113 protein-coding genes and 1 tRNA gene (1 of these 114 only partly in view) are annotated in these 113,218 nt (G+C 58.1%); 40 read left to right on the top strand and 74 right to left on the bottom strand.

What is annotated here, in order from left to right; all coding sequences use genetic code 11:
* Positions 1–616 (top strand): MATE family efflux transporter (locus BN1139_RS10300; protein ID WP_041980432.1); only part of this gene is annotated, 616 nt, incomplete at its 5' end.
* A 46-nt stretch (positions 617–662) separates the two neighbouring features.
* Here BN1139_RS10300 and BN1139_RS10305 read toward each other — a convergent pair.
* The gene (locus BN1139_RS10305; RefSeq protein ID WP_005349092.1) at positions 663–1,139 is read right to left on the bottom strand and encodes an FxsA family protein; all 477 of its coding nucleotides are present in this window, start codon (positions 1,137–1,139) and stop codon (positions 663–665) included.
* Between the two features lie 442 nt (positions 1,140–1,581).
* On the opposite strand from BN1139_RS10305, the gene aspA reads away from it, so the two are divergent.
* Positions 1,582–3,024, top strand: coding sequence for an aspartate ammonia-lyase (gene aspA, locus BN1139_RS10310; protein WP_005340569.1), 1,443 nt, complete (start codon positions 1,582–1,584; stop codon positions 3,022–3,024).
* A gap of 125 nt (positions 3,025–3,149) precedes the next feature.
* Entirely contained in the window at positions 3,150–4,469 is a 1,320-nt protein-coding gene (locus BN1139_RS10315) for an anaerobic C4-dicarboxylate transporter (RefSeq protein ID WP_005349088.1), read from the top strand.
* Between the two features lie 242 nt (positions 4,470–4,711).
* Here BN1139_RS10315 and tsaD read toward each other — a convergent pair whose 3' ends face one another.
* Complete coding sequence (gene tsaD / locus BN1139_RS10320) at positions 4,712–5,725, bottom strand: tRNA (adenosine(37)-N6)-threonylcarbamoyltransferase complex transferase subunit TsaD (protein WP_005349085.1); 1,014 nt, start codon at positions 5,723–5,725, stop codon at positions 4,712–4,714.
* Between the two features lie 179 nt (positions 5,726–5,904).
* On the opposite strand from tsaD, the gene rpsU reads away from it, so the two are divergent.
* The 5 genes from rpsU (at position 5,905) to BN1139_RS10345 (ending at position 10,798) form a co-directional block, all read left to right on the top strand.
* The gene (rpsU, locus tag BN1139_RS10325; protein WP_005309452.1) at positions 5,905–6,120 is read left to right on the top strand and encodes a 30S ribosomal protein S21; all 216 of its coding nucleotides are present in this window, start codon (positions 5,905–5,907) and stop codon (positions 6,118–6,120) included.
* 15 nt (positions 6,121–6,135) lie between these two features.
* Complete coding sequence (locus tag BN1139_RS10330; protein WP_005349081.1) at positions 6,136–6,579, top strand: GatB/YqeY domain-containing protein; 444 nt, start codon at positions 6,136–6,138, stop codon at positions 6,577–6,579.
* A gap of 88 nt (positions 6,580–6,667) precedes the next feature.
* On the top strand, positions 6,668–8,455 hold the full coding sequence (gene dnaG, locus BN1139_RS10335) for a DNA primase (protein WP_005349079.1): 1,788 nt from the start codon (positions 6,668–6,670) through the stop codon (positions 8,453–8,455).
* A gap of 183 nt (positions 8,456–8,638) precedes the next feature.
* Complete coding sequence (rpoD, locus tag BN1139_RS10340) at positions 8,639–10,534, top strand: RNA polymerase sigma factor RpoD (RefSeq protein ID WP_263718854.1); 1,896 nt, start codon at positions 8,639–8,641, stop codon at positions 10,532–10,534.
* A gap of 187 nt (positions 10,535–10,721) precedes the next feature.
* Positions 10,722–10,798 (top strand) — tRNA-Ile (locus BN1139_RS10345).
* A 164-nt stretch (positions 10,799–10,962) separates the two neighbouring features.
* Here the strand turns inward: BN1139_RS10345 and BN1139_RS10350 are convergent.
* The 4 genes from BN1139_RS10350 to purH form a co-directional block, all read right to left on the bottom strand.
* Positions 10,963–11,517, bottom strand: a complete 555-nt coding sequence (locus BN1139_RS10350) for a cytochrome b/b6 domain-containing protein (protein WP_005349059.1) — start codon at positions 11,515–11,517, stop codon at positions 10,963–10,965.
* Positions 11,498–11,872 (bottom strand): cytochrome b562, encoded by a 375-nt coding sequence (locus BN1139_RS10355; protein ID WP_005349056.1) that lies wholly within the window; start codon positions 11,870–11,872, stop codon positions 11,498–11,500. Before BN1139_RS10355 ends, BN1139_RS10350 begins: the two co-directional genes overlap by 20 nt.
* Positions 11,873–12,149: 277 nt before the next feature.
* The gene (gene purD, locus BN1139_RS10360) at positions 12,150–13,436 is read right to left on the bottom strand and encodes a phosphoribosylamine--glycine ligase (RefSeq protein ID WP_005349054.1); all 1,287 of its coding nucleotides are present in this window, start codon (positions 13,434–13,436) and stop codon (positions 12,150–12,152) included.
* Between the two features lie 114 nt (positions 13,437–13,550).
* Positions 13,551–15,143 carry a bifunctional phosphoribosylaminoimidazolecarboxamide formyltransferase/IMP cyclohydrolase gene (gene purH, locus BN1139_RS10365; RefSeq protein ID WP_005349052.1) on the bottom strand — a complete coding sequence of 531 codons (1,593 nt, stop codon included), beginning with the start codon at positions 15,141–15,143 and terminating at the stop codon, positions 13,551–13,553.
* A 416-nt stretch (positions 15,144–15,559) separates the two neighbouring features.
* Between purH and zntR the strand changes: the two genes are divergently transcribed.
* Together zntR and BN1139_RS10375 are read left to right on the top strand one after the other, a co-directional pair.
* Positions 15,560–16,015 carry a Zn(2+)-responsive transcriptional regulator gene (zntR, locus tag BN1139_RS10370; protein ID WP_005349050.1) on the top strand — a complete coding sequence of 152 codons (456 nt, stop codon included), beginning with the start codon at positions 15,560–15,562 and terminating at the stop codon, positions 16,013–16,015.
* A gap of 214 nt (positions 16,016–16,229) precedes the next feature.
* Positions 16,230–16,469, top strand: a complete 240-nt coding sequence (locus tag BN1139_RS10375; RefSeq protein WP_005349047.1) for an alternative ribosome-rescue factor A — start codon at positions 16,230–16,232, stop codon at positions 16,467–16,469.
* Positions 16,470–16,684: 215 nt separating this feature from the next.
* Here BN1139_RS10375 and hemW read toward each other — a convergent pair whose 3' ends face one another.
* Together hemW and rdgB are read right to left on the bottom strand one after the other, a co-directional pair.
* A complete protein-coding gene (gene hemW, locus BN1139_RS10380) occupies positions 16,685–17,830 on the bottom strand; it encodes a radical SAM family heme chaperone HemW (RefSeq protein ID WP_005349039.1) in 1,146 nt (381 codons plus the stop codon).
* 74 nt (positions 17,831–17,904) lie between these two features.
* Positions 17,905–18,498, bottom strand: coding sequence for an RdgB/HAM1 family non-canonical purine NTP pyrophosphatase (gene rdgB / locus BN1139_RS10385; protein WP_005349035.1), 594 nt, complete (start codon positions 18,496–18,498; stop codon positions 17,905–17,907).
* Positions 18,499–18,736: 238 nt separating this feature from the next.
* Between rdgB and BN1139_RS10390 the strand changes: the two genes are divergently transcribed.
* The 3 genes from BN1139_RS10390 to BN1139_RS10400 all read left to right on the top strand — a co-directional run bounded on the left by BN1139_RS10390 (position 18,737) and on the right by BN1139_RS10400 (position 21,643).
* The gene (locus BN1139_RS10390) at positions 18,737–19,900 is read left to right on the top strand and encodes a multidrug effflux MFS transporter (protein ID WP_005349032.1); all 1,164 of its coding nucleotides are present in this window, start codon (positions 18,737–18,739) and stop codon (positions 19,898–19,900) included.
* A gap of 135 nt (positions 19,901–20,035) precedes the next feature.
* Positions 20,036–21,085, top strand: coding sequence for an oxidoreductase (locus BN1139_RS10395; protein WP_005349029.1), 1,050 nt, complete (start codon positions 20,036–20,038; stop codon positions 21,083–21,085).
* Positions 21,086–21,394: 309 nt separating this feature from the next.
* The gene (locus tag BN1139_RS10400; RefSeq protein ID WP_005340533.1) at positions 21,395–21,643 is read left to right on the top strand and encodes a hypothetical protein; all 249 of its coding nucleotides are present in this window, start codon (positions 21,395–21,397) and stop codon (positions 21,641–21,643) included.
* Positions 21,644–21,705: 62 nt separating this feature from the next.
* Here the strand turns inward: BN1139_RS10400 and rimJ are convergent, their stop codons facing one another.
* On the bottom strand, positions 21,706–22,257 hold the full coding sequence (rimJ, locus tag BN1139_RS10405) for a ribosomal protein S5-alanine N-acetyltransferase (protein ID WP_005349026.1): 552 nt from the start codon (positions 22,255–22,257) through the stop codon (positions 21,706–21,708).
* Positions 22,257–22,811, bottom strand: coding sequence for a GNAT family N-acetyltransferase (locus BN1139_RS10410; protein WP_005349023.1), 555 nt, complete (start codon positions 22,809–22,811; stop codon positions 22,257–22,259). The genes rimJ and BN1139_RS10410 overlap by 1 nt, the downstream gene beginning before the upstream one ends.
* 347 nt (positions 22,812–23,158) lie before the next feature.
* Here BN1139_RS10410 and BN1139_RS10415 point away from each other — a divergent pair, with 347 nt between their 5' ends.
* Positions 23,159–24,934 carry a M4 family metallopeptidase gene (locus BN1139_RS10415; protein WP_005349021.1) on the top strand — a complete coding sequence of 592 codons (1,776 nt, stop codon included), beginning with the start codon at positions 23,159–23,161 and terminating at the stop codon, positions 24,932–24,934.
* Positions 24,935–24,966: 32 nt separating this feature from the next.
* Here BN1139_RS10415 and BN1139_RS10420 read toward each other — a convergent pair whose 3' ends face one another.
* On the bottom strand, positions 24,967–25,860 hold the full coding sequence (locus BN1139_RS10420; protein ID WP_005349020.1) for a LysR family transcriptional regulator: 894 nt from the start codon (positions 25,858–25,860) through the stop codon (positions 24,967–24,969).
* A 92-nt stretch (positions 25,861–25,952) separates the two neighbouring features.
* Here BN1139_RS10420 and mdtH point away from each other — a divergent pair, with 92 nt between their 5' ends.
* Complete coding sequence (gene mdtH / locus BN1139_RS10425) at positions 25,953–27,149, top strand: multidrug efflux MFS transporter MdtH (RefSeq protein WP_005340523.1); 1,197 nt, start codon at positions 25,953–25,955, stop codon at positions 27,147–27,149.
* Positions 27,150–27,288: 139 nt separating this feature from the next.
* Entirely contained in the window at positions 27,289–28,200 is a 912-nt protein-coding gene (locus tag BN1139_RS20995) for a bifunctional helix-turn-helix transcriptional regulator/GNAT family N-acetyltransferase (protein ID WP_005349019.1), read from the top strand.
* Between the two features lie 250 nt (positions 28,201–28,450).
* Here BN1139_RS20995 and prfC read toward each other — a convergent pair whose 3' ends face one another.
* Positions 28,451–30,040, bottom strand: a complete 1,590-nt coding sequence (gene prfC, locus BN1139_RS10435; protein WP_085942070.1) for a peptide chain release factor 3 — start codon at positions 30,038–30,040, stop codon at positions 28,451–28,453.
* 429 nt (positions 30,041–30,469) lie between these two features.
* Between prfC and BN1139_RS10440 the strand changes: the two genes are divergently transcribed.
* On the top strand, positions 30,470–31,192 hold the full coding sequence (locus BN1139_RS10440; RefSeq protein WP_005349017.1) for an SDR family oxidoreductase: 723 nt from the start codon (positions 30,470–30,472) through the stop codon (positions 31,190–31,192).
* Between the two features lie 141 nt (positions 31,193–31,333).
* Here BN1139_RS10440 and BN1139_RS10445 read toward each other — a convergent pair whose 3' ends face one another.
* From BN1139_RS10445 to BN1139_RS10455, 3 genes are all read right to left on the bottom strand, one after another.
* Positions 31,334–33,181 carry a tetratricopeptide repeat-containing diguanylate cyclase gene (locus tag BN1139_RS10445; protein WP_005349016.1) on the bottom strand — a complete coding sequence of 616 codons (1,848 nt, stop codon included), beginning with the start codon at positions 33,179–33,181 and terminating at the stop codon, positions 31,334–31,336.
* 225 nt (positions 33,182–33,406) lie between these two features.
* Complete coding sequence (viaA, locus tag BN1139_RS10450) at positions 33,407–34,861, bottom strand: ATPase RavA stimulator ViaA (protein WP_005349013.1); 1,455 nt, start codon at positions 34,859–34,861, stop codon at positions 33,407–33,409.
* 9 nt (positions 34,862–34,870) lie between these two features.
* The gene (locus tag BN1139_RS10455; protein ID WP_005349010.1) at positions 34,871–36,484 is read right to left on the bottom strand and encodes an ATPase RavA domain-containing protein; all 1,614 of its coding nucleotides are present in this window, start codon (positions 36,482–36,484) and stop codon (positions 34,871–34,873) included.
* Between the two features lie 314 nt (positions 36,485–36,798).
* On the opposite strand from BN1139_RS10455, the gene BN1139_RS10460 reads away from it, so the two are divergent.
* Both BN1139_RS10460 and rimI read left to right on the top strand, forming a co-directional pair.
* Complete coding sequence (locus BN1139_RS10460; RefSeq protein ID WP_005349006.1) at positions 36,799–37,233, top strand: DNA polymerase III subunit psi; 435 nt, start codon at positions 36,799–36,801, stop codon at positions 37,231–37,233.
* Positions 37,234–37,351: 118 nt separating this feature from the next.
* A complete protein-coding gene (gene rimI, locus BN1139_RS10465; RefSeq protein ID WP_005349003.1) occupies positions 37,352–37,801 on the top strand; it encodes a ribosomal protein S18-alanine N-acetyltransferase in 450 nt (149 codons plus the stop codon).
* A gap of 37 nt (positions 37,802–37,838) precedes the next feature.
* On the opposite strand, the gene BN1139_RS10470 is transcribed toward rimI, so the two are convergent.
* Positions 37,839–38,342 carry a hypothetical protein gene (locus BN1139_RS10470; protein ID WP_370510292.1) on the bottom strand — a complete coding sequence of 168 codons (504 nt, stop codon included), beginning with the start codon at positions 38,340–38,342 and terminating at the stop codon, positions 37,839–37,841.
* A 227-nt stretch (positions 38,343–38,569) separates the two neighbouring features.
* Here BN1139_RS10470 and BN1139_RS10475 point away from each other — a divergent pair, with 227 nt between their 5' ends.
* Positions 38,570–40,360, top strand: coding sequence for an AMP-dependent synthetase/ligase (locus BN1139_RS10475; RefSeq protein WP_005348998.1), 1,791 nt, complete (start codon positions 38,570–38,572; stop codon positions 40,358–40,360).
* An 81-nt stretch (positions 40,361–40,441) separates the two neighbouring features.
* Here BN1139_RS10475 and gshA read toward each other — a convergent pair whose 3' ends face one another.
* The 4 genes from gshA to BN1139_RS10495 form a co-directional block, all read right to left on the bottom strand.
* Complete coding sequence (gene gshA / locus BN1139_RS10480) at positions 40,442–42,040, bottom strand: glutamate--cysteine ligase (RefSeq protein WP_041980434.1); 1,599 nt, start codon at positions 42,038–42,040, stop codon at positions 40,442–40,444.
* A 61-nt stretch (positions 42,041–42,101) separates the two neighbouring features.
* Complete coding sequence (locus BN1139_RS10485; RefSeq protein ID WP_041980435.1) at positions 42,102–44,915, bottom strand: M16 family metallopeptidase; 2,814 nt, start codon at positions 44,913–44,915, stop codon at positions 42,102–42,104.
* A gap of 27 nt (positions 44,916–44,942) precedes the next feature.
* On the bottom strand, positions 44,943–45,380 hold the full coding sequence (locus tag BN1139_RS10490) for a YqaA family protein (RefSeq protein WP_041980436.1): 438 nt from the start codon (positions 45,378–45,380) through the stop codon (positions 44,943–44,945).
* Positions 45,377–46,354 (bottom strand): NADP-dependent oxidoreductase, encoded by a 978-nt coding sequence (locus BN1139_RS10495; RefSeq protein WP_005348988.1) that lies wholly within the window; start codon positions 46,352–46,354, stop codon positions 45,377–45,379. Before BN1139_RS10495 ends, BN1139_RS10490 begins: the two co-directional genes overlap by 4 nt.
* Before the next feature lie 56 nt (positions 46,355–46,410).
* On the opposite strand from BN1139_RS10495, the gene BN1139_RS21400 reads away from it, so the two are divergent.
* Positions 46,411–46,578, top strand: a complete 168-nt coding sequence (locus BN1139_RS21400; protein ID WP_005348986.1) for a hypothetical protein — start codon at positions 46,411–46,413, stop codon at positions 46,576–46,578.
* Positions 46,579–46,632: 54 nt separating this feature from the next.
* On the opposite strand, the gene BN1139_RS10500 is transcribed toward BN1139_RS21400, so the two are convergent.
* Positions 46,633–47,643: a hypothetical protein gene (locus BN1139_RS10500; RefSeq protein ID WP_005348985.1), complete on the bottom strand. Its 1,011-nt coding sequence runs from the start codon at positions 47,641–47,643 to the stop codon at positions 46,633–46,635.
* Positions 47,644–47,898: 255 nt separating this feature from the next.
* Here BN1139_RS10500 and BN1139_RS10505 point away from each other — a divergent pair, with 255 nt between their 5' ends.
* On the top strand, positions 47,899–48,195 hold the full coding sequence (locus BN1139_RS10505; protein ID WP_005348982.1) for a hypothetical protein: 297 nt from the start codon (positions 47,899–47,901) through the stop codon (positions 48,193–48,195).
* A gap of 19 nt (positions 48,196–48,214) precedes the next feature.
* The gene (locus tag BN1139_RS10510) at positions 48,215–48,565 is read left to right on the top strand and encodes a hypothetical protein (RefSeq protein WP_005348981.1); all 351 of its coding nucleotides are present in this window, start codon (positions 48,215–48,217) and stop codon (positions 48,563–48,565) included.
* A 49-nt stretch (positions 48,566–48,614) separates the two neighbouring features.
* On the opposite strand, the gene BN1139_RS10515 is transcribed toward BN1139_RS10510, so the two are convergent.
* The 4 genes from BN1139_RS10515 to rpsF all read right to left on the bottom strand — a co-directional run bounded on the left by BN1139_RS10515 (position 48,615) and on the right by rpsF (position 50,603).
* Entirely contained in the window at positions 48,615–49,355 is a 741-nt protein-coding gene (locus BN1139_RS10515) for a ferredoxin--NADP reductase (RefSeq protein ID WP_005348979.1), read from the bottom strand.
* Positions 49,356–49,456: 101 nt separating this feature from the next.
* Positions 49,457–49,903 (bottom strand): 50S ribosomal protein L9, encoded by a 447-nt coding sequence (gene rplI, locus BN1139_RS10520; RefSeq protein WP_005340490.1) that lies wholly within the window; start codon positions 49,901–49,903, stop codon positions 49,457–49,459.
* Between the two features lie 52 nt (positions 49,904–49,955).
* The gene (rpsR, locus tag BN1139_RS10525) at positions 49,956–50,186 is read right to left on the bottom strand and encodes a 30S ribosomal protein S18 (RefSeq protein WP_005308890.1); all 231 of its coding nucleotides are present in this window, start codon (positions 50,184–50,186) and stop codon (positions 49,956–49,958) included.
* Between the two features lie 30 nt (positions 50,187–50,216).
* Entirely contained in the window at positions 50,217–50,603 is a 387-nt protein-coding gene (gene rpsF / locus BN1139_RS10530; RefSeq protein ID WP_005308887.1) for a 30S ribosomal protein S6, read from the bottom strand.
* Positions 50,604–50,840: 237 nt separating this feature from the next.
* Here rpsF and BN1139_RS10535 point away from each other — a divergent pair, with 237 nt between their 5' ends.
* From BN1139_RS10535 to BN1139_RS10545, 3 genes are all read left to right on the top strand, one after another.
* The gene (locus tag BN1139_RS10535; RefSeq protein WP_005348978.1) at positions 50,841–52,064 is read left to right on the top strand and encodes an Nramp family divalent metal transporter; all 1,224 of its coding nucleotides are present in this window, start codon (positions 50,841–50,843) and stop codon (positions 52,062–52,064) included.
* 111 nt (positions 52,065–52,175) lie between these two features.
* On the top strand, positions 52,176–53,033 hold the full coding sequence (locus BN1139_RS10540) for an alanyl-tRNA editing protein (RefSeq protein ID WP_005348977.1): 858 nt from the start codon (positions 52,176–52,178) through the stop codon (positions 53,031–53,033).
* A 164-nt stretch (positions 53,034–53,197) separates the two neighbouring features.
* On the top strand, positions 53,198–53,641 hold the full coding sequence (locus BN1139_RS10545; protein ID WP_005348976.1) for a PACE efflux transporter: 444 nt from the start codon (positions 53,198–53,200) through the stop codon (positions 53,639–53,641).
* A 127-nt stretch (positions 53,642–53,768) separates the two neighbouring features.
* Here BN1139_RS10545 and hupA read toward each other — a convergent pair whose 3' ends face one another.
* Positions 53,769–54,041: a nucleoid-associated protein HU-alpha gene (gene hupA / locus BN1139_RS10550; RefSeq protein WP_005340484.1), complete on the bottom strand. Its 273-nt coding sequence runs from the start codon at positions 54,039–54,041 to the stop codon at positions 53,769–53,771.
* A 337-nt stretch (positions 54,042–54,378) separates the two neighbouring features.
* On the opposite strand from hupA, the gene BN1139_RS10555 reads away from it, so the two are divergent.
* Both BN1139_RS10555 and BN1139_RS10560 read left to right on the top strand, forming a co-directional pair.
* Positions 54,379–54,861 (top strand): Rsd/AlgQ family anti-sigma factor, encoded by a 483-nt coding sequence (locus BN1139_RS10555; RefSeq protein WP_005348975.1) that lies wholly within the window; start codon positions 54,379–54,381, stop codon positions 54,859–54,861.
* Between the two features lie 100 nt (positions 54,862–54,961).
* On the top strand, positions 54,962–55,342 hold the full coding sequence (locus tag BN1139_RS10560) for a PilZ domain-containing protein (RefSeq protein ID WP_005340482.1): 381 nt from the start codon (positions 54,962–54,964) through the stop codon (positions 55,340–55,342).
* Positions 55,343–55,423: 81 nt separating this feature from the next.
* On the opposite strand, the gene radA is transcribed toward BN1139_RS10560, so the two are convergent.
* Positions 55,424–56,791, bottom strand: coding sequence for a DNA repair protein RadA (radA, locus tag BN1139_RS10565; RefSeq protein WP_005348973.1), 1,368 nt, complete (start codon positions 56,789–56,791; stop codon positions 55,424–55,426).
* 100 nt (positions 56,792–56,891) lie between these two features.
* Here radA and BN1139_RS10570 point away from each other — a divergent pair, with 100 nt between their 5' ends.
* Positions 56,892–59,270, top strand: a complete 2,379-nt coding sequence (locus tag BN1139_RS10570; protein ID WP_005348971.1) for a PilZ domain-containing protein — start codon at positions 56,892–56,894, stop codon at positions 59,268–59,270.
* A 55-nt stretch (positions 59,271–59,325) separates the two neighbouring features.
* Here BN1139_RS10570 and BN1139_RS10575 read toward each other — a convergent pair whose 3' ends face one another.
* Together BN1139_RS10575 and serB are read right to left on the bottom strand one after the other, a co-directional pair.
* The gene (locus tag BN1139_RS10575; RefSeq protein ID WP_005348969.1) at positions 59,326–60,231 is read right to left on the bottom strand and encodes an alpha/beta hydrolase family protein; all 906 of its coding nucleotides are present in this window, start codon (positions 60,229–60,231) and stop codon (positions 59,326–59,328) included.
* Positions 60,232–60,259: 28 nt separating this feature from the next.
* On the bottom strand, positions 60,260–61,270 hold the full coding sequence (gene serB / locus BN1139_RS10580; RefSeq protein WP_013724118.1) for a phosphoserine phosphatase SerB: 1,011 nt from the start codon (positions 61,268–61,270) through the stop codon (positions 60,260–60,262).
* Between the two features lie 119 nt (positions 61,271–61,389).
* Here serB and BN1139_RS10585 point away from each other — a divergent pair, with 119 nt between their 5' ends.
* A complete protein-coding gene (locus BN1139_RS10585) occupies positions 61,390–62,010 on the top strand; it encodes a YtjB family periplasmic protein (protein ID WP_005348965.1) in 621 nt (206 codons plus the stop codon).
* Between the two features lie 67 nt (positions 62,011–62,077).
* Here the strand turns inward: BN1139_RS10585 and deoD are convergent, their stop codons facing one another.
* The 7 genes from deoD to BN1139_RS10620 form a co-directional block, all read right to left on the bottom strand.
* Positions 62,078–62,794: a purine-nucleoside phosphorylase gene (gene deoD, locus BN1139_RS10590; protein WP_005340471.1), complete on the bottom strand. Its 717-nt coding sequence runs from the start codon at positions 62,792–62,794 to the stop codon at positions 62,078–62,080.
* Positions 62,795–62,870: 76 nt separating this feature from the next.
* The gene (locus BN1139_RS10595) at positions 62,871–64,079 is read right to left on the bottom strand and encodes a phosphopentomutase (RefSeq protein WP_005348962.1); all 1,209 of its coding nucleotides are present in this window, start codon (positions 64,077–64,079) and stop codon (positions 62,871–62,873) included.
* A 14-nt stretch (positions 64,080–64,093) separates the two neighbouring features.
* Positions 64,094–65,425 carry a thymidine phosphorylase gene (gene deoA, locus BN1139_RS10600; RefSeq protein WP_005348960.1) on the bottom strand — a complete coding sequence of 444 codons (1,332 nt, stop codon included), beginning with the start codon at positions 65,423–65,425 and terminating at the stop codon, positions 64,094–64,096.
* 109 nt (positions 65,426–65,534) lie between these two features.
* Positions 65,535–66,308 carry a deoxyribose-phosphate aldolase gene (gene deoC / locus BN1139_RS10605; RefSeq protein ID WP_005340468.1) on the bottom strand — a complete coding sequence of 258 codons (774 nt, stop codon included), beginning with the start codon at positions 66,306–66,308 and terminating at the stop codon, positions 65,535–65,537.
* A 424-nt stretch (positions 66,309–66,732) separates the two neighbouring features.
* Entirely contained in the window at positions 66,733–66,903 is a 171-nt protein-coding gene (locus tag BN1139_RS10610; protein WP_005340467.1) for a XapX domain-containing protein, read from the bottom strand.
* 125 nt (positions 66,904–67,028) lie between these two features.
* Positions 67,029–68,303, bottom strand: a complete 1,275-nt coding sequence (locus tag BN1139_RS10615) for a NupC/NupG family nucleoside CNT transporter (RefSeq protein WP_005340466.1) — start codon at positions 68,301–68,303, stop codon at positions 67,029–67,031.
* A 222-nt stretch (positions 68,304–68,525) separates the two neighbouring features.
* On the bottom strand, positions 68,526–69,299 hold the full coding sequence (locus BN1139_RS10620; protein WP_005348957.1) for a TatD family hydrolase: 774 nt from the start codon (positions 69,297–69,299) through the stop codon (positions 68,526–68,528).
* Between the two features lie 41 nt (positions 69,300–69,340).
* Between BN1139_RS10620 and tppF the strand changes: the two genes are divergently transcribed.
* Positions 69,341–69,955, top strand: coding sequence for a type IVa pilus pseudopilin TppF (gene tppF / locus BN1139_RS10625; protein WP_005348956.1), 615 nt, complete (start codon positions 69,341–69,343; stop codon positions 69,953–69,955).
* 325 nt (positions 69,956–70,280) lie between these two features.
* On the opposite strand, the gene luxS is transcribed toward tppF, so the two are convergent.
* From luxS to BN1139_RS10645, 4 genes are read right to left on the bottom strand one after another with little or no spacing between them, the layout of a single operon-like run.
* Positions 70,281–70,790 (bottom strand): S-ribosylhomocysteine lyase, encoded by a 510-nt coding sequence (luxS, locus tag BN1139_RS10630; protein WP_005340462.1) that lies wholly within the window; start codon positions 70,788–70,790, stop codon positions 70,281–70,283.
* An 18-nt stretch (positions 70,791–70,808) separates the two neighbouring features.
* Positions 70,809–71,402, bottom strand: a complete 594-nt coding sequence (locus tag BN1139_RS10635; RefSeq protein ID WP_013724120.1) for a transglycosylase SLT domain-containing protein — start codon at positions 71,400–71,402, stop codon at positions 70,809–70,811.
* A gap of 59 nt (positions 71,403–71,461) precedes the next feature.
* Positions 71,462–71,800, bottom strand: coding sequence for a nitrogen regulatory protein P-II (gene glnB / locus BN1139_RS10640; protein WP_005308848.1), 339 nt, complete (start codon positions 71,798–71,800; stop codon positions 71,462–71,464).
* A gap of 9 nt (positions 71,801–71,809) precedes the next feature.
* Entirely contained in the window at positions 71,810–73,432 is a 1,623-nt protein-coding gene (locus BN1139_RS10645; RefSeq protein WP_005348951.1) for an NAD+ synthase, read from the bottom strand.
* A 146-nt stretch (positions 73,433–73,578) separates the two neighbouring features.
* Here BN1139_RS10645 and BN1139_RS10650 point away from each other — a divergent pair, with 146 nt between their 5' ends.
* Entirely contained in the window at positions 73,579–74,097 is a 519-nt protein-coding gene (locus tag BN1139_RS10650; protein ID WP_005348949.1) for a GspH/FimT family pseudopilin, read from the top strand.
* A 98-nt stretch (positions 74,098–74,195) separates the two neighbouring features.
* The gene (locus BN1139_RS10655; protein WP_005348947.1) at positions 74,196–74,723 is read left to right on the top strand and encodes a GspH/FimT family protein; all 528 of its coding nucleotides are present in this window, start codon (positions 74,196–74,198) and stop codon (positions 74,721–74,723) included.
* 27 nt (positions 74,724–74,750) lie between these two features.
* Here BN1139_RS10655 and tapY2 read toward each other — a convergent pair whose 3' ends face one another.
* The 12 genes from tapY2 to murJ form a co-directional block, all read right to left on the bottom strand.
* On the bottom strand, positions 74,751–75,032 hold the full coding sequence (tapY2, locus tag BN1139_RS10660) for a type IVa secretion system protein TapY2 (RefSeq protein WP_005348945.1): 282 nt from the start codon (positions 75,030–75,032) through the stop codon (positions 74,751–74,753).
* Complete coding sequence (locus BN1139_RS10665) at positions 75,029–78,691, bottom strand: pilus assembly protein (protein WP_005348943.1); 3,663 nt, start codon at positions 78,689–78,691, stop codon at positions 75,029–75,031. Before BN1139_RS10665 ends, tapY2 begins: the two co-directional genes overlap by 4 nt.
* Before the next feature lie 10 nt (positions 78,692–78,701).
* Positions 78,702–79,139 carry a type IVa pilus pseudopilin TppD gene (gene tppD / locus BN1139_RS21005; RefSeq protein ID WP_013724122.1) on the bottom strand — a complete coding sequence of 146 codons (438 nt, stop codon included), beginning with the start codon at positions 79,137–79,139 and terminating at the stop codon, positions 78,702–78,704.
* Positions 79,136–80,134 (bottom strand): PilW family protein, encoded by a 999-nt coding sequence (locus tag BN1139_RS10670; protein WP_005348941.1) that lies wholly within the window; start codon positions 80,132–80,134, stop codon positions 79,136–79,138. Before BN1139_RS10670 ends, tppD begins: the two co-directional genes overlap by 4 nt.
* The gene (gene pilV, locus BN1139_RS10675) at positions 80,131–80,700 is read right to left on the bottom strand and encodes a type IV pilus modification protein PilV (RefSeq protein ID WP_005348939.1); all 570 of its coding nucleotides are present in this window, start codon (positions 80,698–80,700) and stop codon (positions 80,131–80,133) included. The genes BN1139_RS10670 and pilV overlap by 4 nt, the downstream gene beginning before the upstream one ends.
* Before the next feature lie 3 nt (positions 80,701–80,703).
* Positions 80,704–81,108, bottom strand: a complete 405-nt coding sequence (locus BN1139_RS10680) for a type IV pilin protein (protein WP_013724124.1) — start codon at positions 81,106–81,108, stop codon at positions 80,704–80,706.
* A 110-nt stretch (positions 81,109–81,218) separates the two neighbouring features.
* Positions 81,219–82,154, bottom strand: a complete 936-nt coding sequence (gene ispH / locus BN1139_RS10685) for a 4-hydroxy-3-methylbut-2-enyl diphosphate reductase (RefSeq protein ID WP_013724125.1) — start codon at positions 82,152–82,154, stop codon at positions 81,219–81,221.
* A complete protein-coding gene (gene fkpB / locus BN1139_RS10690) occupies positions 82,154–82,606 on the bottom strand; it encodes an FKBP-type peptidyl-prolyl cis-trans isomerase (RefSeq protein WP_013724126.1) in 453 nt (150 codons plus the stop codon). The genes ispH and fkpB overlap by 1 nt, the downstream gene beginning before the upstream one ends.
* A complete protein-coding gene (lspA, locus tag BN1139_RS10695; RefSeq protein WP_005340447.1) occupies positions 82,603–83,100 on the bottom strand; it encodes a signal peptidase II in 498 nt (165 codons plus the stop codon). Before lspA ends, fkpB begins: the two co-directional genes overlap by 4 nt.
* A complete protein-coding gene (ileS, locus tag BN1139_RS10700) occupies positions 83,100–85,961 on the bottom strand; it encodes an isoleucine--tRNA ligase (protein ID WP_005348931.1) in 2,862 nt (953 codons plus the stop codon). Before ileS ends, lspA begins: the two co-directional genes overlap by 1 nt.
* Positions 85,961–86,935 carry a bifunctional riboflavin kinase/FAD synthetase gene (ribF, locus tag BN1139_RS10705; RefSeq protein WP_005348928.1) on the bottom strand — a complete coding sequence of 325 codons (975 nt, stop codon included), beginning with the start codon at positions 86,933–86,935 and terminating at the stop codon, positions 85,961–85,963. The genes ileS and ribF overlap by 1 nt, the downstream gene beginning before the upstream one ends.
* Positions 86,936–87,090: 155 nt before the next feature.
* Positions 87,091–88,653, bottom strand: coding sequence for a murein biosynthesis integral membrane protein MurJ (gene murJ / locus BN1139_RS10710; RefSeq protein ID WP_005348927.1), 1,563 nt, complete (start codon positions 88,651–88,653; stop codon positions 87,091–87,093).
* 191 nt (positions 88,654–88,844) lie between these two features.
* Between murJ and rpsT the strand changes: the two genes are divergently transcribed.
* A complete protein-coding gene (rpsT, locus tag BN1139_RS10715; protein ID WP_005308808.1) occupies positions 88,845–89,108 on the top strand; it encodes a 30S ribosomal protein S20 in 264 nt (87 codons plus the stop codon).
* A gap of 49 nt (positions 89,109–89,157) precedes the next feature.
* Here the strand turns inward: rpsT and BN1139_RS10720 are convergent, their stop codons facing one another.
* The 8 genes from BN1139_RS10720 to rppH all read right to left on the bottom strand — a co-directional run bounded on the left by BN1139_RS10720 (position 89,158) and on the right by rppH (position 96,756).
* Positions 89,158–89,460 carry an ArsR/SmtB family transcription factor gene (locus BN1139_RS10720; RefSeq protein ID WP_013724128.1) on the bottom strand — a complete coding sequence of 101 codons (303 nt, stop codon included), beginning with the start codon at positions 89,458–89,460 and terminating at the stop codon, positions 89,158–89,160.
* 51 nt (positions 89,461–89,511) lie between these two features.
* Positions 89,512–90,444, bottom strand: coding sequence for a transcriptional activator NhaR (gene nhaR / locus BN1139_RS10725; protein ID WP_005340434.1), 933 nt, complete (start codon positions 90,442–90,444; stop codon positions 89,512–89,514).
* A complete protein-coding gene (locus BN1139_RS10730; RefSeq protein ID WP_005348920.1) occupies positions 90,431–90,838 on the bottom strand; it encodes a Rossmann-fold NAD(P)-binding domain-containing protein in 408 nt (135 codons plus the stop codon). The genes nhaR and BN1139_RS10730 overlap by 14 nt, the downstream gene beginning before the upstream one ends.
* Complete coding sequence (nhaA, locus tag BN1139_RS10735) at positions 90,835–92,025, bottom strand: Na+/H+ antiporter NhaA (protein ID WP_005348917.1); 1,191 nt, start codon at positions 92,023–92,025, stop codon at positions 90,835–90,837. The genes BN1139_RS10730 and nhaA overlap by 4 nt, the downstream gene beginning before the upstream one ends.
* Positions 92,026–92,248: 223 nt before the next feature.
* Positions 92,249–93,043 (bottom strand): thymidylate synthase, encoded by a 795-nt coding sequence (gene thyA, locus BN1139_RS10740; RefSeq protein WP_005340427.1) that lies wholly within the window; start codon positions 93,041–93,043, stop codon positions 92,249–92,251.
* Positions 93,043–93,867, bottom strand: coding sequence for a prolipoprotein diacylglyceryl transferase (gene lgt / locus BN1139_RS10745; RefSeq protein ID WP_031227775.1), 825 nt, complete (start codon positions 93,865–93,867; stop codon positions 93,043–93,045). The genes thyA and lgt overlap by 1 nt, the downstream gene beginning before the upstream one ends.
* Positions 93,868–93,934: 67 nt before the next feature.
* On the bottom strand, positions 93,935–96,214 hold the full coding sequence (ptsP, locus tag BN1139_RS10750) for a phosphoenolpyruvate--protein phosphotransferase (RefSeq protein WP_005348914.1): 2,280 nt from the start codon (positions 96,212–96,214) through the stop codon (positions 93,935–93,937).
* A gap of 14 nt (positions 96,215–96,228) precedes the next feature.
* Positions 96,229–96,756: an RNA pyrophosphohydrolase gene (gene rppH / locus BN1139_RS10755; protein WP_005340421.1), complete on the bottom strand. Its 528-nt coding sequence runs from the start codon at positions 96,754–96,756 to the stop codon at positions 96,229–96,231.
* Between the two features lie 733 nt (positions 96,757–97,489).
* Between rppH and mutH the strand changes: the two genes are divergently transcribed.
* Positions 97,490–98,164, top strand: coding sequence for a DNA mismatch repair endonuclease MutH (gene mutH / locus BN1139_RS10760; protein WP_005348911.1), 675 nt, complete (start codon positions 97,490–97,492; stop codon positions 98,162–98,164).
* 80 nt (positions 98,165–98,244) lie between these two features.
* The gene (locus tag BN1139_RS10765) at positions 98,245–98,568 is read left to right on the top strand and encodes an isoamylase early set domain-containing protein (protein WP_005348910.1); all 324 of its coding nucleotides are present in this window, start codon (positions 98,245–98,247) and stop codon (positions 98,566–98,568) included.
* A 108-nt stretch (positions 98,569–98,676) separates the two neighbouring features.
* On the opposite strand, the gene rplS is transcribed toward BN1139_RS10765, so the two are convergent.
* The 5 genes from rplS to ffh all read right to left on the bottom strand — a co-directional run bounded on the left by rplS (position 98,677) and on the right by ffh (position 102,189).
* On the bottom strand, positions 98,677–99,024 hold the full coding sequence (gene rplS, locus BN1139_RS10770) for a 50S ribosomal protein L19 (protein ID WP_005313505.1): 348 nt from the start codon (positions 99,022–99,024) through the stop codon (positions 98,677–98,679).
* 32 nt (positions 99,025–99,056) lie between these two features.
* Positions 99,057–99,806 carry a tRNA (guanosine(37)-N1)-methyltransferase TrmD gene (trmD, locus tag BN1139_RS10775; RefSeq protein WP_005340400.1) on the bottom strand — a complete coding sequence of 250 codons (750 nt, stop codon included), beginning with the start codon at positions 99,804–99,806 and terminating at the stop codon, positions 99,057–99,059.
* A 34-nt stretch (positions 99,807–99,840) separates the two neighbouring features.
* On the bottom strand, positions 99,841–100,362 hold the full coding sequence (rimM, locus tag BN1139_RS10780) for a ribosome maturation factor RimM (RefSeq protein ID WP_005348909.1): 522 nt from the start codon (positions 100,360–100,362) through the stop codon (positions 99,841–99,843).
* A 24-nt stretch (positions 100,363–100,386) separates the two neighbouring features.
* A complete protein-coding gene (gene rpsP, locus BN1139_RS10785) occupies positions 100,387–100,635 on the bottom strand; it encodes a 30S ribosomal protein S16 (RefSeq protein WP_005340392.1) in 249 nt (82 codons plus the stop codon).
* Between the two features lie 177 nt (positions 100,636–100,812).
* Positions 100,813–102,189: a signal recognition particle protein gene (ffh, locus tag BN1139_RS10790; protein WP_005340391.1), complete on the bottom strand. Its 1,377-nt coding sequence runs from the start codon at positions 102,187–102,189 to the stop codon at positions 100,813–100,815.
* Positions 102,190–102,391: 202 nt separating this feature from the next.
* Here ffh and BN1139_RS10795 point away from each other — a divergent pair, with 202 nt between their 5' ends.
* Both BN1139_RS10795 and BN1139_RS10800 read left to right on the top strand, forming a co-directional pair.
* Positions 102,392–103,180 carry a cytochrome C assembly family protein gene (locus tag BN1139_RS10795; RefSeq protein ID WP_005340390.1) on the top strand — a complete coding sequence of 263 codons (789 nt, stop codon included), beginning with the start codon at positions 102,392–102,394 and terminating at the stop codon, positions 103,178–103,180.
* Positions 103,181–103,222: 42 nt separating this feature from the next.
* Positions 103,223–104,503, top strand: a complete 1,281-nt coding sequence (locus BN1139_RS10800; RefSeq protein ID WP_005348906.1) for an HlyC/CorC family transporter — start codon at positions 103,223–103,225, stop codon at positions 104,501–104,503.
* A gap of 40 nt (positions 104,504–104,543) precedes the next feature.
* On the opposite strand, the gene BN1139_RS10805 is transcribed toward BN1139_RS10800, so the two are convergent.
* Positions 104,544–105,014: an Rrf2 family transcriptional regulator gene (locus BN1139_RS10805; protein WP_005340388.1), complete on the bottom strand. Its 471-nt coding sequence runs from the start codon at positions 105,012–105,014 to the stop codon at positions 104,544–104,546.
* Positions 105,015–105,125: 111 nt separating this feature from the next.
* Between BN1139_RS10805 and hmpA the strand changes: the two genes are divergently transcribed.
* The gene (gene hmpA, locus BN1139_RS10810) at positions 105,126–106,319 is read left to right on the top strand and encodes an NO-inducible flavohemoprotein (RefSeq protein ID WP_005348905.1); all 1,194 of its coding nucleotides are present in this window, start codon (positions 105,126–105,128) and stop codon (positions 106,317–106,319) included.
* Between the two features lie 99 nt (positions 106,320–106,418).
* Here hmpA and BN1139_RS10815 read toward each other — a convergent pair whose 3' ends face one another.
* The 6 genes from BN1139_RS10815 to BN1139_RS10840 all read right to left on the bottom strand — a co-directional run bounded on the left by BN1139_RS10815 (position 106,419) and on the right by BN1139_RS10840 (position 111,378).
* Positions 106,419–107,036, bottom strand: a complete 618-nt coding sequence (locus BN1139_RS10815) for a tetratricopeptide repeat protein (protein WP_005348904.1) — start codon at positions 107,034–107,036, stop codon at positions 106,419–106,421.
* 362 nt (positions 107,037–107,398) lie between these two features.
* Positions 107,399–108,334, bottom strand: coding sequence for a malate dehydrogenase (mdh, locus tag BN1139_RS10820; protein WP_005348903.1), 936 nt, complete (start codon positions 108,332–108,334; stop codon positions 107,399–107,401).
* A 221-nt stretch (positions 108,335–108,555) separates the two neighbouring features.
* A complete protein-coding gene (artM, locus tag BN1139_RS10825) occupies positions 108,556–109,218 on the bottom strand; it encodes an arginine ABC transporter permease ArtM (protein ID WP_005348902.1) in 663 nt (220 codons plus the stop codon).
* A 3-nt stretch (positions 109,219–109,221) separates the two neighbouring features.
* The gene (gene artQ, locus BN1139_RS10830; protein ID WP_005348900.1) at positions 109,222–109,872 is read right to left on the bottom strand and encodes an arginine ABC transporter permease ArtQ; all 651 of its coding nucleotides are present in this window, start codon (positions 109,870–109,872) and stop codon (positions 109,222–109,224) included.
* A 3-nt stretch (positions 109,873–109,875) separates the two neighbouring features.
* The gene (locus tag BN1139_RS10835) at positions 109,876–110,613 is read right to left on the bottom strand and encodes a transporter substrate-binding domain-containing protein (RefSeq protein ID WP_005348898.1); all 738 of its coding nucleotides are present in this window, start codon (positions 110,611–110,613) and stop codon (positions 109,876–109,878) included.
* A 24-nt stretch (positions 110,614–110,637) separates the two neighbouring features.
* On the bottom strand, positions 110,638–111,378 hold the full coding sequence (locus tag BN1139_RS10840) for an ATP-binding cassette domain-containing protein (RefSeq protein ID WP_005348895.1): 741 nt from the start codon (positions 111,376–111,378) through the stop codon (positions 110,638–110,640).
* Between the two features lie 201 nt (positions 111,379–111,579).
* On the opposite strand from BN1139_RS10840, the gene argR reads away from it, so the two are divergent.
* Positions 111,580–112,050 carry a transcriptional regulator ArgR gene (gene argR / locus BN1139_RS10845; protein WP_005340378.1) on the top strand — a complete coding sequence of 157 codons (471 nt, stop codon included), beginning with the start codon at positions 111,580–111,582 and terminating at the stop codon, positions 112,048–112,050.
* Positions 112,051–112,140: 90 nt separating this feature from the next.
* Here the strand turns inward: argR and BN1139_RS10850 are convergent, their stop codons facing one another.
* On the bottom strand, positions 112,141–113,046 hold the full coding sequence (locus BN1139_RS10850; RefSeq protein ID WP_005348893.1) for a Dyp-type peroxidase: 906 nt from the start codon (positions 113,044–113,046) through the stop codon (positions 112,141–112,143).
* 103 nt (positions 113,047–113,149) lie between these two features.
* Positions 113,150–113,218: the 3' portion of an ABC transporter ATP-binding protein gene (locus tag BN1139_RS10855; RefSeq protein WP_005348891.1), read on the bottom strand. 966 nt of this gene lie beyond the right edge of the window; 69 of the gene's 1,035 nt are visible here — the last part of the coding sequence; the start codon falls outside the window, past its right edge; it ends in the stop codon at positions 113,150–113,152.

The raw sequence follows: 113,218 nt of genomic DNA on the forward strand, positions 1-113,218 counted from the left end.
CCCCGCCTCTTTTACCAATATGCTCAACCCCCTGGCCAATGCGGTGCTGATGACGATCTTTGCAGGACTGGGTACCGAGGTGGTAGCCGCTTACGGCGCCGCATCGCGGGTTGAGGCGCTGCTGCTGATCGTGATGATGGCGCTCGCCTCCGTACTGGCTCCCTTCATCTCGCAAAACTGTGGCGCCGGCAATCCGGCCCGCGCCAAAGCTGCACTGCAGAGCTGCATGAGTTTTGCGTTGCTTTTCCAGCTCGCCATCTATGGCCTGACCTGGCTACTGGCGCCACTCATCGCCAACCTGTTCAGCGATCATCCACAGGTCATCCGCCTGATTATTCTCTATCTGCATCTAGTGCCGATCGGTTACGGCTTTCAGGGCATGGTGATGCTGTTGGCCTCGGCACTTAATGGCGTGAGAGCATCCAGTATCTCGTTTTTGTTCAACGGATTGCGGCTGTTTGGTTTTCTGTTGCCAGGAGCCTGGCTGGGGGCAAAGCTGGGAGGAGAACAGGGGATATATCTGGGGATACTGCTGGCCAATCTGGCGGCGGGCACCCTCGCATGGTGGTATGCCCGACACCGCTTCGAGGCCTTGTGCCATCAGGGTAAACCCTGATTCAGTCACTCACCTCGGTTTTCGTCTCGTCGATTACTCTTTACGCTCACTCTTTGCGCTCAAATTCGCCTTCGATGGTGGTTCCGCCCTGCTTGACGTTCCCCAGATGATCATCGGACGGTGCGTTGCCAAACGGCGATTGAGTACGCTGGAAGCCACCCATCTGCATCCGGAACTGGCTGCTGCCGATCAGCTTGTCAGCCAGTTTGTTACGCAGCCAGGGTTGCAGCAACAGGACACCGAAAATGTCGGTCACGAAACCCGGGATAATCAGCAGCAAGCCGGCCAACGCCAGCATCATGCCCCCCATCACCTCGCGGCCCGGCATCTCGCCCATCTGCATCTTTTGCTGGGCGCTGAACAGGGTCTTGATCCCTTCACTGCGCACCAGCGAGGAGCCCAATACAGCAGTCAGAATGAGCAAGCCGACAGTCGGCAGCGCCCCGATTACCGAGCCGACCTCGATCATCACGGTGAGCTCCAGCACAACCAGACCCACCAACAACAAAAACAACTTGCCCATATCCACTCCAGCACTGGTAAATTGAGAAAAAGTGGCCCCCATCCAACGATGGCCAGAGGCGAGTTTGCCGCCCCGTCATCACCACTTTCTGCCCTGAATAAATGGGGGCGGCCCCCCTCTTTTCAAGTTGGTCAACTGACTCCTACGTCATCAGCAATCTAAAAAACCAGCAAAAAGTCACAAAAACTTATAAAAATCATCATGATAAAAACTTCATAACATATGTGTACTTTTCTCAAAGTAATTTGAAAATGTCGCAAATTTAGTGATCCACCTCTAATAACCGATACCTCAATTGGAGTAGTATATTGATTAGTTTTTCGGGAGGTCATTCTCCCAACCGCCCCACTCGATGTGTGGTGCTTCAGGATGAGCTGTGCGCAAGGAACTCGCGACCACTCGGTGAGGATTTTTCCATTTATCTGATTTCTGAGGCATTACAATGAGCGACATCAAGAACGTCCGCATTGAAGAAGACCTGCTGGGCACCAAAGAAGTTTCCAATGATCTCTACTACGGTGTGCACACCCTGCGCGCTGTCGAGAACTTCAAGATCAGCTCTCAGAAGATTTCTGACGTTCCGGAATTCGTCCGCGGTATGGTGCTGACCAAGAAGGCCGCTGCGCTGGCAAACGGTGAACTGGGTACCATCCGTCCTGAAATTGCTGACAAGATCGTAGAAGCCTGCGACCTGATGCTGAACACCGGCAAATGCTTCGACCAGTTCCCGGTCGACGTTTACCAAGGTGGTGCCGGCACCTCCGTCAACATGAACACCAACGAAGTACTGGCCAACATCGCCCTGGAAATCATGGGTCTGGAGAAAGGCCGTTACGACGTCATCAACCCGAACGACCACGTCAACAAGTGCCAGTCCACCAACGATGCCTACCCGACCGGTTTCCGCGTTGCTGTGGTCAACAGCACTGACGTGACTCTGCACGCGCTGGAGCACCTGATCGCGGCATTCGATGCCAAAGCGAAAGAGTTCAAAAACATCCTGAAGATGGGTCGTACCCAGCTGCAAGATGCGGTTCCGATGACCCTGGGTCAGGAGTTCCACGCATTCGCCGTGACCCTGCGTGAAGAGATCAAGTCCATCAAGCGTTGCCAGGAGCTGCTGCTGGAAGTGAACCTGGGCGCGACCGCTATCGGTACCGGTCTGAATACTCCGCCCGAGTACTCTGCACTGGCTATCAAGCGTCTGGCCGAGATCACCGGTCGTGCCTATGTGCCGGCAGAAGACCTGATCGAAGCAACCTCCGACTGTGGCGCCTACGTCATGCTGCACGGCGCCATCAAGCGTCTGGCCATGAAGCTGTCCAAGATCTGTAACGACCTGCGTCTGCTCTCCTCCGGCCCGCGCACTGCACTGAAAGAGATCAACCTGCCGGAAATGCAGGCGGGTTCCTCCATCATGCCGGCCAAGGTCAACCCGGTTATCCCGGAAGTGGTCAACCAATCCTGCTTCAAGGTATTCGGTAACGACATCACCATCACCTTCGCCGCCGAAGCCGGTCAGCTGCAGCTGAACGTCATGGAGCCGGTGATTGGTCAGGCGATGTTCGAATCCCTGAGCCTGATGGAAAAAGCCTGTATTTCCCTGCGCGAGAAGTGCGTGGAAGGTATCACCGCCAACCCGGAAATCTGCATGAATCACGTGCTGAACTCCATCGGTATCGTGACCTACCTGAACCCCTTCATCGGCCACCACGAAGGGGATATCGTCGGCAAGATCTGTGCCCAGACCGGCAAGAACGTCCGCGAAGTCGTTCTTGAGCGCGGCCTGCTGAGCGCCGAGCAGCTGGACGAAATTCTCTCCATCGAGAACCTGATGAACCCGCAATACAAAGCCAAGCGTTTCACCCGCGAAGCTGCCGTATAAGCGAGTGTGGGCCGGGATCTTCCCGGCCCATAAAGTCAGTTCCCGATTGGTCTTTATCCCCAGCCCGATCGGGAATTGGCTTTTTGCCAAATAAAAACCAAAAACTAAAAAATGGAGTTATCGCTATGATTGGAATCGAGTTACTTGTCGTGCTCGCCGCTATCTATCTGGGGGCCCGGATAGGCAGCATCGGCATCGGCTTTGCCGGTGGTCTGGGGGTACTGGTATTGACGTGGGGTCTGGGCATGCCCATCCCGAGCGATCAACTGGTCAGCTACATCCCTTGGGATGTGATCATGATCATCGCGTCCGTCATCTGTGCCATCGCCTGTATGCAACTGGCTGGCGGGATGGACTATCTGGTTTCTCTGGCTGAGAAAGCGCTGCGCAAGAACCCCAAATACATCACCTTCGCCGCTCCGGTGGTTACCTATCTGATGACCATGCTGGCCGGTACCGGTCATACCGCCTTCTCCACCCTGCCGGTGATCGCTGAAGTGGCCAAAGAGCAAGGGATCCGCCCATCCCGTCCGCTCTCCATCGCGGTTGTCGCCTCCCAGATCGCCATCACAGCTTCCCCGATCTCTGCCGCTGTGGTTGCCTTCTCCGGCATGCTCGAGCCGTTTGGTGTTGATTATCTGACCCTGCTGGCCATCTGCATCCCCTCTACCTTCCTGGCCTGTATCCTGGGCGCCTTCATTGCCAACATGATGGGCAAACCGCTGGATCAGGACGAAGTCTATCTGGAGCGTAAAGCCAAGGGTCTGATAAAACTGCGTGGTACTACCAAGCTCGAGATCAAGCCGTACGCCAAACTGTCTGTCTGGATCTTCATCACCGCCATCGTTGCTGTCATGGCTTATGCCACTGCCATCTCCGGTAAAGTGGGCCTGATCACCAACCCGCCAATCCCCCGTGACGGTGCCATCATGGGCATCATGCTGGCCGCGGCCACCATCATGACCCTGGTGTGCAAACTGGACGCCACCCAAGTGACCAACATGCCGACCTTCAAGTCCGGTATGTCCGCCTGTATCTGCGTACTGGGTGTGGCCTGGCTGGGTAACGTCTTCGTGAAAGGCAACATGGACACCATCCAGCTGATCGCTGGCGACCTGCTGAACCAGTACTCCTGGCTGCTGGCCGTGGTGCTGTTCTTCGCTGCCATGCTGCTCTATTCACAAGGCGCCACCACCAAAGCGTTGATGCCTGCCGCACTGGCACTGGGTGTCAGCCCGCTGACTGCGATTGCCTCCTTCGCAGCCGTGAGCGCCCTGTTCGTACTGCCGACCTACCCGACCCTGCTGGCCGCGGTAGAGATGGACGACACCGGCTCCACCCGTATCGGTAAGGCGGTCTTCAACCATCCCTTCTTCGTACCGGGCACCGCCACCATCGCCATCGCCGTGGCACTGGGCTTCTTCTTCGGCGGCATCCTGCTGTAATTCATCGCCTGCCGATCGCCAAATAAAAATCCCCGCCAGTTGGCGGGGATTTTTTTATCTCTTAACTCTGTGCTTTGTTGTCTACCAGCAAGAGGACTGACCTCTTATCCGAATGGCTCAACCACGGCGACAACAGATACCACAACAGCGTGCCAGCGGCGCTATAACCACCGCTGCCGGATTGCCGGAGTAGTAGGCCACCATGGTACTCACCATCACGCCAGAAGGCGGGATCCTTCGGATCAGACCGGATCCAGGGTATCCAGCGGCCAGCGCGGCACGGCTTTGACCGCCAGCGGCTCAAACACGCCCGCTTTCAGGCGCTGCATACCGGCGTAAGCGATCATGGCGCCGTTATCAGTGCAATATTCAGTGCGCGGATAGAACACCTCACCCTTGAGGCTCTCCATCAGCTCGGCCAGCTGGGCTCGCAGATGACGGTTGGCACTGACGCCGCCAGCAACCACCAGACGCTTAAGACCGGTCTCTTTCAAAGCACGACGGCACTTGATGGCCAGGGTATCGACCACCGCATCTTCAAACGCCCGAGCGATATCGGCACGGGTCTGCTCATCATCACCATTGGCGGCGATGGTGTTGGCGGTGAAGGTCTTGAGGCCGGAGAAGCTCATGTCGAGCCCAGGACGGTCAGTCATGGGACGAGGGAAGTGGAAGCGCCCGGTAGTGCCCTTCTCGGCCAGACGGGAGAGCAGCGGACCACCCGGATAGTCCAGCCCCATCAGCTTGGCGGTCTTGTCGAACGCTTCGCCAGCGGCATCATCGATGGATTCCCCCAGCAGCTGATAGCTGCCGATACCGTCGACCCGCACCAGCATGGAGTGACCACCGGAGACCAGCAGCGCCACGAAGGGAAACTCGGGAGCTTTCTCTTCCAGCATGGGGGCCAGCAGGTGCCCTTCCATATGGTGGACGGCGATAGCAGGCTTGTTCCACGCCATCGCCAGCGAGCGGCCAATGGTCGCCCCCACCAGAATGGCGCCAACCAGACCTGGCCCCGCGGTATACGCGATGCCGTCGATGTCATCTTTGCCCAGTCCCGCCTCTTGCAATGCGGCCTGGATCAACGGGATCGTCTTGCGAACATGATCCCGGCTGGCGAGTTCGGGGACGACGCCACCGTAGTCCGCATGCAGCTTGACCTGGCTGTATAACTGATGGGAAAGGATCCCTTTTTGATCGTCGAAGATCGCGATCCCGGTTTCGTCACAGGATGTCTCTATGCCCAATACACGCATTGCTAAAAAATTTCACTGCTAAAATGAGACGGCTATGGTAACCTTCGCGGGTTTTTTAAACCAGAGCGATCTCTGCGGGTTTACTTTCATTCCCTGTCCAGAGTATAATTTCGCACCATTTTAAGACATGCTGATCGATTGAAGGTCAGCTAACAATTTATCACTGAGGTGAAAGGCACATGCCAGTAATCAAAGTCCGTGAAAATGAGCCGTTTGACGTTGCTCTGCGTCGTTTCAAGCGTTCTTGCGAAAAAGCCGGTATCCTGTCCGAAGTTCGTAGCCGTGAGTTCTACGAGAAGCCGACTACCATTCGTAAGCGCGCCAAAGCGTCTGCTGTCAAGCGTCACGCCAAGAAGCTGTCTCGCGAAAACGCACGTCGTATCCGCCTGTACTAATCGGGAGATATTGCCGTGTCTCTGAAGGATCAACTCAAGGATCAGCAAAAACTCGCCATGCTTGCCAAAGATAAGGCACGTCTGGGAGCGATCCGCTTGTTGATGGCAGAAATCAAGCAACGTGAAGTCGATACCCGTATCGAGCTGAATGATGAGGATATCCTCGCTGTCGTGACCAAAATGGTCAAACAGCGCCGCGATTCCATCAGCCAATTTGAAGCTGCCGGTCGCCAGGATCTCGCCGACAAAGAGTCCGCCGAGATCGTTGTGTTGCAGGAATTCCTGCCGCAACAGCTGACCGCGGATGAAATTGCTGCCCTGATCGAGCAAGCCATCACTGAAAGTGGTGCTGCCGTCATGGCTGATATGGGCAAGGTCATGGCTGTCTTGAAGCCGAAAATTCAGGGGCGTGCCGATGTCGGCGCCGTCAGTGCTCAGGTGAAAACCCGCTTGGCGTAACAGGCAACTCTCTTGTTTGGTCGAAGAAGCCGTGCTTCCCTTGGAATGCGCGGCTTTTTTATTTTCTCCGCAATGAAACAGGACGGTTATGGCAGGCAGGATCCCCCAATCCTTTATCGACGATCTGCTCGTACGCACAGACATAGTCGAGCTGATCGACTCGCGAGTGCGGCTGAAAAAAGCCGGTAAAAACTACCAGGCTTGCTGCCCTTTTCATAACGAAAAAAGCCCCTCTTTTACCGTCAGCCAGGAGAAGCAGTTCTACCACTGTTTCGGTTGTGGCGCCCATGGCAATGCCATCGGCTTTGTCATGGAGTACGACGGTCTCGAATTTCCCGATGCCATCGAAGAGCTCGCCAGCATGCAAGGCATGCAGGTACCTCGCGAGCAGAGCATCGGCGGCTCGGCCAATAGCCAGCCCGCCGTCAGCAAGGATCTGTTCGAGCTGATGAACCAGATTGCCCGCTTCTACGAGAGCAACCTCAAGAGCGCTCCCCATGCGGTGGAGTACCTCAAAGGCCGCGGTCTGACCGGTGAAGTGGTCAAACGCTTCAATATTGGCTATGCACCCAGCGATTGGGATCAGGTGCGTCGCCGCTTCGGCGCCAGCCGGGATCATGAGCAGTTGCTTATCTCGGGCGGCATGCTGATCACCCGTGACAATGGCCCGGGGAGTTATGATCGTTTCCGCGATCGCATCATGTTCCCGATCCGTGACAAGCGTGGCCGTGTCATCGGTTTCGGTGGCCGGGTGCTGGGTGATGGCACCCCCAAATACCTGAACTCGCCGGAGACCCCCATCTTCCATAAAGGGCGGGAGCTGTTCGGTCTCTACGAGGTGAAGCAGGCACACAAGGATCCACGCCGGATCCTGGTGGTGGAAGGCTACATGGATGTGGTGGCACTCGGTCAGTACGATATCGACTATGCGGTGGCGGCGCTGGGTACTGCAACGACCAGCGACCATATCCACACCCTGTTTCGCACCACTGCCGAGGTCGTCTGCTGCTATGACGGTGACAACGCCGGCCGTGAAGCGGCCTGGCGCGCGCTGGATAATGCCCTCCCTCATCTGCAGGATGGCCGCGAGCTGAAGTTCGTGTTTCTGCCCGATGGCGAGGATCCCGACTCGCTGGTACGCCAGATCGGCAAGGAGGGCTTTGAAGCCTTGCTCGATGAAGCCCAGCCGTTCGCCGACTTCATGTTCGAGCGTCTCGGTCGCGATGCGGCGCTCTCCGGTGAGGCAGGCAAGTTCGAAGTGGCCAACAAGGCCGCCGAGCTTATTCGTCGCGTTCCGGAAGGGTTTACCCGCGAAGGGCTGATCACTCGTCTCTCCAGCATGATGCGCTGGGGCGAGAACAAGCAGCGCATCGCCGAGCTTTTTGCCCGCAACAGTCAGCCCAAGGCCGAGGTCAACAAACCCAAGGCAGCCAAGCTGACGCCACTGCGGCGTGCGCTGGCACTGATGGTGCAATATCCGACAGTAACGGCTGAGCTTCCCCCCATGCCGGAATTAGCCGGGCTACGCGTACAGGGCATCAAGTTCCTGCTGCAACTGCACCAGCAAATCCTGGCACAGCCCGGTATCACAACCGGTATCCTGCTGGAACACTGGCGTGGTACCAAGGAGGGAGAGATCCTTGCTCAGCTGGCCATGCACGACCTGTTCGAGGAGATCAAACTCGATCAGGAGCCGGATATTCTGGGAGAATTGCAGGACACCTTCGTCGGCTTCATCAACCAGTTTCTGAAACAGCGGATCGAAGAATTGCAGGCCAAAGTGGCTCAGGAAGGACTAAGCTCCGAAGAAACCCAAGAGCTGATGATGCTGATAAGAGAGGTGCAAATTGAGAAAAGAAATGAGAGTGGGGCTTGATATTTGAGTGATTAGTCCCAATATGGATAGCGTTGCCCGAATCGACGGGATGAAAAGCAAAATTTTTATAACCGCCTGGCCCCGACAATACTGCGGGCAGGGGTTTCTCATGACCGACGCCGCAACCAGACATAGCATGTCTGGCGGTTTTCTATTAGAATTGGCTATTTGCGCAGCAGCGCACTGTACGCGCAACCTAGCAACACCAACCGGATGAGTTCTATGGAGCAAACCCCGCAGTCTCAGCTTAAACTCCTCGTTGCCAAAGGTAAAGAACAGGGCTACCTGACCTATGCCGAGGTGAACGATCACCTCCCGCAAGACATTGTCGATTCAGACCAGATCGAAGACATCATTCAGATGATCAACGATATGGGCATTCAAGTGGTTGAAAACGCTCCGGATGCCGATGACCTTATCATGGCTGAAGGTGGTACCGCCGATGAGGACGCTGCCGAAGCAGCGGCCCAGGCTCTGGCATCTGTTGAATCTGAGATTGGTCGTACGACCGATCCCGTCCGCATGTACATGCGGGAAATGGGTACCGTCGAACTGCTGACCCGTGAAGGCGAAATCGACATCGCCAAGCGGATCGAAGACGGTATCAACCAGGTACAAAGCTCCGTAGCCGAGTACCCTGAAGCAATTACTTACCTGCTCGAACAGTACGACAAGTACGAAGCCGAGCAGCTGCGTCTCTCTGACATTATCTCTGGCTTTATTGACCCGAACGAAACTGAAGATATGGCACCTACCGCCACGCATATCGGTTCCGAGCTCGGCGAAGACGATCTGGCCGACGAAGATGAAGAGGACGAAGAAGACGAAGACGAAGATGGCGACAGCTCTGACGACGACGGTGACGGTGGTCCGGATCCGGAAGTTGCTCGCGAGAAGTTCGGCGAACTGCGTGCCCAGTATGAAGTGACCCGCCTCTCCATTCAGAAGAATGGTCGCGCGCACGAAGATACCCAGGCCGCCATCGCACAGCTGGCCGATGTATTCCGTCAATTCCGCCTGATGCCCAAGCAGTTCGATCGCCTGGTCAACAACATGCGTGAAATGATGGAGCGCGTCCGCGTGCAGGAACGCATCATCATGAAGCTCTGCGTTGAGCAGGCCAAGATGCCGAAGAAAACCTTCGTCGCGGCCTTCACCAACAACGAGTGTGAAACTGCCTGGTTTGAATACCAGAAGCAGGCTGGCAAAGCCTGGTCTCCCCGTCTGGTTGAAATGGACGAGGATATTCAGCGCGCCATCGGCAAGCTGCAGCAGATTGAAGAAGAGACCGGTCTGTCGATTGCCCAGATCAAGGATATCAACCGTCGTATGAGCATCGGTGAGGCCAAAGCCCGCCGTGCGAAGAAAGAGATGGTTGAGGCCAACTTGCGTCTGGTTATCTCTATCGCCAAGAAGTACACCAACCGCGGTCTGCAGTTCCTGGATCTGATCCAGGAGGGCAACATCGGTCTGATGAAGGCAGTAGACAAGTTTGAATACCGTCGTGGCTACAAGTTCTCGACCTATGCTACCTGGTGGATCCGTCAGGCCATTACCCGCTCCATCGCGGATCAGGCCCGTACCATCCGTATCCCGGTACACATGATCGAGACCATCAACAAGCTCAACCGAATCTCCCGTCAGATGCTGCAGGAGATGGGTCGTGAACCGAACCCGGAAGAGCTGGCCATGCGCATGGGCATGCCGGAAGACAAGATCCGCAAGGTACTGAAAATCGCCAAAGAGCCTATCTCCATGGAGACGCCCATCGGTGATGATGAAGATTCCCACTTGGGCGACTTTATCGAAGATACCACCCTGGCTCTGCCAGCGGATGCGGCGACCAGCGAAAGCCTGCGCAACGCCACCCGCGAAGTGCTGGCTGGCCTGACCGCCCGCGAAGCCAAGGTACTGCGGATGCGTTTCGGTATCGACATGAACACTGACCACACCCTAGAGGAAGTGGGCAAACAGTTCGACGTTACCCGTGAGCGTATTCGTCAGATCGAAGCCAAGGCACTGCGCAAACTGCGCCACCCGAGCCGCTCGGAAGTGCTGCGCAGCTTCCTGGACGAATAGTCCTGACCCTGTGTCAAACTGCTCTGCCAAAGCCCCGCCATGCGGGGCTTTGTTTTGTCTGGCATTTACCCTTGCGACCCTCTTTGCGCCCTCAATCAAGCTGGACAATTAGTCGCCAAGTGGTTGATATGCCTATAGACTGCCCTTTCCTCTTCCCCTATAATCCACGCCGCTAAACGCACAATTTGGCCCCTTAGCTCAGTTGGTCAGAGCAGTCGACTCATAATCGATTGGTCGTGGGTTCAAGTCCCCCAGGGGCCACCAAATTGAAAAAGGCCGCTCATGATGAGCGGCCTTTTTGCATCTGCGGATCGGGTAATGTCCAGTGATGAGCTCGATGAGGTCATAGAAAAGACCCGCCATGGGCGGGTCTGGGCAGGGTCCGGATCAGGCGCCTCACTCAGAGACAAGGAGCCTAATGCTGAGCCTCAGGTTTGCTCGTTGCTGCCGCTCTGGATGGATGAGCGACGCCCGGCGGGTAGCATCCGGGTAACCAGATTGCTGCGCTGACGCCAGGAGGTGAAGACGATGGCCAGCAGGTGCAAACCTATCAGCCCCTGTAGCGCCACCACGCACCACTCATGCCACTCGTCAGCCCCCAGTTCAAATCCCGTCTCGGTATTTTGAAACCAGCCGCTGCCAGCGGTGGCCAGCACAACCAGCCAGAGCGCCCACACGGCCAGCTTGCCGCTACCGTGATGACCCGGTGCCGGAGGCTGCCGCTCACGCATCTCTCGCGCTTGCTGGCGAAAATCCTCACCGCTGGGGATGAGGGCACCAAGGCGAGCGTAGCCACGGGCGAAAGTGAGCCCCCAGAGCAGACGCAAGGAGACCAGCCCAATGGCACCGTAACCCAACCACTCGTGCCACTCCTCCCCCGCTTCGTTAACCCAGAGGTTGCCGATGCAGACTGCCGCCAAGCCCCAGTGGGTCAGGCGAACCAGCGCATCCCAGCGAAAGGGCTCACCCTTTTTGCTTGGCATATTTGTGGTACTCCTTCTTCAGGTCGTTGACCTTGGCCAGATGTTCGCGCGCCTTGGCCTCATCACCCGCCTTGAGTGCGGCCAGGCTGGCGTCCAGCTCGGTCTGTACCTCGTTCATCCCTTCAAGGAATTTCTCTTTCTTGGCGGCCGGCATGTTCTTCTGCTTGGCCACATCCAGCTGGGCCTTCATCTCGTTGATGTGCTTCTCCATGGTGGCTGCATCATCAGCCTTGACGGCCTGCTTGTAGTTGAAGCCAATCTTCTTCATCGGCTGTTCCAGATCACCCGCCACTGCAGGCAGGGTCATCAGGCCAAACATCAGGGGCAGCAGCAGGGGGCGGACGGTTTTCAACATGGGATTTCCTTATATAACGACATGCTCGAATTGTTAGGGGTACTTATGAATCCAAACAAGAATTCATCACCAGCATGATGCCATGACTCATGGTGAAACGTTTGTGAAAAATGCTGTTTTTTGTGGCAAATAGTGACAGATATGCCGCGCTTGTTTGCGCTTGGTAACTGATTGAACGCTGGTGACGCGCAGCATGAGGATGGTTGAAAGCGGTAAACAGCTACAAAAAACCCCGCCGTAGCGGGGTCTGAATCAGCTGGCCATTTGCTGGTGTCAGTTACTCCTGTTCGCGAGCAATGGCGCGCCAGCCGATATCCTTGCGGTAGAAGACGCCATCCCACTTGATGCGGCCAGCGAGCTGATAGGCACGCTGCTGGGCTTCTGCAACCGTATGGCCCAGCGCCGTGGCGCACAGTACACGACCGCCAGCGGTCAGGCTGGTATCGCCCTCCAGGCGGGTACCGGCATGGAACACCTTCTCACCCGCCACTTCATCCACCGGCAAGCCGCTGATGGGGTGGTTGGTGCTGTAATCGCCAGGATAGCCTCCCGCCGCCAACACCACGCCGATAGCGGCGCGGGGATCATAGATGGCCTCTTTCTGATCCAGCTTGCCTGCGCAAGCGGCCAGGCAGAGCTCCACCAGATCGGACTGCATCCGCAGCATGATGGGCTGGGTCTCGGGATCGCCGAAACGGCAGTTGAACTCGATCACCTTGGGATTGCCTGCACCATCGATCATCAGACCGGCATAGAGGAAACCGGTGTAAACGTTGTCCTCGGCCGCCATGCCGCGCACAGTCGGCATGATCACCTGCTCCATCACGCGTCGATGTACCTCGGCGGTCACTACAGGCGCCGGGGAGTAAGCCCCCATGCCGCCGGTGTTGAGGCCGGTATCACCGTCGCCAACCCGCTTGTGATCCTGACTGGTGGCCATCGGCAGCACGTGCTCGCCATCGACCATGACGATGAAGCTCGCCTCTTCCCCCTCCAGAAACTCCTCAATCACCACCCGGGAACCCGCTTCGCCAAAGGCATTGCCGGAGAGCATGTCGCGCACCGCGTCTTCCGCTTCCTGCAAGGTCATGGCGACAATCACCCCCTTGCCCGCCGCCAGACCATCGGCCTTGATGACGATGGGGGCGCCCTTCTCGCGCAGATAGGCGAGCGCAGGCTCCACTTCGGTGAAGTTCTGGTACTCGGCGGTCGGAATGGCGTGACGGGCCAGGAAATCCTTGGTGAAAGCCTTGGAGCCTTCCAGCTGGGCAGCGGCAGCAGTCGGGCCAAAGATCGGCTGACCGGCGGCGCGGAAGGCATCCACCACCCCTTTCACCAGCGGCGCTTCCGGCCCGACGATGGTGAGGCCGACCTGCTTCTCTTTGGCAAAAGCCAGCAACCCTTCGATATCGGTCGCCTCGATGGCGACGTTCTCGACACCCGGCTCAAGCTGGGTGCCTGCATTGCCCGGCGCCACAAAAACGTGACGTACCAGTGGGGAGTGTTTGGCCTTCCAGGCCAGAGCGTGTTCGCGGCCACCGTTGCCAATGATCAGTACTTTCATCGTATCGCTCGCTTCTATTTGTGGTCACTGGACGGCCACCCGGGCCGTCAGTCAGTGGAAATAGTCAGTTGAAAAGAGACAACAAAAGGGCCGCCATCGGCAGCCCCTGACCCATCAATGACGGAAATGGCGCATGTTGGTGAACACCATGCACATGCCGTGCTCGTCGGCGGCGTCGATCACCTCCTGATCGCGCATCGAGCCACCCGGCTGGATCACGCAAGAGATACCGGCCTGCGCGGCAGCATCAATACCGTCGCGGAACGGGAAGAAGGCATCGGAGGCCATCACGGAGCCCGCCACTGTCAGCCCTTCGTCCGCCGCCTTGATACCGGCGATTTTGGCCGAATAAACACGGCTCATCTGGCCTGCGCCGACGCCGATGGTCTGGCCATCTTTGGCGTAGACGATGGCGTTGGATTTGACGAACTTGGCCACTTTCCAGCAGAACAGCAGATCCTGCAGCTCGGCCTCGGTCGGCTGACGCTTGCTGACCACGGTCAGGTCACCCAACGTCACCATGCCAAGATCGCGCTCCTGTACCAGCAGGCCGCCGTTGACGCGCTTGAGGTCAAAGCCTTGCGCCGGAGCAGTCCACTGACCGCATTCGAGCAGACGCACGTTCTGCTTGGCGGCGACCGCATCGCGGGCCTCCTGGCTGACGGTCGGGGCGATGATCACCTCAACAAACTGGCGGGCCACGATGGCTGCGGCAGTGGCACCATCCAGCTCGCGGTTGAAGGCGATGATGCCGCCGAAGGCGGAGGTGGGGTCAGTCTGGTAGGCACGATCGTAGGCACTCAGCAGGTCGTCACCGATGGCCACACCGCAGGGGTTGGCATGCTTGACGATGACGCAGGCCGGCTCATCGAACTCCTTCACACACTCCAGCGCAGCATCGGTATCGGCGATGTTGTTGTAGGAGAGCGCCTTGCCCTGCAGCTGGATAGCGCTGGAGACGGAACCCGGAGCAGCATGCTCTTCGGCGTAGAAGGCGGCAGCCTGATGGCTGTTTTCGCCGTAACGCATGTCCTGCTTCTTGATGAACTGGCTGTTGAAGGTGCGCGGGAAGCGGGACTCCTCGTCACCCTCCTTGTTGTCACCGTAGGAAGGAACCATGGTGCCGAAGTAGTTGGCGATCATGCCGTCGTAGGCGGCGGTGTGCTCGAAGGCGGCGATGGCCAGATCGAAACGGGTCGCCAGTTTCAGGCTGTTGCCGTTGGCATCCATTTCGCGAATAACCCGATCATAGTCGGCAGCTTTGACGACGATAGCGACATCTTTATGGTTTTTGGCGGCAGAACGCACCATGGTCGGGCCGCCGATGTCGATGTTCTCGACCGCATCGGCCAGGGTGCAGCCCGCTTTGGCAACGGTGGCGGCGAAGGGGTAAAGGTTGACGACGACCATGTCGATGGGGGAGATAGCGTGCTGGGCCATGATGGCGTCATCCTGATCCCGACGACCGAGGATGCCGCCATGAACCTTGGGATGCAGGGTCTTGACCCGGCCATCCATCATTTCAGGGAAACCCGTGTAGTCGGAGACCTCGGTCACCGGCAGACCCGCCTCGCCAAGCAGCTTGGCGGTACCGCCCGTGGAGAGCAGGGCAACACCACGCTCGTTGAGTGCCTTGGCAAATTCCAGAATGCCAGTTTTGTCAGACACACTCAGCAGTGCACGGCGAATGGGTCGAGCTTGTTCCATCACACTATCGTCCTCAACATAACGGGGACCGTTCCATGGGAGGCGAGGCTCAACACAGAGAGTCCCCAAATAAATGGAAGTGGGGGATTTCGCAAACCACTCTCGCCCCGACATCCGGCAAAAGCGTTTTAGGAAATGCCCGCTTGGTGCGGCGCTCTGTTATGGGCGCGTATTCTACACAAAAAATGTGACCTGTGGTGGATTTTTTGAAACAGCAAAGCCTTATTTGGCGCGGCGTTAAACGTTTTCCACTTGATTTTCTCGAAACGTTTGCACTTTCAGTGTTTTATGGGAAAAAGGGTCGCCAGGAGATGTTTATCTGCCCCTTTTATGCCCTTGGCTGGCAATCCATGGGCAAAGGGGTGATAGTGAATTCCGGTTTTTGTGGCGGCATACATTCAAGGGGAGAAAAGGGCATGTATCGGATCGGTGAACTGGCCAAGGCGTGCGGGGTCAAGGCAGATACCCTGCGTTTTTACGAGAAGAACGGGCTTATCTCACCGGGGATCCGCAACGAATCCGGCTACCGCCTCTACAGTGAACAGGACAAGCGGCGGCTGGAGTTCATCATTCGCGCCAAGTCGGTGGGATTCTCGCTGGCCGATATCGGCGAGCTGCTCGACCTCGATACCAACAAGGCCAAAGTCACCTGTCAGGAGGTGAAAGCAGTAGCCGACACCAAGCTGGCCCGGGTGGAGCAGAAGATCATCGAACTGACCCGCTTTCGCGACAACCTGCGCGAGCTCTCCAATATCTGCTGCGGCGGGCCGCGCTCGGCGGAGCACTGCGCCATCCTCGAGACGCTGGAATCTGGCGCCCCGGCCCATCACGAGCACCACAGCCACGACCAGCATGACCCGGTTCACGGCTGACATGGTATGCCTGACTGAGCGTGCCTGGCTCAGAGTGACTGACTCGGCGCGCCCGACGCATTGCTCCGGCGGCAATTTGGTGACAAAATCGCCGCGTTTTTAACCGGTGCCAGTCCATCCGGTTGCCGGGAGCTCAGCTGAACAGGCGCTCGCAGCGAAAACCACCATCCAGACACAAGAATCAACACACCAAGAGAAAAGAAGAGGAGCCATCATGGCCAATATTCGGGTCAACCAACCCGCCCTCCCCCGTGAGGAAAATGCGCAAGGGGGCAACTATGCCCATCAGCGCGGCGAAATAAAGGATAACCATCTGCACGCCCTGCTCTCCGATCCCCTGTTTCGCAGCCGGGTCGAGCGCAACAAGAAGGGCAAGGGGAGTTACCAGCGCAAGGCCAAATTTGGCAAGCGGTGGGAGCCCGGCCAACAGCAGATGATCCGCGTCTGCTGCTGAGCGGGTTTCTACCGACCATAAACAATCAGGGCGCCATTGGCGCCCTGATTGTTATCTCGAAACACGGTTCGCCAAAACTGCCTCACGACCTGTTGCGAGAAGCTGTCAGCGAGGTGAAGAGCAGCGCAGGAACCGGAGCGTATAGAGATACGTGAGGCTTCCGAGCAGCGCATGAACCTTGATCACGGCTTCGCAGCCAGATCGTGAGCCAGTTTTCACTCATCCATAAACAGTTCGAGCAACACGTTGAGATAGCGATGGCCGAGAGAAGTGAGCTGCCAGCTCTCTCCCAAATCCTCGATCAGCTCCTTGCTTTGGGCTATGGTGAGCACCGTCTCTACCCGCTCCAGCGGCAGGCCGGTATAGGCCTCGAACTCCGCCTTGGGAGCAGGTTCAAACAGGCGGAAGCGGTTCATGAAGTATTCGAGCGGCAGATCGTCTGCCGTCACCTGCCACTGCTCGTCCAGATAAGGGCGACTCTTGTCCAGATACCCTTTTGGATGCTTCACCTTGGCGGTGCGCAGGATCTGTTGATTAGCGAGATCGGTCACCTTGCCGTGGGCGCCACAGCCGATCCCCAGATAGTCACCAAAGCGCCAGTAGTTGAGGTTGTGATGGCACTGGTAGCCCTCTTTGGCGTAAGCCGAGATCTCGTACTGGCGATAACCGCTGGCGGTGAGCATGGCGTGGCCCTGCTCGTAGATGTCCCACAGGGTGTCATCTTCCGGCAGTTTGGGCGGCTTGGAGGCAAACGCCGTGTTCGGCTCTATGGTGAGCTGATACCATGAGAGGTGCGGCGGGGCGCAGTCGATCGCCTGCTGCAGGTCGTAAAGGGCGTCATCCAGACTCTGATCCGGCAGACCGTGCATCAGATCCAGATTGAAGGTGGGCAACTTGATGGCATGGGCCAGTGCAGCGGCCTTGCGCGCCTCTTCCGGGCCGTGAATGCGGCCGAGGCGGGTCAGCTTCTCCTGCTGGAAGCTCTGCACCCCGATGGAGATGCGGTTGATGCCGGCGCGCTGGAAACCGGCGAACTTCTCCGCTTCCACCGTGCCCGGGTTGGCCTCCATGGTGATCTCGCATTCTGCGGCGAGCGGAATACGGGCCCGTACCCCGTCCAGCAAGGTTTGCATCGCCTCCACCGTCAACAGGCTGGGGGTGCCGCCGCCGATAAAGATCGAGGAGAGCGGCCGCCCCTGCGCCCACTTCAGATCCTGATCCAGATCCTCCAGCAGAGCGGCGACATATTCGAGGTGAGGCAACTCCCCCTTCTGGGCATGGGAGTTGAAGTCACAGTAAGGGCACTTCTGGACGCACCAGGGCACATGAATATAGAGAGAGAGCGGCGGCAGTTGCAGCATGGGGCTTCCAATAAAACGGGGGCTCAAGGCCCCCATTGTAGATGACAATATGCGATGGGCGGTGGAGGCTTAACTCAGTGAGCCGCCAGCGCCGCTTTCAGTTTGGCCAGCGCCTGGGCACGGTGGCTCAGCTGGTTCTTCAGCTCGGCGGGCATCTGGGCGGCGGTGCAGTCGTGATCCGGCACGAAGAAGACGGGGTCATAGCCGAAACCGTGCTGACCGCGCGGCTCGTCGATAATCATCCCTTCCCAGCTCGCCTGACAGATGATGGGAGTGGGATCGTCAGCGTGGCGCATATAGACCAGCACACACCAGAAGCGGGCGCTCTTTAGGTACTCGGGAGCACCTTGCAGCTCGCCGAGCAGCTTCTCGATGTTGGCCTTGTCACCGGCGCCCACACCGGCAAAACGGGCGGAGTAGACGCCGGGGCGCCCTTGCAGCAGATCGACTTCCAGACCGGAGTCATCGGCCACGGCAGGCAGACCAGTAATGCGGGCGGCGTGGCGAGCCTTGATGATGGCATTCTCGACGAAGGTGGTGCCGGTCTCATCGGCATCGGAGACCGCAAACTCGCTCTGTGGGATCACCTGGATCTTCATATCGGCCAGCATGGCGGCCAATTCCTTCACCTTTTTCTGGTTACCTGTTGCCAGGACAAGCTTGTTCATCGAGCACCTCCGCAAAAATAATCTGCGCATTCTATGCGGCGCAAGCGTTTAGTAAAAGCGTCAATTACACCCGCTGTGATGGGGTTACGGGGGATTTGCCGCCATCGAATAACCAGCTTTTTAATACATGTTTCCATAATGGAATAACCAAAGTGATTAAATACCATTTCTATTCATTACTGTGAGTCAGTAGACTCGCGCCCCAATTCATTAACCTGGCTGACTAAAGAGGTGACAGATGCCATTGATACTTTTACTCGTACTACTGGTGCTGTTCAGTCCGCTGGCTATCGACATCTACCTGCCCGCCATTCCGCAGATGGCCGAGCAGCTGGGCGCCGAAGTAACCCTGATGCAGGGCACCATCACCTGGTTCCTGTTCAGCATGGGGCTGGGGCAACTGCTTGTTGGCCCGCTGGCCGATCGCTACGGTCGCAAGCCTATCGCGCTGGGCGGCGTGCTGCTCTATGGCCTGAGCGCGCTGGGGGCCGGTTTTGCCGCCAGCCTCGGCGAATTGATGCTGGCGCGAGTGCTGCAGGGCTTCGGCGCCTGCGCCACCTCGGTCGCCGCCTTCTCGGTGGTACGTGACAGCTACGGCCCGAAAAAGAGCGGTCAGATGATCTCCTATCTCAATGGCGCCATCTGCTTTATTCCTGCGCTGGCCCCCCTGCTCGGTGGCTGGCTCACCGCCAAGGCGGGCTGGTCTGCCAACTTCTGGTTTATGGCCGGTTATGCGCTCATCGTCGGCAGCTGGCTGATGTGGCGGATGCCGGAGACCCGTCCGGAGGAGACCCGCAGTGAAGGGGCCCTCATCAGCTGGTCCCGCTACAGCCCGGTGCTGCGCACCCCCAGCTTCCTGTTCAATGCGGCGCTGTGCATGCTGGCGATGGCGGTGATCCTCGCTTATGTCACCGCCGCACCGGTGCAGCTGATGGTGAAACTGGGGCTGGATATGAGCGGCTTTAGCTACTGGTTTACCGCCAACGCCGCGCTCAACATTCTGGCCTGCTTCATGGCGCCGCGCTTTATCGCCAAGGTAGGGCCAAGACGCACCCTGCGCATCGGCCTGCTGGTGTTGATGCTCTCGGCCATCACCCTGACGCTGGCCATGCACATCGAGCATCCGCTGGCGATGATGGGGCCGGTATTCCTCTCCAGCATCGGCTTTGCCATGATTCTGGGTTCGGCCGCCGGGATGGCGCTGGCACCATTCGGCCACTGCGCCGGTACCGCCGCCGCCCTGCTCGGCCTGTTCCAGATGAGCGGATCCGGCGCGTTGGTTGGCCTGACCGGCGCCCTGATGCACGACCCGCTCAGCCAGCTGGCGCTGCATATGTGGCTGCTGCTGCCGCCCTTGGTGATGCTGATGACCCGCCGCGGTCGCCGCTTGTGTTTGCAATAAATCCTGTGCTCTGATGGGCACATTCGGGGGGCCATCGGCCCCCTTCTCGTTTGTATCGCTTTTACAGCACATGGCCATCCGGCAGAGAGCCTGCGATGGCAACCCCACTCACTCGATGTCAGCGGAGAACTCCCGATGAGCCACACTCTCAACGCAGCCCTGGTGGGCTATGGCTTTGCAGGCAAGACCTTCCACGCCCCCTTCCTCTCCACCACACCGGGCTTGTCCCTGAGTTGGGTAGTGAGCCGCGATGCCGCCAAGGTGCAGGCCGATCTGTCCGGCTGCCGGGTCGGCTCACTGGAGGAGGTGCTAAGCGATGAGACCGTCGATCTGGTGGTGATCGCCACCCCCAACGACACCCACGCTCCTCTGGCCCGCCAGGCGCTGCTGGCAGGCAAACATGTGGTGATCGACAAGCCCTTTGCACTGGATCTGGCCGAGGCGCAAGCGCTGGTCGAGCTGGCCGAAAAGCAGCAGCGGCTGCTTAGTATCTTCCACAACCGGCGCTGGGACGGGGATTTTCTCACCGTGCGCCGTTTGATTGCCGAGGGGACGCTGGGACAGATCGCCCAGTTCGAATCCCACTTCGATCGCTATCGCCCCGAAGTGCGCCAGCGCTGGCGCGAAGCAGGTGGGCCGGGTTCCGGCCTCTGGTTCGATCTCGGCCCCCACGTGCTGGATCAGGCATTGCAGCTGTTCGGCCAGCCAGACTGGTTGCAGGCCGATCTGGCCGAGCAGCGCCCCGGCGCACTGGCGGACGACTACTTCCATGTGGTGCTGGGTTTCGGTGCTCTGCGGGTTATTCTGCATGGCAGCTGTCTGGTCTCGGCCACCATGCCGCGCTTTGTCATTCACGGCAGCCAGGGTTCGTTCGTGAAATTCGGTATGGATGTGCAGGAAGATCAGCTCAAGCAGGGCTTGCGGCCACCGGCGGCGGATTGGGGCATGGATAGCGAACCCGGTCAGCTCAGCCGCATTGTCGATGGTCAGTTACAGCAGCAGAGCGTGGTGGGTGAGCCGGGAGATTATGGCGCCTACTATCGCGGTGTCTGCGCCGCCATCAAGGGTGAGGGAAGCAACCCGGTGCCAGCAAGTGAAGCGCTGGCGGTGATGGCGCTGCTGGATCTGGCCCGTCAGAGCCACCTTGAGGGAAAACGGCTGCCCTGTCAGAAGCTGTCTGACTAAGGTGCGGGTCATCGGCCGCTCTTGACCAACCTTGACCTTGTTAAACCGCCACAAGATGGCAGAGAAATGGTGTTTTATTGTGCAATTAGCACCATTTAACGGCATCTTGTATTGATATCAGTCGTTGCAGTGGAGCTTTTTATCCACGGCACGAAAAAATGTCATTGTGATATCCGTTTTCATCGGTAACTAATGGGGCTATATTGCGCCCGCCTGCTGCCTCCCGGCTTCTTGTTTCAATACCGGGCAACGGTGGGCGCTGTGATGGTTGCACAGACCATCTCTCCATCTTTTTTTGAGGGAATGCACATGAACAAAGTACTGGTAGCCGGTATCCTGGGTCTGATGTTGACTGCTTGCGGTCAGAAAGAAGAAAAAGCTGCCGCTCCTGCTGCTGCTCCGGCCGCCGAAGTTGCTGCCACTGTAGAAAAAGCCGCTAGCGAAGCCACCTCTACCGTAGAGAAGGCCACCTCCGAAGCGACTGCAACCGTAGAAAAAGCTGCTACCGAAGCCGCTACCAAGGTTGAAGCTGCAGTGAGCGATGCCAAGGCCAACTAAGCCTGCACCTCATTCGAAGACGGGTCCGAAGGCAACTTCGGGCCCGTTTTTTTATCTGACAATCAGGGAGCCGGATTAATCAGCGAGGTGAGGATGTGATCCTCCCAGCGGCCATTGATCATCAGATACGCCCGCGCGAATCCCTCCCGCTCGAAGCCGAGCCGCTCCAGCAAAGCGCCACTGCGCTGATTGGCAGGCATATAGCAAGCCATGATGCGATGCAGATCGTGCTCCTGAAACAGGTAGTCGATGGCGGCTGACAGCACCTCTCCCATCACCCCCTGCCCCTGATGCTGCTGGTCGATGGCATAGCCCAGATGACACGCCTTGAAGACCCCCATCAGGATATTGCTGAAGTTACAGGTGGCGATCACCCGCTCGCCAGCCGGATCGAGGGCCACCAGATTGACGCCGGTGCCGTTGAAGAACTGGCTGTAACTGTCCTGCAGCCGGGCATGCCAGTACGAGAGGGTGTAAAACTGCTCGTCCCGAAGCGGCTCCCAAGGGGTGAGATGGTCACGGTTGCGCCGGTAGAAGTCGAGCATCATGGGGGCCTGATCCGGCGACAGTATGGTCAGGTGGGTGCGGGCCGTCTTGATATGTGGCAGCGCCATCAGGACTCCCTCTGCTTTAACCACTCATCGCGCAGCAAGCTGTAGTGGGCATGGTCCACAATCCGGTTGCCCAGCCGCTCTGCGCGCCGGGTCACCCCCTCCAGCTGCATCCCGAGCCGCTCACAGACGGCTCTGCTGGGCTCGTTATCGGTGGCGGCGCTGATCTCCACCTTCTCCATCCCCATCTCCTCGAAGGCGTGGTGGATCAGGGCCTGACAGGCCCGGGTGATGATGCCGTTACCCTGCCAGCGCTCCGCCAGCCAGTAACCAATGACCACCTTGCCAAGGTCGTGATCGATGCTGTTGTAACCGATAACCCCCACCACCTCCCCCTGATACTCGATGGCAGTGGTGAGCCCCTCGCCGCGGGCGAACTTCTCGATGGCACTGCGAATGAAGAGGGCGCTGTCGACGGGGCGCTGGATCAGTGGCGGCCAGGGTAGCCACTGGGAGAGGTACTCCCGGTTGTCATTGCAGAGGGCAAACAGTTCGCTCGCCATATCGGGCTGCAAGAAGAGCAGCGCAAGCTCGTCGTCCAACTGCCATGAAAACATGGGATTCTCCTTTCAAATCAGTGATCAAATAGCGAACCAGCCACCCAATGTAGCCAATCGCCACTGGCCGCGCCAGCCACTTTTACGGCCCTCCTCCGGCAGGCTTCGCAGAGAGTGACAGCGCACGATCTCTCCTCCCTCAAAAGAGGAGGGTGGGTGTCTGAAACCGGATAATGCTCTCCACATGGCGCCGACGAATGCCCCCAAACGGCACTTTGGCAGATCCTGCTACCCCTTTGTGCTGCGCTGTCACTTTTGACAGGGTGCACTTTCCCCCACCGGCACTAGCTTCAAAACGCCCGACCTTCGGTCGGTTTATCAACCTCATCGATTTAAGGAAAGAAGAGATGAATAAAATTTATCTGGCCGTTGCGCTGGCCTGCTGGGGAAGCGCCGCACTGGCGGCGCAAGAGGTAGAGATCAACGTAACGGCAAACGGCATCCGGGCCATGACCGGCCTCAGTGCCGCGAGTGGTACCTTGCAGCTGGAAGATGGCGAGTTTCGTCAGGTGCGGGTGGTCAAGCTGCCCAACGGCCAGCAGCGGATCCGCTACGAGCAGGTCTGGAACGGCATCCCGGTAATGGGTCAGGTGGTGGTAGCTGACAAGAGCCTGAACGGCCAGCTGCAACAGGCCAGCGGACGCATGCTGCGCCAGATCGATCAGGATGTGGCAAGCCCGGCCGCCACCCTCTCGCCACAGGATGCAACAAGCAAGGCCAAGGCGGGCAGCAAGGGGAGCAACGAGCAGGCCAAACTCTACGTGATGCAGGATGAGAACGGGCTGGCCAGGCTGGTGTATCAGGTCTCCTTCATCGCCGAAGGTGACAAGCCAAGCCGCCCCTTCGTCATTCTTGATGCCCAGAGCGGTGAGGAGCTCAAACGCTGGGAGGGGCTCAACCACAAGGATGCCACTGGCCCCGGGGGCAACATCAAGACCGGAAAATACGTCTACGGCACCGACTTTGGCCCGCTCATCGTCGATGACAACTGCCGGATGACCAGCCCCAACGTCGATACCATCAACCTCAACCACGCCACCTCAGGCGGCGCCATCCACCAGTTCACCTGTCCGGAGAACCGGGTCAAGGAGATCAACGGCGCCTACTCTCCCCTCAACGACGCCCACTACTTCGGCAACGTGGTGTTCGACATGTACCGCAACTGGTACAACACGGCGCCCCTCACCTTCAAACTGAAGATGCGGGTTCACTACAGCAAGAATTACGAGAACGCCTTCTGGGATGGCAGCCAGATGACCTTCGGTGACGGCGCCACCACCTTCCACCCGCTGGTGAGCCTCGATGTGGCGGCCCACGAGGTGAGCCACGGCTTTACCGAGCAGAACTCCGGGCTGATCTATTCAGGACAATCCGGCGGCATCAACGAGGCCTTCTCCGATATGGCGGGGGAAGCGGCCGAGTTCTACATGAAGGGGAGCAACGACTGGCTGGTTGGCGCCCAGATCTTCAAGGGCAACGGCTCCCTGCGTTACTTCGAGGATCCGACCCGGGATGGCAGATCCATCGGCCATGCGGCGGATTATCAGGAGGGGATGGATGTACACCACAGCTCAGGGGTCTATAACCGCGCCTTCTACCTGCTCGCCACCAGCAGTGGCTGGAACACCCGCAAGGCATTTGAAGTGTTCTTGCTGGCCAACCGCCTCTACTGGGGCGCCAACACCAACTACCAGCAAGGGGCCTGCGGCGTCAGCCAGGCGACCGCCGACCTGGGTTACAGTCAGGCGGATGTGGCACGGGCCTTCCAGACCGTCGGGGTCGATGCCAGCTGCGGCACCACGCCGCCACCAAGCGACAACATGCTGCAAAACGGCGTGCCGGTGAGCAACCTCGCCGCCAGCAAGGGTGGCAAGCTCAACTACACCCTGAACGTACCGGCGGGCACCAGGTCGCTGCAGATCAGCAGCAGTGGCGGTACCGGTGATGCCGACCTCTACGTCCGCTTTGGCAGCGCCCCCACCAGCAGCAGTTACGACTGCCGTCCCTACAAGGGGGGCAATAGCGAAAGCTGCTCGTTCACCAATCCCAAGGCGGGCACCTGGCATGTGCATCTGTCAGGGTTTTCCGCGTTCAGTGGCGTAACCCTCAAGGCCAGCTACTGACCCACCCGATGCGGGCCTTGTCCCGCATCGCTCTACTCATTGCGCCACCGTTTCGCCAGCGTGCGAGCGGTGGCCAACACGGTTTCCCTGGCCGGGTTGGGCCGCTTGCCACCACGCCACGCCATCATCACATCCCAATGCTCTTGCGGCAGATTGCGCACATCGAGCCTGACCAGCCGCCCCACCTCCAGATCCCGCTTGATGGCCAGCTCCGGCATCAGGGTGATAAACCCGTGTTCCAGCGCCAGATCCCGCGCTGCACTGGCGGGTTGCACCGCATGCAGGGGGCTGGCCGCCCGCCGCAGCCGCCGCAACTGCTGGATAAAGACGTCACACCCCGGCCCCCACACCTGAGGTGCCAGCCGCTGGTCGGCAATATCCTCCAGCGTGAGGCCGTGACAACCGGCCAGCGGATGCAATGGCGAGGCGATAGCGATGATGGGGGAGCAACAGAGCAGCTCCATCTGCAGGCCCGCAACCGGCGGGCGCTTGAGCACAAAGCCGATATCGGCCTCGCCGGTCAGCAGCGACTGCATGATCTCGCCGGAGTGATCCGTGGTGCAGCGGATCTCAAACGGCTCATCCACCAGCTCCATCAATAGCGAGCCAAACACCACCGAAGTGAGGGATGGCAGGCTGGAGAGACGGATACAAGGCAGCGCAGGCGCCCCCTGCAGTGCCAGCCGCCCTTCGCTCAGGATCGCCAGCGCAGAGCGGGCCGATGGCAGAAACTCCTCGCAGGCACGGGTCGGCGTCACCCCGCGCCGATGACGCTGAAACAGCGGTGCCCCGAGGCTCTCCTCCAGCTGGGCAATCCGCTGGCTCACCAGCGGCTGTGACCAGCCACGAATGGCCGCCGCCTGACTGAAGCTGCCTAGCTCGGCCACATCCAGCAGCAGTTGCAGATCGTCCAGATCCATAGACATAAATAATCCTGATATGAAATATAGGTAGTTGTCGTCTACCACTATATCTAAACCCTCTCCAGAATGAAGGTATCTGTGAATGAGAGGGCGTTATGGTCGATAGGGCGAGGTTTTGGGGACGCTGGTTTCTGGCGCTGGATACCACACTGGTGATCCTGGGTTTCTTTGTGGTGATGCCGATGATCAGCCTGCGCTTCGTCGATCAACTCGGCTGGGCGGCCGGTCTGGTGGGGCTGGCCCTCGGCCTGCGCCAGCTGACCCAGCAGGGGCTGGGGATCTTTGGCGGCTCGCTTGCCGACCGCTTCGGCGCCCGCCCGCTCATCGTCACCGGCATGTTGCTGCGCGCCGTCGGCTTTGCCACCCTGGCCTGGGCCGACAGCGGCGCCATGCTGATCTTCTCCTGCTTCCTCTCCGGACTGGGCGGTTGCCTGTTCGACCCGCCACGGGCGGCACTGGTGATCAAGTTCACCCGTCCCCATGAACGGGGCCGCTTTATCTCCCTGCTGATGATGCTGGAGAGTGCGGGAGCCGTCACCGGTGCCCTGCTAGGCAGCTGGCTGCTGCGCTTTGACTTCACCTACGTCTGCCTGCTGGGCGCCGGGCTCTTCACCCTGGCGGCGCTCTGCAACTGGACCCTGCTGCCCGCCTACCGCCTCTCGGTCAAACCGACTCCGATGCGGGAAGGGTTGGGACAGGTGCTGGCAGATCGCGCCTTCTGCCGACTGGTGCTGATCCTGAGCGGCTACTACATGCTGTGGGTACAGGTGATGCTGATTTTCCCCATTCTGGTCAAGCAGCTCTCCGGCACCACCACGGCAGTGGGCTGGATGTACAGCCTGGAAACGGCGCTGTCGCTGGCACTGCTCTACCCTATCGCCCGTTTCAGCGAGCGGCGCTATCGGCTGGAGAGCCGACTGATGGCAGGCATCCTGCTGATGACGGTGGGGATAGGGCTGGTCGCCTTTGTCAGCACCCTCTCCGGCATCTTCGTGCTGCTGGCCTGCTTCTATCTGGGGATCATCATCTGCGAACCGGCCCGGGAGACCCTGATGACCCGGCTGGCCAACCCCACAGCCCGCGGCAGCTACATGGGCTTCAGCCGCCTCGGACTGGCGCTGGGGGGCATGACCGGCTATGTGGGCGGCGGCTCCCTCTATGACTTCTCGCTGCAACAGGGACAACCGGCCCTCCCCTGGCTGGTGCTGGGCACCATAGGCGTCGCCACCATGTTGCTGCTGGCCCGCTGCTTCTCCCGCCGCCCGGAGCTCGCTATCAGAGCCGCCGCCTGACGACCACCCCACCTGCGGCAGCCCAATCAACGGGGCTGCCGCTCACCCCATATTCTGCAAGTCATCACAGCAAAAGGTTGCGAATTACAACTTTTACGCTATTTTAGTTGTCATGCACAACTAAAAAGGAACCCACGATATGGATCCCCGTCCCCTGCGCGCCCTGTCGCGCGATCTGGTTCGCGAACTCGGCATGCTCTCCCAGCAGTGCGGCAATCTGGCCCTCACCCCCATCGAGGCTCACCTGCTGATCGAGCTGGAAAACGCCCCGGCCACCAACCAGCAGCTGGCAGAAAAGCTGCACATCGACAAATCCAACGCCAGCCGTCCGCTGGCGCGCCTCGCCGAGCGGGAGCTCATCAGCTGGCACCCGCACCCCTCCGATGGGCGCAGCAAGGAGGCCCGCCTCACCGTCAACGGTCAGGGGATGCTGCTGGAGTTGCACCGGGAGATGGACGGGGCGATGGAAGAGATGCTGGCGCAGTTGAGCCTGCCCGAGCGGGAGCAGCTGTGGCAAGGGCTGCGGCTCTATCGCAGCGCCCTCTCCCGCGCCCGTCGCCAGCGGGGCTACCGGATCCGCCCCATCACGGCGGCGGACAATGCCCAGATCGCCTTGGTGATCCGCGCCGTCTCGGCCGAATATGGCCTCACCGCCGACAAGGGGTATGGGGTCTCGGATCCCAATCTCGACACCCTCTCCCAGAGCTATCAGGGGGAGAAGAGTCGCTACTGGGTCATCGAAGGGCCGGACGGTTCCATCCTCGGTGGTGGTGGTATCGCGCCATTGGCGGGAGAAGAGGGAGTCTGCGAGCTGCAGAAGATGTATTTTATGCCCGCCCTGCGCGGACTGGGCCTTGGCAAGCGGCTGGTGCTGCAGGCGCTGGATGCCGCTCGCGGTTTGGGCTATCTACGCTGCTATCTGGAGACCACAGAGGTACTGCGCGAAGCCACCAGCCTCTATGAATCATTGGGCTTTGAACACCTGCCCGCTCCCCTTGGCTGCACCGGCCACGGGGATTGCGAGATCTGCATGGTGCTGACACTGGGGTAGCCCCCCTCATCCCCAACCCTTCTCCCGCAAGAGAAGAAGGGGGCAAAAACACTTCCGCGATCTTTCAGGCAGACCTCTGATGGTTCCCTCTCCCTCCGGGAGAGGGCTAGGGTGAGGGCTGCTTGCGACTGGTATCTGCTGAACCATTCCCCCCTGCATCCCTCCTTAAACAAGCAAAACGGCACAAAACAAGAGACCCCGCCGAAGCGGGGTCTCTTTGATTATCTGCCAACAGGCAAACAAACCATTATCAGTGCTCGCGAGTCTGGCGGAACTCCACGTCCGGGTGACGCTCCTGAGCCAGGCGCAGGTTGACCATGGTCGGTGCGATATAGGTGAGGTTGTCACCGCCATCGAGGGCCAAGTTGACCTCGTTCTTGCGCTTGAACTCTTCGAACTTCTTGACGTCGGTCCCTTCCACCCAGCGGGCGGTGGAGACGTTGACCGCCTCGTAGATGGCCTCGACGTTGTACTCGCTCTTGAGGCGCGAAACCACCACGTCAAACTGCAGCACACCGACCGCACCAACGATGAGATCGTTGCTAATCAGCGGACGGAACACCTGTACCGCGCCCTCTTCGGAGAGCTGGACCAACCCCTTGAGCAGCTGCTTCTGCTTGAGCGGGTCGCGCAGGCGGATGCGGCGGAACAGTTCCGGCGCAAAGTTCGGGATACCGGTGAACTTGAGATCTTCACCCTGGGTGAAGGTGTCGCCGATCTGGATGGTACCGTGGTTGTGCAGACCGATGATGTCACCGGCGAAGGCGTCTTCCGCCTGCTCACGGTCACCGGCCATAAAGGTCACGGCATCGGAGATGTTCACATCCTTGCCGATACGCACATGGCGCATCTTCATGCCCTTGCTGTAAGTACCTGACACGATACGCATAAAAGCGATACGGTCACGGTGCTTCGGATCCATGTTTGCCTGGATCTTGAACACGAAGCCGGAGAACTTCTCCTCGGTCGCCACCACTTCGCGACTCTCGGCCTTGCGCGGCATGGGAGACGGCGCCCAGTCAGTCAGGCCGTCCAGCATGTGGTCAACACCGAAGTTACCGAGCGCGGTACCGAAGAAGACCGGGGTCATCTCGCCAGCGATAAAGGCATCGTGATCGAACTCGGGAGAGGCGCCCTGCACCAGCTCCAGCTCGTCGCGCAGCTGCCGGGCCAGATCTTCGCCGACGGCGGCATCCAGATCCGGGTTGTTCAGCCCCTTGACCACCCGCTTCTCCTGGATGGTGTGGCCCTGACCGCTCTGATAGAGATAGGTCTCATCCTTGTAGAGGTGATAGACCCCCTTGAAGGATTTACCGCAGCCGATAGGCCAGGTGATGGGGGCACACATGATCTTCAGCTCGCGCTCCACCTCGTCCATCACTTCCATCGGATCGCGCACTTCGCGGTCCAGCTTGTTCATGAAGGTGAGGATGGGGGTATCACGCAGGCGGGTCACTTCCATCAGCTTGCGGGTCCGGTCTTCAACACCCTTCGCGGCGTCAATGACCATCAGGCAGCAGTCGACCGCGGTCAGGGTACGGTAGGTATCTTCGGAGAAGTCCTCGTGACCCGGGGTGTCGAGCAGGTTGACCAGACAATCGGCATAGGGGAACTGCATCACCGAGGTGGTAATGGAGATACCACGCTGCTTCTCCATCTCCATCCAGTCGGATTTGGCGTGCTGGCCCGAGCCACGGCCCTTGACGGTACCGGCGCGCTGAATGGCCTGTCCGAACAGCAGGACTTTCTCGGTGATGGTGGTTTTACCCGCATCCGGGTGCGAAATGATCGCAAAAGTGCGTCTCTTGGAGACTTCACTCAGAAATTCAGCTGACATAATTCAACGTTCTTCTATTGAGCGGTGGCATCAGCCACCGTGGGAATAAATCCGGAATGCCGCTCACGGCACATGTATACGCAACGAAAGCCACGCCAGCTGGCGTGTTGCCAACCTGGTGGAGAGAGGGAGGAGGGTTGCGTTACATGGGTCTTCTCGCCTGAGTCAAAGCAAAATTGCGCGACATTATACCCGCGCGAGTGAAAAATACCCAGCCTGACAAGAGATGATAATTTGGCCGCTCAGCCGTTCCACAGGTTCCAACTGAACAGAAAATCAAACACTCCTAATCGGATGGCAGCATCCGGACCACGTGGACTTGGCCCCCTCCCCATGCCAGCAACAACCACCCTTGATAAATTTTCATACTTGGACTTTCCCTATCCAGCTACAAATATGTAAATCGTATCTACATAATGGAGAGGTCATTACATGAAACATTCCACCCTGCACAATCAACAGATCGTCATTATCGGTGGTACCTCGGGTCTTGGCCTGGCCACCGCCCAACAAGCGATCGAGCAAGGCGCCAAGGTCATTATCGGCGGTTCCAGCCGTGAGCAGCTTGCCACTGCGCTGGCTGAACTGGGCCCAAGTGCCAGTGGCCATCAACTGGATATTCTCGACGTCGACTCCGTCAATCACTTTTTCAACCAGCTGGATTCGCTGGATCATCTCGTCATTACCGCCGCAGTCATGCGACCAGGCAGCTTTCTCACCTCTGCCATCGAGGATTTGAAAATCAACATGGACAGCCGCTTCTGGGGAAGTGTTCATGCGATCCGCGCCGCAGCACCCAAACTGTCCGAGCGCGGCTCCATCGTGCTCACGTCCGGGATGGTGACGCGCCGCCCACAACTAGGTAAAGCACTCCCTGCCGTTGCAGCTGGCGCGGTTGAAACGCTGGCTCACAGTCTGGTGACCGAGCTGACCCCCCGTCGGATCAACGTCATCAACCCGGGCCCCATGCGCACTCCCATGTTGCTTAAAGCGCTGGGCAATGACCCACAAAAAGTGGCTGCCGTGGCGCAAAGCCTGCCGTTGAAACGCTTGGGTGAGGGAGAGGATTATGCGCAGGCCGCACTATTCCTGATGAGCAATAACAACATGAATGGTGAGGTACTTCACCTCAATGGCGGAAGCGCCTGGGCATAACGCCCTTCTGACGGTCTTCTGCGCTCGCGCTTGCCAATCTGTCATCGCAGGCAAGAACGAGCGCAGGGGACGAGCATCATCGCCGTATCAGTGTGCTCCCCAATGGCGATGACATCCTGCTGAGTGACAATACCCAGCCCGTCACTCGTCTGTTTCCACCCGGTTGCGCCCCGCCTCTTTCGCACGATACAGCGCATTGTCTGCACGCTGGATCAAGGCCGCCAGATCCTGATCATCGTCTCGCAGAGAGGCACACCCGATACTGATGGTTACCGGGTACGACATGCCGGGCAGCGCCCGGTTGGCGACCGTGTGGCGGATCCGCTCAGCCACCCGGCACGCCTCTTCAAGGCTGGTATCCGGCAGCAGGATCAAGAACTCCTCTCCGCCGGTACGCCCCAACTGATCCTGGTGTCGCAGCTGTCGATCTGCCGCCCGAGAGACCCATTGCAGTACCCTGTCTCCCTGGTGATGGCCCAGGGTATCGTTGATCCGCTTGAAGTGATCGATATCGAACACCAGCAGACAAAATGGCGTGCCCTGCCTGCGAGCCAGCGCCAGCATATCGCTGCCCTGTCGCAGCACCCGACGGCGGTTGTTGATGCCGGTCAGCTCATCGGTAAAGGCCAGACGACGCATCCGACGGTTGCGATCAAGCAGCCACCCCATCGTCAGCAGCGCCAGTACCCCGCAGAGCACCATCACCACCAGCAGCCAGAAACGACGCTCCTTGACCTGCTCCAGCTCCTGCTGCTGCAACTGTTGCTCGACTCGCAGTCGCTCGTTCTCCCCCTCCTGACGGGCCAGCTCGAACTCGCCGCGAACCCAGGCCGTGCTCTGTTCCCGTAACAGCTGATCGAGCCGCTGCTCCTGCACCAGATGCTCCCGCAATGCGGCCAGTGCCGCCGGATAATCGCCTTGCAACTCGAGCGCCCGACTGCGTACCCAGTAGAGCTCGAGCAAAAAGCGTACGTGCCCTTCCACCTTCAAAATCGGCTCAATCTTCTCAAGCGCACGCAAGGCTGGCGCCGGTTTCTGCTCTTCGACTCTCAACCTCGCCCGCACCAGCTCGAGATGCGCATGGAGGATGGGGTCAACGTCGGGAGAGAGCACCTTCGCCGCTTGTGCCAGCAAGCGTCCGGCATCAGCGGGGCGATCCAGCCCGAGCAGAGCCTCGGCCTGCATCACCATGCGTTCGGCATGCTCAATCAGATATTGAGGCTGATTATAAAAGGCCGCACTGCGTTCAAGCTCGCCCAGCGCATCCTGATAACGCCCGGTCTGCAGATAGACCATCGCCAGTTGATCACTGAGCCTTGCCGAGCCAAACCCGTCGTGACTTCTGGCAAAATGCTCGCTCAGCCGGTTGAGGGTGGCGAGCGCTTCGGCATAGAGGCCCATACGACGAAATGTGGCTGCAATCTCGAGCTGCGCCTGGTGATACCAGGTGGGCAACCCCAGCTGCTCGTAGATATTGTGCGCCTTGGTGAGATCCATCAGCCCCTGGCCTGAGACCCCCTGAAAAGACAGCATGGCCCCCCGGCGGGCCAGCGCCAGCGCCTCCAGCTTCGGCAAGGCGGCCTCTCTTGCCAGCCGCAGCCCCTCATCGTAATCGTGACGAGCCTTCGCTACCTCGCCGAGCAGCTGATTGAACCAGCCGCGGCAAATCGTCAGCTCCGCCACGGCGGCGTCATCACCCTGCTCGCGCGCAATGGCCAGCATCCGCTCCGCATTGGCGATGGCGGTACGGGACTCCTGCATGTCATCGGCCGATTGAGCCCAGCAAGCCAGACGACTGATCCGCATCTGCTGCGACGGCGGATAGGCGTTGCCGTCCCGCTGCAAACGGGCAACGCGTTCCCGCAACAACTCGATCGGCTGGTAGACCCGCTCCATCCCTCCCAGTTCATTTTCCAACTGCTCGGGGGACAAGGGTTTGGCTGCCAGCCCGAACGCCGCCAGCAACAGCAGCAAGGCAAGTCGGCTCATACACACTCCGGATCAATGGGAAAGATCATCGGGCAAGCCGATGCCGGAAAATCACCATCTTTCCCCTGTAACAATGGTTGTAAAGGCTATCACCCGGACAGAGAGCCCGAATGGCAGGCTAGTCATATTTTACTGCGATATCATCGCGTTGGAATGAAAGCGGGGACGCACAGCGAAAAAGAGGGGCGGGATAACAACTCAAGAGGGGTTGCCCCCTCCCGGTCACTAGTGATGCTGCCAGCGCCGCAGCAGCCGGCCGCGCAGGCCGCAATCGAGCAGCCAGCTGTTGTCAAATACCCGCAGCAGCGCCTGCTTGGCGTGGCGGGACATGGCAACAGCGTGAAAACGGGTCTGGCGCTGGCGATAGCGGTTCATCTGATCGAGCAGGAGATGAGGCAGGCTTTGGGCGATAAAGTCGGAGATGACCAGCACATCCGCCTTGGCAAAGGCGGGATCATCGAGCTTGGCCAGCGCTTTTTCCAGGCAGGGCACCAGATCGGTACCGCCGTGAAAACTCATGGAGAGGAAGCGCTCCGCCTTGTCCAGTCCGGTATCGGCGGTGATCTCAAGGGTCGCCACCTCGGTAGAGAAGAGCATCAGGTAGCAACCGCGCTTCTCATCCATCGCCACCTTGAGCAGCGCCAGAAACAGTGCCTTGGCACACTCCTCGGGATAACCCCCCATGGAGCCCGAAGTATCGACGCAGACGATGAAGGGGCCTCGCTGCTGCAACTGCTGCCCCCCCTGCTCCGGAGTGCGCAGCATGATGCGCTGGCGCGGCAAGGTGCCGCGCGACTGGTAACTGAGCAGACGCCGCTCCAGATAGCGGCGATAGAACTCCAGCTCCAGCTCCGGCAGCCCCAGCATCACCGCCTCGCTTGGCAGCAGCCGCATCAGATCGCTCGCCTGATGAATGCCCACCAGATCGTCCGGCACATCGTCGCTGGGTGCTGGCTCCAGCTCCAGCACCTGAACCGGCGGCACAGGTTGCTCCTGCGCCCGCCGATCCCGCTCGCTACGCCCGAGCAGACCGGCAATCTCCGCCAGCAAGGGCTCGCGCTGCAACATGCGGGCATACTGCTTGACCAGCACCAGACTGCGCTTGTGCCAGTGTCCCTGCGCCAGATCCCAAAGACCACCAGCGGAGATCTGGTTGGGGTCGAGGGCATCGGCCAGGGTGCGGCTCGCCAGCAGCTGATCTTCAATCTCCTGACGCTGCTTCTCCCGCTCCGCTTCGGCGATCTGCTGCTGCAGTTGCAGCAGGCTCCCCACCAGACTGGCGCGCCACTTGTCGATAAAGAGCTGGCGCAGCCCCTCGGTGGGGTGAGCAGTCAGCTGACGCACCAAGGATCTGGCCTCACCGGCGAAGGGGCTGTACTGCTCCAGCGACTCCAGCAAGCCGGGCAGGCGACCAATCAGCTCGGTCATCGGCAGTTGCCGGTGCGCCTGATAGAGCAGGTACTCCTGCTCCAGCGCCACCGGCACCGGCTTGTGACGGATCTCCTCACCAAGCTGCTCGCCCCAACTCTGCAGGCGCTTTTTCAGCAGCTTGCCCTGTAGCGGGGAGCGTTTGATAAATTCGGAAATCTTGGGTGAGGCCGCCAACAGGAGCGCCACCTCACCCGCAAGCTCCCCTTCGCCAATCAGGAGCCCCAGATCCAGCATGCCGATCTCAAGCATGAGCGCTCCTTACTCGTCCAGCCTTGGCAACCGCTCGCGCCACTGGGTCAGCTCGCTGCGCAGCAGTTCGAGATCCCGGTTCAGCACGAAGAAGCTGTCTTCCACCTGCTGCAACCAGCGTGAGTCGATAAAGAGGTGTTGTTGATGACGCTCGAACAGGCTGCGCTGCTGCTTGAGTATCTGCATCACCTTGCCGACCTGAACCAGCTGCTCGTCGAGCGACTGCAACCAGGGCGCCAGCACCACCTCGGGGATGGCGTTGCGCTCCATCAGCACCAACGGGATCTGCTGGCGCTGGATATCGAGCACCTGCAGCCGCAGCTCATCGTCCAGCACCAGCTCGTAATGGCCCTCTTTCGGGTTGCCGAACTCATAACCCACCAGCGCCTCGCCGGTCGGATGCCAATGGGAGAGCAGGGTGCGATCGAACACCAGGGTGCGGGTGAGGCGCTCGGGATCGCTGCCATCCAGCGGCGCCGGGGTGAGCAGATGGAAGTGCACCTGCTTGCCAAAGGGTCTGGCATTGGCAAGCGGGATCTCGATACCACGGGCCCGCCGGCCAAACCACTGCTTGCGCTGGCGGGCCTTTGTGCAAAGGCGCTGAGCCACGCTCTGTTTGAGCTGTTTGAACTGATCCCGCAACGCCAGCAGCTGACGGGTCATCGCCAGTTGCTGATAGCCGTAAAGGCGGGAAAACTCGGTCATCATCTCCAGCAGGGCGGTGCGGGACTCCTCGTCATGCCAGAGACAATCCTTGAACAGCAGCAGATCTACCGGTGCGACCTCGTCACGGCCATTGAAGAAGGCGCTCGCCTTGATAAGCCGTACTGCCTTCTTCCAGCGGCGATCCGACACATAACAGCGATGGGCCAGCTGGCTGTCGAGCTGCTGGCGCAGCTGATAGATGAGCTCGAAACAGGCATCGGGCAGGCGCACCTGTTCAATCTGGCCCTGCCACTGCTCGTACTCATCCCCCCGGATCTGCAGGGATTCCGGCAAGTTCTGGTGGGCGTGGCCATCGCTGGCCAGCATGGATTGAAAGTTGGCTTTCTCCTGCACCCGGTCCATCCAGATCCGCACCAGCATCCGGTCGTAGAGCGCTTCCAGCCCGCTGTCCGGCGCCGGCAGCTCGTTGGAAGCAGTCACCAGCAAGCGCATCGGGATGGGGTGCTGGCTGTCTCCGTTGCGAAACTGCCGCTCGTTGATGGCGGTGAGCAGGGTGTTGAGGATGGCAGGGCCCGCCTTCCAGATCTCGTCGAGGAACACCACTTCGGACTCCGGCAGATAACCTGTGGTGAGGCGCAGGTATTTGCCATCCTCTTTCAGCGCCTGAATGGAGAGGGGGCCAAACACCTCCTCCGGCGTACTGAAACGGGTCATCAGGTATTCAAAGTGGCGGGCGTCGTGAAAGGCCAGCTTGAGGCGGCGGGCAATCAGGCTCTTGGCGATACCGGGTGGCCCCAGCAAGAAGACACTCTCACCACTGAGGGCAGCCAGCAGACCGAGGCGCAGGGCATCCTGCCGTTCGTAGAGTCCCTCACCGAGGGCGGCCAGCAGCCGGGGCAAGCGCTCCTGGATGGGAATAAGACGCGCAGGATTCTGGGCTTGAGCTAAAGACGACATAGAGAGTGTTCCGAAGCTGGAATGATGTTAGCCCCAAGGCGCGATATCCATTTGCTCGACCTTGGGTTTTGTCTTGTTATGATGTTTATTCTGGTATCGCTTGCCGCACAATACCCGCCTCTGGCAGGAAAAAACGCAAAGGCAGTGCGATACCGTATCGGCAGCGTGCTGCGCCCATGCATGGCAAGTGTCGTGATGAGCACCATGCCCGCATGCGCCAGATGATGCGTTGCAAAGGGTGCAGCAAAAGCGGTTCGAGTGTACCCTGCGCAACACAATTTTCCCCAATGCAGATCAAGAGTGAGTCGCCTCAAATGCAAGATCCCGTTCGTCAGAGCATGTTGGCCCGCATGGGCATTCAAAGCTGGCAACTGCGTCGTCCGGCATTGCTGGGCGCAGCTCCCGCTCCCGAGCTTGCGCAAGATGCCGTGCAGCCCGACCAGACAGCACCGGCCACCAGCGCTCCGCTACCCAGCGGCAAACTCTGGCTGCTGGCGCCTCAGCTGCCTGCCACCACGCTGCTGGCGGATATCTGCCAGTTGCTCGGCATGACCCCCGACGAGGTCTCACTGCTCAGCGAGCTGCCGCCTGCCGATCTGCAAACGGCGGGCGCCTCCCCTCTGCTCTGGCTGACGGAGGCCAACCCCGCGCGGCCAAATGCGCTGATCTGCCCGCTCACCCCCAGCGCCGCGCAAAAGCGCGCCCTGTGGCAACAGCTGCGCCAACACCTTGCGGCCAGCGCAGCGTGATCCTGCATCATGCCGCCAAGACCCACTGTGATGCTGCTCTTTTTACCTGATTTTACAAATGCCGCCTCTGCAACCTCTGCTAACCACAGTGCCCAACATCTTGCCATCCGGAGCCCCCATGCCTGAGTTTCGTCCCCTGCTCGAGAGCGATTTCGACCTTGTCTACCCCATCGAGCAAGCCGCTCACAAGGAGCCGTGGAGTGAGGCCAACCTGCTCTCCTGCTTCGGCCCTCGCTATCTCAACGGCTTGATGCTGGTCGATGGTTCCCCGGCGGGCTTCTATATCTCGGATCTGGTGGCCGGTGACAGCTCGCTGATGAATATCTGTGTGCATCCGGCGTTTCAGGGCAAGGGGTTGGGACGGGCGCTGTTGCAGGCCTATCTGGCGCGCAGCAAGCAAGCCGGGGCAGAGGCCTGGTTTCTCGAGGTGCGGGCCGGTAACCAGACCGCCATCAACCTCTACGAGAGCGCCGGTTTTGCCGAATATTGCCGCCGCGCCGACTACTACGGCACCGGCAATGACAGGGAAGATGCGGTGTTGATGTCGCGACTGTTCGATTTCGGCTGATCCAGCCTGTTCGTCGCGCCCAAGCCTTTTGTCCCCCTCAATCGAGGGGGGCATTGTCCAGCGCGGGATCCTGCAAGGCCAGAGTGGTATGCACCACCGCCTCGAATCCGGCACCGGAGAGCGGCATATAGAAGCCACGCTGCCAGGTTTTTCCCGGCATCCAGATCTGGTCGATATCCACCACTATCTTGATGGGTCTGAGGGGCTGCCCCGGCTGCTGGATATAGATGCCGGGCGGTGTGGCGACTTTGGGAAAGCGGCGCAGGATCTGCTCGCTGCCATCCCCCTTGCCCGGGTTGAGCCGCACCGTCACCAGCCGGGCAAGCGGGCCAGCCATCTCCTTGCTCTGCCAGAATTTCTTCTCCAGATCGCCGCAGCGGCGGCACTTGGGGGTCTCCAGCACATAGAGCAGCGGATAGCCCAACGCCAGCGCCTGTTGCTGCGCCTGCTGATACCCATCGGCCCCCTGATACCAGGGATTGGCGGGCCCCTGTGATGACGTTCCGGCAAAGAACCAAAACGCAACGCCCCCCACCACCATCAGCCCGACCGCGGCCAACGCCCCTTTCACCCACAGATTCATATCGTTAACCCTCTCTCTGCCTCCTAGCAGTATCGGCCAGTCTGCGCAAAGGGAGAGCTATTTGCGCTCTTTGTGATCCAAGACAAACGGCGAACACTTGTAAGCTGTAATGTTGGAGTTTAAACTCTAGCCCGATTTTTAGTGCCCTCGCGGGCGTACAACTGTAATTAAAGGATGTTTAACTGATGCCGAAGCTTCATCTGGTTCGACTGATGCGTGAACGTATTGCCCAGCTTGGCAACAAGGCTGCCCTGCGGGTTCAGCAAGATGGCCAGTGGCGCGCCATCGGCTGGCGTACTCTGGGCCAGGCCATGGACTACTGCGCACAGGCGCTGATCCGTGCCGGCCACCAGCCAACCGAGATGGTCGGCATCTATGCCCGCAACATGCCGGAGTGGACCCAGGCCGATCTCGGCATCCTGGCCGCCCGCGGTGTCTGCGTCCCTATCTATCCCACCAGCACGCTCGATCAGCTGCGCTACATCGTCAAAGATGCCGGCATCAAGGTGCTGTTCGTTGGCGAACAACCTCAGTTCGATCAGGCGCTGCAACTGATTGAAAGCGGCGAGATCCGCCAGCTCATCGCCCTCGACGGCAGCGTCAACCTGCGCGGCTGCGAGCAGGCGAGCCACTTTCAGGAGTTTCTGGTCTCCGGCAACCATCAGCCCAGTGAGCAGGAGCTGCGCGAGCGGGAAACCCAGTACCGGATGGATGATCTGCTGACCCTGATTTACACCTCCGGCACCACCGGCGAACCCAAGGGGGTCATGCTCGATTTCAGCAACATCGCCGCCTGTTTCGAGATGCACAACTGCCGCCTCGACCTCAATCAGCAGGATGTGTCGCTCTGCATGCTGCCGCTCAGCCACGTGTTCGAGCGGGCATGGAGCTATTACGTGCTCTACTGCGGCGCCGAGAACGTCTACATCCGCGATCCGCAGAAGGTAATGGATGTGATTGGCGAGGTGCAGCCGACCGTGATGTGTGCCGTGCCGCGCCTCTACGAGAAGGCCTATGCCATGATCCAGGCCAAGGTGGCTCAAGCTCCGGCTCTGCGCCGTGCCCTGTTTGGCTGGGCGACCAAGGTTGGCAAGCAGATGGTTGCCACCCGTCAGGCTGGCAAGTCCGCCTCCCCGCTGCTCTACGGCCAGCTCTGGCTCGCCGAGCGGCTGGTGTTTCGCAAGCTGCGCGCCCGCTTTGGCGGCCGCACCCGCTTCCTGCCGGTGGCCGGTGCCCGTCTCGCCGACGATGTGAACCTCTTCTTCCAGGCGATGGGACTCAACCTCAAGTACGGCTACGGCATGACCGAAACCACCGCCACCGTCTGCTGCTACGAAGACAGCCAGTTCAAGCTCGGCTCCATCGGCACGGCACTGAACGGCATCGAGGTGAAGCTGGGTGAGAACAACGAACTGCTGGTGCGCTCCCCCACCGTGATGCGCGGCTACTACAACAAGCCGGACGCGACCGCCGAGGTGATGACCGAGGATGGCTTCCTGCGTACCGGCGATGCCGGTGAGCTCGACAGCCAGGGCAATATCTACTTCACCGAGCGTCTCAAGGAGCTGATGAAGACCTCCAACGGCAAGTACGTGGCACCGCAGCTGGTGGAAGGGACCATCGGCAAGGATCGCTTTATCGAGCAGATCGCCATCGTCGCCGATGCCCGCCACTTCGTCTCTGCGCTGATCGTCCCCTGCTTCGAGTCGCTTGAGGAGTACGCCCGCTCCATCAACCTGCAGTACCAGTGCAAGACCGAGCTGCTGCGCCACTCCCGGGTGATGGAGTTCTTCGAAGCACGCATCGCCGACTTGCAAAAAGAGCTGGCCAAGTTCGAGCAGGTGAAGAAGTTCACACTGCTGCCGAGCGCCTTCTCCATGGAACTGGGTGAGCTGACCCCCACCATGAAGCTGCGCCGCAAGATCATTGAAGCCAAGTACCAGAGCGAAATCGAGGCGATGTATAACCACGTCTGATATCGCTCAGGTTCAGAGGAATAAAAAAGCCGCTCACTCGAGCGGCTTTTTGTTGGCACTTTGGTCGGTACGAACCCGCCTTCAGGCCGTGGTGGCACTGGTACCGAAGTAGTCGGCCAGGAAGTCATCGAACGACAGACTGTCGCTGCGCTCGCGTTCGCGCTGCTTGGCCAGCGAATCCTTCGCCTCACCGGCAAAGTAGGCCTCATCCCAGTACTGCAGCTCCCCTGCCAGCAGCTCCTCGCGATAGCGGGTCGCCAGCTTGTCGCCATAGCAGCCGTTGTCCTTGCCGCTATCCAGCAACTCCCTGAGCATGCGGGCGGAGTAGGTGAGCTCGGGGTCGAGCAGCTTCTCGCGGTGCATCGCCAGCGTCTCGCGATAGCGGTTGCGGCCACAGCAGCGATCCAGCAGATCAGCCACCTGAGCTAGCTCGTCAAACAGTTTGAGACCGTACTCTTTGAGGCCAATGGCATTGCCCTGCTCATCTTCAAGCGTCAGGCCGGGACGACGTCCTTCCAGCACCACCTTGTTCTGGTTGCGGCGGTTGCGGGCAATCTCCTCGTCACTCAGCACCGGAGAGGGACGCAGCAGGCACCAGACCAGGAACAGATCGAAGAAGCGGATTTGATCTGCATCGATACCGAGCGGGGTGAAGGGGTTGACGTCCACGGTACGCAGCTCGATGTATTCGATGCCGCGCTGATCCAGCGCATCCGAGGGCTTCTCGCCGCTGCGCGGGGTACGCTTGGGGCGGATCGGGGCGTAGAGCTCGTTCTCCAGCTGCAACACATTGTCGTTGAGCTGACGATACTCCCCATCCACCTTGACCCCGATCTTGGCAAAGTCGGGATTGTGGGTGTTGATGGCGCGGCGCAGGCTGCTGACATAAGCCGGCAGATTGTCGTGGCTGATCTTGAGCCCAGCCTGGGCGCTGTTGGTGTAACCGAGATCAGAGAGACGCAGCGCGGTGGCGTAAGGCAGATAGAGGGTGCCCTTGCCGGTCTTCTCGAACGGCAGGTTGCTCTTGCGCCCTTTGAGGAAGGATTCGCAGATGGCCGGTGAGGCGCCAAACAGATAGGGCACCAGCCAGCCGAAGCGGTAGACGTTGCGAATAAGCCCCATGTACTTGTCGGAGATAAAGCGCTGGCTGCAGCACCCTTCGCACACCAGATCCTGCCACTCGCTCCAGAAGCTGTCTGGCATGGAGAAGTTGAAGTGCACCCCAGCGATCACCTGCATCAGGCTGCCGTAGCGGTTCTTCAAGCCCTGACGGTAGAGGGTCTTCATCTTGCCGATATTGGAGCTGCCGTACTGGGCCAGCCGGATGCTCTCTTCCCCACCGACGAAGCAGGGCATGGAGAGCGGCCAAATCCGCTCGTCACCCAGATGCTGAATCACATGATGATGGATATCGCCGAGCTGCTCCATCAGGCTGTCGATGGAGTCGGTGGCCGGGGTAATGAACTCCAGCAGGCTCTCCGAGTAGTCGGTGGTGATATTGGGATGGGTCAGGGCCGAGCCCAGCGCCCGGGGATGGTCACTCTGTGCGAGTCGGCCATCCGGCGTGATGCGCAGGCATTCACGTTCGATCCCGCGCCGGATCCCCTTGAGCGCGGTGAGACGCTCCGGTGATCCCAACGCATTCAGCAACTCGGTGAGCGACAAGCTTGTTGTAGTCATATTCACGGCTCATGTGAGGCCGCCCCATCCGGGGCGGCTCTTGATTTTTATAAAGCGTCAGTTACGGCAACTGCAGCGGATAGATGGGAAGATGAAGCTCCTTCAGGGGTTTTTCAAGCTTTTGCTTGTCTCCCACCACCACGATCACCATGTCGGCCGGATTGAGCCAACGGGCCGCACTGGCCTTCAGCGCCTCGGGCGACACCGTTTTGATCAGGTTGTTCTGGGCCTGCACATAGTCCGGTTTCAGGTCATACATCACCATCTGCAGCAGGAAGCCCGCCTTCTGGCCCAAGGTCTCGTAAGAGAGGGCATCCTGTTGGGAGACAGCGCTGCGCATATAGGCCAGCTCCACCGGGGTCGGGCCGCTCTTGCGGTAGTTGTCCATCTCCTTGAGGAACTGGCGGATGGCATCCACAGTCGCATCGGCCCGCACATTGGCGCCGGTGGCGAAGGTGCCCACCTCGCGGTTGGCGGAGAAACCCGAGCTGGCTCCGTAGGTGTAGCCCTTGTCTTCCCGCAGGTTGAGGTTGATGCGGCTGTTGAAGTTGCCACCCAGGTTGAAGTTCATCAGCCCGGCGGTGAAGTAATCCCCCGTGGTATCGAACGGCATGGCGCGACGACCGATGCGGATCACCGACTGGGATGCCCCCGGCTTGTCGACCATATAGATACCCGGCTTGGCCTGCTCACCCTTGAGCTTGAGATCCCCCAGAGTCGGCGTGGCCCCCTTCCACTCGGTCAGGAAGCCAAGTTGCTCCTCGATCTGCTTCTGGCCCACATCACCGACCACCACCACTTTGGCGTTGGTGGGGTTGTAGTAGGCCTGATAGAAGTGCTTCACGTCCGCCAGGGTCAGCTTGGCCACATCGGCCGCAACCCCGTCGGTAGGTTGACCGAGGCGGTTCTGCTTGCCGTAGACCAGCTCGCGGAACGCCTGCCCGGCCAGCCACTCGGGCTGCTGCTGGGCCTGTTGCATCCCTTGCAGCAGCTGCGCCTTGACCCGCTCGAAGTCCGCCTCCCGCATGCCCGGGCGCTCCAGCACCTCGCGCACCAGCGCCAGGGTCTGGGGCAACTTGTCCGCCAGCGAGCTGACGGTGATCAGGTTGTTGTACTGGGCGCTGGAGACATCGATGGAAGATCCCAGCTTTTGCAGCTCGTCGCTCAGCTGAGCCTCGGTCAGGCGCACCGTGCCCTGCCCCATCATGGCGGCGGTCAGATTGGCCAGCCCAAGCTGTCCTTTATCTTCGGCACGAATACCGCCCGGCAGGGCGATCATGATGGAGACCGCGGGGATCTCGTCACTCTTGGTGCCAATAATCTCGATGTTCTTGTCGAGCTTGCCGTGCCAGATGGCGGGCACCTTGACGCTCACCGCCTCGCCCGCCTTGGGCTGCACGCTGCGATCGAAATTGTCTTTTACCGGTCGTTCGGCCAGCGCCTCGTCATGCTTGCTGTAATCCGGCAGCTCGCGCTTGGCGGGGGTAAAGTTCGGGGTGGCAACCTGCCACTCGGTCTTGCCCTTGGGCACCACGCTCAGCACCACCGCCGGCTTGCCGGCGATGAACTTGTCGTAGGCGGCCTTCACCTGCTCCGGTGTCACCTTGCCGATGGCATCCAGCGTCTTGAACACATAGTTGGGATCCTGGGCAAACACCTGACCCATGGCGAGCTGGCTCACCTTGCCGGAGACGCTGTCCAGACCCCAGATGGCGGAGGCGCGGTACTTGGCGATCGCCTTCTCCAGATCTTCCGGCTTGAGGCCGCGCTGGGCGAACTCGCCGATCACCTTGTCCACCTCCCCCTTGAGGGTCTTGAGGCTGCCATCCTGCGACGGATTGGGGTAGGCGTAGACGGTCAGAGTACAGGCCAGCTCTTCGCAGTAGTGGGACGCCCCCACATCGATCGCCTTGCCGGTTTTCACCAGCGACTGGTAGAGCATGGAGCTGGCGGAACCGCCGAGTACGTCGGCAAACATGTCGAGCGCAGGCTCCTGCGGGTCACCAAGGGATACGGTGGGGTAGCTGATATAGAGCAGCGGCAGGTGCACCTTGTCCTGCAGCGTCACGTAACGGGTCTCGGGCAGAGTCACCGGCTTTGGCGTCGGCTCGGCCACGTCCGGGCCGCGCGGGATGGAGCCGAAGTACTTCTCGATCCATTCGAGGGCCTGCTTGCTGTCAAAGTCGCCGCCCAGAGTCAGGGTGGCGTTGTTGGGGCCATACCAGCGCAGGAAGAACTGCTTGAGGTCGTTCACATCGACCCGGTCGAGATCTTCCACGTAACCGATAGGCTGCCAGGAGTAGGGGTGAGTACGTGGATAGAGCGCCTCCCCCACCTTCTCGCTCACCAGCCCGTACGGCTGGTTGTCGACCCGCTGGGCCCGCTCGTTCTTGACGGTGGCGCGCTGGATCTCGAACTTCTTCTGGCTCACCGCATCGAGCAGGAAGCCCATCCGATCCGCCTCCAGCCAGAGCACTTTTTCCAGCTGGTTGGCCGGCACAGTTTCGTAGTAGTTGGTGCGATCCTTGTTGGTGGTGCCGTTCATGTCGCCACCGGCCTCGTTGATGATCCGCATATGCTCCTGATCACCGACGTGTTTCGAGCCCTGGAACATCATGTGCTCGAAGAAGTGGGCGAAACCGGACTTGCCGACCGTCTCGCGGGATGAACCGACGTGATAGGTCACATCGAGGTGCACCAGCGGATCTGAGCGGTCGGGGGCCAGGATCACGGTCAGGCCGTTGTTCAGCTTGTACATCTGGTAGGGGATGGCGAGCTTGCCCTCCTCCTTGCCCTGTTCGGCAATCAGGGTCGGTGCCGCCAGCACCGGCAGGGTGAAGCCCAGCAGAATCGTTAAAGGTATGACTTTGTTCACGGTAACCTCGTGAGTGACAAAAACAGGCTAGAAAATGTGACTGGCCAGCAGAAAAACCAGGGCATAACGGAACAATTTGCCGAGCCCGATCAGAATGAGAGAGTGCCAGAAGGAGAGGCGCAGCCAACCGGCCAACAGACAGAGACCATCACCGACCACCGGCGTCCAGGCAAGCAGCAGACACCAGTGACCATGTTGTTTGAGCCAGCCTAAGGCTTTTTGTTCCCCACGGCCTTGAAAATCTTCCGGTTTTTTCTTGAAGGTGGCGAGCCAGCCGAGCCACCAGGTGGTCATGGAGCCGAGGGTATTGCCCAGCGTCGCCCACAGCAGCAGGCTCGCCATGCTCCACTCCCCCTTGGCCGCCATGGCCCCCAGCAGCACTTCGGAGCTACCGGGCAGCAGAGTGGCTGAGGTGAATGCGCTTAAAAAGAGCCACCCCAGCCCCATCTCCATCATCTCGCTCATCCGGGATAACCGTCGGCCGCAGGCATCCGCAGCAGCAGCTTGCCGCGCACATGGCCCCCTTCGATGGCCTGATGGGCCAGCGCCCCCTCGGCCAGGGGGAATTCACCGGCTAGGGTGACCTTTACCTCCCCCTGACGCAGCAGCATCAACATCTGACCCAGCTGCTTCTGGTCAGGGTGAACCAGCATGCCGACCACCTCGATCCCCGCCGCAGCCCCAGCATCCTTGATCTGCTGGGCAGTTATGGTGGGTACCGTCACCAAGCGGCCACCCGGTTTGACACAGGCCAGCGCCGCCTTGCCACTCTCGCCACCCACCAGATCCAGCACCAGATCGACCTGACCGGCCTCTGCCACCACCCGTGCGGGCCAGTTCGCATCGTGGTAATCCACCATCCAGCGCGCCCCCAGTGCGTGCAGGAAGCCATGGTTGTCGGGGCTGGCGGTAGCCACCACCTCGGCGCCATAGGCGCTGGCAAACTGCACCGCCAGATGGCCGACACCACCGGCACCGGCGAGGATCAATACCCGCTGACCGCTCTGGAGGCCGCCGTGCTCAAGCAGTCCCTGCCAGGCGGTGAGACCGGCCAGTGGCAACGCCGCCCCCTGCTGCAGGCTCACCCCGTCGAGTTTGACCAGCTCGCTCTCGCTTGCCACCACAGACTCCCCGTAGCCACCTGCGGTAAGAGGAAAACCGACCATGCCGCACACCCGATCCCCCTCGACCAGCGAGGTTACGCCGGGGCCCACTTTCTCTACCACGCCGGAGACGTCATAACCCGGCGTCCAGGGCAGCTTGTCCTTGTTCTGGGCCGCCGCCCAACCGAGACCTCCGCGGGTTTTGGCATCGATAGGATTGACCCCCGCAAAGCAGATGCGCACCCGCACTTCGCCATCGGCTGGCACCTTATTGAGGGAAGGGTTGAGCTTGAGTACCGAGGGGTCACCGAATGCGGTAATCTGTAGTTGCGTCATTGCACAATCCATCCTGTTGATTGATCAAGGGTCAACAGAATAACAGCGAGGACACCATGGCTCGAATGTTTCTTATTCCTCTGTTGCTGGCACTGGGGTGGTGGGCGTTTATGCTCTACTTCCGCATCCCGCTCAAACAGGGGGCCAAGGGGTTTTACTGGATCATCGGCATCGGTGGCGGACTGGCCGCCTTCCTCAGCCTGATGATGGTGCTGACTCACTGAGTGCCACAGCCACTCGATAACGAAAAAGGCCACCGAGTTTCGGTGGCCTTCTCACTATCCGGCTTGCTGCTCCAGCGCCGGATTGAGGTAGTAGTGGCGATTGCTCCCCTGCCCCAGCACCCCTTGCGACAGCAGATGGTGGAACACCCGATCCACCTCCTCCAGCGAGAGTGACAGCGCCTGTGCCACCGAGCGCTTGCTGCACTTGAGCTCACCGCTCACCAGCGCACCGCGCACCTGCGCCAGCACTTCGGGGGCGGGCTCGGGGGGCATGATGGGCTCTGGCTGGGCAACCATCGCCAACGCCTCCTGCGCCTCTCTGCGAGCTTGATCCTGCTGCCAGCGCCACATCCGGCGAAAGCGGTTCTCCTCGCCGATCAGGCTGACGAAGAAGGCACCGAACACGTCGAGCAGCACCGAGAGGAAGCAGACCAGCAGGAACTGCACCTGACTGATGCTCATCCCCACCCCGTCCGCCAGACTGCTCATCAGCCCCAGCATGGAGGATTGTTCGTTGACCGGCCTGGCATCGCGCTGCTGGCGCAGCTCATCCTGCTGCAAGCGCAGCTTGGTGTTGGCGTGCTGCAACGAGGAGACGCCGCTGGAGATGCGCTCCAGCTCGATATATTTGCGGGCTGCCTCCTCGTTGAGCTGGATCTGCCGCTCGATGCTGGCGATCTGCTCGTCGAAACGAGCCAATTCCCGTTCGTGGCGCGCCTGCTGGCTCAGTACCGTATTGGTGGCGCTGTTGATGCCGCCGATACTGCCGCCGATGGAGATGGCCGCCAGCACGCTGTAGAACAGCAACGACCAAAAAGCGCCACTCAAATCCCGCCGCGCCTTGCGCTCGCCATACTCGTACCAGACGTAAAACTTGCCCAGTTCGAAGATGATGGCCAAGCCGCCGAACAGCCACTTCATCAGCGGGTTGTCATCGATGGAGAGGAACAGCAGCAGGGAGAAGATAATGGAGGCCAGAATGGCCAACCCGGTGAAACTGTATACCGTCGTCAGAGCAAACCACCCCTTGGGGTAGCGCAATGTGGAGGAGTCCTGTGTGGTCATGATGAAGGGGTGTGCTGTGCAGGAAAAGTTGGCTGCCGATTATAGTCGCCAGACTCGCCCAGAGAAGGGCAAATGACTGAATTCCTTCAGATTGGCAACCAGCTGCCCAGAGTGCGACCAAAACGGACAAATCGGCAGCAGAAAAGCGATACAATCCCTCCCTGACTTGATCATGTAGTGAGATGGGGAACAGTTCCGCCCGGGTTCAGCTCCGGTCTGTACACTCATCCACCGTTGCAATTATCCGAGGCCATCATGAACAGTAAGACCACTTTGCTACTCTCCCTTCTTCTGGTTACCGGCAGCGCCGCAGCGACACAGCAATATCAAGAGAGCAGTGGCTCCGAATTCTCCGTCGATGAGCTTAAATTCAACCTGGACTGGGATGACAAGCAGTTCGGCTGGACCCAGAACGACTGCCTCGACTTGGGGGTCGGCGAAACCGCCCCGGCCGACTGCAGGGCGGTCAAATTCAATCTGGAAGATGAAGAGAACCGCAACCAGCCACCGCAAACCAACCAGCTCCCTGCCAACTCGCAGAGTGGCCAATAACGACAGGAGTCCCCTTGCGATGACCCAAGCCAAACACAACCCCGTTATCCAGCGTGGCGCCCTGCTGCTCTCCCTGCTGATGGCGCATGGCATCGCGGTTGCGGCACCGCCAAGCAAAAATGGCGATAGCATCAAGATCTCCGGTGATGACATCAAGATCAATCTCGACTGGGATGACAAAGAGTACGACTGGTGGCAGGACAACTGCCTGGATCTTGGCATTGGCGACAGCCGGATCAAACTCAACTGCGACAAGATGGATGGCAAGTACCGGGATCACTACAACCGCAGCATCCACAGCGGCAATAACCCCGGGCAAGGTCACGACAAACAGAAAGATAAAAACAAGGGCAACGGCAAGAAGAACTGAACGCCCTCTCCTGATGCAGCAGGGGCTTGATGCCCCTGTGCTGATCGTTTTACCAATAATTCTCCGCACTGATATTGCCCGGCGCCCGCCGCAGATTCTTGGCCAACCCCAGCGCCAGCAAGGTCTGCTGGGTCTCTTTCACCATCTCCGGATTGCCGCAGATCAGCACCTGACTCAGCTCGGGTGAGAACTCCAACCCTACCCGCTGCTGCAACTGGCCGCTGGCAATCGCTGCCGGGATCCGCCCTGCCATTGCATCGGGCCAGGGCTCGCGGCTGACAAAGGGGACATAGCGGAAACGCGCGCCATATTGCTCGGCAAAGCTGGCGATCAAATCCTGATAGCTCAGCTCTTCGCCTTTGCGCACCCCGTGCACCAGCACCAGATTCTCGAAACGGTTGAAGGCTTCCCCATCGGCCAGCATGGAGAGGAAGGGGCCGATGGCAGTACCGGTCGAAAGCAGCCAGAGGTCGCGCCCAGCGGGCACCTCATCCAGCGTCAGAAAGCCGGTGGCCTGGGATTGCACCAGCAATGTATCGCCCGCTTGCAGCGAGCCGAGGGACGGAGTCAGCTCACCGCTCGGGATCTCGACCAGATAGAACTCGTGGTATGGCGCAGAGGGGGGATTGACGAAGGAGTAGGCGCGCTGAATGCGGCGATCGCCCTGCTCGAGGGCCAGCTTGGTGAATTGGCCTGCCTTGTAGGGAGCCAGCTCGGCCGCTACCCGCAGGGAGAACAGAGTGGGTGTCCATTCGATGCGTTCGATGACGCGACCTTCTACCCAAGCCATAGGGATCTCCTCCAGTGGAACAGAGCTTCACTCTACCCCCGGGCCGGAAAATAAAAAACCCGCGCAAAAGCGCGGGTTTTCTCTGCAAAAGCGAATCGCTATTACAGGGCAACAACCTGGATCTGTACGGTTGCTTTAACGTCAGCGTGCAGCTGAACAGCAACTTCGTAGTCACCGGTGTTACGCAGAACGTTGCCCATGCGGACTTCGCTCTTGGCAACGGCTACGCCGGCAGCAGTGATGGCTTCAGCCACGTCACGGGTACCGATGGAACCGAACAGCTTGCCTTCGTCGCCAGACTTGGAAGCGATAACCACGGTAGCCAGTTCGGCCAGCTTGGCAGCACGCTCTTCAGCAGCAGCTTTGTTGGCAGCCAGTTTGGCTTCCAGCTCAGCGCGACGAGCACCGAAAGCTTCGATGTTGGCCTTGGTGGCCATAACAGCTTTGCCTTGCGGGATCAGGTAGTTACGGGCATAACCAGATTTCACGGAAACTTGGTCACCCAGACCGCCCAGTTTGGCGATTTTGTCGAGCAGGATAACTTGCATTACCTTTCCTCTATAAATTTCGTTGAGTTAGGCTTAAGTGCCGGGCCGATTCTTACTTGTTGTGCAGATCGGTGTACGGCAGCAGAGCCAGGTAACGAGCACGCTTGATGGCGCGTGCCAGCTGACGCTGATACTTGGCGCGGGTACCGGTGATACGGCTCGGTACGATCTTGCCAGATTCAGTGATGTAGTTTTTCAGAGTAACGATATCTTTGTAGTCGATCTCGGTAACGTTCTCGGCGGTGAAGCGGCAGAACTTACGACGACGGAAATAACGTGCCATGGCCTTTATCCTCTAGTCAGTGATCCAGAATTACTCTTCGGAAGCAGCTTCAGTAGCTTCTTCGCGGCGCTCGTCGTCACGACGGGTGAAGCGCTCTTCTTTGGCCTTGGCCATCGGAGAAACTTCAGTCACGGCGTGCTTGGTGCGCATGATCATGTTGCGGATAACGGCATCGTTGAAGCGGAAGTTGGTTTCCAGCTCATCGATAACGGCTTGCTCTGCTTCTACGTTCATCAGAACGTAGTGGGCTTTGTGCAGTTTGTCGATCGGGTAAGCCAGCTGACGACGGCCCCAATCTTCCAGGCGATGAATGGTACCACCGGAGGTGGTGATGGCGCCGGTGTAACGCTCGATCATGCCGGGAACTTGCTCGCTCTGGTCCGGATGAACCATGAAGACGATTTCGTAATGACGCATTTTAGCTCCTTACGGATTAATTCAGCCTCCGCCCAGGTGCAGCCAGACCTCGGAGGCAAGGAACATAAAGGTGTTTAGTCGCTGCTTTTCTAGGGCGGCGTATTGTACGAAATCACATCCCTCACTGCAACTGACTGCCTTAAATGTTTTTCCCGATGGAAATCATCAGAAACAACAATTGATAATGATTATCACTTAGATCTATTCTCTCTCTATATCCTTATGGAGGGTGATGCCATGCAACCCGCACTGACGACTACGATTCCAGCCCGCAAATTCAAACTGACCCTGCTCGGGCCTGCCTTTATCGCTGCCATCGGCTATATCGACCCGGGCAACTTCGCCACCAATATTCAGGCGGGCTCTACCTTTGGCTACCAACTGCTCTGGGTGGTGGTATGGGCCAATCTGATGGCCATGCTGGTGCAGACCCTCTCGGCCAAACTTGGTATCGTCACCGGCAAGAATCTGGCGGAGCACATCCGCGACCGACTGCCAAAACCGGCGGTCTGGGCCTACTGGGTGCAGGCAGAGATCATCGCCATGGCCACCGATCTCGCCGAATTTATCGGCGCCGCAGTCGGCTTCAAGCTGCTGCTTGGCGTGACCTTGCTTGAAGGAGCCTGTATCACCGCCGTAGTGACCTGGGGGATCCTGATGTTGCAATCCCGTGGTCAGAAACCGCTGGAGTTCGTGGTCGGTGGCCTGTTGCTGTTCGTCGCGGCGGCCTATATCGTCGAGCTGATCTTCTCCCGCCCCCATCTGCCCAGCCTGCTGGAGGGCGCCCTCTTCCCCGGTCTGCCCAATAGCGATGCCGTCTATCTGGCCGCCGGTGTGCTCGGTGCCACAGTGATGCCCCACGTTATCTATCTGCACTCGGCACTGACCCAGCACACACAGGATCAGGGCTCGGTCAGCCAGCGGCTGCACACCACCCGGATCGATGTGGCGATTGCCATGACCATCGCCGGCTTCGTCAATCTGGCGATGATGGCGATGGCGGCAGCCGCGTTCCACAGCTCGGGCCACCAGCAGGTAGCGGAGCTGGAATCCGCCTACCAGACCCTCACTCCACTGCTGGGTCAGGCGGCAGCCACCCTGTTTGGCCTCTCGCTGGTCGCCTCCGGTATCAGCTCTACCGTGGTGGGCACCCTGGCCGGGCAAGTGGTGATGCAGGGCTTTGTCCGCTTTACCATCCCGCTCTGGCTGCGTCGCGCCATCACCATGGCTCCCGCCTTCGTGGTAATCGCCATGGGGCTCAACACCACCGAAATTCTGGTGTTGAGTCAGGTGATCCTGAGCTTTGGCATCGCGCTGGCCCTGATCCCGCTGTTGATGCTGACCGGCGATCGGGCACTGATGGGGCAACATCGCAACCATCCGGTCACACAAGCCATCGGCCGCCTTATCGTTGCGCTGGTGATCGGGCTCAACGCCTATCTGCTGGTCGCCATGATCTAGCGAACCGTAAAACCGAGAAGAGGGGCTCATTAACTCTGGTTAATGAGCCTCTTCGCACTTTGGCGTATGCTGCCGCTTTCTTTTCTCATTTATCGTTGCGGGAGCCTTGCCATGGAACATACCCGAGTCAGCTTCGTGCTGGGCCATCATCAGGAGCAGGCCAGCGTGGTCTGCTGCCAGCGTGGCGACACCACACTGCTGGTCACCGACCTCACCCCCTTTCATCCCCAGAGCCACCTCTGGCCCGATCAGCCGGGGGACGTGGGCCATGCTCGCTGGGAAGGGGGCGAAGCCGCCATTGGCCCTTGCCGGATGGGGGCTATCAGCCCGGATGGCGAGCTATTTGTCGATACTGCGATTCCGGTAAAACGGGGAGCTGAAGGGTGGCGTTTCGTGGTGGTGCATCCGCTGACCGGAGACCACACGCTAGCCGTTGGCAGCCAGGTCGAATTGCAAGTAGATAGGGCTGCCCGCCACGCCCTGAGTCTGGGCCATAGCGGCTGCCATCTGGCGGCGCTCGCTCTCAACCGGGCTCTCATCCCCTACTGGCGCAAGGAGGTAAGCGAGCGTGATGCACTGGGCCAGCCCGACTTCGACCGCCTGGCTATTCAAAGCTCTCGGGTCGAGCCTTGTGGATCGCGGGAGCAGTACCGCATCGGCAAGAGCCTGCGCAAGAAAGGGGTCAACAGCGAGGCGCTGCTACCAGATTTGGCGCTGATTGAAGAGAAGGTCAACCAGCAGCTGGCCGACTGGATCGCAGCCGGAGGCGAGATCCGCCGTAGCCGCGCTGGCGAGGCGATCATCGATTCCCGTTACTGGCACTGCACGCTGGAAGGCCAGGAGGTGACCATTCCCTGTGGTGGCACCCATGTCGCCTCGCTCGCCGAGTTGGGAGAGGTCAAGGTAGAGCTCACTCAAGTGGAAGAGGGCTTTGCAATGCTGACCCGGGTCACGCCAACCGGCGCCTGAGTCGCAGACTTGACCACTCAGGGCTAACGCCCAAGTTGGCAATAGAGAAGTATCGCAAATGAGGGGGCATCATCGTGCCCCTCAACGTCAGTCATGACGGGCCGATGCTTCTCTTTTAACCACTCCCTGATTAGAATGCGCCTCCCACAGGAGGCACATCACCCATGAGTAGTACCCAACTACGCACCACCCCGGATCGACTTCGTTATCTGGTTCTCTACGAAGGCATCGGGCTGGCACTGGTCGCACCGCTGATCAGCCAGCTGTTCGGTCAGGGCGTCGCCGAGGTCGGTTCGCTGGCCATCTTCTTCTCCATCGTCGCCACCGCCTGGACCTATGGCTGGAACCTGTTGTTTGACAAGGGGTTACTCAAACTTTGCGGGCGCACCACCAAGCGACCACTGGACCGCTTCCTGCACGCGTTTGGCTATGAGGCGAGCTTTATGATGCTCTCCCTCCCCTGCGTCATGTTCTGGCTCGATTTGGGAGTGTGGGACGCCCTGATGCTGGATCTCGGCTTCGTCGCCTTCTACCTCGTCTACATCATGGTCTTTACCTGGGCCTATGAGCGGATCTGGCCGCTGCCATCCAACCCGCAGACGGCATAAGGCCTCAGCCGCAACGAGGCTGACAGAAGGAAAAATCAGGAAGGACTAATAGAAAGGATGGGAGAATCCCATAAAAACAATGCCAGTCAGCAAGCTGACTGGCATTGGACAAAACAGACTTTCGGACTTACTTGACAGCGTCTTTCAGAGCCTTGCCAGCCACAAATGAAGGCACGTTGGCAGCAGCAATCTGGATCTCTTTACCAGTTTGCGGGTTACGACCGGTGCGGCCTGCGCGGTGGGTGACCTTGAAGGTGCCAAAACCGACCAGTTGCACAGCATCGCCTTCTTTCAAGCTCTGGGTAATACCATTGATGATCTCTTCCAGAGCCACTTTGGCCTGAGCTTTGCTCAGATCTGCTTTGGCGGCAATCGCATCGACAAGTTGAGCTTTGTTCATAACATTTCCTTTATGATCGGGCATTTAGCGCTGGGTCACTCTATGCAAAAAAAAACTCACAGGCAAAGCCTTTATCGAGCCGAACGCGTCAAACGCTGGGGTTTTCATCAAGATCTGCGGAAATAGTCACATTCCACACGCGAAAAACCGTGAGCAGGCCTGAAACCTGCTAGCACGCAGACACGATCCGCTGACTATTTCTTCGCCACTTAACATTATCCCCCCATGGCTATTGACGCTTGCCCAGATTTTCCCTAGTTATAGGTTGTGTCACTGCTCAAACGGCTCGGAATACCGAACAATCGGCCAGCCTTTGCCCCACGGAGGGATAGGGATTATGTTGACGAAACTGGAACAGACCAAGCAGGCGCTGGCAGGCAAGCATAAGGCTATCGACGACTGGCTGGATGCAAGGCAAGCGCTGCTGGTCGGATACATGCAGCTGGCAGGCCTCACTCCGGCGCGGACCAAGCAACGCAGCCTGCCCAAAACAGAAGAGCTGCATCAGTTTTGCGACCGCTTGGTCGACTATGTCAGTGCAGGCCATTTCGAGATCTACCACCACGTCGTCACCGCCTTCGAGCAAGCCAGCGGCGAAACACTGGAGCTGGCCAAGCGCATCTATCCCCATATTCGTAACAGCACTGAATTCGCCCTCGAGTTCAACGACAAATACAGTGATGCCGACGAGGCCCAATTGCTGCTACTGGATGATGATCTCAACGAGTTGGGCCCAGTTCTGGAAGAGCGGTTCAAACAGGAAGACCGCCTGGTCAAGGCGCTTCATGTGGTGGAATCCTTGAGTACCCAGCAAGCCTGAATGCCATTTTCGGAGCAAGTTCAAGATACTGGCAACCAGGGTGGATTACACTCAGAGCAATGACCCTAGCGTCCACACTTATTGCATACAGGAGATGAGCATGTCTGAGCGCCGCCGTTTTGCACGGATCCTCTACTTGACCATGGCAGAACTCACCCAGGGGGAACAGAAGTGGCAGACCCAGCTTGTCGACGTCTCCTTGCAGGGAGCCCTGCTGATCCGCCCCGACGACTGGGAGAGTCGTGACAACAAGGAGTACCAGCTCAGCTTTATCCTGAGCGGTAGCGATATCGAGATCAAAATGCAGGTCGAGCTGACCCACGAAGCCAGCAAGAAGCTGGGTTTCTACTGCCACCACATCGATATCGACAGTGCCACCCACCTCAAGCGGATGATCGAGCTTAACGTCGGCGACGAAGAGCTGCTCCACCGCGAGCTGGAACAACTGCTGAGCGAGCATCTGGAACACAGCCAGCCCTAATGGCAGGTGCCAGCCCATAAAAAAGAGCGCCGAGGCGCTCTTTTTTCGTTGTGCGGTTGTCTCGATTGCAATGCTGAGGGATTACAGCGCCTCGAGTGCCTCAGACAGCTTCTTGACCGGCACCACTTCCATCCCTTCGATGGGATGCTTGGGGGCATTGGCGTGCGGCACGATGGCACGACGAAAACCGTGTTTGGCCGCCTCCTGCAACCGCTCCTGACCGGACGGCACAGGGCGAATTTCACCGGAAAGGCCCACTTCGCCGAACACCACCAGATCCTTGGGCAGCGCCTGATCCCGGAAGCTGGAGACCATCGCCAGCAGCAGCGCCAGATCCGCGCTGGTCTCCTCGACCTTGACCCCGCCGACCACGTTGATGAAGACATCCTGATCCGCCATCTGCAGCCCGCCGTGACGGTGCAGCACCGCCAGCAACATGGCGAGCCGGTTGTGATCCATCCCCACCGCTACCCTGCGCGGGTTGGAGAGCTGGGAGTAATCCACCAGCGCCTGCAACTCCACCAGCAGCGGCCGAGTGCCCTCCCAGATCACCATGACGATGGAACCGGGCGCCTGCTCCTGCCCCCGGCTGAGGAAGATAGCGGAGGGGTTGCTCACCTCGCGCATCCCCTGTTCGGTCATGGCAAAGACCCCCAGCTCGTTGACCGCACCGAAGCGGTTCTTGTGAGAGCGCAGGGTACGAAAACGGGAGTCATGACCGCCATCTAGCAGCACAGAGCAGTCGATGCAGTGCTCCAGCACCTTGGGACCCGCCAGACTGCCATCCTTGGTCACATGGCCCACCATAAAGATGGCTACATGATTCTGCTTGGCGTAGCGGGTCAACAGCGCTGCCGCTTCGCGCACCTGTGAGACAGAACCGGGGGACGATTGCACATCCGCCACATGCATCACCTGAATGGAGTCGATCACCATGATCTGCGGCTGCTCCTGCTGGGCAATCAGGCAGATCTGCTCGACGCTGGTCTCGGAAAGCATCCGCAGCTTGTCGGTGGGCAGCCCAAGGCGGTTGGCCCGCATCGCGACTTGCTGGAGCGACTCCTCGCCGGTGACATAGAGGGTTTTCATCCGCTCTGCGAGACCACACATGGTCTGCAGCAGCAGGGTCGACTTGCCCGCCCCCGGGTTGCCGCCGATCAGAATGGCCGAGCCTGGCACCACACCGCCACCAAGCACCCGATCCAGCTCCTTGAAACCTGAGGTAAAACGGGGAATTTCGGTGGTGGCGATCTCTGCCAGTGTCTGTACCTGACTGCCGACCGCGCCGGCATAACCGGAGTAACGGGCACTCTTGCCAGCGGGGCTCACCGAACCGAGGCGCACCTCGGTAATGGTATTCCACTCTTTGCACTCGCTGCATTGACCTTGCCAGCGTGTGAAGTCGGCACCACATTCGGAACAAACATAAGCAGTTTTATTTTTGGCCATTGATAACTCGGGGACAGGATGAATTCCTGCTTGATATACTTGTTTGCGACCGACAGATCAAACCCAGAATCGGAAAAGTGACTTTCCGTGGCAGGAACAAATGGATTCAGAACACCAGCAACATCTGATTGAACAACTCGTCCCCTTGCTGCGGGAGAAAGATTTCGAGGAGATCTTCAACCGCATGACTCAGGAGGAAAACAGCAACAGCCGTTTTCTGATCAAGATGGAGCTCAAGCGCAAGTGCTCTCCCTGCCGCAGGGTCATCGACATGCGCGATGAGCTGGAGGATGAGTGCTTGGTGCATGAGTTCGACGGCATCACCCACTTCATGCCCGCCGAGGCGATCGGCCTGTTTCAGTCCCAATGCTATCTCTACCGCGATATCTATACCCTCGGTGTCTACGAGGCGCTGCAACAGTGGCAAAAACAGCACCACAACGCCCGCGTGGATGGTCAGCTGTCGCCCCCGGCCAGCCCCTTCCGGCAATATGATGTCAACACCATTGCCTTTGCCAGCTACTACGGCCGCCGTCAGGAGCGGATGCACTTCAGCTCGCCGGTGCTGATCAAGTTTCAGGATGGTGAGAAGCTGTTCGCCAAGAGTTCCGATCTCTCGCTGGGTGGCATGCGGGTCTCGGTTCCCTATCTGCCAAACTATCACACCGGCGCCCAGGTGGAGGTCTTCTTTACCGGACTGGAGCGGGACACCCCTAATCCGGTGCTGCACCAGCCGGTCGGCTATCAGATCCTTGGCGAAGAGAGCAAAGAGGGGAAATACTGGCTGCGGCTGGTGCGCTCCGGCGAACAGCCAGCCTTTGATTCCTTCCTCAGCGACTTTATCGATGCCAACAAGATCCGCTATCGAGTCAGTGTCGACTATCTGCTCTCCGCCGCCATCATCAAGGGGTATGAGCAGTTCTATCTGCCACGGATGACCGGCATGCCGCTCTTCTTCGGCACTGGCGACAGCCCCAATCTCGAGATTGCCCTGCGTACGGAAAACAACCAGCACCTGCTGGAGTATTGGCGCGATGAGAAAAACCGCGATGCCCTCGCGGGGCTTTTCAGCGCAGAGCGGATGAAACGGCTCTGCCCGGCCCCCGGCACCACCACCGAGACCATCATCTACTGCTTTACCCACACGGTGCGCAGCCACATCTACTTCTTCTCCGCCACCGCCGAGGAGCTGCGCCAGAGTGGCCTCACCGCCCTCTTCTTCCAGGTAGGCTCACGCCGCCCCAGCTGGCGAGTCTACAAGTTCACGCTGGAGGCGTGCGATCTGGTCGAAGCGGATGTGGGGCAATTGCAGGGGCAGGACAACCCGCAGTTGCAAGATATCCTGCTGCTCGAGCGACTCAAACAGATCGGCTACTGCGGTCTGCTGCAGGAGATCGGCCTGGAGTCCCAGCGGGAAGAGTTCCATCAGGAAGGGGTCAGCAACAACGCCAACGAGCTGCAACGCTTTGGTCACGAACAGGGGGTTGCCCCGTTCGAGATCGAGACCCTGCACTATGTTCAGCTACGCAAGGAGTCGCGCTACATCCACAAGACCGCGGTCGCCATCCATCACAACGGCAAATCCTGGATCGGCTGGACCCGCGACATCTCGACTCACGGCCTGCAAATCGAGCTGGAAGATGCCTTTATCGGCGAGAAGAACGATGTGGTGACCATCGCCCTGCCCCGCTTGCAGGAGCTCTCCAAGAGCATGGATCTGCAGCGCCTCTCTTACCGGCTGGTCAGCCTCAACATGACCCGCACCGTGCTGCACCTCTGCATCGAAGGGGATTCGGATCGCCATACCGGCCGCCAGTTCTTCAGCCTGCTGATCGAGAGCAACCAGAACAAGCTCAAGGCGGCGCAGGAGCAGCGCCGCTATCGCGGGCTGGCGCGGGCCCTGCGCAACATCTATACCCACCACTTGTTCAACTCGCCGGTCTACGTCAACAAGCTGAAAGGCGCGCCCAAACCGGCCTCCATCGGCAAATCCCTACAACCACGCAGTCTGCAGCGGCTGCTGCAAGCCTGTGCCGAGCTGCCGGAGCAGGAGAACCTCTACCCGCTGTTTCAGGGGGAGCTGCTCAAGGAGCTGCTGATGAACCCGCTGCGTGCCATCGAGCGGGAGGACAAACCGAGAGAAGATGAGGTCTATATCGCCAGCATCCAGACCAAGGCCGGCCTGCCCATCTTCAGCAGCCGGCTGGCCAGCAGCTTTGCCAATGTCAAAGAGAAGCGTCAGTTCATCGAGCTGGCGCAGCAACAGGGGGAGTTCTACTCGGTGCTGGTCGGCATCTCCCGTACCGGACGGCCCGACACCAACTTCATCGCCAACGAGTTGGACTACATCGCCAAGTTCGCCATCCACAAGGCGCGCAAGCTGGAAGAGGAGCTCTGGAGCGTGGTGGGGGTAGGAGAACTGACCGATACCACCCAGGCCACCCTGTTCCGCTTTGGCATCACGCCGCCACTGAACTGATGACCCGGAAACAGACAGAAATGAAACAGGGCGCTCGAGGCGCCCTGTTTTTTTGTCATGCCGCCTGCGGGTTGAGCAGCCAGTCGAGGATCTGGGGAAAGTGATCCTCCTGGGCCTGCGGAGCGGTCAGCATGTTGATGTGGTCATAATCGAGGCGGTTGCCATTGTCCCGCCCCAATCGGGTGTGACGCGTGGCCGAACCCATCTCGTCGCTGAAGCGGCGCACATCGGTCGGGTGACCCAGCACCTTGTCCGCTTTGGCCGAAATCATCCAGAGCGGTGGCCAGTTGACCCGTGCCGCCGCCTCGTCATAGGCAAAACCGTCGTGAGGATCCTGCCAGGGGCCGCACTTGACCCAGGGGATGGTCTCCTGCAGATAGCGCAGCGGCTCGTCGTCAGCACCGATCTTCAGAGTGCGAGCAGCCAGAAAACCACGGCGGCGAGCCAGCCATGGGGCCAGCCGATTCCAGATCAGATCCACCTTCAGCCAACGCTCGGGATTGTGCACCGACACGCCGCGCTTGGTGCCAAAAAACAGCAGACTGGCCACCTGCTCCGCCAGCTCGGGGAAGCGCACCAGGGTCGAGGCCATGATGACACCGCCCCAGGAGTGGGCCACCCAGTGCACCTTGAAGCCATGATGGCGCTCGGCAATCCAGCGGTGCAGGGCGGGCAGATCCTCGGTGATCAGCTCATGCTGACCGTGCTCCGCCTGCTCGGCGATGGCAGGAGTGCTGAGCCCCCGCCCCCGCAAATCAGCCACATAAACCTGATAGCCGTGACGGGCCAGAAAGCAGGCCAACCCTTTGCCCGATTCGGTATAGAAAATCCGCCCGTTCTCGATGGCGCCGTGCACCATCAGGATCGGCTCGCCATGCACGGCGACCCGGGGTTTGATGTGGCGAACATGCAATTGATGGCCACCACAGGGGATAAACAGAGACTGCTGCAACAATTCCATTTTTATTGGTTTCCTCCTTGAAACACTGTCAGCGCTTGTCCCAACGTTGTTCGCTGCAGGCCCGCGCCGCCAGCAGGCAGATCACCCCCTCCAGATCGTGATGATTGAGGGTAGCCGCCGCCTGCGCCCGCACCAGCGGCTTGGCGTGAATGGCGATGCCAAGACCCGCGACCCCCATCATCTTGAGATCGTTGGCACCATCGCCGATGGCCACGGTCTGGGCGGCAGCAATGCCGTACTCCTGAGCAAGCTGCTGCAACACCTCGGCCTTGACACTGGCATCGACGATGCGCCCGCTCACCTTGCCGGTCAGCTGCCCCCCTTCCACCGCCAGTTCGTTGGCGAAGATGGCATCGAGCCCCAGCTCCCGCTGCAACTGGCCAGCAAAACGGGTAAAACCACCGGAGGCGATGGCCACCTTCCAACCCGCCCCTTTGAGGGTATCGACCATCAGCTGCAAGCCCGGCATCCAGGGCATCCATGCCGCCACCTCGTCGAGAATGGTGACCGGCGCCCCTGCCAGCAGGGCCACCCGGTTGCGCAGACTGTCGGAGAACTCCAGCTGGCCCTGCATGGCAGCAGCTGTTACCGCCGCCACCTGATCGCCAACCCCGGCAAGGCGGGCAATCTCGTCGATGCACTCGATGCGGATCGCGGTGGAGTCCATGTCCATCACCAGCAGGCCGGGCTCGTTTAGGGTCGGTAGCGCGGGCAGATGGCAGAGATCGATCTCCCACTCACCGCTCTTGAGCTCGGCCACCAGCTCGGAAGAGAAGCGATCGCAGCCAAGCAGCAGCAACGGCACGCCCGCCACCTCTGTGGGAGGATAGAGGGTGGCCGCCAACTCCTGTGCAGCCAACAGTGGCGACAGACGCGCCAGATGGGAGGCACCCAGCCCCTTGCCAAACAGCACCAGCCAGCCGCCCGCCTGCGGGGTCTCTGTCGGTTGCAACGCATCTGCGTTGAGCTGCCAACAAGGTGAGCCTGACAACAACGCGGGCCAATCGGATAACAGAGGGGGGAGCTGGGACAACAACATAAGGGATACGCCTTCCTTGGTGATCAGGGGGTTAACAATGCTGGCCCAGAGTAGCGTATTGCTTTTTGTACAGGCAAGCGCCAAGATCCCGCACTCCTTGTTACCATGAGGTCTCGCGCTTGCAGCGTCATCTTCCCATCAAACGTGTTCTCAGCCTGGGTGCCGGTATCCTGCTCGGATGCTGGGTGCTCGGTGTGCTCATTCATATGCAGGGTGAAAGCCAGGCCTCGCTGCACAGCGAAGCGCGCAACCGGGCGCAGGCGCTGGTCGCCTATGCCGCCCGAGACATGAAACGCTGGATCAAGGAGGAGAAGAGCAGCGAGCTGGAGCGGCTGGCGCGGGATCTGGCGGCGGAGCCGGAGATCCTCGATGCCACCCTCTACGACGGACGCGGCATTCCCCTCGCCCAGTCTGAGCAGGCGGTGCCGCTGGAAAGCCTGCTGCCCATCGGCAGCGATAACAAGTCACTGCCGGAGCAGGGCAAGGGGCGGATCCAGTTCGTACAGGAGATCCGGGATGGCGAGCAGACCATCGGCTTCCTGCGCATCACCCTGGAAGAGCAGCAGATGCTGGCAGACAAGGACACCCGGCTCAAGGTGGTGCAGGAGAAACAGCGCCTGATGCTGCTGGTCGCCCTGCTGGCCGGGGTGCTCATCTCCTACGGCGTGCGCCGTAACTACATGCGGGTGCGCAAGCACAAGAAAAAGAGTACGCCCCCCGCACCACCTCCGGAAAACTGATGGCACGACCAGAGAGCGGATACAAAAACGGCGGCCAGAAGGCCGCCGTTTCTTATTCGCAAGGGAATTACTTGTCGCCCAGCAGGACGGAATCCAGTGCGATTTCGATCATGTCGTTGAAGGTCAGCTGACGCTCTTCAGAGGTGGTCTGCTCACCGGTACGGATATGGTCGGAGACGGTGCAGATGGTCAGTGCCTTGGCACCGTACTCTGCGGCCACGCCGTAGATACCGGCGGCTTCCATCTCGACACCCAGGATGCCGTATTTTTCCATGACGTCGAACATGGAGGGGTCCGGAGTGTAGAACAGGTCGGCGGAGAAGATGTTACCGACGCGCACGGCAACGCCCTTGTTCTTGGCGGCCTGTACGGCATTGGCAACCAGGTCGAAGTCGGCGATGGCAGCGAAGTCGTGATCCTTGAAGCGCAGACGGTTTACTTTGGAGTCGGTGCAGGCACCCATACCGATTACCACGTCACGCAGTTTCACATCTTCACGCACGGCACCGCAGGAGCCCACGCGGATCAGGGTCTTCACACCGTAATCGGTGATCAGCTCTTTTGCGTAGATGGAGCAGGACGGGATACCCATGCCGTGACCCATAACGGAGATACGACGGCCCTTGTAGGTACCGGTGAAACCGAACATGTTGCGCACGTCGCAGATCTGCTCGACGTTCTCCAGGAAAGTTTCAGCGATGTACTTGGCGCGCAGGGGGTCGCCCGGCATCAGCACGGTATCAGCAAAGGCGCCATCTTTCGCATTGATATGAGGAGTTGCCATTCTCTTGATTCCTTCACACTAGGTTGAGTTTTATTGTTTTATAAATTGCCCGCCGCCGAAGTGGCGGGCGGGTAAATTACAGGAAGCTGGTACCGTACGCCAGTTTCGGCAGACCGTGGTAAGCCGCGATGCTCTGACCGATATCGGCAAAGGTCTCGCGACGACCAACGGAGCCGGCCTTGACCGGCTTGCCGAAGAACAGCACCGGAATGTATTCGCGGGTGTGGTCGGTACCACCCCAGGTCGGGTCGCAGCCGTGATCGGCAGTCAGCACCACCACGTCGCCATCCTGCAGCAGCTCAAACAGCTCCGGCAGGCGGGAATCGAAATACTCCAGCGCACCGGCATAACCGGCAACGTCACGGCGGTGGCCGTAGGAGGAGTCGAAGTCGACGAAGTTGGTGAAGACGATGGTGTTGTCACCGGCCGCTTTCACCTCTTCCAGCGTGCGATCCCACAACTCGGTCAGACCGGTCCCTTTCACCTGCTTGGTGATGCCCTGCTGGGCATAGATGTCGGCAATCTTGCCGATGGAGACCACCTGACCACCCGCTTCTTTCATGTAATCCAGCACGGTCGGCGCCGGCGGCAGCACTGAGTAGTCGTGACGGTTACCGGTACGCTTGAAGTTACCCTTGCCAGTGCCTACGAACGGACGCGCAATCACGCGGCCGATGTTATAGGGCTCCAGCAGCTCGCGCACGATGTGGCACAGCTCATAGAGCTTCTCGAGGCCGTAGGTCTCTTCGTGGCAGGCAATCTGGAATACGGAGTCGGCAGAGGTGTAGAGGATCGGCTTGCCGGTCTTCATGTGCTCTTCGCCCAAATCGTCCAGCACCTGGGTACCGGAAGCGTGGCAGTTGCCCAGATAGCCAGGTAGACCAGCCTTCTCGACGATGGCGTCCAGCAGCTCCTGCGGGAAGCTGTTGTGGTGATCCTTGAAGTAGCCCCACTCGAACAGCACGGGCACGCCGGCGATCTCCCAGTGACCGGACGGGGTATCCTTGCCGGAGGAGAGCTCCTGCGCAAAGCCGTAGGCACCGACCACCTCGATATCTTTCTTCAGCCCTTCCGGGAAGTAGCCGGAGGCCTGCTCGCAGGCGTGGCCCAGACCCAGCTTGTTGAGGTTGGGCAGATTGAGGGCACCACGGCCTTCAATTTCACCCGCCGCACACGCCTTGGCGATATGGCCAAGGGTGTTGGCGCCCACATCTCCGAACTTGTCGGCGTCGGCAGCAGCGCCAATACCGAAAGAGTCCATCATCAGAATAAAGGTACGTTTCATGGATCTTCCCCTTGTTACAAATCGGCCAGGGTGATACGGCGGTACACTTCAGGCAGTGCCTCCGGCCGCTCGCCACCAATCCGGACAGCCGCCTGCACCATGCTGGCAGCCTGAGCATATTGCTCTTCAGTCTGAGCGTGGATCATCGCGATCGGCTTGTCAGCATCGACGCTTTGACCCAGGCGGATAAAGTCGGTCAGACCGACCGCATAATCAAGTTTGTCACCGGCAGCGCGGCGACCACCGCCCATGGCGACCACGGCCAGACCCAGCTCGCGGGTATCCATGGCGGTCACGAAGCCGCTGTTGGCCGCGAAGACCGGGCGCACGATGGCGGCCTTGGGCAGGTAAACGTCATAACGCTCCATAAAATCGGCCGGGCCACCGAGACCTGTCACCATGCGACCGAAGATCTCGGCCGCCTTGCCGTTATCCAGCACCGCCTGCAGCTTGGTGCGGGCATCGCGCTCGTCGCTGGCAAGACCGGCGGAGATCAGCATCTCGGCGCACAGCGCCATGGTCACTTCGTGGATCCGCGGGTTGCGGTATTCACCGGTCAGGTAACGCACCGCTTCACGCACTTCCACCGCGTTACCGGCACTGGAGGCCAGCACCTGGTTCATATCGGTCAAGAGCGCAGAGGTGCGGCAACCGGCACCGTTGGCCACGGCCACAATGCTCTTGGCCAGCTCTTCGGACGCTTCGAAGGTCGGCATAAAGGCGCCGGAGCCCACTTTCACATCCATCACCAGCGCTTCCAGCCCGGAGGCGAGCTTCTTGGAGAGGATGGAGCCGGTGATCATGGCGATGGATTCAACGGTGGCGGTAATGTCACGTACTGCATAGATACGCTTGTCAGCGGGGGCAAGATCGCCGGTCTGGCCGATGATGGCGACACCCGCCTCTTTCACCACTTTCAGGAAACGGTCGTTGTCGACCGAGGTTTGGTAGCCGGGAATGGCGTCCAGCTTGTCGAGGGTACCGCCGGTGTGGCCCAGACCACGGCCGGAGATCATCGGCACGAAACCGCCGCAGGCAGCGACCATCGGGCCAAGCATCAGGGAGACGACATCACCCACCCCGCCGGTGGAGTGCTTGTCGACAATCGGGCCACCCAGATTGAGGTGATCCCAGGTCAGCACCATGCCGGAGTCGCGCATGGCGCAGGTCAGGGCAACCCGCTCATCCATGGTCATGTCTTTGAAGTAGACCGCCATCGCCAGCGCCGCAATCTGCCCCTCACCGATGGTGTTATTGGTAATGCCCTGAACGAAGAATTGAATTTCTTGGGTACTGAGCGCTTCACCGTTGCGCTTCTTGCGAATAATTTCTTGAGGCAAAAACATCTTTCATTCCCTCCGCCATTGCTGGCGTTACACAAGCCTGAATCCTTGCCCGCACACCGCATGGTGGGGGCTAACAGGGCGGACAGCAGTCCGCCCTCTCATCAACCTATTAGTAACCGCTGGTGTTGGCCGGCTTGTCGCCATGCCCCAGAGTGGCCAGCAGACTGGCCAGCAGGCTGGATGCACCAAAGCGGAAGGTACGGGCGGACACCCAGTCATTGCCGAGGATCTCTTCGGCCATGGCCAGGTACTGACCGGCAACAGCGGCGTCTTTCACGCCACCCGCTGGCTTGAAGCCGACTTTCGGATTCTTGGCCTTGATCACTTCCATCATGATCCGCGCCGCTTCCGGGGTTGCATTGACCGGCACCTTGCCGGTGGAGGTCTTGATGAAGTCGGCACCGGCATCGATACAGATTTCGGAAGCGCGACGGATCAGCGCCTCTTCTTTCAGCTCGCCGGTTTCGATGATCACTTTCAGCAGCACGTTGGCACCACAGGCCTCTTTACAGGCTTTGACCAGATCAAAACCGATCTGTTCATTGCCAGCCATGAAGGCGCGGTACGGGAACACCACGTCCACTTCGTCAGCACCGTAGGCGACAGCGGCACGGGTCTCGGCCACGGCGATCTCGATGTCGTCGTTGCCGTGCGGGAAGTTGGTCACGGTCGCAATGCGTACGTCGGCAGCGCCGATCTCACGCAGGGTCTTGCGAGCGATAGGGATAAAACGGGGGTAGATGCAGACGGCGGCGGTCAGGCCAGCCGGTGACTTGGCCTTATGGCACAGGTCGATCACCTTCTGATCGGTGTCGTCATCGTTCAGGGTGGTCAGGTCCATCAGGTTCAGGGCGCGCTGAGCGGCCACTTTCAGATCAGTCATTCTGTTCTCCAAAGTCTCGATTTAATCCAGATAACCGGGCACCACCAGACCATCCAGCGATGGATGCACAGGCAGTAATCCCCAGCTATACGGGAATGGAATTACAGTGCGAAGGCACCGGCACTATCGGGATGCTATTCAAAACACCCTGCAGGCACTGCGACTGTAAATAAGGCAAGAGCCCTGTCACTTTCTTACAAAAGTGCGGACTTGGTTCCATGAAGACTTGAGAAAGGCCGACAACATCTGACCCGACTTCCCAATCAATTCCATTTGACCGCCAACACCCGATTTCATCGAGTATTAGTCATTGCCAGCACCCTGCTGGCAACGCCTATTTCAGCCGAGATACCCCCTGTTTGCAAGCCGGATTTGCCAATTTCAGAGGTACCTCACATCTGGCAAATCCAGGTCTAAAAAAGCCTTACGAAAAGAAACGAGTCAGGATCCAGGAGTAGGCCAATCCCCCCAGATAGACCCCGACGATCCCCATTACCCCGGACAAAACGGGAGGCGCCGGGATCGGCAATTTGAGGAAAGAAAACAACAAACCAACTATAAAGCCGGCCACCATCGCCAGTAGCACTTCATTCATATAACCTCCGATTTGACTCATTTTATTATTAGTTTAGATAGGAAAACGGTTGTCACCGCTCCATACGCGAACGCCACGGCAGATGCCGTGGCGTTCGTGTTTATACCCTGTCAGTCAGGCGGCGATTACATGCCGGACAGTGCCAGGAAGAAGCCTGCGATAGTGGCAGACATCAGGTTGGACAGAGAGCCAGCCAGTACGGCTTTCAGACCAAAGCGTGCAATGGTGCCGCGGCGGTTCGGCGCCATGGACCCCAGACCACCCAGCAGGATGGCAACAGAGGAGAGGTTGGCAAAACCACACAGCGCGAAGGAGATGATCGCCTTGGTGTGATCGGACATGGCCACACCGTTGATCAGCACTTCGTCTTTCAGGTACGGAGCGAAGTTCAGGTAAGCCACGAACTCGTTCACTACCAGCTTCTGACCGATGAAGGAACCGGCAACCACTGCTTCATTCCAGGGCACACCGATCAGGAAGGCCAGCGGGGAGAAGATCCAGCCCAGCAGCAGTTCCAGAGAGAGTTGCGGATAACCGAACCAGCCACCCACACCGGAGAAGATGCCGTTGATCATGGCGATCAGACCGATGAAGGCCAGCAGCATGGCGCCAACGTTCAGGGCCAGTTGCATACCGGCAGAAGCGCCAGCAGCAGCAGCGTCAATGACGTTGGCAGGCTTGTCATCCAGCTCGGCATCGGCAGAGCTTTCGTCGTAGTTCGGGGTCTCTGTCTCGGGAACCAGCAGCTTGGCGAACAGCAGACCACCCGGTGCAGCCATGAAGGAGGCAGCAATCAGGTACTCCATCTTCACGCCCATGGAGGCGTAACCGGCCAGTACGGAACCGGCAACGGAAGCCAGACCACCACACATGACGGCGAACAGCTCGGAGTCAGTCATCTTGGCGATGTAAGGACGAACCACCAGCGGCGCTTCGGTCTGACCGACGAAGATGTTGGCAGTTGCAGAGAGGGATTCGGTGCGGGAAGTACCCAGTACTTTCTGCAGACCGCCGCCCAGCAACTTGATGACCATCTGCATGATGCCCAGGTAGTAGAGCACTGCAATCAGGGAAGAGAAGAAGATGATGACCGGCAGAACACGGAAGGCAAAGACAAAGCCGCCGCCACCGAACACTTCAAACATCTTGTTGCTGACCAGACCGCCAAACAGGAAGTCGATCCCGTTCTGGCCGTAGCTGATCACGCTGGATACCGCGTCGGACACGCCGACCAGGATATCGCGACCAACCGGAACATAGAGAACAAACGCCCCCAGACCGGCTTGAATTGCGAACGCACCGACAACGGTACGGACGTTGATTGCCTTGCGATTGCTGGAGAACAGCACCGCGATAAGGACGAGCGTCGCCATCCCTACCAGACCCATGAACAAATTCATTATTATCTTCCTCTAGTAGCACCTGGCTTGTTAGCGAGTTGTTATTAAACCCAACTAATCAAGGGGAGCGCATTATACTAATTAAAGTCCGATAAAATAGAATGCTGGTCACATTTTATCGTTATCAAAATGTCCAAGTGTCACAAAATTAGACAGCAAACGATTTTTACGCTCATTTTTTTTCCTGACAACTAAATCAGGTGTTGCGAATTTGTTTCATGACTATTGGTCGTGATGGAAAATATGCCGGGCAGTTTCAAATAACACCTTGGCAACATTTGCCGATGATTCATCCCGCAATGTCATCAATATTTCCGCTATTTTCGGCAGCGCTTCCGGTGTATTTCGGGAGCCTTGTGCGCCTTGCAACGGCATATCTGGCGAATCGGTTTCCAGCACCAGGGCCTCGAGCGGCATAGCCCGAAATACCTCTCGCGTCTTGTTCGCCCGCTCAAAACTGATTACCCCGCCCACCCCGAGTCGAAAGCCCAGTTGCCAGAAAGCCTCCGCCTGCTGCAACGAACCGCTGAAAGCATGGATCACCCCACCACGAGGCGGCTTGAAGCGGCGCAACAGCTTGGCCACAGTGTCATTGGCGCGCACCGAGTGGATCATAAGGGGAAGCCCGACATCGGCAGCCAGCCGGATCTGAGCCTCAAACAGCGCAAGCTGCCCCTCCTGCGGCACGTGAGAACGGAGGTCCAGCCCGCACTCGCCTATGGCCACCAGCCCGGCAGGTTGACTCATCACCAACGCTCGCAGCCGCTCCATCGCCCCTTCCCGCTGCTCACCGGCATACCAGGGATGAATGCCCAGACCATAAAAGAGGCCGTCATGTTGCTCTGCCAGTGCCATCACACGAGTCCAGTTATCCTCTGCGATGGCAGGAATGATATACTCCGTCACCCCTAATGCCCGACAACGGGCCAGCAGCGCCTCCCTGTCCTGGTCGAATACCGGAAAGTCGAGATGGCAATGGGTATCTATCAGCTGCATATCACTCACACCTGTTTGCGGTATTTAATGGGTCATTGAACATGATGAACAACAAAAACAACGGCTTTACCCTGATTGAACTGGTGTTGGTGATCATAGTGCTGGGGATCCTGGCCGTCACCGCCCTGCCCCGCTTTATCAATATCAAGGATGATGCCCTGAAAAGCACGGTCTCGGCGACCGCAGGCAGCTTTGCCAGCGCAGTTCAGCTGGCTCATGCTGGCTGGGCGGTGAAAGTGCAGGGACAAGACCTCGCACTGTATAACTTCAGTGGGATGGGCAATAAAGATTTGGATATCAACCACTACGGCTGGCCTGTGGGGACAAAAGAGGATCAGGGTAATCAAGGTGTTGATATTGTTTTCCCCGGAGGCACAAGTGACCAGATATCGGTCAGTAGCCCGGATGACTGCAAACTACTTTTCACTGGATTACTTGATACCAATCAAACCGTTCCTGACCTAGCAGACAAAAATACGGACACAGACTACACCTCTGAGATCATTGCTGCAGATGACCAAATTGACGGGGGGCTACGTCACGATAACTGCCGTTATATTCTTCGCGATTCTATCGGCCGCTTCCCGGATCACCCCAACGGCCTCGGCTTCGAGTACAACAGCGTTACCGGTGCCGTGACCCGCAATTTTGATTGAGCTCAGCCTCTTCTGCGCAAGCTTGCTCTTTGGTTGAATCATCATCATAACGAACCGGCGTGCAGCAGCGCCGGTTCTCCTTAGTGAGCCCCCACTCCTCGCACCATGCATCGTAACGGGCCAGCCAACGCAGCAATACCCCTTTCATCGTCACACCTCCGCCAACGGATTCGGTTCAAAAACCATCCTAATCAGAGTCGGCAAGGTGAGCAAGCCATCCCCACTATTGCGGTCGGGCGAGATAAAAAAGAGCCGGTCAGCATGGCTGACCGGCTCTTTTAACATTCCCTGAAGAGGTTATCCGATGAGCGACAGCTCATCAGCCTCACAGACTCTTCAGCTTCTCTTCCGGCAGGGCCAGCTCGTCGTTGTGGTTGACGCCGATACCGCGCTCCAGCACATGACGGGCGATGGCGTGCGCCTCTTCCAGCGAGTGCATGCTGTAGGTGCCGCACTGATACTCGTTCAGCTCGGGGATCTTGGCCTGATCCTGCACGGTCAGCACATCGCTCATGGCTGCCTGCCAGGCTGCGCCAACACGGGCTTCGTCAGGCGCACCGATCAGGCTCATGTAGAAACCGGTACGGCAACCCATGGGGGAGATGTCGATGATCTCCACGCCGTTGCCGTTCAGGTGGTCACGCATAAAACCGGCGAACAGGTGCTCCAGCGTATGGATACCGCGCTCGGAAAGGATCTCCTGGTTCGGCACACAGAAACGCAGGTCGAACACGGTAATAGTGTCCTTGTTCGGGGTCTGCATGGTCTTGGCCACACGCACCGCTGGCGCTTCCATACGGGTGTGGTCAACGGTAAAACTGTCCAATAACGGCATTTCTGACTCCTGATTTGGTTACCAGAACCAGCCCCCACGGGAGAGCTGATCCTTGCATTGACGGTACTGGGCGCCGTAGCGCTGGGCGCGAGCTTCCACTTTGCGAGAGGTCTTCATCAACCACCCCTTGCTGCGATAGCTGCCACGCCGGTAGCCACCCCACCCTTCGTGATAGTTGAGGTACTGGCCATAGGCATCCCACTTGGAGGTGCCATTTAGCCGCTGGGCCTTGTTAGTGTACCAACCCATAAAATCGATGGCGTCGGCAAAGTCATCGCGGTCACTCCAGCTGTTGCCGGTTTCCCGCTGGTAATCCGCCCAGGTTTCATCTTTGACCTGAGCATAACCATAAGCCGAACTGGCCCGCCCAGTCGGGATGAAGAGGAAATACTGCATCGGCGGCTGGGCATCATGTACGTAAGAGGACTCCTGATACATCATGGCCATCACCACATGGATCGGCGTCCCCCACTTCTCATTCATCTTGAGCGCGGCCTTGTGCCACTCCGGCTTCTCCCGAAAGATCTGGCACAGATTCTCCGGCTGGGCCGGCGGCCGGGTACTGCAAGCAGTCAGGCCCGCCAACAGGCTGGCGACCACCACGAAGCGCATCCACCCCATCAAATGAGGCCACACTTCACACCTCTGGTCAGGTAAAGAGATAGCCAAGGTCAGATCGCGTCTTCGTTCTCTTCGCCGGTACGGATACGAATGACACGCTCCACCTCGCAGACGAAGATCTTGCCATCACCAATCTTGCCGGTGCGGGCGGTGTTCTGGATCGCTTCCAGACAGGCATCGAGATCCTCGTCCTGCACCACCAGCTCCACCTTCACTTTCGGCAGGAAGTCGACCATATATTCGGCGCCGCGATAGAGCTCGGTATGGCCCTTCTGACGGCCGAAGCCTTTGACTTCGGATACGGTCATGCCGTTGATGCCGATCTCGGCCAGGGCCTCGCGCACATCGTCCAGCTTGAACGGTTTGATGATGGCTTCAATCTTCTTCATGGTGACTCCTTACCAGTTCTGTTTGCCGAACCCGGATGTAATGGGGTAACGGCGATCCTTACCAAAGTTGCGAGCCGTAATGCGGGGCCCGACCGCCGCCTGACGGCGCTTGTATTCGTTGAGATCCACCAAGCGGATCACCTTGCGCACCACCGCTTCCTCGAAGCCTTCGGCCACCATGTCGGCCACGGACGCATCCTCTTCCACATAACGCTTGAGGATGGCATCGAGGATGTCGTACGGGGGCAAGCTGTCCTGATCCACCTGATCCGGCGCCAGCTCCGCTGAAGGAGGACGGTCGATAACCCGCTGCGGGATCACATAGTCAACCGAGTTGCGATATTCGCACAACTTGAATACCAGCGTCTTGGGCACATCTTTCAGCACGTCGAAGCCACCGGCCATGTCACCGTACAGCGTGGCATAGCCGACCGCCATCTCGCTCTTGTTACCGGTGGTCAGCACGATACGACGACGCTTGTTAGAGAGCGCCATCAGCAGCACGCCGCGGCAGCGGGCCTGCAGGTTCTCTTCGGTGGTATCGCGGGCGGTACCTTCAAAAAGCGGCGCCAGCTGGGTCATAAACCCTTCGAACATCGGCTCGATGGAGATGATGTTGAACTCAACCCCCATCCGCTCGGCCTGCTCCTTGGCATCTTCCACACTCATCTGTGCTGTGTAGCGGAACGGCATCATTACCGCCTGCACCTTGTCGGCCCCGATGGCATCGGCCGCGATGGCCAACGTCAGTGCCGAGTCGATGCCGCCGGAGAGACCCAGCACAGCGCCGTGAAAGCCGTTCTTGGTGACATAGTCGCGCACTGCAAGCACCAGCGCCTGATAGGTCTCGGCCAACGGCTCCAGCGGCGCAGCGGGTTCCCGCTCCTTCACCGGCTGGCCATCAGCAAAACGTACCAGCGCCAGCTCTTCGGCAAACGGGGCCAGCTTGTGCGTCAGCTCGCCCTGGCTGCTGAACACCTTGGAGCAGCCGTCGAAAATCAGCTCGTCCTGACCGCAGACCTGATTGAGGTAGACCAGCGGCAGACCGGTCTGATCGCAGCGTTCGGCCATCAGCTCGCGGCGGATCCAGGGTTTCTCCTGATCATAGGGCGAGGCGTTGATGGTGAGCAGCAGTTCGGCCCCTGCCGCCTTGGCGGCCAGCGCCGGGCCAGGCTGCCACAGATCTTCACAGATGAGCAGCCCTAGCTGATAACCACGGAACGGCACCACGCAGGTCTCGGTCGCGGCGGTAAAGTAGCGCTTCTCATCAAACACGCCGTAGTTGGGCAAATCCTGCTTGAAGTAACGGGTAATCAGCTGGCCCTGCTCATAGAGGGAAGCCGCGTTGTAGAGCGCCTCTCCTTCACGCCAAGGGTGACCCACCAAAATGGCGCAGGCCCCCTGCCATGCGGCAATGCGAGACAGCGCGGCCTCAACCCGGATCATCAGGTCGGCGCGCAGCAGCAGATCTTCCGGTGGATAACCGGTGAGTGCCAGCTCGGAACAGACCAGCAGATCAGCGCCTTGCTGTTCGGCCTGAGCCGCCGCAGCGAGCACTTTGTCAGTGTTATCTTCGATGGCGCCTACCGTCAGATTCAACTGGGCAAGCATCAGAGAGAGGGCTTTTGCCATGGCGATGCATCTTGAATTCGAAAATGATGGGGAATGATAAAGAAAAGGGGGGCAATCTGCCAGTTCAAGACAGGCGTAACCGTGTGACAGCAACCAGTGGGAAGGATAAGCTGTAGATAGTCACGGAACGACAGGCCTTCGCAGATATGAAAAACGCCGGATTTACCCTGATGGAGTTGATGATAGCCATTGCACTGGGCGTCATTCTGTTGGGGATTGGTATTCCTTCCCTCTCTAAGCTGCTTGGCAGCAATAATTTGGCAACCCAGGAAAAAAGCCTTCTCAACCACTTAAACTATGCCAGACAACAGGCTATCTCTAACCAACAAACGGTTACTCTCTGCCTGACCACTATCAATAATTCTGTAGAAGAGTGCGTTACTGCCAATCAAAATGGAGCGACCCGGCAGATCGCTTTTATCGATACTAATAGCGATCAGAAGCTCAATGGCAGCGAAACAACTCTGACGGCAAGTCCCGAGTTTCCTGCAGAACTGGCCATTTCTGCAGATGCACAGGCGCTTCGCTTCACCCCTGATGGCACCATTACGTCTGATAGCGAGGTCATCTTTTCACTCTGTGTAAGCGGTGAAAAGGGCATTGAGATTGCAGTTATGCCTGCCGGGCGTGCCCATAGCCAGGCAAGTGGTGCTGTATGTCCATGACCTGCGTTAACTACCGCGAAACACACACGAGCACAAAAGGATCCATTTCAATCCAATAGCTATGCTTAGAGTCTCCTTTGAACAAGGACTCATACGCTATGGCACGAAATGGATTTACCCTGCTTGAGTTTTTAATATCTGCAAGCCTGACAACCATCCTGCTGACCTTGGGACTGCCGTCATTGGCAAATCTGCTGACATCTACCGACAGCGACATCTACACAAGAAACCTGCAGGACCACCTGATCTTCGGCCAACGGCAAGCCATCACACAGCAGCAACCCGTCACAGCATGTCTTGCCATGCCTGTCAGAAACTCCACAAAAGAAGGCTGTGTACTCGCAAATCAAACCGGCGCCCAGCGCATGCTTGTCTTTATCGACACCAATCAGGATCGCCAATTCGATATTGCAAGTGGCGATATCTTGTTATCAGCAACAGAACCCTTTCTTGAAAAACATACCGTGACGGCTAATCGACAATTTGTGCGATTTAGTCCAGATGGCACTGCGATTGGCACCAACATGACACTCCGGTTTTGTATCGACCAAGCACCTCGAGTCGATATCATCGTTTCCCCATCCGGCAGAAGCAGAAGCGAAAAAAAGGGGCTGAGTTGTTCTTAGCCCCTTTACCCTACTCAATAACCAACGTTATCTGGGCTGGATTTCATCTTGTTTTTTTGCATCAGCCAGCGAAAAGGTGGCCGCCAAAGGAACGCACTCGATTACCTCTGTGACAAGATGCACCACCGCATCAATCTCATAACCTTTCTGTTTAAACACCTTGACCAGATTTGCCTTGCTCGTATCAGTTACCGGTTGCTGCAACACCATCTGCACGCCACCTTCCAGAGTGACATAACATTTTATGTCTTCCGTTTGGGCATGAACCAACAAGGGCAAGCCCACACACCAGAGCAGCATGCGTTTCATCCCTGTTCTCCTTCATAGAGATAGATTTTCTTGGGAGACATATCCATTTTTGCCTCTTCCGCACCTTGTGAGCATTCTCCTTCACCGGTACAGCGCTCAGGCTCTCCCTTCCCATCATCTTTGAGGATGACCTCCTTGCCCGGAGCACCACCTATAATCCTGATCCGGCCATCATCCCCACCATGAATAACCAGATCATCAGCAACCTTATTTTGCACCTCTACGTAACGCTGAATAACTTCCTGATTGTTGCTATCCAGTACATATTTGAAAGAAGTGCCATAGTGCATATCAATCATATATTGGCGCATGGCACCGATCGATTGAATCGTACATTGTTGGAAGTCCTGTACCTGAGGCAAGAAGGAGGTGAAATAGAGCTTGCCTTGCAACACCAAACCAGCCCCCATTGATTTTTCACCGCTTTCATTGAGCCAGAATTTCCATCCCAACTTGCTGGTCAACGCCTTGGTGGTGTTTACAATCTGCTCTTCATTCAAACCCGTAAAGGGATCGCTGGTCACATCGTAGAGATCGTTCAGTGTGATACTTGATGGCACCGCTGGTTCAGACGTTGCCCCAAACAAGGTTGGATTAACATTGTAGTCACGTAGCATCACATACACATTTTGGGTTGTCGCCTCCGAGGAGGGGCGGTTTCTATCACCACTGCCTATCAATACGGCATCAAACGGACGCTCGCTGTAAAGATAATTTGTCCCGTCATACTTCCAACCTTTATTGATGGTGCGCACCAATACGGGCTGGGTAAAGAAACGGCGATCATCTTCCAGCTTCTTGGCAGTTCCACTTAAATGTGCATTTCCCAAACTGGCAAACTTGATGGCCGTCCATTTGGATTTTTCTGTCCCCTTCATGTCGATGCGCCAGATCTGACCGCCGGTATCACCCGTATAAACCCGGTCAGATACACCATCTCCATCGCTGTCCAGCACAGAAACAGCGCCTGGCATGCTATAAACCATGCCTGCAACCTGTTTGTTGGTTGCACTGGCAGCATCCGGGGTAAAGCTGAACAACAGCGTGCCGGCCTCAGCATCCACGATATAAATACCCAACCCTTCACTGTCTTCAGCCCCCTGGCCCAAATAGCTCTTGGCCTGATCATAACCTCCAGAGAATATCAGGACTGGCTTATAGGTTTTTTTACCATTGGTTTCTGTGTAATAACCGGGAATGAACGCAACCTCGGGGATCGACCAGGTCTCGCCCAGTTTGCTGAAACCGGCGCTGTTTTTATCCAACCGCCACATAAGCGAAGGGGAGTCCGGATCGGATATATTCAACGCATAATAGGCCTTGCCACCACCGCGCAACCCGGTAAATAACCAGACTTTGTCACCTTGTGACGACTTGATATGACCATCTTTGACTTGCTCATTGACCAGCACAGTGGGCGATGAATCTACACCATATAGATGAGCCGATGAATCCAAGTTTTCTCGCAGCGCTTTCTGATTGGCAATAAATTGATAGGGCATAACGGCCCAGCTTTCATCAACCGTGGTGCCGCTGTCTTTAAACATATGCAAGAAGCCGGCATTACTTCCCATCACAATGCGCAAGTCAGGTGTACATGTAGTCTGTCCTGTCGACTTTGTACAACCGTAGTTGATCACTAATGGCCGTGAATGCAACGGGTCACCAAGAATATGCTCCCGATTATCTGTTCTATCACCATCCTGATTCTCATCAAACGCATCAATCCCCTTGGTCCAATTAAGCAGGTCATCCATGCTATCAGCACTATCAAGTTTCATGACAGTGCGTAGCTGCGTCGCCCCGCCTGCCATGCCCTCAAGAGCAGACTTGCTAAAGGGAGTTAATATATTAGTGGAAGGGGGAATAACATAAAGATTGCGATTGGTTTTAGCTGCCAGCATCTCTTGTACCCCACCCTCGGCAACCTTGTTACCATCACTGGTGGATGACCAATAGGTTCTTGCTGACTCAAGAATTGTTCCATCACTGGATATCGCAGGTAAGCCACTCTGATCGACTACATAACCCTTATCTGGATTCAGAACCAGCTTTTTAAGATTGCCCTTCCATCGTGGACCTGAACCAGGCTCAAACATTGCATAATAAATATTATTCAGACTGCGAGTACGGTCAAAGTTATTAGTGGCAATGGCGGGAGAGACCAACGAGGTATTCATTTTCAAGATAGCTAGTAATGATGATTTTAATGCTTCGTTAAGTTGGGTTGCATCGGTTGCTGGATAGTATTTACCCCCACCACGACGAGCGGTCTCTGCCAATAATGCACCGGCCCCCTTAATTGCTTCATCTCCAAAACCCACGGTGAATGTTGTGACTGTTTGTTTGCCAATAGCCGAGGTGTTTACATCATTGTTTTTCATATATCCGGCAAGTGCAGCAAGATAGCTTTTTTCACCAGAAGACCCATAACTAACCAAGCCGCCATAAGCAACCTTATCCTCTGTAGATAACGTGCTGATCAGGTTGGCGACAAGGGAATCTGCTGCTTTATCATTGGTTGGTTCACCATCTGTCATATAAATGATATAACCATTATTGGAACATTTATCATAGGGGGTTTTATATATACCCGATGTTACTTCAGCATTGCTATCCCGCTTGGGAGTACGATTTACATCATCGTCACCAAAGTACACCCCCAAACCGCCAAAGTATCTATATGATTCATATAGTGTTTCACACAAGGGAGTCCAAGTGTCAGAGCTCAAAGTATTTACCTTGTCAATCAAATCCTGCGCACCGCTTTTACCAGAGGTGAGGATGGCATCGTTACCTACAATATTGCGGATTATTCTTCCGCCATTTCTACTACCTGGTTCATTGCCATCATTATAGTTAAAAACAGCCAGACCAAAATCGACAGCTGGCGTAGCCAAAACCAGTTCCTTGACTGCATCCTGAGCAACTTTCAATCGAGTTTGTGTTGACACACCTGTACTACCGTAATACCAACGGACATAATTTGCCGTAAATAATGAGATCTGGGTAGAACTACCACTAGCAAGAGCATTGGCTACATTTGATGTGTAAAACCAGCTTCCCGTTGTGCGATTTGGCTTGTCAACGGGATAACCATCAACAATATATGTTGAATATGGACCTGAATATTGATTTTTTGCGTTTTGCTCATCAATATCTTGCTGGCAATCTGCAATTATTATACTATAAATATCAAAATCATTTAGAGAACGCCAACGCCCCTTTCTATTTTTATCATATATTTCATATCCCCAAACTCGTGACTGAAATCGGCCCACATTATTTAGAGGGCCTTTAGATGTCGCACATGCATTTAAATTCTCAGTAAAACGTTTGGTACTGTTGATAGTGGGAACTTTTCCATCACTGGAGAAATAGATGAAGCGATTACTATTATTAACATCTGGATCATTAGCTAATGATGGATAACTTATCGATGGGTCATAAGGCTCTTTAGCAACTTCGGTTGTATTTTTCATACTCCCCGAGTTATCGAAAATAAAGAGCACCTTAGGGCGGAAGTCCCCCGCCTTGGCAAAGTCATAAATAAACAACTCGGTATCATCGGAATAACCAGTACCTACCGCCAAAGATCCCCCTGATATTCCGCAACACAATACCAGCCAGCTTGTAAACAAACAGTTCCTTATGTTCATCACCCGCTCCCTAATTGGCACTGAGCAAGGGTTGTTCTACCCCGGCAGTAAAGGTCATTTGGCTATTCACCTTGCCATAAGCACTGGATGTGGTGGCTTCAGCATAACGACAAGCTGGCGTTACATTCTGGCTACTGGCTTCAAATTTTCGTTTGCATACACTTTCTGTATTGACTGTCAAAGTAGTAGCAGGAGTGGTAGTGCCTATTGCCGCCGAAGTACCAATTGCCTGCGTTGCAATTTGTGTTGAAAGAGCCACATCCCCTAATGCAGACTCCAGAGTACCTTCCACTTCGTGTTCTGCTCGTTGCAAACTGGCGCTAGAACCAGCCATCTTCAGACTCATACCACTGGATTGCATGACAACTACCGCAATCAGAGTCAAAGGAACCAGAATAACCAGCGCGACTATCAGTGCAATCCCTTGCTGTTGTTGAAACGATCTCATGTGCCACTCCGAGTAACAATTTGCGGGTTACGCAATGCGATGCTGCTTTCCAGCAATAGGCGGCGATAGCCATCGCCATTGCCTTTTATCGGGGGCAGATTGCCAAGTTGATAGGTGTTATTATTTTTGTAACGTGCAGACTCTTTCGCCGCTCTAATTAATAAAAATAACCGCACCCCCAATACCCGACCTTCATTCCAACTCTGAGCAGCCATCTGGTCAGCTGAAAGATATCTATCGATATGCCCATCGGGGATCACTGAATCATCAATACCGAACATCAGTATCATATGTTCAACGCCTTCAGCCATAGCGCCACCAATCAGAGCAGAACCACCATTAACGGTCAAATAGCGCTTGCGTAAAACAGGAATACCATCTTCTTGTGACAAGTAATAAATGTAATGCTGGTATTCCCAGATCTGGCTCTCATTATTGGCACCAAAGAGTGGTCTGGTTTCGCTTCCCTTGATGACTCTCGCCTCCTGACTATTGGTTGCCATATAAAAGCGGTTTGTATCCAATCCCTCTGATGCGGGTATAGGACGCCCTACCAATCGCTTGATACTGATAACATCCGAGTTTGCCACCCGATCAGCAGCGAGAATACAAGCGAATCCAGCCAATCCTTTGGAGGTTGATACCCGGCTTACCCATAGCCCCCTGATGGGACCAGCATTTGATGGCAAACTACCGACAGAACGCTCATCCAGACAATCGCTACTGGCAGGAACAATGCTACCGGCACTGAGGGTCAGAGAGGGGCCAACTTGTGTTGACTGACCGGTATAAGCTCCAAAAAAGCCAGCCCATTTGATATCCTGGCTAATCAGCCGAATGGCCAATCGACCATTTTCCTGTAATTCACTTTGATCAAAGGCATCTTCAGAGCTGGAGCGAGACATCACAAAAACTGTGAATACCCCCGCCAACAAAAATAAACCGAGCAGCATAGCGACCAGCCACTCTACCAGCGTGAAACCGCGAGAATTCATAAAGTCGTCGTCAGAATAAACTGGCGCCTCGAAAGATTATTTGCTGTCGAGAGTTGACACTCATTGATCAGCGTTGCTGCGGCGGCGGCAGCCCCCCCATCAGATATCTCTTGTTTGCCAGCCCAGAATATCCCGACAGCCAATACATTATTGGCCCGCCGCACCACGCAGCCTATCGGTGAATTCAAGGAAGATGCCGCCCCCGAAACACTGGCCCCAAGCAGGGCTTGTTGCCAGTAGTGAAGGTCGGCGTTACGTAAATCTGCAGCACTGCACGCGCTGATTGTGCCATCTGCGGCGGCGCATGTCGGACGTGGCAAGTTGGCGGCAAGATTAACGGTCACTGCACCGGATGCGGTCCAGCTATCACGATTTATCCGTACCCGCTCGACCATATCGTTAGCCAACCAGCTGGCAATCGTGCGCTGACGAGCTTCATAACTGGCAAATTTGGAATGGGTTTGCAAAGCAACCAGACCAAGCAGCCCCAACGACAGGATTACTGCGGTGATCATCACCTCCAGCAGGCTGAATCCTCTCTCATGTGATGAAACATGAATGGCCATGGGCTATTCCCAACAGCTATTGCTAGCTGCACCAGAGGCACTTTTGACACCCAACTGATTAATGGAAAACACTGTGCAATCGGTATCTTTGGCTTGGGCTGTCGTCGCGCCAGCACTGGCTGACAAGGTGTAGGTGTTACCTGATACGGCAATGGATAATTGATACAGGCCATTCTCAGATGCACTACTGATACCAAGAGCAGCAGCAGAGGATGCATACTGATTGAAATCCATAAAATAGGTTTCTTGCCGATTGGCTGCATTGAGCAGCATGGCCTTGGCTTCGACGCGATGACTGGTCAGCACATATTGCTGATAGGCGGGATAAGCGATGGTGCCAAGAATCGCCACGATGGCGATGACAATCATCAACTCAATAAGAGAAAAACCACGAAAGTATCCAATCATATCCCATCCTTGGTGACAGACTGCTTCATAAGTTTAACGCCGAGCCTGTCTCTTGAACAAACCCGGCGTCATTATCAACACACTTTATTCTTAAGCCTTCCTGGCTGCACTCAAATTATTCTAAGTTCGGGAGGAACCTCAAAGACTACGTTCTCTTCACGGCCAGGATGCTCGGCGACCACCTTGCCACCCAGCTCCCGCAGACGGGCAATCACGTTTTGCACCAGCACCTCGGGGGCGGATGCACCTGCAGTGACGCCAATCGCCTTCACGTCTTCCAGCCAGCTCGCCTCAATCATCGACGCATCGTCGATAAGATAGGCTCGGGCACCTACCTTCTCGGCCAGCTCCCGCAGCCGGTTGGAGTTGGAGGAGTTACGCGACCCCACCACCAGCATGGCGTCCACCAGCCCCGCCATCTCCCGCACCGCATCCTGACGGTTCTGGGTGGCATAGCAGATATCGTCCTTGCGCGGCCCCTGGATCTTGGGGAAGTGCTTGCGCAGCGCATCGATGACGTCAGAGGTCTCATCCACGCTCAGGGTGGTCTGGGTGACAAAACAGAGGTCATCCGGATTCTTCACCTTGAGCTTGGCCACATCTTCCGGTGTTTCTACCAGATACATGCCGCCTTCGCGATTCTCGTACTGCCCCATGGTCCCGATCACCTCGGGGTGACCGGCGTGGCCGATGAGTACAGCCTCGGAGCCCTTGCGGCTGGCGCGATGAACCTCCATGTGCACCTTGGTCACCAGCGGACAGGTGGCATCGAATACCTTGAGGGCACGGGACTTGGCCATCTCGCGCACTGTCTTGGCCACGCCGTGAGCAGAGAAGATGACGATGCTGTCATCCGGCACCTCGTCCAGCTCCTCGACGAAGACAGCGCCTGCCTCTTTCAGCTTGTTCACCACATAGCGGTTATGCACCACTTCGTGGCGGACATAGATGGGGGCCCCGAACTTCTCCAGCGCGCTCTCGACAATGCTGATGGCGCGATCGACACCGGCGCAAAAACCGCGAGGGTTAGCGAGCAGAATATCCATTAATGCACCTTCTCCTCATCATCAACACCCAGGATCTCCACCTCGAAGGTGACGGTATGACCGGCCAGCGGGTGGTTGAAATCGACCGTCACCGACATCCCGGCTACCGCCCGGATGATGCCCGGCAGCTCGCTGCCGTTGGGCTGATCGAACAGGATGATGGTGCCGACTTTTGGCTCCACATCGGCGCCAAACTTGGCACGGTCGAGATGGTAGATGTTGTCGGGGTTGGAGAGGCCAAAGGCCTCTTCCGGCGTCAGCGTGAAGCTCTTGCTCTCCCCTTCGCTCAGCCCCAGCAGACACTGCTCGAAGGTGGGAGTCAGGCTGCCATCGCCCATCCGCAGGCGCGCAGGTTTGCCGTGCAGCGCCGTGCTGTCGGCAACCGAGCCATCTTCCAGCTTGATGGAGAAGTGGAACAGCACGCTGCTGTTAGCGGTGATCTGCTGGCTCATGCCTGCTCCTTTTTCTCACCACGGAAACCGTCCAGCACAATCATGGCGGCCCCGATAAAGATAAAGCTGTCGGCCAGATTGAATGCCGGCCAGTGCGCACGCTGCCAGTAGAAGTCGAGGAAATCGACCACATGGCCCAGCACCAGTCGATCAAAGACGTTGCCGAGGGCGCCGCCGATGATGAGTGAATAGGCGATACCGCTCCAACGCTGGGTCACCGACTGCTTGCGCAGCCAGTGGATCAGCAATCCACAGATGGCAAAAGCCAGCACCGCGAAGAACCAGCGCTGCCAGCCCCCCTGATCAGCCAGAAAGCTGAATGCGGCGCCCTTGTTGTAGACGTGAACCAGATTGAAGAAGGGGGTGATCTCCACCCCCGGGTAACCAAATGGCAGCAACTTGACCACGGCGAGCTTGCTCGCCTGGTCCAGTACAAAGGCCAGCACTGCCAGCCACAGCCAACGCAGGCCGCTTTTATGTTGAGTCATGTTCATCAGGCAAATTGACGCGTTTCGCCGTCACCCTCAACGTTGGTCACACAGCGACCACAGATCTCTTCGTGACCCGCGATAGTGCCCACATCTTCGACATGGTGCCAGCAGCGGTCGCACTTGGCGGCGGCAGACTGGGCCACGCTCAGCCACAGGTCATCACGTTCGGTCGCCACAGAGCCTTCCGGCGCAGTGTCAGCCTCCACAACCTTGGCTTTGGAGGTGAGCAGCACGAAGCGCAGCTCATCAGCCAGGGCGTTCAGGCGTGCAGCCAACTCCGGCTTGGCGAACAGGGTCAGTTCGGCCTGCAAAGAACCGCCGATACGCTTCTCGCTACGGGCCAGTTCCAGCGCCTTGTTCACTTCACCACGCACGGTGAGGATCTCGGCCCAGAAATCGTCGTTGAGAGATTCCCCCGCTTCCAGCCCGAACAGGCCGTCGTACCACTCTTCGGTGAAGACGAACTCGCCGCGCTCACCCGGCAGCAGGGCCCAGATTTCATCGGCGGTGAAGCTCATGATCGGCGCCATCCAGCGCACCATGGCTTCTGCAATGTGATACAGAGCAGTCTGGCAGGAGCGACGGGCCAGGCTGTCAGCCTTGGCGGTGTACTGGCGATCCTTGATGACGTCCAGATAGAAGGAGCCCATCTCGATGGAGCAGAACTGCATCAGCTTCTGGGTTACACCGTGGAAGTTGTACTCGTCGAATGCCGCCATGATCTCGGCCTGTACCGCTTTGGCACGACCCACAGCCCAGCGATCCACCACCACCATGTCGGCAGGCGCCACCATGTCGGTCGCCGGATTGAAGCCGTTCAGGTTGGCCAGCAGGAAGCGGGCAGTATTGCGAATACGACGATAAGCGTCGGCAGAGCGCTTGAGGATCTCGTCGGAGACAGTCATCTCGCCGGTGTAGTCAGTGCTCGCTACCCACAGACGCAGGATGTCGGCACCCAGCTTGTTCATTACGTCTTGCGGGCTGACCACGTTGCCGATGGACTTGGACATCTTGCGACCCTGACCATCCACAGTGAAGCCGTGAGTCAGTACCTGGTTGTAGGGAGCCTTGTCTTTCATGGCCACACCGATCATCAGGGAGGACATGAACCAGCCACGGTGCTGGTCAGAACCTTCCAGATACATGTCGGCCGGCTTGCCGTTGAACTCGGGACGGGCATCAACCACGGAAGCGTGGGTAGAACCGGAGTCAAACCAGACATCCAGAGTGTCAGGCACCTTGTCGTACATGTCGGCATCGGCACCCAGCAGCTCGGCCTTGTCCAGATCCCACCATGCCTGAATGCCGGACTGCTCGACCCGCTTGGCTACTTCGTGCATCAGGCGCACGGATTCCGGGTGCAGTTCCTGGGTCTCTTTATGGACGAACAGGGAGATGGGCACACCCCAGGTGCGCTGACGGGAGATACACCAGTCAGGACGGTTCTCGACCATCGCCTGAATGCGGTTTTTACCCCAAGCCGGTACCCAGCCGCTCTGGCCTTGCTGGGCAATACCGTCCTTCTCGATGCGCTCGATCTCTTCCAGTGCGCGCTTGCGCAGACCCTTCTGCTCCATGCTGATGAACCACTGTGGAGTAGCACGGAAGATGATCGGGGTCTTGTGACGCCAGCAGTGCGGATAGGAGTGGTTGAACACCTTGTGATGCAGCAGGGCGCCGCGCTCGGTCAGCACTTCGATCACGGAGGCGTTGGCCTTGAACACGTGCTGGCCGGCAAACAGTTCGGTATCCGGCAGGTAAACACCGTTGCTGCCAACCGGGTTGGCCACTTCCAGACCGTACTTCTGGCCGACCACGAAGTCTTCCTGACCGTGGCCAGGGGCGGTGTGTACAGCGCCGGTACCGGCATCCAGGGTGACGTGGTCACCCAGTACCACAGGCACGTCGAAGCTGTAGAAGGGGTGGTTGAAGCGCAGCAGCTCGAGCGCGGCGCCCTTGGCGTAACCCAGATTGTGGAACTTCTCGATACCGGCGCGATCCATCACATCCTTGACCAGCTCGGCGGCCAGGATCAGACGCTCGGGATGCTCACTTTCAACCTGCACCAGTGCGTAGTCCAGATCGGCATGCATGGCGATGGCGCGGTTGGCTGGCAGGGTCCACGGAGTGGTGGTCCAGATCACCGCAGAGATCGGGCCTTTGCCGGTGTGGCCTTCGGCGCAGTCAAACTTGGCGGCAACGGTCGCCTCATCAACAGCCTTGAAGCGCACATCGATGGAGGGGGAGTTCTTGTCGTAGTACTCCACCTCGGCTTCAGCCAGCGCGGAGCCGCAATCGGTACACCAGTGCACCGGCTTGGAGCCTTTGTGCAAGTGGCCGTTTTCAACGATCTTGGCCATGGAGCGGATGATGTTGGCTTCGGTGCCAAAATCCATGGTCAGGTAGGGGTGTTCCCAGTCACCCAGCACACCCAGACGGATGAAGTCGGTCTTCTGCGCTTCGATCTGGGTCTTGGCGTATTTGCGGCACTCGGCGCGGAATTCGGCAGCGGAAACCTTCTCGCCCGGCTTGCCGACCATGCCTTCCACTTTCAGTTCGATAGGCAGACCGTGGCAATCCCAACCCGGCACATAGGGTGAATCGAAACCGGAGAGGCCCTTGGACTTGATGATGATGTCTTTGAGGATCTTGTTGACCGAGTGACCGATGTGAATGTTGCCGTTCGCATAGGGGGGGCCATCATGCAGAATGAAAGAAGGCTTGCCCGCTTTGGCGCGGCGAATAGCGCCGTAGAGATCCTGATCGTACCAACGTTTCAGCATGTTGGGTTCGCGTTTGGCCAGATCGCCACGCATCGGAAACTCGGTTTCCGGAAGATTCAGGGTGTGTTTATAGTCGCTCATCAGTCCTGGGTTCCCTTCTTTTCTAAAAGAGTGCTGGGTAAATTGAATTGTGGCAGCCCGAACCAGGCTCGGGCCGCCAGGGCATCTCGTTCGATCTGCTCTTTCAAGGCAGAGAAAGAGTCAAATTTCTGCTCTTCGCGCAGCTTGTGGCGAAGCAGCACCTTGACCTGTTGACCGTAAAGATCGCCAGAAAAATCAAACAGATGTACTTCCAATCTGGCTTGTGTACCGCTCAAGGTCGGCCGTACACCCACATTGGCTACACCGGGGAAGGTCTTGCCGGAACATATCACTTCCACCGCAAACACGCCACCGACCGGGATCACCTGACGCTTGAGGGCCAGATTGGCGGTGGGAAAACCTATGGTGCGCCCCAGCTTGTCGCCGTGGGCCACCCGGCCGCTGATGGCATAAGGACGGCCGAGCATCAGCTCAACCTCCGCCATGCGGCCCGCCTTAAGGGCTTCACGCACTAGGGTGCTGCTGACCCGCTGACGGGATAGCTGGAAGCTCTGGGTGCTGATCACCTCGAAACCGAAGCGATGACCCGCCTCCTCCAGCAGGTGGAAGTCCCCTTCCCGCCCCTTGCCGAAGCGAAAATCGTCGCCGACCACCAGATAGCGCACCCCGAGTCTCTCCACCAGCAACTGCTCGATGAAGGTCGAGGCCGCCTGCTCGGCAAAGCGGTGGCTGAAGCGCACGCAGAGCATGCGATCGATATGCAGCCCCTGCAGCGCTTCGTACTTTTCCCGCAAACGGCTCAGCCGGGCGGGCGCTGCCGTGCCGGCAAACAGTTCCAGCGGCTGCGGCTCAAACAGCATGACGCAGGCGGGCAATCCCAGCTGGGCCGCTTTCTCCTTGAGACGTGCCAATACCGCATGGTGACCCTGATGAACCCCATCAAAGTTGCCAATGGTTAATACACATCCCCGGTGACGGGGCTTGAGATTGTGAATGCCGCGAATAAGCTCCATCAGTGCCTTGTGCGTTGCTGCCATGGAAATCGGCGGATTATATATCAGGCAGCAGGCAGGGTCAGCCCTCATAGCCTGATTTCAACTATCCGGGCCCAATCCCGCCCCTTGGCGGCGCCATGGGGCACTATCCCCATGGCGCCGCAGGATCACGGCTACTGCTGCCCCGATTTAAGGTGACGCGGCCGAATGCCCAGCAGCAGCAACACCACGGCATAGACCGCAGCCCCCAGCGACAGCAGCATGGTCAGCTGCAAACTGGCCTTGCCCATGCTCCATGCGCCCCACTGGGCCAAATCTGGCGACAGATAGGCGAGCACGCCCCCCATCAGCACGCTGGCGACCAGCAGCTTGAGGCAGAACACGCCAGTATGGCGGGAGGGACGATAGACGCTCTGCTGGTACAACCCCTTGAACAGCAAAGCCGCATTCAGGGTACCCGAGCAGGCGGTCGAGAGCGCCAACCCCACGTAACCGAGCGGGTAGATGAAGATGAGGTTGCAGACCATGTTGGCAATCATCGACATCACCCCGATCCGCACCGGCGTCTTGGTGTCCTGACGGGCGTAGTAACCGGGCGCCAGCACCTTGATCAGCATCAGGGAGAGCAGACCGGTAGTGGAGGCCAGCAGGCTCGCGCTCGACATGCTCACTTCATGCAGGCCGAACTCGCCGCGCATGAACAGCACTCGCAAAATGGGCTCGCGCATCACCGCAATGCCTATCATGGCGGGCAGGCCGAGCAGCATCACCATCCGCACCCCCCAATCCATGGTGCGGGAGAAGTCGGCAGGGTCTGCATCTACATGCTTTTTCGCCAGCGCAGGCAGGATCACGGTACTGATGGCCACCGCAAACAGCCCGAGGGGGAACTCCAGCAGACGATCCGAGTAGTAGAGGTAACTGATGGCACCGGTCGCGAGGAAAGAAGCCAGCATGGTATTGACCAACAGGTTGATCTGGCTGACCGATACCCCGAACAGGGCGGGGATCATCAGGGTGCGGATCTTCACCACCCCAGGGTGATTCCATCCCCACTTGGGCCATACCAGCATGTTGATTTGGCGCAAAAAGGGGTACTGGAACAAAAACTGCACCAAACCGCCCAAAAAGACACCAATCGCCAGCGAGATCTCAGGTTTGTCCATCAGCGGTGCAATCCACCAGGCCGCCGCAATCATGGTGATGTTGAGAAACACCGGCGTAAACGACGAGACCGCAAAGCGGCCGAAGGTGTTGAGGATGGCCCCCGCCATGGCGGTAAAGGTGATGAACCATAGGTAAGGGAAGGTGATTTTGAGCATCAGACTGGCGAGCTCGAACTTCTCGGCTGCAGGGCCGCCATGCAGCCAGTCCCAGAACCAACCCCAGCCAAACAGCGCGGTCAGCACCCCCGACCCCAGCACCCCGAGCAGGGTAACCACAGTCACTATCCCCCCCAGCGTGCCCGCTACCGCCGCCAGCAATTCACGCACTTCCCCCTCGTCGCCATTTTTCTTGTACTCCGTCATCACGGGAACAAAGGCCTGGTTGAAGGCACCTTCGGCGAACAGGCGACGCAGAAAGTTGGGAATGCGATTGGCAAAAAAGAAGACGTCGGCGGCCACCCCGGCACCGAGCAGATTTGCGATGACCACATCGCGAACCAAGCCCATTACGCGGGATGCCAGCGTCATTCCGGACACTATCATGCCGGATTTGATCAATTTCTTACTCAAGACGAGGCCTCTGGAACTGTCAGAATGAAAAGAATGCTGCTAGAATCGACCGACAGTTTAACCGTCTCCCTACTGACACACCACCGGGAGGCGGTGTTTATTTGCACAAATCATTTGACAATATGTGGTTGGAAGGGCATATTTCCGGGCCTTTTCAATACACTCGCTAAGACAGTTTTAGGAGTTTTACCTTGGCTAACATCAAATCTGCTAAGAAGCGCGCTCTTCAGTCAGAAAAACGCCGTCAGCACAACGCCAGCCGTCGTTCCATGACCCGTACCTACCTGAAGAAAGTCATTGCTGCTATCGCCTCTGGCGACAAAGCTGCTGCGACTGCCGCTTTCGCTGTTGCTCAGCCGATCATGGATCGTATGGCGACCAAAGGCCTGATCCACAAGAACAAAGCAGCTCGTCACAAGAGCCGCCTGTCTGCCCAGATCAAAGCTATGGCTTAATCAGCGTCTGCTGATCAAAGCTGAAAAAACCGGCCTTAGTGCCGGTTTTTTATTTATCTGCGCTGCAATAAAGTCGATGCAGCAAACTGATCATTTCACGCACCTCATGGCTGCGCAGCGAATAGTAGACCGTCTGGGCCTCTTTGCGCGTCGTCACCAGCTCATCCCGCCGCAGCAGCGCAAGATGCTGTGACAAGGCCGACTGACTCAATCCCAGTCGCTCGTTGAGCTCCCCCACCGACAGTTCGCGCTCCAGCAACTGGCACAGAATAAACAGCCGCCGTTCGTTGGCCAGCGCCTTGAGCAAGGCCACCGCTTTACTCGCATTGGCTTCCATCTCTTCAAGTTGCATCACATCTCTCCTCTACCACTCATCGCCGATGATACGTGGTGACGGGCCGTTTTAAAACGACAGGGTGGCCGGCTGGATGGCGGAGAAGTTCTCCTGGCCGGAAAAGAGAAAGGTAAAATCGCTCTCGCAGACCCGCTTCACCGCCGGATGCTGGATCATCCGCTCGGCGAAGATGACGTAATACTCCTCCATCAGATCCTGGGTTTCCCCGATCAGCATCACCCCCTCCCCCTCGAGGATCTCCTCCCGATAGATGGTGGGAGCCATGAAGATGCCCTGATTGAAGAAGCCAAACGCCTTCATCAAGGCGGCATCATCAAACTCGCCAAGAATGCTGGGAGAAACCCCCTGCTGCTCGAACCACTGGGTCAGCTGACGCCCCATGGCAGTACGGCGACCGGGGATCAGTAGCTTGCGCTCTTCCAGACAGGCGGGAAAAGGCTTTTCGGGCAATGGCGCCTTGCAGAAGAAGCTGACGCCACAGCCGCCCAACCGCTTGGAGAGCAGCCCCGCATGTTGGCTGGAGTCCACCGGACAGTCGGAGAGGATCATATCGAGCTTGTGTTCGCTCAGCTGCTCCAGCAGCAGTTCGTGGGTCGATTCGAAACAGCGCAGATGGATGGATCCATCATTGGGGATGACAGAGAGCAGCACGCGGCTGGCCAGGCGCTTGGAGAGTGCATCGGCGATGCCGACGTCGAACAGGATCTGGCTCTCCTTGCGGTAGTTGACGATATCAAGCATCTCGTAGGAGAGGCTGAACATCTTGTCGGCATAACGAAATACCAGCTGGCCCAGCTCGGTTGCCTCAAGGGAGCGCCCCTTGCGTTTGAGCAGCTTGCCACCGAGGCGCTGCTCCAGCAGCTTGATCTGACCGGTGACGGTTTGCGGGGTCAAAAAAAGGGCTTCCGCTGCCTGGGTAACGGAGCCCTTCTTCTGAGTCATCCAGAAATAGTAGAGATGGTTGTAGTTAAGGTGTGACATCCGATGGGGTTCCCGCTTGACGCGGACTCCGGTAGCAGCTGAGTTCAACCGCCAGAATGTCATACATGTCGCTAACCGAGTCAACCTTGTTCGCGCCAAACTGCTCCATCAGACTGGCCTTGAGGCGTGCCTTGTCAGGCATCCGGTCAGCGCAATAACGCTTGTTGGAACGCTTTACCATCTCGCCAGCCCGGCTGCTCAGCGCCCGCTCGGAGAAGGTCTCGCCAAAGCGCGCCTTGGCCTGCTTGTCCCCCAGCAGCAGGGCGCTGTCTACCACCCCGTTGAGATAGGCAGAGCAGTTCGCCGAAGTGGCGTCCTGCTTGCAATCCTCCAGCCCGCCGGCCCATGCCGCGGGGCTCAACAACAGCATCAACAACCCTGTATGCAGCTTCATAGTCCCTCCGTACTCTGTTCCCCTTCACCCTTGGGAAGGGCCATGCGCAAGGCCAGATAGCCGACTACCGCCGCCATGGTGGAGCCCACCAGGATCCCGAGGCGAGAGTAGCTGCCGTAATCCAGCCCACCGTGCTCGAAGGCGAGCGACGCGATAAACATCGACATGGTGAACCCGATGCCACAGAGGATGCTGACCGCAAAAATCTGCTTGAAGTTGACCCCAGGCGGCAACTGGGCGATGCCCAGCTTGACCGACAGCCAGCTGATGGTGAACACCCCGAGCGGCTTGCCGATAAACAGCCCCAGCATGATCCCCATAGGTACCGGACTCAGCAGGGAGGAGAGACCAATCCCTTCCAGCGATACCCCTGCGTTGGCAAAGGCAAACAGCGGCAGGATCAGATAGGCACTCCAGGGGTGCAGTTGATGCTCCAGATACTTGAGCGGCGAGGCGTAACGCTTGCCGTTAAGCGGAACCATAAAGCCCACCACTACACCCGCCAGGGTCGCATGGACGCCAGACTTGAGCACCGCAACCCAGAGCACCAGACCAACCAGCATGTAAAGGCTGATCCTGTCCTCACCACGGCGATTCATCCAAAGCAGGGTGAGGGTTGCCAGAATACCGATGGCCAGCGCCTCCAGCGACAGCTGCTGGGTATAGAAGAGCGCGATGATGATGATGACACCCAGGTCATCCATGATGGCCAGCGCCAACAGGAATACCTTGAGGCTCACCGGCACCCGCTTGCCAAGCAGCGCCATCACCCCGAGGGCAAAGGCGATGTCGGTCGCAGCCGGGATCGCCCAGCCAGCGCGCGCCACTTCATCCGAATAGTTGAAAAAGGCGTAGATCAAGGCCGGAGCCAGCATGCCGCCCACCGCCGCAATAGCTGGGAAGGTCGCCTGAACCCGGGTCGAGAGCGCCCCTTCCAGCATCTCTCGTTTCACTTCCAGGCCAACCAGCAGGAAGAAGATCGCCATAAAGCCATCGTTGATCCAGAGCAGCAGCGGCTTGTTGATGTCGAGGGCCGCAATGCGCACCTGCACCGGCGTGTCGAGAAACGCCTGATACCCGCCAGCCAGCGCGGTATTGGCTAAAATCATTGCCAGCATGGCAGCCATGATCAGAATAATTCCGGAGGCGGCCTCCAGCTTCAGGAACTTTTTGATTACGTCACTCATGGTTAAATTTTCCACTGTATTGCTTTGGTTTGAGTCTATCTCCTGCAACAACCAATGGAAAATCGTTTCTTGCTGCTCAATACAACGAAAAAACCGAAGGCAAAATAGAACATACCTGCTATAAGCAGGTTTTTCCTCGTCTCTGGCTACCGTCTGATTAATCAATAAAATGAATTTTCAATTATTAAACTGCATAAAAAAGGCGCCCTGAGGCGCCTTTCTATCAGATGGCGACGGGCGCCTTGATGCCGGGGTGGGGGTCATAACCCTCGATCTCGAAATCCTCGAACTTGTAGTCGAAGATGGAGTCAGGTTTGCGCTTGATCACCAGGGTCGGCAGCGGGCGCGGCTCGCGGGAGAGCTGCAGCGCAGTCTGCTCCATGTGGTTGGAGTAGAGATGCACATCACCGCCAGTCCAGACGAAGTCACCCACTTCCAGATTGCACTGCTGGGCCATCATGTGGGTCAGCAGGGCGTAGCTGGCGATGTTGAACGGCAGGCCAAGGAATACATCACAGCTGCGCTGGTAGAGCTGGCAGGAGAGCTTGCCGTCCGCCACATAGAACTGGAAGAAGGCATGGCAGGGAGCCAGCGCCATCTTGTCCAGTTCGCCCACGTTCCAGGCGGATACGATGATGCGGCGCGAATCCGGGTTGTGCTTGATGTCATCCACCGCCTTCTGGATCTGGTCGATGACAGACCCGTCAGCCGCAGGCCAGGAGCGCCACTGCGCGCCGTAAACCGGCCCCAGATCGCCATTCTCGTCGGCCCACTCATCCCAGATGCTGACGCCATTTTCCTTCAGATAGGCGGTATTGGTATCGCCATTGAGGAACCAGAGCAGCTCGTGAATGATGGAGCGCAGGTGGCACTTCTTGGTGGTCACCAGCGGGAAACCTTCCGCCAGATTGAAGCGCATCTGATGGCCGAACAGGGAGACAGTACCGGTGCCGGTACGGTCTGACTTGACGGTGCCCTCATCGAGGATTTTCTGCATCAGGTCGAGATAAGCTCGCATTATTTCGCCTCCTTCACGGCATTACCAAACAACTGCGGACGCTTGTAGGCGGCCCAAATCATCAGGGCACCGGCGATAATCATCGGGGTGGAGAGGATCTGGCCCATGCTGATCTCCTGGAAGTAGAGACCGAGCTGGCTGTCCGGCTGGCGCACAAACTCCACCAGGAAGCGGAACAGGCCGTAGAACAGCAGGAACATGCCGGAGATGGCGCCGCGCGGCGGATTCTTGCGCCAGAACAGGTTGAGGATGATGAACAGCACCACCCCTTCCAGTGCGAACTGGTAGAGCTGGGAGGGATGACGCGGCTCAGGACCCGCCTCCGGGAAGATGATGGCCCAGGGCACATCGGTGACCCGGCCCCACAGCTCGCCGTTGAGGAAGTTGCCGATCCGGCCAACGCCGAGACCAAACGGAATGAGCGGTGCCACAAAGTCGGCCACGGTGAAGAAGTGGCGCTTGGTCTTGTGGGCAAACCAGATCATCGCGGTGATCACCCCGATCAGCCCACCGTGGAACGACATACCGCCGGTCCAGATCTTGAACAGATAGGTGGGATCCGCGAGGAAAAGATCGAAGTTGTAGAACAGCACGTAACCGACACGGCCACCGAGGATCACCCCGAGGAAACCATAGAACAGCAGATCCGACACCTCGTTGCGGGTCCAGCCGCTGTTCGGTGCATCGGCGCGACGGCCAGCCAGCCACATGGCAAAAGCGAAACCGAACAGGTACATGAGACCATACCAGCGTACCGATAGTGGTCCCAAACTGAATGCTACGGGATCAATCTGCGAGAAAACCCAATATCCATCGTGCTGCATATGCGGCCCCAGTCAAAATAAAAGCCGCATTTTCCGATCATTCGTCAGCAGGGACAAGGCATGATTATCAATCACTCTGTTTCGATTTATGACCGGCTCGCAGCAAACCGCCCAAACCATGCTCCTCCAGATAGCGGGCAAACAGGCCGCGCAGTACGTGGGGGTTGTCATGTTTGAGGCCATCGGCCATCAGTTCGGTCAACTCGCTCAGGGTGGATTGACGCAGCACGTACTTAATCCGGGCGATATTGTGGGTGTTCATACTGAAGCGGCGATAGCCCATGGCCAGCAGCAGCAATACACCGACCGGATCACCGGCCAGCTCGCCACAGACCGACACCGGCTTCTGGTAGCGGTGGGAGGCATCAACCAGCTGTTGCAGGGCGCGGATCACCGCAGGATGGAAGGCATCATAGATGTTGGCAACCCGGGAATTGTTGCGATCTACCGCCAGCAGGTACTGGGTCAGGTCGTTACTGCCCACCGACCAGAAATCGATGAGCGGCGCCATCTCCGGCAAGATAAAGAGGGCTGAGGGCACCTCGATCATCACCCCGAGGCTGGGGTAGCGGATCACTGCATCGCGGCTCGCCGCCTCTTCCGACACCTCTCGCCACGCCTGATCCAGCAGACGACGGGAGGCCTTGATTTCGCTGACGCTGCTGATCATCGGCAGCATGATGGCCAGATTGTCCAGCCCTTCACTGGCCCGCAGCATCGCCTTGAGCTGCACCAGAAACAGTTCGGGGTGATCCAGGGTGATCCGGATCCCCCGCCAGCCAAGGAAGGGGTTTTCCTCGACGATGGGGAAATAGGGTAGCGGCTTGTCGCCGCCCACATCCAGCGTCCGCATGCAGACCGGCCGGTTGCGGTAGGTCTCCAGAATGCCGCGATAACGGGCTGTCTGCTCCCACTCTGAGGGGAAGCTCTCCTGCAGCATAAAGGGGATCTCGGTGCGATAGAGGCCCACCCCGTCCGCCAGCTGGTTGAGGGAGATCTCGGTATCGGCACTGAGCCCGGCGTTGAGCAGCAGAGAGACCTTGGTGCCATCGGCGGTTTCAGATGGCAGGTTGTCGACGCTGCGCACTAGGGTATCGAGCGCCCGCTCTTCGCTCAGCAGCTGACGATACTCGGTCAGGATCACCTGATTGGGCTCGATGAAGAGATCACCACTATAGCCATCGACGACCAGCATGCGACCACCGATGTCACCAAGGGGCAGATCAACCCCCATGATGGCGGCCACCCCCATGGCGCGGGCCAGAATGGCCGCGTGGGAGTTGGTCCCCCCCTTGAGCGAGACCACCCCGGTCAGATACTCACGGGGCACTTCCGCCAGAATGGTGGCCGTCACCTCGTCGGCAACCAGCACCACCGGCTCACCGATGGAGATATGTTCCGGTTCATTCTGCACCAGTCGGCTGATCAGCCGCTGGGCAATATCCTTCACGTCGGTGGAGCGCTCCTGCAAGTAGGGATCCTTCATCCCCTTGAACTGCTCGATCAAGCGATCGCTGATGAGCTTGACCGCAGAGACCGCAGTCCAGTGCTCCTTGCTCACCTTGTTGCGAATGGGCTTGATGTAGCCGGGATCGCTGAGCAGATGGAGGTAGATATCGAAGATCGCCACCGAATCCTGGCTGTAGCTCTCTCGAAAACGCAGCGCCAGACTCTCCAAGTCGTGCCGCACTTCCTCAACCGCCAGCTCCAGCCGCGCCAACTGGCTGGCATGGTCTTCATCCTTGCGCGGGGTAATGGACGAGAGCGCCTTGCGGGGCCGCCACACCCAGGCCTTGGCCATGGCGATGCCGCTGGCACCGGCAATACCGCGCAGTGGCTTGCTCCAGTCGGTCTTCTGCAACCACCCCTTGGCCTGCGCCTGAGCGATCCGCGCCGCCAGCTGGGCCGCCAGGGTGACCATGAAGGACTCTTCCCCCTCATCGAAGCGGCGGCTCTCCTTCTGCTGCACCACCAGAATGCCGACCACCTGACGCTGATGCATGATGGGAGCGCCGAGGAAGGAGCGGAACGCCTCTTCGGCCACATCGGGCAGGAATTTGAAACTGGGATGCGCGGGGGCATCAGCCAGGTTGATCAGCTCTTCTCGCTGACCCACCAGACCGACGATGCCCTGCTCGTAGGGCAGAGTCACCTTGCCGACTGCGGACGGGGCCAAGCCGTCGGTAGCCGCCAAGCGATAGCGGCGCACCTCGGGTTCCGAGACATAGACGGAGCAGCAGTCCACTGCCATGGCGTGCCGGGTCTGGCTCACCAATGCCTGCAAGGCCTGCTCGAGGGTATTGGCCTCGGCCATGCTCTCGACGATACGTCTCAGTTCCGTTAACAACTAATCTGTGCTCCTTAACGGGCGCGGTTGCGCCGCCCATCTTTCTTGTTGACCTGCACTGCCGGCACCGGCATCGCCAGCGGGGCAAACTCTTTCATGACCCGGCGGTAAACCTCCCGCTTGAACGAAACGACCTGACGCACCGGGTACCAGAAGCTGACCCAACGCCAGTCGTCAAATTCGGGATGGCCATGACAGCCGAACTGGATCCGCGACTCCTTGCCCGAATTCAGCTGTAACAGGAACCATTTTTGTTTTTGGCCAATACAGACCGGTGAACTGTCCCAGCGGACAAGACGTTTGGGTAAACGGTACTTTAGCCAGTTACGACTGGTGGCCATGATGGTCACATCTTCGGGCTTGAGGCCAATCTCCTCATACAGCTCTCGATACATGGCCTGCTCTGGCGTTTCACCATCATCAACCCCCCCCTGCGGAAACTGCCAGGAGTGCTGTCCATAGCGTTTAGCCCACAACACTTGTCCTTCACGGTTACAGATCACGATACCGACATTGGGACGAAATCCGTCGCCATCAATCACGTGATCACCTTATAAAGGCTGAATCTATAAGGAGATTGTTCCACATTCACTCCGTGGCAGCAAACAAGGAGTGAATCCCCTGTTTCATGAATAACTTTCAATTTCAAACATACTTATAAACAAATCCAAGGATCCACGCCCCCAAGTTGCCCACCCAGGCTGTGCATAAAGCTGTTAGCAAACGGGTATATACAGTACTTTTTAACTGTACGCGAAAAGTAACTCTTCGTATCACCACGCGACATAAAATATAAAAAATCATTATTTTTTATAAACTTGAGATAAAACAACTGGATCTAGATCCATGTTCCCCCAAGAGTCAGATCCATGATCCGGATTGTGAACAAGTTCAACTGCTCAAAGATCCACCGCGGCGAAATTATCCACAGGAGTGGCACAATATCTACCCCGTTTAGCCTGTAAAAATGGGGTGGCATTCACAATTTTTTGTAACATATCAGCGACTCCACCCACTTTCATCCACTTATCCAAGATTTCTGTGGATAACTGTGTGTAACATCATGCACAAACCCTTGGACAACTATTTAGAGGTCAAACCAGACCAGGAACACTATTCGATAAAATAGACAAAACCCTTTAAAATCATAACGATGAGCTGATAGCCCCCAAATTCTCTGCATTTGATCTTATCCACTCAGGATCGGTTATAAAAACAGCGATCCTTCTCGGGATCCTCCCCTGTTAGAATATGGCGAGCAAGATGGAGCCAACTATGCCAAGCAATCCCCAATCCGAGCAGGAGTTATTGAGCCGCGCCTATGCCATGGCCGGCTTCACGCTGGCGCAGCTGGCCGCCGAGGCTGGCGTCGCTGTGCCCAAAGACCTGCGCCGTGACAAGGGGTGGGTCGGTCAGTTGATCGAGCTGCAACTGGGGGCCAGCGCAGGGAGCAAGCCGGAGCAGGACTTCCCGGAGCTGGGGATCGAACTCAAGACGATCCCCGTGGATCCTCAAGGCAAACCGCTGGAGACCACCTTCGTCTGCGTTGCCCCGCTGATCGGCGTCAGCGGTCAGCGCTGGGAGGAGTCCAACGTGCGCAACAAGCTCTCCCGGGTGCTCTGGATCCCGGTGGAAGGCAGTCGCGAGATCCCGGTTGGCGGGCGGCGAGTCGGCATGCCGCTGATGTGGAGCCCGAATGAAGAGGAAGATCGGCTACTGCGTCAGGACTGGGAGGAGCTGATGGACATGATAGTGCTGGGAGAAGTGGAGCAGATCAGCGCGCGCCACGGCCAGGTGATGCAACTGCGGCCCAAGGCGGCCAACAACAAAGCGCTGACTCGCGCCATCGGCCGCGATGGTCAACCCATCATGACCCTGCCCCGTGGCTTCTATCTCAAGATCGACTTCACCCACAGTTTGCTGCAACGCTATTTTGCCTTACCGACTTGATCTGCCTTATCAACATCTTTGTCATATGGTGGTATAAAAATAGACAGGAGCCATTTTTAACTCACAGACAAGGAGGCGTCATGCCACTGATCAAACAGTTTTTGAAGTCCAAGCCCGAGGTCAAGGTGACCTTTGCCGTAGAGAAAGAGGCAGCTGCAGGGGCGGAACAGGTGATGCTGATCGGCGAGTTCACCCAGTGGCAACCGGTCGAGCTGAAGCGCATGAAGAGCGGCGAGTTCAAAGCCACCCTCAATCTGCCGACCGACGGCCCGGGGTACTTCGAATATTGCTACCAGCTCATCACACCGGCAGGGGAAACCCTCTACGAGAATGACTGGGCAGCGGATGACTATGTGCCAGGCCCCTTCGGGCGAGACAACTCGGTAGTTCGGGTCATCCAGTAACGGCTCCCAGATAGCCAATAGACGGATACAAAAAAGGCTCGCCATTGGCGAGCCTTTTCACTACCTGTCGAGCTATTTGCCGACATACCGACACCAATTCGAATCGAATTAGTTGAGCTTCTCTTTGATACGAGCAGCTTTGCCGGACAGGTTGCGCAGGTAGTACAGTTTGGCGCGGCGAACATCACCACGACGCTTCAGTTCTACACTGTGGATCAGCGGAGAGTGAGTCTGGAATACACGCTCAACACCTTCGCCGTTGGAGATCTTGCGAACGGTGAAAGCAGAGTGCAGACCGCGGTTACGCTTGGCAATAACGATGCCTTCGAAAGCCTGCAGACGCTCTTTACCACCTTCTTTAACACGAACTTGAACACGTACAGTGTCGCCCTGGGCAAAAGCCGGGATGTCGGTACGCAGTTGCTCTTGTTCAAGCTGCTGAATAATCTTGCTCATTGTCTTTCCTTACCTAGGATAAACTGAAAACTCTACTTAACGCTGTCACGCACTTCGCGGACATACTCGGCAAGAAGTGATTCTTGCTCGTCAGTCAGAGCTAGGTTGTTAATAAGTTCCGGCCTTCTTTGCCAAGTTCGTCCGAGCGACTGCTTGAGACGCCAGCGTCGAATCACTTCGTGATTGCCGCTTGTCAGCGCCTCGGGCACCGCCAATCCATCCAACACCTCCGGCCGAGTGTAGTGGGGATGATCCAGCAAGCCATCCGTAAAGGAGTCCTGCTCGGCACTGGCCTGATCGCCCAAAACCCCGGGGACCAGACGCGAAACCGCATCGATCAGGGTCATGGCAGGCAACTCGCCACCACTTAACACGTAATCCCCGATAGACCACTCTTCGTCGACTTCGGTTTGTATCACGCGTTCATCGATACCTTCGTATCGACCGGCTACCAGAATCAGTTTCTGATTCGTCGCCAACTCGGTTACGCCCGCTTGAGTCAGCTTGCGTCCCTGAGGAGAGAGATAGATGACTTTCGCCCCGTCTCCCGCCGCTTGCTTGGCTGCATGAATCGCGTCACGCAGCGGCTGAACCATCATTAACATGCCGGGCCCACCACCATAAGGACGATCATCGACCGTACGGTGTTTGTCGTGGGTAAACTCCCGGGGGTTCCAGCACTCAATCTGCAGCAGGCCACTCTTGACGGCCCGACCCGTTACCCCGTGCTCGGTAATGGCTCGGAACATTTCAGGGAAGAGGCTAATGACCCCAATCCACATAAGAAACCTCCGGCACCCGTGTTAGCGCGGGAAACTAGAAACCAGGATCCCAATCAACTTCGATTGTTCGAACAGTCAGATCAATATTCTTGATCACCTGCTCTTCCAGGAACGGAATCAACCGCTCCTTTGCACCAAAGGCATCTTTTACATTGGCCTCAACCACCAACACATCGTTGGAGCCGGTTTCCATCAATTCGGTCACCTTGCCCAGGTCGTATCCCTTGGTGGTTACCACGGAGCAACCAATCAGGTCACGCCAGTAGAACTCACCTTCAGGCAACGCAGGCAACAGATCGGCGGGTACGCCAATCTCGACATTGGTCAATGCCAGGGCATCTTCGCGCACATCGATACCATCGAGTTTGCAGATCAGACCCTTGTTGTGACGTTTCCAGGATGAAACCCGAATTTCACGCCACGCCCCGTTCTGATTAATCAGCCAGGGGTTGTAATCGAAAATCGCTTCGGCAACATCGGTGAAGGAGTTCACTTTAAGCCAGCCCTTGATGCCATAAACGGTACCCAGGGTGCCCAGAACTACAGGTTTTTCCACCTTAACTCCTTACCGTTGGGCTGATTAAGCAGCTTTTTTAGCGTCTTTGATCAGCTTGGCAACGCGGTCAGAAACAGCGGCACCAGTAGCAACCCAATGCTCGATACGAGCCAGGTCCAGGTTCAGCTTTTCAGCTTGGCCAGCAGCAACCGGGTTGAAGAAACCAACGCGCTCGATGAAGCGACCGTCACGGGCGCAACGGCTGTCAGAAACTACTACCTGGTAGAACGGACGCTTTTTCGCGCCACCACGTTGTAAACGAATGGTTACCATATCGTCCTCATTAACATCTAATGAACAAGGCCCGCAAACACGCGGACCCTAGCTTAAAATAAGCCGCGTAATTCTACTTGGATTCGTAATAATTGCAACCAAGCCAGCCATTTTTTGCGCAGAGCGGCAATGAAAAGGGGCCTGCCGCTGCAGACCCCCATCAACACGCAGGCCGGATCAGAACGGGCCGCGACCGCCACCGAAACCGGGGGGCATCATGTTCTTCATCTGGCTCATCATCTTGCGCATGCCGCCTTTACCGGACATTTTCTTCATCATGCGCTGCATCTCGGTGAACTGCTTGAGCAGCTTGTTCACGTCCTGCACCTGCATGCCGGAACCTGCGGCGATACGGCGTTTGCGGGAACCCTTGATGAGATCAGGGTGGGCGCGCTCCTTGGGCGTCATGGAGCTGATGATCGCCTCCATCCGCACGGTGAGCTTATCATCCATCTGATCTTTCACGTTATCCGGCAGCCCGGACATGCCGGGCAGCTTGTCGAGCATCCCCATCATACCGCCCATGTTGCGCATCTGGGCCAGCTGCTCGCGGAAATCTTCCAGATCGAAACCCTTGCCACTCTTGACCTTGCTGGCCAGCTTGGCCGCTTTCTCTTTATCGACGTTGCGCTCGACTTCCTCGATCAGAGAGAGCACATCGCCCATACCGAGGATACGGGAGGCGAGACGATCCGGGTGGAACGGCTCCAGCGCATCGGTCTTTTCACCCATACCGATAAACTTGACCGGCTTGCCGGTGATGTGACGCACCGACAGGGCGGCACCACCTCGGGCGTCGCCGTCCGCCTTGGTAAGGATCACGCCAGTGAGCGGAAGCGCTTCGTTGAACGCCTTGGCGGTGTTGGCGGCATCCTGACCGGTCATGGCATCCACAACGAACAGGGTCTCGACCGGCTTGATAGTGGCATGCAGATCCTGGATCTCGGCCATCATCTCGCTATCAACGTGCAGACGACCGGCAGTATCGACGATCACCACGTCATAGAATTTCTTGCGCGCCTGATCGATGGCGGCGGTGGCGATGTCGACCGGCTTCTGGCTGGCATCGCTGGGGAAGAAGTCGACACCGATGTCGCTGGCCAAGGTTTCCAGCTGTTTGATCGCCGCCGGACGATAGACGTCGGCACTGACTACCAGCACCTTCTTCTTGCTGCGCTCTTTGAGCAGCTTGGCCAGTTTGCCAACCGTGGTGGTCTTACCGGCACCCTGCAGACCAGCCATCAGGATGATGGCGGGCGGCTGGGCAGCCAGGTTGAGCTGTTCGTTGGCCTCCCCCATTACGGTGACCAGTTCACCGTGCACAATCTTGATGAATGCTTGGCCCGGGCTCAGGGATTTGGCCACTTCCTGCCCGACTGCGCGCTCTTTGACACGCGCCACGAAATCACGCACGACCGGCAGGGCGACATCCGCCTCGAGCAGCGCCATGCGAACTTCGCGCAGGGTTTCCTTGATATTGTCTTCGGTCAGGCGACCACGGCCACTGACATTGCGCAAGGTGCGCGAGAGTCGTTCAGTCAAATTCTCAAACATGACGGATTCCGGTTCTTGGCGTAATAAATTGGGGGCATTATAACCCAGAGCGGGCGCGAGGACGATTATTCGCCGCACCGCAGCAGCAGGGACCTTCTCCCTATATATGGGCAGATCGGCCGTTGCACAACTGGCGAGCACTTCTCGTGCAAGGTATACTGCCCCTCTTACCCTCAAAAGCTTGTGCAACAACGACCTGGTTATGATCGTAATCTCTGTTCTGGCCCTGGCGTTTTATCTGCTGGCCATCATCGCCTCCCTGCATCTGTTACTGAGCGCCAAGCCGGTGGGACAGCGCTCCCTGTTTGCCTGTATCGGATTGGCCCTGATCGCCCACGCCAGCGCCCTCGGTTCAGAGGTATTGCAGAGTTACGGCCAGAACCTGAGCATGCTCAACGTTGCCTCGCTGGTCAGCCTCATCATCAGTTGCTTCATGACCTGCGTGACCCGCCGCTTCAACGGCTGGATCCTGCTGCCGGTGGTCTACAGCTTCTCGGCCCTGCTGTTGGCGGCCAGCGCCTTGATCCCGGGTCGCTACATAACCCATCTGGAGGCCCACCCCCAGCTGTTGCTGCACATCGGCCTCGCCCTGATGGCCTACTCGGTATTGATGATCGCCTGTCTGTTTGCGCTGCAGCTCGCCTGTCTGGACAAACAGCTTAAATCGAGAAAAATCAGCAACCTGCCAGCCATGCCGCCACTGATGACGGTGGAGAAACGACTGTTTCAGTTGATCTCTGCAGGGGTGCTGCTGCTGACACTCTCCATCGCCTCCGGCCTCTTCTTCCTCGAAGATATGTTCGCCCAGGGCAAATCCCACAAGGCAGTGCTCTCCATCCTGGCATGGTGTGTCTACGTTCTGCTGCTGTGGGGTCATCACACCTATGGCTGGCGCGGCCGCAAAGTCATCACGCTCAGTCTGATCGGCAGCTTCATCCTGACTCTTGCCTACTTTGGCAGTCGCTTCGTCAAAGAAGTGCTGTTGAGCTGACACCTATACTCTTTTAGCCATACCATCCAACAGGAGCCCTTTTTGGACAGCATCTCAACGAGTACATTACTGATTGTTCTCGTTATCTTGATCCTTCTTTCCGCCTTTTTCTCCAGTGCCGAAACCGGCCTGATGTCCATCAACCGCTACAAACTTCGGCATCTGGCACAGACCAAACACAAAGCCGCACGTCGCGTCGAGCAACTGCTCGCCCGCCCCGATCGCCTGCTGGGACTGATCCTGATCGGCAATAATCTGGTCAATATCCTCGCCTCCGCCATCGCCACCATCGTCTGTATCCGGCTGTTTGGTGATCTCGGGGTCGCCATCGCCACCTTCGGGCTGACCCTGGTGGTACTGGTATTCGGTGAAGTGACCCCCAAGACCCTGGCCGCCATGTTTCCGGAGAAGATCGCCTATCCCGCCTCCTGGATCCTCAAGGGGCTGATGGTGCCGCTCTCACCGCTGGTCTGGCTGATCAACGGCATCACCAGCGGCCTGCTCAAGATGCTGAAGATCAATCCCAACAAGGATGACTCCCTCAACACCGAGGAGCTGCGCACCATCGTCAATGAGGCGGGTAACCTGATCCCCCAGCGTCATCAGGAGATGCTGTTGAGCATTCTGGATCTCGACAAGATGCTGGTCGAGGACATCATGGTGCCACGCAGCGATATCTACGCCATCGACATCAACGATGACTGGAAGAGCATCCAGCGTCAGCTGGCCCACTGCGCTCACACCAAGATCCTGCTCTATCGCGACAATATCGACGACGTTGTCGGATTTTTACACGCGCGCGATGCCCTGCGGCTGGTAGCCAGAGACCAGTTCAACAAATCGAGTCTGTTGCGGGAAGTGGACGAGATCTACTTCATTCCGGAAGGAACGCCGCTCAACGTGCAGCTGGCCAAGTTCCAGCGCAACAAGGAGCGAATTGGCCTGATCGTCGACGAATACGGCGACATTCAGGGGCTAATCACTCTGGACGATATTCTGGAAGAGATCGTGGGCGACTTTACCACCTCCATGACGCCAGCGCCGAGCGACGAGATCCACCCCCAGTCAGATGGTTCTTATCTGGTCGAAGGCTCAGCCAATATTCGTGAGCTGAACAAGGAGATGAACTGGCACCTGCCCATCGACGGCCCGCGCACCCTCAACGGTCTGATCCTCGAATATCTGGAGGAGATCCCCCAGCCCAACATCGGGATCCGGCTGGCCGGTTATCCTATCGAGATCCTCGATGTGGAGAACAATATGGTGAAGATGGCGCGGATCATGCCGGCATCGTACCGGGCGGAGTCGGATTCGCAAGATTGAAAAAGGGCTGCCAGTGGCAGCCCTTTTCTATTGCTCATCGTCATTGCTCATCTTCATCATCCGGTTCCAGCACCAGCGTCGGGATCAACTCGCCAAACACCCGTTGCAACTCGTCGCGGTTGGCCAGCAGGTCTTGCAGCGTATAGCTGTCCATCACCGCCAGAAACGCATCCATCGCCTCTTTCAGCGCACTCTTGAGCAGACAGACAGAGACGATGTGACAAGCGGGCGAGCCGCAGTCAATGCCGTCCAGATTGCCTTCCAGTGCCCTGATCACCTGCCCGATATTGATGGTGGCGGGATCGCAAGCCATGCGAATACCGCCATTCTTGCCCCGCTGGGATTGCAGATAGCCCAGCTTCACCAGCTGATTAACCACCTTCACCATGTGGTTGCGGGAAACGCCATACAGGGCCGATACCTTGGCAACGCTCGACAACTCCCCTTCCGGCAGGGTGGCAAGATAGAGCAGGGCTCTCAATCCAAAATCTGTATAACTGGTTAGTCTCATAAAACCTGATTAGCGCGATGCGAAAAGTGGAGTATTGATTCAAATCAAATAAACATCTAGGATGCCACTTATTAAATGACATTTTATATGTTCAATTAGAACGAGGCCCCTATGCTAGATCAAACCACCGTTGCCGTAATCAAAAGCACTATTCCGCTGCTCGAATCGGCAGGCCCTGCCCTCACCCAGCACTTCTACCAACGGATGTTCAGCCATAACCCGGAGCTGAAAGATATCTTCAACCTGGCCCATCAACGCAGTGGCGGCCAGCCGCTGGCCCTGTTCAATGCAGTCGCCGCGTATGCCAAGAATATCGACAATCTGGGGGCACTCGCCGGTGCAGTCGAGCGGATTGCGCACAAACATACCGGATTCCTGATCCAGCCGGAACAATATCACATTGTAGGTAGTCATCTCTTGGCCACGCTCAAAGAATTGGGCGGAAATGCGGTCACCGACGAGGTGCTGGAGGCATGGGGCAAGGCGTATAGCGTGCTGGCCGACATCTTCATCGGCCGCGAGCAGGAGATCTATCAGGAGAAGGCAAGCCAGGATGGCGGCTGGCAAGGTACCCGCACCTTCATCATCAAGGAGAAGCGAGCCGAGAGCGCCCTCATCACCTCCTTCCTGCTGACGCCGGAAGATGGCAAGCCGGTATTGACCTTCAAACCGGGCCAATACCTCAGCGTCAAGCTGGTTCACCCCGAGCTGGAATATCAGGAGATCCGCCAGTACTCCCTCTCAGATGCCCCCAACGGGCAGGATTACCGCATCAGCGTCAAACGCGAGCCGCAGGGCCAGGTCTCCAACCTGCTGCACGATCACCTGCAGGCGGGTGACAAGATCGAGGTGATGCCCCCTACCGGCGATTTCTACCTGAAAGCCGACAGCCAGACCCCGGTCGTACTGCTCTCCGCCGGTGTCGGCGTGACGCCGATGATGAGCATGCTCAACCAGTTGCTGGCGAACGGCCATCAGGCTGATGTCACCTGGCTGCACGCCTGCGAACAGGGCTCTGTACACGCCTTCCGGGAGGATATTCAGCAAAAATCCCGCCAGCATCCCAACTTGCTGAGCCGGATCTGGTATCGGGAGCCGGAGGCCAGTGATGTGCAGGGTCAAGATTACGACCTGGCCGGCACCATGGATCTGACTGCCGTGAAGGAGCGCATCACGCCGCAGGCCCACTACTACTTCTGTGGCCCTGTCGGCTTCATGCAAGAGATCAAGCGGCAGCTGCTGGCTGCTGGGGTACCAACGGGGCAGCTCCATTACGAAGTTTTTGGCCCCCACCAAGATCTCTAAGGCGCAGGCAGCCATATAACAGAGGGAGGTTCCGGCCTGTCATGGCACGGCGGCTGGAACCGGACCCACAGGTGCAGATCTGTGGGTCATTTTTTTGGATCAGTGCATCGCCTTGGCGCGAGCCACCACGTTGGCCGGCATCCGGTTGCCAAGACGATTGAGCAGACTCGCCGCCTTCTGGTGTAGCGCCTTGTCACCTATGACGGAGCCATGGAGCCAGCGATAGGCGTCCTCATAATCGAGCGGACTGCCCATCCCCTGCAACAGCATCTCGACCCACTCGATGCGGGCCCGCAGAAAACCGAGGCTGGCCGCCTCGCGCATCAGGGTCTCGGCGCGAACCAAATCCTTCTGCACCAAAGTTCCTTTCCAGTAGTAGCGACCCAGCTGCTCCAGCGCAGGTGCCAACCCCTGATTGGCCGCCTCCCACATATATTGCACCCCGAGCTCGGCATTGGATTTGGTGCAGACACCCCACGCCAGCATATCCCCCCAGAGGAACTGATAGGCAGGGATCTTCATCACCGAGGCGCGCGCTTCGATATCCTGAGTCAGCTGACAGCGATCCTGCTTCACCTGAGTGAGGTGGCGCCCCTGCTCAATCCAGTTGAGCAGCTCGTCCTGACGATAGAGCGGCACCGCCTGCAACTCGCCAGCGGCCAGAGGCGCGGAAGGCGCCACCACAGCGGCAGGCTCAGCCGGTTTTGGCAGCGGCACGGCCCCCTCGCCACTGCTGACAACGGGTGTGACCGGCTCGGCCGGAAGCAAGACGGGGACTGCCGCAGAGGGCGCTGGCGTAGCAGCAGAGACAGGGGCCGTTGCCCCCGCTGCACTGCTTGCGGTCGGTGCCGATGCACTTGCTGCAGGCGCATCGCTCGATACGGCAGCCGATACCGCCTCGGCACCATAGAGGGGCGCGGTGAATGCACCGACAAGAACGAGAAGGGTAAGGGGTTTCATCATAAGGATCTCCTGCTGCACTCTGTTATCGGCACCAAGCCCCATCCCCTTAGCCTGCCGGGCGGATCTCATCAATACAAAAGGGAGCCGAAGCTCCCTTGTTGGCACGGTTGACCCGCTTACTTGACGAAATCGACACCCAGCTGGATATCGGCTTTCAGGGTAGCCAGCATGCCTTCCATCGCTTCCTGCTCGAAGGCGCTCAGCTTGCCGTAATCCAGTACGGTTTCGACGCCATTCTTGCCCAGCAGTACCGGCTGCGCGAAGAAGGTGGCGTGCTCGCCATTGCCTTCCACGTAGGCGCACTCGATGACGTTGGCTTCGCCCTGCAGACCCTTGATGAGGGAGAGACCAAAACGGCAAGCCGCCTGACCCATGGAGAGGGTTGCGGAACCGCCACCGGCTTTGGCTTCCACCACTTCGGTACCGGCATTCTGGATGCGCTTGGTCATGGCAGCCACTTCTTCAGCGGTGAAGGAGGAGCCTTCAATCTGGGAGAGCAGCGGCAGGATAGTGACGCCACTGTGGCCACCGATCACGTTGACGCGAACCTTATCCACGTTCAACCCTTTGGCGGCGGCCACGAAGGTCTCGGCGCGGATCACGTCCAGGGTGGTGACACCGAACAGGCGACGCTTGTCATAGACACCGGCTTTCTTCAGCACTTCGGCGGCGATAGCCACAGTGGTGTTGACCGGGTTGGTGATGATGCCGATCAGTGCTTTCGGGCAAGTGGCCGCGCACTTCTCGACCAGATTCTTGACGATACCGGCGTTGATATTGAACAGGTCGGAGCGATCCATCCCCGGCTTGCGTGCCACACCGGCGGAAATCAGCACCACATCGGCCCCAACCAGCGCAGGAGTCGGATCTTCACCGCAGAAGCCCTTGATGGCGACGTCGGTAGGAATATGACTGAGGTCAACGGCCACACCCGGAGTAACCGGGGCGATGTCATACAGGCTCAGCTCGGAGCCAGCCGGCAGACGGTTTTTCAACAGCAGAGCGAGGGCTTGACCGATGCCACCAGCGGCACCCAGAACGGCAACTTTCATGATCAACTCCATGTTTAAGCGTAGGTTTAAGGTTGTTTGTTGTTGTGCGCCCAACCTTAATGGATCCCCCCATAAAAAACAATCTGATAACAGTTGCAGTCACGGGTTCTGTGAGCCACGAAACATGCGGGAGCAAAAATTGGAGGGAAATACAAAAAGTTGGAGGAGAAGCACAGTTTTTCTGCACTTCTCCTTACCATAAAGAGGTAGATTTGAGGGTCTCAGGATTGGAATGCCAACGCCCGTTTTTCACACCAGCGAAAACCAATTGTTAACAATCCGTTCATCGCCAGATAAAGCCCGCCAGCCACCCCGAACACCGCCAGGGTATCGTAGGTCTGGGCATTCAACCCCTGCGCCAGCCCCATGATGTCCATGATGGTGATGGTACTGGCGAGGGAGCTCCCCTTGAGCACCAGGATCACCTCGTTGGAGTAGGCAGGCACCAGATGACGGGCGGCGTGGCGCACCTTCATCCAGAGGGTCTGGCGGCCGTTAAAGCCAAGCGCACGACACGCCTCCACCTCACCAGCCGGGATGGCATCAAGCGCCCCCTTGAACAACCGGGTGGAGTAGGCCGCCGTGTTGAGACCCAGCGCCAGCACGGCGCAGAACCAGGGCTGCTTGAGCAGCGGCCAGAGCGGGCTGGCTTTCAGCCACTCAAACTGGCCCGGCCCGTAGTAAATCAGGAAGATCTGGATCAGCAGCGGCGTACCGGTAAAGAGCAGCACCCACAGCTGCACCAGCTGGGTCGCCACCGGCAGGCGCAGCTCCAGCACCCAGGTCATCAGGGCCGCCAGCACAATCCCCAGCAGCAGGCTGAACAGGGTCAGCTCCAGCGTGGTGACCAGACCGCCCAGCAACGTAACGAGATACTCTTGCATCAGTTAGCCTCCGTAGCGGCGGGTGTAGCGGGCAGCCAGCCCGAGGCCATATTCACTCACCAGACTGATGGCCAGATAGATGAGGGCGGCGGCGGCATACCAGGTGAAAGGCTGATAGGTACTGGCCGAAGCCATCTGCGCCTGACGCATCATCTCGTTCACCCCGATAAGCGACACCAGCGCGGTATCTTTCAGCAATACCAGCCACTGGTTGCCGAGGCCCGGCAGGGCATGACGCCACGCCTGCGGCAACACGATGCGAAAGAAGATGTGGCTCTTGCTCAACCCCAGCGCCAGCGCCGCCAGCCGTTGCCCTGCGGGCACCGCATTGAGCGCCGCCCGCAGAGTCTGGGTCGCATAGCTGGCGAACAGCAGGGAGAGCGCCAGCACGCCACAGGCGAACGGGCTGAACTCCACATACTCGCCAGTGATGAGGAACAACACCTGGGTCGAGCCGAAGTAGATGAACAGCACCACCAGCAACTCGGGCAGGCCACGGATCAGCGTGGTCAGGGTGGCTACCGGCCACACCAGCGCACGCTTCTTGCTGAGCTCGGCAGCACTGAACGCCAGTGCCAATACCATGCCCCCGACCAGTGATGCCAAGGCCAGCCCGAGGGTCATCCAGGCTGCATCCAACAACAGGCTCAACATGGCTTACTGCGCGAAGTATTTGTCGAAGATTTTCTGATAAGTGCCGTTGGCCTTGATCTCGGCCAGCCCCTTGTTCAGCTGGGTCAGCAGCTCCTGATTGCCCTTGGCGACCGCGATGCCAAAGCCGGTACCGAAGTACTTGGCATCGGTCACTGGCGTACCCACCACCGCATACTCCTTGTGCTGCTTCAGCCAGTCGGCAGCAACGGCGGTATCGGCAAAGACACCGTCGGTACGGCCATTCATCATGTCGAGGAAGGCGCTCTGGTAGCTGGCGTACGGCACGGTCAGCAGACCCTTGCTCACCCAGTTATCCACCAGATAGGACTGGTGAGAGGTACCGTTCTGCACACCGACTGTCTTGTCGACCATCTCTTCCGGCCCCTTGAAGGCCCCTTTCTTGGCGACGAATACTGCCGAGTTCTCGTAGTAGATATCGGAGAAATCGACCTGCGCGGCCCGCTCCGGCGTCACGTCCATGGCGGCGATGGCGGCATCGTAGCGACGGAATTTGAGGCTGGGGATCAGGCTGTCAAAGGCCTGGTTGTGGAAGCTGCACTCCAGCTTGGCCTGCTCGCAGATGGCGCGCGCCAGATCGATGTCAAAACCCTGAAACTCGTTCTTGTCATCCAGGTATTCGAACGGTGCGTAGGTGGCCTCGGTGGCGAACTTGATCTCTTTGGCCATGACGGAGGTACTCAACAGGCCCATGGCAGCAACCAACAACAGACTCTTTTTCATGACAGCTTCCTTATCGATTCAATATCAATGCATCAAGAATTCGGCAAACCGGCTGGTTTGCGGGGATTGGAAAATGGCAGCGGTGCCGGATTCGATGATCCGCCCCTTCTCCAGATAAATCACCTGACTGGCCACCTTGCGGGCAAAGTCGACCTCGTGGGTCACCACCACCTGGGTAATGCCGGTCTGGCTCAGGTTGCGGATGATCTCGGCCACCTCCTTGGTGATCTCGGGATCGAGGGCAGCAGTCGGCTCGTCAAACAGCAGCACTTCCGGGTCCATCATCAGGGTACGGGCAATGGCCACCCGCTGCTGCTGGCCGCCGGAGAGACGGGCAGGCCAGGCATCGCGCTTGTCGGCCAGTTGCAGCTGGGCCAGCAAGTAGGCCCCCTTCTCGATGGCGGCCTCCTTGCTCATGCCGAGCACCTTGACCGGCGCTTCAATCAGATTCTCCATCACAGTGAGATGTGGCCAGAGATTGTACTGCTGGAACACCATCCCCACCTTGCGGCGCAGCAGTTGGGACTGGCGGTTGAATTCGGCAGCAGAGAGGGAGCTTGGGAAAGAAAATTCACTTTCGCCAATCCGCAGAACACCCGCATCCGGGGTATCCAGCAGATTCATCATCCGTAGCAGGGAACTCTTGCCAGCACCGCTCGGGCCCAGCAACACCAAGGTTTCACCGGGAGATGTCCGAAAGCTGACCTGTTGCAGAACCGGCACCTTGTGCCAGGACTTCTCGATACCTATTAATTCAATACCCATACAGCCCAATTGAATAAGTTTTCAAAATTTCATCCCGATTCTATCCCTAATAAAGGTTGATGCAAGCCATTTTTGAATCAATATGCAGAACAAGCGCCGCTTCCTTGCAAAAAACGGCATATGAATGCAAAATGGCACCGCTGTTCGTATCTGCCGCCTGTATCGCACAGGCCGCCACACCTCCTCATTCGTGAGACCAAGATGAAACACAACGACAAGCAAGAAAAACTGGCCAAGGCCTTTAAAGCCTTGCTGAAAGAAGAGCGCTTTGGCTCCCAGGCAGAAATCGTCACCGCCCTGCAAGAGCTGGGCTTCGAGAACATCAACCAGTCCAAGGTATCGCGCATGCTGAGCCGCTTCGGCGCCGTTCGCACTCGCAATGCCAAGATGGAGATGGTCTACTGCCTGCCGGTGGAACTGGGCGTGCCCACCACCTCCAGCCCGCTCAAGAATCTGGTACTGGACGTCGATCACAACGGCGCACTGGTGGTGATCCACACCAGCCCGGGTGCAGCCCAGCTGATCGCCCGCCTGCTCGACTCCCTCGGCAAGGCAGAGGGGATCCTCGGCACCATCGCCGGTGATGACACTATCTTCATCACCCCGACCAGCGACACCGATATCGAAGAGCTCTACCTCTCCGCCCTCGAGCTGTTCGAACAGACGCCGTAATGGCCTCCACCGCGTCATAGCGGTCACGCCAGAACGAAAAATCCCGGCCAAGGCCGGGATTTTTGTTTTCTCAGTCTTCGCCAGGCGGGCTTATTTGCCCTGCGCCATCAGAAAACCTTCCGATGGTGCGAAGAAAGCCGCGCCGGTCACTGCCTTGGTGAAACGCAGCAGGTGGTCGAAGTGGCTGCCCTCCCCCTTGTACATGCTGGCCAGCATTGCGTTGAAGTGCTGCGGTGTGCGGCAGCAGGAGATGAAGTAGAGCCCCTGCTCGGTCATGGTGCCCCAGGGCATGCTCTGGCGCAGGATCTCCATGGACTCTCCCTTCGGAGTCTTGAGATTGACCCGCTTGATGTGGGCGGTCAGCGGCTTGGCAGCAGACTCATACTCGATGTTGTCGGGCTTGGTGCGACCGATAATGTCTTCCTGCTCTTTTTGCGCCAGCTTCTCCCAGTCACTCATGGCGTGGACCCAGCGCTGGACGTGAATGTAGGAGCCACCGGCAAACTCGCCATCGGCCAGCAACGCCACTTCGGCACGGTGCTCATCCTGCGGGTTCTCGGTGCCGTCGACGAAACCGGTCAGATCGCGGCAATCCAGATTGCGGAAACCGCGCACCTCTTCGGCCAGATCTACCAGTCCGGCCAGCAGTGCCATCACACGGTGACCGGCGTGGTGCAGCACATCCACCCGATCGGCGCGCAGCTGAATAAAGAGATCAAACGGGGTGTTGGGGGCTTCCTGACCGTTGGCGGATTGCGCCATAAAGCCGCGGAACTGGGGCGGACGGGCGGCAGGATAGAGACCATCCCAGGCATCGGCGCCAACGGCAACCAGACCGCTGAAACCGGCATCGGGGAAATCGGCAGCCACCGCTTGCCACAGGGCGGGCAGTTTGGCCAGACGGCCGACCAGTTCGGCGGCGTCGCCGGTGCGATTGAACATCAGATAGAGGGCGTGCAGATTCGGCTCTGCGCAGATCCCGGCTTGGGCTTTCATATATCTCTCCCCTGAGTAGGCGTTAGCGTTACGGGCTATTTGCGTTGCGCGATTATAAACCAGAGTGGATCCAGTTCTTTGATTTCACGACGATATCACGCGTTCAGGGCAAAGGGTCAAACAACACCAATCCATGGGGAGCGACCTTGATCCGTGCCCGCATCCCATCAAG

This window comes from Aeromonas veronii bv. veronii (assembly GCF_000820225.1).
Classification (GTDB): Bacteria; Pseudomonadota; Gammaproteobacteria; order Enterobacterales; family Aeromonadaceae; genus Aeromonas; species Aeromonas veronii.

Excerpts from the sequence above, each read along its gene's own strand:
- rplI (WP_005340490.1), bottom strand. The coding sequence starts at position 49,903 with ATGCAAGTTATCCTGCTCGACAAAATCGCCAAACTGGGCGGTCTGGGT.
- BN1139_RS10850 (WP_005348893.1), bottom strand. The coding sequence starts at position 113,046 with ATGAAAGCCCAAGCCGGGATCTGCGCAGAGCCGAATCTGCACGCCCTC.
- nhaA (WP_005348917.1), bottom strand. The coding sequence starts at position 92,025 with ATGAGTGACGTAATCAAAAAGTTCCTGAAGCTGGAGGCCGCCTCCGGA.
- BN1139_RS10795 (WP_005340390.1), top strand. The coding sequence starts at position 102,392 with ATGATCGTAATCTCTGTTCTGGCCCTGGCGTTTTATCTGCTGGCCATC.
- purD (WP_005349054.1), bottom strand. The coding sequence starts at position 13,436 with ATGAAAGTACTGATCATTGGCAACGGTGGCCGCGAACACGCTCTGGCC.
- purH (WP_005349052.1), bottom strand. The coding sequence starts at position 15,143 with ATGGAACAAGCTCGACCCATTCGCCGTGCACTGCTGAGTGTGTCTGAC.
- lspA (WP_005340447.1), bottom strand. The coding sequence starts at position 83,100 with ATGAACATGACTCAACATAAAAGCGGCCTGCGTTGGCTGTGGCTGGCA.
- BN1139_RS10835 (WP_005348898.1), bottom strand. The coding sequence starts at position 110,613 with ATGAAAAAGAGTCTGTTGTTGGTTGCTGCCATGGGCCTGTTGAGTACC.
- BN1139_RS20995 (WP_005349019.1), top strand. The coding sequence starts at position 27,289 with ATGGATCCCCGTCCCCTGCGCGCCCTGTCGCGCGATCTGGTTCGCGAA.
- BN1139_RS10505 (WP_005348982.1), top strand. The coding sequence starts at position 47,899 with ATGAACAGTAAGACCACTTTGCTACTCTCCCTTCTTCTGGTTACCGGC.
- rdgB (WP_005349035.1), bottom strand. The coding sequence starts at position 18,498 with ATGAACAAGCTTGTCCTGGCAACAGGTAACCAGAAAAAGGTGAAGGAA.
- rimJ (WP_005349026.1), bottom strand. The coding sequence starts at position 22,257 with ATGGCGCTGCCACATATCAAGACGGCCCGCACCCACCTGACCATACTG.
- luxS (WP_005340462.1), bottom strand. The coding sequence starts at position 70,790 with ATGCCGTTATTGGACAGTTTTACCGTTGACCACACCCGTATGGAAGCG.
- radA (WP_005348973.1), bottom strand. The coding sequence starts at position 56,791 with ATGGCCAAAAATAAAACTGCTTATGTTTGTTCCGAATGTGGTGCCGAC.
- glnB (WP_005308848.1), bottom strand. The coding sequence starts at position 71,800 with ATGAAGAAGATTGAAGCCATCATCAAACCGTTCAAGCTGGACGATGTG.
- ribF (WP_005348928.1), bottom strand. The coding sequence starts at position 86,935 with ATGGAGCTTATTCGCGGCATTCACAATCTCAAGCCCCGTCACCGGGGA.
- tppF (WP_005348956.1), top strand. The coding sequence starts at position 69,341 with ATGATGAACAACAAAAACAACGGCTTTACCCTGATTGAACTGGTGTTG.
- hupA (WP_005340484.1), bottom strand. The coding sequence starts at position 54,041 with ATGAACAAAGCTCAACTTGTCGATGCGATTGCCGCCAAAGCAGATCTG.
- BN1139_RS10355 (WP_005349056.1), bottom strand. The coding sequence starts at position 11,872 with ATGTTGAAAACCGTCCGCCCCCTGCTGCTGCCCCTGATGTTTGGCCTG.
- aspA (WP_005340569.1), top strand. The coding sequence starts at position 1,582 with ATGAGCGACATCAAGAACGTCCGCATTGAAGAAGACCTGCTGGGCACC.
- BN1139_RS10665 (WP_005348943.1), bottom strand. The coding sequence starts at position 78,691 with ATGAACATAAGGAACTGTTTGTTTACAAGCTGGCTGGTATTGTGTTGC.
- BN1139_RS10765 (WP_005348910.1), top strand. The coding sequence starts at position 98,245 with ATGCCACTGATCAAACAGTTTTTGAAGTCCAAGCCCGAGGTCAAGGTG.
- rpsU (WP_005309452.1), top strand. The coding sequence starts at position 5,905 with ATGCCAGTAATCAAAGTCCGTGAAAATGAGCCGTTTGACGTTGCTCTG.
- BN1139_RS10510 (WP_005348981.1), top strand. The coding sequence starts at position 48,215 with ATGACCCAAGCCAAACACAACCCCGTTATCCAGCGTGGCGCCCTGCTG.
- BN1139_RS10350 (WP_005349059.1), bottom strand. The coding sequence starts at position 11,517 with ATGCCAAGCAAAAAGGGTGAGCCCTTTCGCTGGGATGCGCTGGTTCGC.
- BN1139_RS10515 (WP_005348979.1), bottom strand. The coding sequence starts at position 49,355 with ATGGCTTGGGTAGAAGGTCGCGTCATCGAACGCATCGAATGGACACCC.
- hmpA (WP_005348905.1), top strand. The coding sequence starts at position 105,126 with ATGCTAGATCAAACCACCGTTGCCGTAATCAAAAGCACTATTCCGCTG.
- fkpB (WP_013724126.1), bottom strand. The coding sequence starts at position 82,606 with ATGAGCCAGCAGATCACCGCTAACAGCAGCGTGCTGTTCCACTTCTCC.
- BN1139_RS10535 (WP_005348978.1), top strand. The coding sequence starts at position 50,841 with ATGCAACCCGCACTGACGACTACGATTCCAGCCCGCAAATTCAAACTG.
- deoD (WP_005340471.1), bottom strand. The coding sequence starts at position 62,794 with ATGGCAACTCCTCATATCAATGCGAAAGATGGCGCCTTTGCTGATACC.
- ileS (WP_005348931.1), bottom strand. The coding sequence starts at position 85,961 with ATGAGCGACTATAAACACACCCTGAATCTTCCGGAAACCGAGTTTCCG.
- BN1139_RS10840 (WP_005348895.1), bottom strand. The coding sequence starts at position 111,378 with ATGGGTATTGAATTAATAGGTATCGAGAAGTCCTGGCACAAGGTGCCG.
- BN1139_RS10400 (WP_005340533.1), top strand. The coding sequence starts at position 21,395 with ATGAACAAAGTACTGGTAGCCGGTATCCTGGGTCTGATGTTGACTGCT.
- BN1139_RS10615 (WP_005340466.1), bottom strand. The coding sequence starts at position 68,303 with ATGAATTTGTTCATGGGTCTGGTAGGGATGGCGACGCTCGTCCTTATC.
- gshA (WP_041980434.1), bottom strand. The coding sequence starts at position 42,040 with ATGACTACAACAAGCTTGTCGCTCACCGAGTTGCTGAATGCGTTGGGA.
- artQ (WP_005348900.1), bottom strand. The coding sequence starts at position 109,872 with ATGTTGAGCCTGTTGTTGGATGCAGCCTGGATGACCCTCGGGCTGGCC.
- thyA (WP_005340427.1), bottom strand. The coding sequence starts at position 93,043 with ATGCGAGCTTATCTCGACCTGATGCAGAAAATCCTCGATGAGGGCACC.
- rplS (WP_005313505.1), bottom strand. The coding sequence starts at position 99,024 with ATGAGCAAGATTATTCAGCAGCTTGAACAAGAGCAACTGCGTACCGAC.
- ispH (WP_013724125.1), bottom strand. The coding sequence starts at position 82,154 with ATGGATATTCTGCTCGCTAACCCTCGCGGTTTTTGCGCCGGTGTCGAT.
- mdtH (WP_005340523.1), top strand. The coding sequence starts at position 25,953 with ATGGTCGATAGGGCGAGGTTTTGGGGACGCTGGTTTCTGGCGCTGGAT.
- rpsP (WP_005340392.1), bottom strand. The coding sequence starts at position 100,635 with ATGGTAACCATTCGTTTACAACGTGGTGGCGCGAAAAAGCGTCCGTTC.
- BN1139_RS10805 (WP_005340388.1), bottom strand. The coding sequence starts at position 105,014 with ATGAGACTAACCAGTTATACAGATTTTGGATTGAGAGCCCTGCTCTAT.
- BN1139_RS10720 (WP_013724128.1), bottom strand. The coding sequence starts at position 89,460 with ATGCAACTTGAAGAGATGGAAGCCAATGCGAGTAAAGCGGTGGCCTTG.
- BN1139_RS10415 (WP_005349021.1), top strand. The coding sequence starts at position 23,159 with ATGAATAAAATTTATCTGGCCGTTGCGCTGGCCTGCTGGGGAAGCGCC.
- BN1139_RS10470 (WP_370510292.1), bottom strand. The coding sequence starts at position 38,342 with ATGGTGGTGGGGGGCGTTGCGTTTTGGTTCTTTGCCGGAACGTCATCA.
- BN1139_RS10315 (WP_005349088.1), top strand. The coding sequence starts at position 3,150 with ATGATTGGAATCGAGTTACTTGTCGTGCTCGCCGCTATCTATCTGGGG.
- BN1139_RS10500 (WP_005348985.1), bottom strand. The coding sequence starts at position 47,643 with ATGACCACACAGGACTCCTCCACATTGCGCTACCCCAAGGGGTGGTTT.
- BN1139_RS10650 (WP_005348949.1), top strand. The coding sequence starts at position 73,579 with ATGAAAAACGCCGGATTTACCCTGATGGAGTTGATGATAGCCATTGCA.
- BN1139_RS10460 (WP_005349006.1), top strand. The coding sequence starts at position 36,799 with ATGCAAGATCCCGTTCGTCAGAGCATGTTGGCCCGCATGGGCATTCAA.
- zntR (WP_005349050.1), top strand. The coding sequence starts at position 15,560 with ATGTATCGGATCGGTGAACTGGCCAAGGCGTGCGGGGTCAAGGCAGAT.
- mdh (WP_005348903.1), bottom strand. The coding sequence starts at position 108,334 with ATGAAAGTTGCCGTTCTGGGTGCCGCTGGTGGCATCGGTCAAGCCCTC.
- lgt (WP_031227775.1), bottom strand. The coding sequence starts at position 93,867 with ATGCAGCACGATGGATATTGGGTTTTCTCGCAGATTGATCCCGTAGCA.
- BN1139_RS10570 (WP_005348971.1), top strand. The coding sequence starts at position 56,892 with ATGGATTCAGAACACCAGCAACATCTGATTGAACAACTCGTCCCCTTG.
- BN1139_RS10390 (WP_005349032.1), top strand. The coding sequence starts at position 18,737 with ATGCCATTGATACTTTTACTCGTACTACTGGTGCTGTTCAGTCCGCTG.
- BN1139_RS10495 (WP_005348988.1), bottom strand. The coding sequence starts at position 46,354 with ATGACGCAACTACAGATTACCGCATTCGGTGACCCCTCGGTACTCAAG.
- BN1139_RS10445 (WP_005349016.1), bottom strand. The coding sequence starts at position 33,181 with ATGAGCCGACTTGCCTTGCTGCTGTTGCTGGCGGCGTTCGGGCTGGCA.
- BN1139_RS10670 (WP_005348941.1), bottom strand. The coding sequence starts at position 80,134 with ATGAATTCTCGCGGTTTCACGCTGGTAGAGTGGCTGGTCGCTATGCTG.
- viaA (WP_005349013.1), bottom strand. The coding sequence starts at position 34,861 with ATGCTTGAGATCGGCATGCTGGATCTGGGGCTCCTGATTGGCGAAGGG.
- BN1139_RS10730 (WP_005348920.1), bottom strand. The coding sequence starts at position 90,838 with ATGAAGCTGCATACAGGGTTGTTGATGCTGTTGTTGAGCCCCGCGGCA.
- BN1139_RS10645 (WP_005348951.1), bottom strand. The coding sequence starts at position 73,432 with ATGGCAAAAGCCCTCTCTCTGATGCTTGCCCAGTTGAATCTGACGGTA.
- BN1139_RS10455 (WP_005349010.1), bottom strand. The coding sequence starts at position 36,484 with ATGTCGTCTTTAGCTCAAGCCCAGAATCCTGCGCGTCTTATTCCCATC.
- trmD (WP_005340400.1), bottom strand. The coding sequence starts at position 99,806 with ATGTGGATTGGGGTCATTAGCCTCTTCCCTGAAATGTTCCGAGCCATT.
- hemW (WP_005349039.1), bottom strand. The coding sequence starts at position 17,830 with ATGCTGCAACTGCCGCCGCTCTCTCTCTATATTCATGTGCCCTGGTGC.
- BN1139_RS10610 (WP_005340467.1), bottom strand. The coding sequence starts at position 66,903 with ATGAATGAAGTGCTACTGGCGATGGTGGCCGGCTTTATAGTTGGTTTG.
- BN1139_RS10410 (WP_005349023.1), bottom strand. The coding sequence starts at position 22,811 with ATGTTTTCATGGCAGTTGGACGACGAGCTTGCGCTGCTCTTCTTGCAG.
- BN1139_RS10655 (WP_005348947.1), top strand. The coding sequence starts at position 74,196 with ATGGCACGAAATGGATTTACCCTGCTTGAGTTTTTAATATCTGCAAGC.
- tsaD (WP_005349085.1), bottom strand. The coding sequence starts at position 5,725 with ATGCGTGTATTGGGCATAGAGACATCCTGTGACGAAACCGGGATCGCG.
- deoA (WP_005348960.1), bottom strand. The coding sequence starts at position 65,425 with ATGTTTTTGCCTCAAGAAATTATTCGCAAGAAGCGCAACGGTGAAGCG.
- mutH (WP_005348911.1), top strand. The coding sequence starts at position 97,490 with ATGCCAAGCAATCCCCAATCCGAGCAGGAGTTATTGAGCCGCGCCTAT.
- tapY2 (WP_005348945.1), bottom strand. The coding sequence starts at position 75,032 with ATGAAACGCATGCTGCTCTGGTGTGTGGGCTTGCCCTTGTTGGTTCAT.
- BN1139_RS10540 (WP_005348977.1), top strand. The coding sequence starts at position 52,176 with ATGGAACATACCCGAGTCAGCTTCGTGCTGGGCCATCATCAGGAGCAG.
- BN1139_RS21400 (WP_005348986.1), top strand. The coding sequence starts at position 46,411 with ATGGCTCGAATGTTTCTTATTCCTCTGTTGCTGGCACTGGGGTGGTGG.
- BN1139_RS10555 (WP_005348975.1), top strand. The coding sequence starts at position 54,379 with ATGTTGACGAAACTGGAACAGACCAAGCAGGCGCTGGCAGGCAAGCAT.
- BN1139_RS10490 (WP_041980436.1), bottom strand. The coding sequence starts at position 45,380 with ATGAGCGAGATGATGGAGATGGGGCTGGGGTGGCTCTTTTTAAGCGCA.
- BN1139_RS10545 (WP_005348976.1), top strand. The coding sequence starts at position 53,198 with ATGAGTAGTACCCAACTACGCACCACCCCGGATCGACTTCGTTATCTG.
- BN1139_RS10420 (WP_005349020.1), bottom strand. The coding sequence starts at position 25,860 with ATGTCTATGGATCTGGACGATCTGCAACTGCTGCTGGATGTGGCCGAG.
- BN1139_RS10680 (WP_013724124.1), bottom strand. The coding sequence starts at position 81,108 with ATGATTGGATACTTTCGTGGTTTTTCTCTTATTGAGTTGATGATTGTC.
- argR (WP_005340378.1), top strand. The coding sequence starts at position 111,580 with ATGAAACACAACGACAAGCAAGAAAAACTGGCCAAGGCCTTTAAAGCC.
- BN1139_RS10575 (WP_005348969.1), bottom strand. The coding sequence starts at position 60,231 with ATGGAATTGTTGCAGCAGTCTCTGTTTATCCCCTGTGGTGGCCATCAA.
- BN1139_RS10595 (WP_005348962.1), bottom strand. The coding sequence starts at position 64,079 with ATGAAACGTACCTTTATTCTGATGATGGACTCTTTCGGTATTGGCGCT.
- rpsF (WP_005308887.1), bottom strand. The coding sequence starts at position 50,603 with ATGCGTCATTACGAAATCGTCTTCATGGTTCATCCGGACCAGAGCGAG.
- tppD (WP_013724122.1), bottom strand. The coding sequence starts at position 79,139 with ATGAGATCGTTTCAACAACAGCAAGGGATTGCACTGATAGTCGCGCTG.
- BN1139_RS10635 (WP_013724120.1), bottom strand. The coding sequence starts at position 71,402 with ATGCGCTTCGTGGTGGTCGCCAGCCTGTTGGCGGGCCTGACTGCTTGC.
- BN1139_RS10560 (WP_005340482.1), top strand. The coding sequence starts at position 54,962 with ATGTCTGAGCGCCGCCGTTTTGCACGGATCCTCTACTTGACCATGGCA.
- BN1139_RS10440 (WP_005349017.1), top strand. The coding sequence starts at position 30,470 with ATGAAACATTCCACCCTGCACAATCAACAGATCGTCATTATCGGTGGT.
- BN1139_RS10620 (WP_005348957.1), bottom strand. The coding sequence starts at position 69,299 with ATGCAGCTGATAGATACCCATTGCCATCTCGACTTTCCGGTATTCGAC.
- dnaG (WP_005349079.1), top strand. The coding sequence starts at position 6,668 with ATGGCAGGCAGGATCCCCCAATCCTTTATCGACGATCTGCTCGTACGC.
- ffh (WP_005340391.1), bottom strand. The coding sequence starts at position 102,189 with ATGTTTGAGAATTTGACTGAACGACTCTCGCGCACCTTGCGCAATGTC.
- BN1139_RS10475 (WP_005348998.1), top strand. The coding sequence starts at position 38,570 with ATGCCGAAGCTTCATCTGGTTCGACTGATGCGTGAACGTATTGCCCAG.
- serB (WP_013724118.1), bottom strand. The coding sequence starts at position 61,270 with ATGTTGTTGTCCCAGCTCCCCCCTCTGTTATCCGATTGGCCCGCGTTG.
- deoC (WP_005340468.1), bottom strand. The coding sequence starts at position 66,308 with ATGACTGATCTGAAAGTGGCCGCTCAGCGCGCCCTGAACCTGATGGAC.
- BN1139_RS10305 (WP_005349092.1), bottom strand. The coding sequence starts at position 1,139 with ATGGGCAAGTTGTTTTTGTTGTTGGTGGGTCTGGTTGTGCTGGAGCTC.
- BN1139_RS10375 (WP_005349047.1), top strand. The coding sequence starts at position 16,230 with ATGGCCAATATTCGGGTCAACCAACCCGCCCTCCCCCGTGAGGAAAAT.
- artM (WP_005348902.1), bottom strand. The coding sequence starts at position 109,218 with ATGCAAGAGTATCTCGTTACGTTGCTGGGCGGTCTGGTCACCACGCTG.
- rpsR (WP_005308890.1), bottom strand. The coding sequence starts at position 50,186 with ATGGCACGTTATTTCCGTCGTCGTAAGTTCTGCCGCTTCACCGCCGAG.
- rimI (WP_005349003.1), top strand. The coding sequence starts at position 37,352 with ATGCCTGAGTTTCGTCCCCTGCTCGAGAGCGATTTCGACCTTGTCTAC.
- BN1139_RS10395 (WP_005349029.1), top strand. The coding sequence starts at position 20,036 with ATGAGCCACACTCTCAACGCAGCCCTGGTGGGCTATGGCTTTGCAGGC.
- pilV (WP_005348939.1), bottom strand. The coding sequence starts at position 80,700 with ATGGCCATTCATGTTTCATCACATGAGAGAGGATTCAGCCTGCTGGAG.
- nhaR (WP_005340434.1), bottom strand. The coding sequence starts at position 90,444 with ATGTCACACCTTAACTACAACCATCTCTACTATTTCTGGATGACTCAG.